A 110,730-nucleotide genomic window follows, 5' to 3' on the forward strand; every position below is an offset into this window, starting at 1 on the left:
AAAGGTCGACGCTCACGCATTCATTATTGTAGGTCAGGCCAAGTCCTGCCGTCGCTGCGGTACTGTTCTGCACGTCATAGCGCACGTCGGCGCTGGCGGACCATTGCTGGTTGATGTCATAGCTGCCGTCCAGCGACACTTCTGAAATTGCCTCGGTCCGGGCTTCATCTGGGTCAGCTTCAAGCCAGACATACGTCCCTGCGACGGTGGTTTTGCCAAAATTCCAGCCCCCGCGCAGCTCTGCCTTTGAGATGTCGAAGTCGGCATCCACCAGCGTGCGCGCGGTCAGCGAAAGCCCAGCATTGTTCCTGATTTGCCCCGCCAGCAAAACATCAGAGCGCGCCCCAGACAGACCGGATGTATCGGTAAACTCGGGATCGATGACGCTGCGAAACACCTGACCAACAGCCACATAGGTATCCCAGCCATTGGGGTCAAAGCGCGACCAGTTGACGGCCACCGCTGCGGTGGTGCCCCGTTCACGCCGGTCGGGGCGCGGAAAGCGCGACAATGACAGAATATTGCCCTGATCGAACTCGACGCGGGTGCTTTCTTCGTTCGGAATGTCGAGCCTGCCGCCATCGGTCCATCCCAGCTGCACCACAGGCGTCAGCACCTGCGAGGCACCGCCTGCCTCGCGGCGGGCCATCGGATAGCTGAACCCAACGGCCCCAAAAGGGGCTACATCGCTGTGGTTCTGCGCAAAGCTGCTGTCTTGGGTGATGTCAAAGAAATTGAACGTCGTCCCGATCTGCGTATCCGTCACAAGGCCCGAGCGGTGGGTAAAGCGGCGCAGATATTTCAACGATCCGTTGATCCGCGATACATCACGGCCGATGATGTCCACATCCGAACTGCGCCAGTGGCTATGGGCCTCAAGGCCGAACCGCAATTCTCCTCCCCAAGCTTTGGGGAAAAAGCGTCGTTCGAATTCGCCGTCGATCACGACGGTCGGCAGGGTGCTGTTTAGTTCGCCAGGGCGCAGGGTTTCAAAGTTGTAAAGGCTGGTGCGCACAAAACTGTCGCGCCGTGCGCGGGATAGCGTCAGATCGCTGCGCAGACGGTCATCATCCGCATAACCGTATTCGGTGAAATACGAACTGTCGCTCACGGCCTCTATCGTAAAGCTGAGCTGATAGTCCCGCTCCAGATCAAAGCGGCCTTCGCCAAAAAGGTAGCCACGGGTGTCGCCGGGTTGCTGGTCATCCCGCGTGTAGGCACCGTCAAACTGGATCTCGCCATTGGTGAACGCTTGGCGATAGCGAAATTCGAGGGTGCGGGTCGACGACGAAAGATACGGGGTCAACGTCAGGTCGCGGCTTTGCCCAAGCGTGATGAAATACGGCAGCTTCAGCCCCGTACCCAAAAGCGACGTCGTACGGACTGACGGCGCGAGAAAGCCGTTCGCGCGGTCTAGTGTGGGATCGGGCAGGCGCAGGCGCGGTAGATAAAAGACTGGAACGGACCGGATGTGAAAGGTCGCATCGTCGAAATACAATTGTTGTGCCACGGTGTCATGCACCACGCGGCGGGCGCGTATCTGCCACAGGGGCAATTCGCCGTCATTACAGGTTTTGCACGAAGTGACGGCAGTTTTATACAGTTGGCTATAGCGCCCTTCAACACGGTCGATCTGCACGGCGGCCATTTGCACCTGCTGGTTCAACACCATGCGCGCGCCGCGCAGCAACCCGTTTTGCAGCCCCTGATCCAGCTCGGCGGCATCAGCAAGAATGACCGTACCGTCCCCATCGTTCAGCACGATCGGCCCTTCAATCACCAGCGCACCGGTTTGGTCGTTATAGCGGATGGCGGACGCCCGAATACGGGTGGTGCCCTGAAACGCCTCTACGTTGCCTTGGGCGACCAGTTCGCGGTCACGGGTGATAAAAAGGTCATCGGCTACCAACACAGCGGGACGGTCGCTGTCTTGCGCAGCGGCAGGCAATCCAAGCGCCACAAGAAGGGTCAGGAGCAAACGGCGCATGTCAGCCATCCTCTGCGTGTAAAAGAAGACCAAGCGCCAAGAGGATCGACGCGACGGGCGGAGCCCATGCGGCAAGAAGAACCGGGATCTGCCCGTTCTCTCCCAGAATTTGTGCAAAGCTGCGAATAAAATACAACCCGAACCCCAACAAGACAGACGCCAACACGGCAACGCCCGTGCCACCAAACCTCGTATGGCGCATGGTGAAAGCGCTCGCAACTAGAACCATCGCCACCAGGAAGAACGGCCGCGCCAGTTCGGTCTGTAGCCAGACCTTGTGGCGGCGCGGGCTGAATCCAGCGAGTTCAAGCTGTTCGATATAGTCGGGCAGATCATAGATCGACACCGCGCCGGGGTCGGTAATGCTGTCACGGATGCGATCCAGTGTCAGGGTCGAGGGCAGGGTAAGCGTCTCAAACGTCTCTGCCGCGCCTTCAGCGTTCACACCCACCTGCAGCGGCCATGACTTTGCATCCGCCAATATCCAGATACCGTCCTCGAGTGCTGCGCTGCCCGCTTCGATCCGGCGCTTCGGGCCACCATCTGGTGCGTAGGTCAGGAAAGTTACGTCATAAAGCACCGAGGCATCTTTGTTTGATCGCCAAGCTCGGATCACGGTTTGCCCATCGTCGCTGCCTTGCCGCAGCCACAGCCCTTCGGCGCTGACCGACAAAACAGAGGTCCCGCCCGCGCGGATACTGTCCGTCATCTGGCCGTATTTTTTCGCGGTTGCTGCAACGATCGGGTTCAACATGCCCACGGCCATAACGCCGATAATGAAGGCCACCCAAATCGGTGCCTGCAACGCGCTAAGAGCCGATCTGCCCGCGGCACGGGTCACAACCAGTTCAGACGACCGCGCCAACGACAAAAACAGCACCACCGTGGCAAGGATCATGATCAAAGGCAGGATCAGGTTCATCGTCTCGGGTGTGTTCAGCAAGGTCATGCCGAAAAGCCGAGGCCAGCCGATGTCATAGCTGCTAAATTTCCGCGCCTGTTCAACCATGTCGACAAGGACCAGCAAGGAAAACAGCACCGCCGAGATCAGCACGAAGCCCATGATAAAACGGCGGGCGAAATAGAGATGCAGGATCATGCGACGCCCCTTTTTCTGCCCATCCGTTTGGTCCACCCGGGGTGCGCCGTTTGCCAGATCATCCCGATGACGATTACGGCCCCGATCAGGCTGGGGAGGAACAACAATGGCCAGCGATCCGCGTTCTCGCGCACCGTTTCGACCAAAGTGCCACGCAGCCCGTCAATCGCGATCAACAGGCCAAAGGCGATCACGATTTCGCGCCAGACCCCGAACCGGGAAAAGCCCCCGAGCACCAGTGTCGCATAGCCAATCAGTGCAGCAATTATGCAAAAAGCGGCAGAGGCAAAGCGCGCGGTCAGCTCTTCTGCGATCTCGCCCGATGTGGATTTCGTGGCGTTCTCAAGCTGGTCCCAGTCCGCGAACAGCTGTGCTGTGGTCATCGCGTCGATGGACGTGCTTTTCGCGTTTTTGCTGCTGACCAAGGCCGAAACATCAAACGAGAAATCGCGGAACTTGGCGGTCGACAGACGCGTGCCCGCCACTTCAAGCCGCTGCGCCATGCCGTCAACCATGATCAAGGTCGTGCCGTCGCCGTTGCGGATCAGATAGGCTTCGGATGCGGTATAGATCACGCCCTCGTCGGGGTTGCGGCGGTCAGATAAAAATACATCACGCAAAACCCCATCGGCATCGATCACGCGGGTGTAGAACGTCACCTTTGACGTGGGGTGCAGGAATGTCCCTTCGGTGAGCAGCCGCGCCGTCACATTCTGCGAAATCTCGGCCTCGCGTTCTGATAACTGGGCATTCGACAGGGGCAAAAGCAAATGGGTCAACACCGACATCATCAACGCAACGCACAGCCCATAGACGAACACCGGCCGTGCCAGACGCCAAGGGCTGGTGCCCGTTGCCTGCAATACGGTCAGCTCGGATTCGCTGGTCATGCGGTTGATCACATAAACCGACCCCGCAAAGGTCGCGATTGGCAGCACTGTGGTGATCAGCTTGGGCAGTCCCAACACAGTGAATTCCAGAAACACCAGCGCGGTCTGGCCGTCGCCGATCAGTCGGTCAAACAGCACCACAGCACGGTTGATCCAAAAAATCGCGACCAGAACCAGCGCAAAAAAGCTAAACAGGATCAGGAACTGGGACAACATATAGCGGTCGAACTTGGCCAATCTGCATCCCTTAGATATCAACGCGGGTTAACTTTCGCCCAACGTTAAAGGAAATTTCCGCCCGCGAAAACTGCTATCTGGCCTTACCGGCGCACGCAGGATACGTCTAAGCGAAATTCAGACAAAAGGGGTTCATGATGACCGCACTGACGCCAATGACATTTACCGAAACCGATATTGACCAGATCGCAGGCCACACGGGCCGTGTGGCTGTGATTGTGGGCGCGGATGGCAAGCTGAACCCCTCGGCGCGACGCATCAACAAGCTTACCAAAGGCGCGCTGGAGCGGCTCGTTGCCAGTGATAGCTTCACGAAATTGTCAGCGGGCGATGCCGTCAGCCTAGGGTTTCCGACCGGCATGGCGGCAGAGGCCGTGGATGTTGTGCAGCTTGAGAACAATGCCGACCAAGAAGCGCTGCGGGCCGCGGGTGCGTCGCTGGCCAAGCGCCGTGGCACCGCTGATCTGCTGGTCCTGACCGGTGGCCTGCGCAAAACGGCAGAGTTGTGTTTTGGTCTGGCGATGCGTGATTACACGTTTGAAGATCGCAAAAGCAACGGCAAGCCGCGCACGGGGCAGGTCACGATCATGAACTCCAAGCCCGAAGAGGTCGAGGCTGCCGCAGCGCCGCTGCTGGCAATCGCCGATGGCGCTTTTATGACCCGCGACCTGACCAACGAACCCGCAAATATCCTGACCACCACTGAATTCGCCGACCGTCTGGCCGAGATGGAATCCCTTGGCCTCGAGGTCGAAGTGCTGGACGACGCCAAGCTCGAAGAACTAGGCATGCGTACCTTGCTCAGCGTCGGGCAGGGGTCGGCCAGCCCGTCCTACGTTGTGGTGATGAAATGGAACGGCGGCGAGAAAGACGCGGCCCCGCTGGCACTAGTCGGCAAGGGCGTGGTGTTTGACACCGGCGGGATCAGCCTGAAACCCGGCGCAGGCATGGAGGACATGACAATGGATATGGGCGGCGCGGGCGTCGTGTCCGGCGTGATGCGCAGCCTCGCGTTGCGCAAGGCTAAGGCAAATGTCGTCGGTCTCGTCGGAATTGTAGAGAACATGCCTTCGAGCACGGCAACCCGCCCCGGTGACGTCATCAAAACAATGAAGGGTGACACGGTCGAGGTCATCAACACCGACGCCGAGGGGCGTTTGGTGCTGTGCGACGTGCTGTGGTACGCGCAGGAACGGTTCAATCCGGCGGGCGTGATCGACTTGGCCACGTTGACCGGCGCGATCATTATCGGCTTGGGCCATGACAATGCGGGCGTCTTCTCGAACGACGACGCGCTGTGCAACGCCTTCCTCAAGGCAGCAAAAACCGAGGGCGAAGGCGCGTGGCGCATGCCCATGGGCGCGGGCTATGACAAGCTGCTGAAAAGCCGCATCGCTGATATGAAAAACATCGGCGGTCGTCCTGCCGGATCGATCACAGCGGCGCAATTCCTACAACGGTTTATCAAAGACGGTACGCCCTGGATCCACCTTGATATTGCCGGCGTGGCTTCGGTTAAGTCTGAAACAGCGCTCGCACCCGTGGGGGCGACGGGCTGGGGCGTTGCGTCTTTGAACCGTTTGATTTCAAACCTCTACGAGACAGAGTAAACCTGATGGGTGCCGCGTATTTCTACCATCTGACCCAGCGACCCCTGGTCGAAACGCTGACCATGCTCTTGGGCAAGGCCCAAGGCGCTGGTTGGCGCGTGGCGGTACGTGGCACCGATCAAAATCTTCTGGAACAGTTGGACGTTGCCCTGTGGCGGGGTCCGGATGATGGGTTTTTACCGCATGGTTTGGCGGGCGGTCCTCATGATGCGGATCAGCCGGTGCTTTTGACCACCCAAAACGCTGCGCCCAACCGTGCAACCTGCGTGTTTTCGATCCACGGTGCGCCCGTAACCGCCGAAGAAGTTGCCGCGCTGGACCGCGTGTGCATCCTGTTCGACGGGTTAGACGAGCACGCGTTGAACGTGGCCCGCGACCAGTGGAAGGCTCTGAAGGCTGCGGGTGCATCGGCGCAATACTGGTCCGAGGAGTCGGGTCGATGGGAGAAAAAGGCAGAGACCTGAGGGTGTTACGCGCGCATCTACCGCGTCAGAATAAGCTCTCCATTGGTAATCTCGATCCGGCCCCAGCGTTGCAGATAGCCCATCCCCAGCAGTGATTGCCGCATCTCGCCCCCATTGACGACTGCAGGCACATTGGTGTCGCGCACGCCGCCCAGCTCAACCTCGGCCAACCTGACATAAGCGGTGCGCACCTCGCCATTGGCGGTGCTGGCGCGACCCAGATACTTCAGATCATCCGGCTTTAGCCCCGCGGTCTTGGCATCCTTGCGGGTGAGCACCATATCGGTCGCGCCCGTATCCACAACAAAGCGCAGCGGCGTGCCATTGATGGTGGCGGTAAGATAGTAATGACCGTCGCGCGCGCGCGGAAGGGTGACACTGCCGGTTCCCGCCTGATAGCTTTGGCGCGGAATATCACCGCTGCGGCTGATATCGCCCCAAAGCCCGTATCCCGCTGCAACGCCGATGAAAATCATGGCCCAGACGGCGACCTGCTGGAGCGTTTTATTCAGCCCCTGACGGCTTTGCATAAAGAACCAGCCCGCGACCATCGCCACAAGCAGGATCAGGTAGAACAAACGTCCTATGTCGATATCCGGCATCATATATCCTTTGGCAGTCTTCCAAGAATATGGGGGCAGGGCGTGCGAATGTCAGCCCGGCCCCGGCCCGAAACCAAAGGCGCTCAGGCCATCCAGAACGAATTGCACCGAAAGGGCGGCCAGTAGCATTCCCAAAAGTCGCGTGATCACGTTGATCCCGACCTTGCCCAAGGCGTTTTCAAGATAGCCGCTGGCCTGCATAGTAATGCCCATGATGAGCAGTACGGCAAAGGTAATGGCGACGACTGTCACCAACCCTTCGAGGCCCGGCTTCTCGCCCGTCAGCAAGATCACCGACGCGATAGAGCCGGGACCGGCGATCAACGGAATGGCCAGCGGGAACACCGACGGATCGTCGTGATCATCATCCGCTTCGGCATGGCCTTCGCGGCGTTTGGTCCGGCGGTCGAACAACATATCAAGGGCGGTCAGGAAAAGCAGCACGCCCCCCGCCACCCGAAAAGCGGGCATGGAGATCCCGATGAACCCCAGCACGGCCTCGCCAAAAGCGGCAAAGACCAGCAAGATCAGGCCGGCAATGATAACCGACCGCCACGCGATCAGCCTGCGCTGGCGTGGGGTCATACCAGGGGTAAGGGCCAAAAACATAGGGCCAATCGCAAAGGGGTCGATGATCACGATTATGGTCGCGAACGCCGTGATCATGAACGCCAGATCAAGTGCCATCATAAACTGCCACCGGGGCCAGCCCCGTCCTCATGCCTTTAGCGCCGGCCCCGTGTCTTCAGGCAGACGCGGTTTCCAGCTTTTCCAATGCGCCCATCCAGATCGCCTCTGCCCGTTCAAGGGCGGCCATGACTTCGGCGTATTTCTTGTTCCAAACCTCAAGTTCGCCGACTTTGTCCTTTTCGTAAAGGGCAGGGTCCGCGAGCTTTTTAGCCAGTTTGTCCCGCATGTCGTTGATCTTGGTCACCCGCGCCTCGGCGGTCCGCACTTCCGAGCGCAGGGCAAGGATGTCTTCGCGGTTGGCGCGTTTCGGTTTCGGCACTTCCTTGACCGGTTTGGCGTTCTTGCTGACGGGCTTTTCCACGGTCAGCAGCATCTTGCGGTACGCTTCGAGGTCATCCTCATAGGGCTGAACGGTGCCGTTCGACACCAGCCACAAACGGTCTGCCACCATCGACAAAAGGTGCATGTCGTGGCTGACAAGGATCACAGCGCCAGAATAGCGCGTCAGTGCCTCGACGAGCGCTTCGCGCGATTCGATATCAAGGTGGTTGGTCGGCTCATCGAGGATCAGCAGATGCGGTGCATCCAGTGTGGCCAGCAGCAGGGACAGACGTGCCTTTTGCCCACCCGACAGGCGACCGACTTCGGTATCGGCCTGATCCGGCCCCAGACCAAACCCGGCCAACTGCGCCCGCAGCTTTGATTGCATCACACCGGGGCGTGCGCTGATCATGTGCTGAAGCGGCGTTTCGTGAACGACCAGTTCATCCACTTGGTGCTGCGCAAAGAAACCGATCCGCAGCTTGCTCGAGTTGATCGCCTTGCCATCAAACAGCACCAGACGGTTGGACAGCAGCTTGGACAGCGTTGATTTACCCTGACCGTTTTTACCCAACAACGCGATACGATCGTCTTGGTCGATCCGCAGATTCAGGCGCGACAGCACGGGCTGGCCCTCGGTATAGCCGGTCGATCCGCCTTCGATGCTGATGATCGGTGGCGACAGCTCGTCTGGTTGCGGGAAGGTAAAGACCTTGCGCGCGGCTTCTTCCGGCGGCGTGATCGTCACCATCTTTTCGATGGCCTTCATCCGCGATTGGGCCTGTTTGGCCTTGGACGCCTTGGCCTTAAAGCGGTCAACGAACGCCTGCATGTGTTGTTTATGCGCCTGCTGCTTTTTCGCCTGCGCGGTCAGCTGCGCACGCTTTTCGGCCCGCATTTTAGCGAATTGATCGTAATTACCTTGATAATACGTGAGCTTACGGTCTTCGAGGTGCAGGATGCCACCAACGGCGCGGTTCAGCAGACCACGGTCGTGGCTGATGATGATCACCGTATGCGGGTATTTCGACAGGTAGTTTTCCAGCCACAACGCGCCTTCAAGGTCGAGGTAGTTGGTCGGTTCGTCCAACAGCAGCAAATCGGGTTGTGCAAACAGAACCCCCGCCAATGCCACACGCATCCGCCAGCCGCCCGAATAGGCAGAACAGGGTTGCTGCTGGTCATGATCATCAAAGCCGAGGCCCTTGAGGATCGCGGCAGCACGGCCTTCGGCGGACCAGGCGTCGATATCGGCAAGACGGGTCTGCACCTCGGCGATACGCGCGGGGTCTTCCGTCGTCTCTGCCTCGTGCATCAGCGCGGCGCGTTCCACATCGGCGGCCAGCACCGTTTCAATCAGCGACACGTCAGACGACGGCACCTCTTGGGCGATGCCCCCGATCTTGGCGCGCGATGGCAGGCTGATGTCGCCTGCGTCAAGCGACAGCTCTCCGCGAATGATTTTGAAAAGCGTGGTTTTACCCGCACCGTTTTGCCCGACGAGGCCCACTTTGTGGCCTTCGGGGATGACCGCACTGGCTTCCTCAAACAAGGGACGGCCTTCGACGGAATAGTTGATTTCTGAAATGCTTAACATGGACGCGGTGTGGACCATGTCTGGCCCCGCGTCAATCGCGGCTTTTCACGGGGGATGACCCATGCTAGGGAGCGGCCAAATCAACCCCACCTAGGAGAGCTATCATGGCCCTTGAGCGCACATTCTCGATCATCAAACCAGACGCAACACGCCGCAACCTGACCGGCAAAATCAACGCCAAATTCGAAGAAGCCGGCCTGCGCATCGTCGCACAAAAGCGTATTCACATGACAAAGGCACAAGCGGGCGTCTTCTATGCTGTACACGCCGAGCGTCCTTTCTATGACGAACTGTGCGAATTCATGGCATCCGAGCCGGTTATCGTTCAGGTTCTTGAAGGCGAAGGCGCGATCGCGAAAAACCGCGAAGTTATGGGCGCAACCAACCCAGCCGACGCCGCAGCTGGCACCATCCGCGCAGAATTCGCTGAATCCGTTGGCGAAAACTCCGTTCACGGGTCCGACGCTCCTGAAACAGCCGCAGTCGAAATCGCGTATTTCTTCTCCGGTCTGGAACTGGTTGGCTAAGCCTTAACGGGTTTAGACAGATGAAAGGGGTCGCAGGAAACTGCGGCCCCTTTTTCTATGCGGCGTGATTGGCATTAGCCTTTAAGGGTCGGGTGATGGGATGACAGTTCGCCGTCAGCAGGGCTAACCGTTTTCATTGGGGCCGTTTCATCTAGGTGACGGTGCAAAAGATCGACGTTTCGCGTGTTTGCTTTCCAGCCGATGTCAAAGATATCACCGATCAATGGGATCGCGCCGATCGCAAGGTCGATGCCGACGTTCGCGCCCATGCGTGCCAAGACCGATCTGCTTGCGCCCATGCGATGCGCCTCTTTGACGATATAGCCCGCTGGTGCCAGCGCCAGAACATCGCCCACGCCGGGGATCAGGCCAAGGATACTGTCCCAACCCAAACGGATGCCAAACAATGGGACGCGCAACGCGCTGTCCATCGTGCGAGCAAGACCGCGCAGGCGATCAAGATCGTGCTGAACATCAGGGGAATGGGGCATGGGGCAGGGTGTCCTGTTGGGGGTACTCTGCAGTATAACGCCGTTGAGGGCGGGGACGTTCCGACTAAGAGATCAAGCTCACGCTTCTCGGACACCGATGAGGTTCATCATACGCTCGAACTCTGACTGGACCGGATCGTGCGCGCGGGCCTTGATCGCGTCGAATTTGACGCGCAGCGCCTTCTTTTCTTCACCTTTGCAATCATTCCATGGGCGGCCTTGCAGCCCCATGACCAAGACATAATACCCGATGAAGTGCGGACGTTGCCCATTTTGCAGCAAACGCGCGTAGGCGGCATCGGCACCAAGATCGCGCAAGGCTTCGGCAGAATGAATGCCCGCCTTGGCGCAGCTTTGCTCGAACGCGGGGCCAAGATTACGGATCGAGGAAACAGGGTCAGTCATGCCTGACTACCTATACCGTCGTCTGCGCTCTGTCACTTTCAGATGCTGGCATAATCCGTAAATATCACCGGCTGAGGTTTTTCCTGCGCGGGCATGGGTGGGACGGATTGCTGCGGCTGGTTCGGTTGCTTGGTCATGTGTCTTCTCCGGTTTGTGTTGGTCTCTCCGTTTCAGGGGCTACCAACGTTCGGGCGGCCCTATTGTTCAGGGTGAAGGTCAAAACTGCCGATACAAAGGCCGGATATGGGCCGTTATGGGGTAAAACTGTGCCATTTAAGCCATGCGTTTTTCGCATATCGACTATGGTTTGCACCTTTGCTGCACCGCCCACATATGACGATCACGGGCATTGAGGCCCTGAAATGGAAAGCTGGAAAATGAAAACCGAAGCTACATACAAAACCGCCACACCGGTCGAAGTCGACCGCCTGCTTGCTGAAGCCAATGCATTGCGTAGTGCCTATCTCTCTGCCGCAGTCGCCAAAGCATCGCGCAAGTTTACCGGCCTGTTCCGCACCGCACCCCGCGGCACGGCAGCAGCTTAAACCGCCAGCGCTTTGCTGACGGAACATACCAAACCGAATGCGGTGGATAGGCCGCCGCATAGACGTGAAAGAGAGAATAAGAAATGAGCTATACATCCACATATACCGCCGCGCCCGTTGCGGGTCTGATGCCCAAGCTGCGCATGTCGTTGAACGCATTCCGCGCCTACAGCGCTGATCAACGCGCCAAACGCCAGACCTTCCGCGAATTGTCGGCGATGAATGACCGAGATCTGGCAGATATCGGTGTTGCACGTGGCGAAATCCGCCATATTGCTTCGCAAGCGGTTGCACTGCGCTAAACCGTACGTCTCAAGCCGCAAGAATTTCCCCGCCGCGAAGTCCTCCCACTTCGCGGCGGTTTTATTTTGTCTGATCAAGTGTTTACGAGGTGATTTTGGGTGTCGGTGATTCCCATACCTGCAGTCGTTTAACTTACTATCGCCCCCGAAAACTCCGTTCCCCGCTGCGACCTCAAAACAGGGTTTTGCGATCAAAGCTATTGCCAGAATTATATTCTTTGCCGTCATTGAATGATACGACTCGGTACTTGGTTGGCGCTGCGCCATTGAAGCGCAGCTGCGTCATGTTACCTCCCCCTTAGACGTAACGGAGAATATCATGATCAAACACGCCACACTCACCGCAATCGCCCTTGCTACCGGCGTCAGTGCTGCTCAGGCAGAGACGCTGAATGTCGGTATGTCGGGCGGGTACTTTCCTTTCACCTTTGTAAAGCTCGACGTGCTACAGGGGTTCGAGGTCGATTTCATTAACGCCGTCGCCAAGGAAACCGGCGACGAAGTCAATTTCGTCACTATGTCCTTTTCCGGCCTGATCGGCGCGCTGGAATCCGGCCGCATCGACACGATCGCAAACCAGATCACCATCACCCCCGAGCGCGAGGCAAGGTTCGCCTTTTCGCAACCCTACGTCTTTGACGGGGCGCAAGTCGTGGTTAAGGCCGGCAACGAAGACACCATCGGTAGCGTTGAAGACCTGAGCGGGAAAACCGTTGCGGTCAACCTCGGCTCTAACTTTGAGGAGTTGTTGAACGAACTGCCAAATGCGGGCGAGATCGACATTCGCACCTATGAAAGCAACATCGCCCAAGATACGGCGCTTGGTCGGGTGGATGCCTTTGTTATGGACCGCGTTTCGTCCGGCCAGCTGATTGCCGAAAGCCCGCTGCCGCTGGCGCTGGCTGGTAAACCCTTTAGCGAAATCCGGAATGCCCTGCCGTTCCGCAACGATGACGAAGGCAAAGCTCTGCGCGACCGGTTCGACGTGGCAATCACCAAGCTGAAAGAGGACGGCACCCTGACCGAGATTTCGGAAAAGTGGTTCGGCTCTGACATCACGACAGCCGAGTAAGCCAAGATGCGAGGACTGGATTTCGACTACATGCTGGGCTTGCTGCCCGTGTTGCTGGGCTATGTCCCGCTAACGCTTTTCATGGCGTTTGTGGGCATGGTCTGCGCATTGGTGCTGGCATCTGCTCTCGCGGTAGAGCGGGTGTTCCGGATTCCGGTCCTCGACGTCTTTGTGCGGCTGTTCATCAGCTTTTTTCGCGGCACGCCATTGTTGGTGCAGTTGTTTCTGTTCTACTACGGCTTGCCGCAAGTCTTGGGCTTTCTAGGAAATATTGACGGCGTCACCGCGACGATCATGGGGCTAACACTGCATTTCTCGGCCTATATGGCCGAAAGCATTCGTGCCGCTATTCTGGGCGTGGACCGCAGCCAGTGGGAGGCCGCGCAAGCGGTTGGGATGACCCAAGGACAGATGATGCGACAGATCATTCTACCACAGGCATCACGCGTCGCCGCGCCGACGCTTGTGAACTACTTTATCGACATGATCAAAGGCACCTCGCTGGCGTTTACTCTTGGCGTGACCGAACTGATGGGCGCGACCCAGAAAGAAGCCGCTGGCAGCTTCCTCTACTTCGAAGCCTTTCTAGTCGTCGCCGCGATCTATTGGGTCATGGTAGAGACATTGGCCTTCGCGCAGCGTCACCTAGAAGTCTATCTAAACAAGGCACATGCGCGATGACCAAGACAGAGACCATTTCAGAGACGGGCAGGGCGAGGGGCGACGGGATCACCATATCCGGTTTGACCAAGTCCTTTGGCACCACTGCCGTGTTGAAAGACATCTCGCTTGATATCGCCCAAGGCGAACGGGTGGTGATCATCGGCCCGTCGGGCACGGGTAAATCCACCTTGCTGCGCTGCCTAAACTTTCTTGATGCGCCAGACGCGGGCGTGATCCGCATTGGCGATATGTCTGTCGATGCGGCGACGGCGAAACGCGCCGATATTCTAGCGCTGCGGCGGCGCACGTCCTTCGTGTTCCAGAACTACGCGCTGTTTGCCAACAAGACCGCGCGCGAGAATATCACTCAGGCGCTGATCACCGTTCAGGGCTATAGCAAGGCCGACGCCAACGCACGTGCCGATGCAACGCTGCGCGAAACCGGCCTGTTCGAGAAAGCCGACAGCTATCCGGCCGCCCTGTCCGGTGGCCAGCAGCAACGGGTTGGTATCGGACGCGCAATGGCGCTGGATGCGGATCTGATGCTGTTTGACGAACCGACCTCGGCGCTGGATCCGGAGTGGGTCGGCGAGGTGCTGGACCTGATGCGCCGCGTGGCCGAGAAGCGACAGACCATGCTGATCGTGACCCACGAAATCCAGTTCGCGCGCGAGATTGCGGATCGGATCGTCTTTATGGACGAGGGGCGGATTGTCGAACAGGGCCCACCGGCAGAACTGCTTGATGCGCCCAAAGACCCGCGCACCCAATCGTTCCTGCGCCGCGTGTCCTGAAGGTTCATCTTAAAGCAAATGATAAGCCACGATTGCTAGGCAAAGTCCGACGCAGTTAGAGCTACGCTTTGCATCTGCCGGTCCGAGGTGAATGTTTGGTGCACTGCTCATCAACCACAGAAACTGGTCTGCCGGCATGGGCCGACTGCGGGACCTTGCGCGTATAGGTGAATGGCGGAGAGACAGGGATTCGAACCCTGGGAACCCGTGAAGGCTCAACGGTTTTCGAGACCGCCCCGTTCGACCACTCCGGCACCTCTCCGCATCGGTGTGGTGCGTCCGTTTAGGATGGATTTTACGGGGTGGCAAGGGGGGCTCGGCCAGTTTTCGCGGACACGGGGAATTTCATTGCTGACAAACCGATTTTGCCTAAGGTCTTGGGTGAATAACCTGAAAGGAATGCCACCATGCGCCAACTGACCCGTTTACCGTTAACTTTATGTTTTGGATTAGCGGTCATGATCGCCGTGGCTGCACCGATGGCGCGGGCTGCCGATAGGGAAAGGGTCGATGCATTTCTGGAAGTTACCGGGTTTGACGTCGCGCTTGAAAGCATCCGGCTGTCGGCTGATTCCGCGCCACAGATGCTGGGTATTGATGCGGATGCCTTTGGCTCTGAATGGTCACGATTGGTACGCGAGGTTTTTGAGACGGATTTGATGCTTGATATGGGGGCCGGCATACTTGCCCAGGCCTTGAGCGATGAGGCACTGGACCACGCGTCCGACTTCTATGCTACCGATCTGGGGAAGCGGTTGGTCGCGGCTGAAAACGCCTCTCATATGGAGGAAGATGATGCTGCGAAGTCCGAAGCGGGCGATGCGATTCTGAATGGGTTGCGCGGGATTAATTCTCCGCGTGTTGAATTATTGTCCCGCCTGAATGGTGCCAGCGATGTGGAGGAAAGCTCCATAAGGGCACTCCAAGAAGTGCAGGTCAGATTCCTGATGGCAGCCGCCGGCGCGGGGGTTATCGACCTACAGATGGAAGAGCCCGACCTGCGCGAAGCGATGCGCGCGCAGGAACCCGAGATGCGTGCCTCTATCAAAGAGAATGCGTTGGCGGGGGCGGCCTATACCTATCAGGCATTTTCGGATGAAGAGGTGCTGGCCTATGCAAAAGCCCTTGAAGACCCACAGATGCAGAAAGTTTATGCGTTGATGAATGCTGTGCAGTTTGAAATCATGGCGAACCGGTACGAACAGGTCGCGCAACGGCTGGGCAATATGCAACCCAGTCAGGACTTGTAATCATGCGGACGTTTATTATTGCGGTCGGCCTGTGGCTGCTGGCGCTCCCGGTTTGGGCAGATGCCCGAACCACGGTGTTGGTGGATGTGCTGCGCCTTGGCGAGCTGGCTGAAATTTTGCAGCGCGAGGGACTAGAGAACGCTGAACAATTGGACCGTGACATGCTGGGAGGGCAAGGCGGACCGGGCTGGGAGCTTCAGGTGCGCGCAATCTATAGCCCGGAACGGATTGTCGAAACCGTTCGCACGGCGCTGCAAATTGCTTTGATGGGACAAGAGCGCGAAGATGTCATCCGCTTTTTCGCGCAAGGTACAGGCGCGCAGATCATCGCCCTGGAAAACGAAGCGCGGGCTGCAATCACCGACCCAGAAATCGAAGAAGCTGCGCGCGCTCGGCTTTCTGATCTGGACGGGACCGCTGACGCCCGCCTTGCGCAGATCACTGCACTGATCGACAGCGGCGACATGGTTGAACGGAATGTCGCTGCGGCGATGAACTCCAACTTTCAATTCATGCGTGGTATGTCCGACGGTAACGCCCTGCAAATGACGGAGGCCGAGATGTTAGCCGACGTCACGCAGCAGCATGACGCGGTTAGCGAAGACACCCGCAGCTGGCTGTACAGCTACCTGGCTTTGGCCTATTCTCCGTTGGAGGATGACGCTCTTGAACGCTACATCGCATTTTCGAAAACCGATGCTGGGCGCAGCCTGAACAGCGCCTTGTTTGACGGGTTCGGAGCAGCCTACGAGGACGTGTCCTATGCCCTTGGGCGTGCCGTGGCGCTGAACATGGTCGCCGAAGACCTATAGCGTCCTAAGACGCCGCGCCGATATATCCCCGTCACGGCCCTGTGGCACTTGACATCAGGGGGGCGGTGCATCATACGGCAATCCTCAACCTAAGGGTGCCCGTTTCGGGTGCCTTTGTTATTTCATGAACATCCTGAAATGGGATGCGCTGTCCGAGGTGGGCCAAGGCCCGACGAACTCCCGAATGGGGACCACAGGATGCGGAAACAGTAAAGGAAGACGCATGTTTGCGGTCATCAAGACAGGCGGCAAGCAGTACAAAGTTCAATCCGGCGATATGCTTCGGGTAGAACGTTTGGCTGCTGACGCGGGCGAAACAGTCCAATTCAACGAAGTTCTCATGCTGGGTGGCGATTCTCCCAAGCTGGGCGCACCTTTGGTTACAGGCGCCGGCGTACAAGCCGAAGTCGTCGACCAGATCAAGGGCGAGAAAGTTATTCACTTCGTCAAGCGTCGCCGGAAGCACTCCTCCAAGCGCACCAAAGGCCACCGTCAAAAATTGACGCTGGTTAAAATCGGCGAGATCCTGTCATCTGGCGCGGATAAGTCCGACGTCAAAGCGGCAATCGGCACCGGTTCCGTGAGCGCCGCTGCCGTGACTGCTATGGAAGAGCGTTATGCGCTGAACAAAAGTGATCAGGCCGAAATGGCCAAGCGCGTGAAGAACAATCAAGCCGAAGAAAAATCGGCTAAGCCTGCCAAGGCGAAGAAGGCCAAAGCTGCCCCTGCAGCTGAAGGTTCCGACGATCTGAGCAAGATCTCGGGCGTTGGTCCGGTCATCGTTGGCAAGCTGAACGGTGAAGGCATCACAACCTTCGCACAGATCGCTGCTTGGACAGACGCTGACGTCGAAGCTATCGAAGAGAAACTGTCGTTCAAAGGTCGCGTCGGTCGTGAAGACTGGATCGCACAGGCCAAAGAACTCGCAAAAGGCTAAGGAGAGACACCAATGGCACATAAAAAAGCAGGCGGCTCATCCCGTAACGGCCGCGACTCAGCAGGTCGTCGTCTTGGCGTGAAGAAATATGGCGGCGAAGCTGTCATTCCCGGCAACATCCTGGTGCGTCAGCGCGGTACAAAGTACTGGCCGGCTCAAGGCGTTGGCATGGGCAAGGATCACACGATCTTTGCTGTCGTCGACGGCAAGGTTCAGTTTCACAAGGGACTGAAGAACCGGACGTTTATTTCGGTCCTGCCAGTGGCAGAAGCCGCAGAATAAGCCGCACCCAAAAGGTCTAAAAAATTAGGGATCGGCGGAAACGCCGGTCCCTTTTCCTTTCCGTCGTCCTGTGTCGGAAAATAGGGGAATGCACCTTGATTGACTGATACATCAAGGCTGCAAGGGACGGTGTTCGGACACCGTTGGGAGAGACGATATTTGAGGTGGACACTGGCCGCGCTGACGGTGGCCCCTGTCTCGTTCGTGCCGTTCGGAGGAGGAACAGAGCGATGGAAGATTTAACAATGTCGCAACAGCAAGTGATTGCAACTGAACGGTTCGACCTGCGCCCTGTGCGTCTTTCGGATCGTGGCATGATTGAACATTACGCCAGCGATCCACGGGTTGCGATGCGCACCGCCTCTATTCCGCACCCGCTGCCGCCGGGGGTGATCGAAAGCTATGTAACACGCGCGACCAGCACGCCGAGAACCGAAGATGTTTGGGTGATGGACGGACTAAAAACCGGTGGTTCCGAGGTAATGGGCGTCATTTCCCTGATCCGAATGGACCGAGACCAATCGGAAGTTGGATATTGGGTGGCCCCTGCGTTCTGGAATACGCATCTAGCCTCTGAAGCCGTGCAGGCGCTGGTACAAGCCAACCCGCTGCACAACAAAAATATGTTTGCCTCGGTGTTTCGCGACAACCCTGCATCTGCCAAAGTGTTGACAAATGCAGGTTTCCGCTATCTTGGCAATGCTGAAACCTATTGTCTGGCCCGCGAGACCTGCGTACCTACCTGGACGTATAGCTGCAAACTATGACCACACGTGCCCCGAAAGGCCTTTTAGATGAAGTTTCTTGACCTGTGCAAAGTCTACATCCGCTCTGGCGGAGGCGGGGGCGGTTGCGTGTCTTTCCGGCGCGAAAAATACATCGAATACGGTGGCCCTGATGGTGGCGACGGCGGGTCCGGTGGCTCTGTCTGGGCCGAAGCCGTCGATGGGCTGAACACGCTGATCGACTTTCGCTACCAGCAACACTTCTTTGCCAAAAACGGCCAGCCCGGTATGGGCAAACAACGCACCGGCAAAGATGGGGACGATATTATCCTCCGCGTGCCCGTAGGGACCGAGATCCTCGACGAGGATCAGGAAACCGTACTGGTGGACATGACAGAGCTTGGCCAACGGGTCGAACTTGCGCGCGGTGGGAACGGCGGCTGGGGTAACCTGCACTTCAAATCAGCTACAAACCAAGCACCTCGTCGTGCGAACCCCGGTCAGGAGGGCGTTGAACGTACCGTTTGGCTGCGGCTCAAGCTGATCGCGGATGTGGGACTATTGGGTCTGCCGAACGCGGGCAAGTCGACATTTCTTGCCGCCACGTCCAACGCACGGCCAAAGATCGCGGATTATCCCTTTACCACGCTGCACCCAAACTTGGGCGTTGTCGGGGTGGATAATACTGAATTCGTCGTTGCCGATATTCCCGGCTTGATCGAGGGCGCATCCGAAGGGCGGGGTCTGGGTGATCTGTTCTTAGGCCATGTCGAACGCTGCGCGGTGCTGTTGCACCTGATCGATGGCACCTCTGAAACCGTTGCCGAAGACTACCGGACCATCATTAATGAACTCGAAGCATATGGCGGCGAGCTGGCGGATAAACCCCGTATCACAGTGCTGAACAAGATTGATGCACTGGATGAGGATGATCGCGTAACCACCCGTGAAGAATTAGAAAAAGCCTGCGGAGGCGAGGTTATGATGATGTCCGGCGTCGCCCGCGAAGGGGTCACCGAGGTCCTGCGTGCCCTGCGTGGTCAGATTGACGATGACCGGCTGCGGTTCCGCATTGAAGACGAAGAAGAGGCACCTTGGCAGCCTTAAGCGACGGCAATCGTATTGTTGTAAAAATCGGCTCTGCGCTTTTGGTAGATCGCGCGACCGGGCAGCTGCGCTCTGGCTGGCTACAAAGTTTGGCACAGGACGTCGCGTGGCTTAAGGGGCAGGGCAAGGACGTGGTACTGGTGTCTTCTGGCTCGATCGCTTTGGGGCGTGGCGTGCTTGGGCTGCCTGCCACCACGCTCGCGCTTGAACAATCACAGGCGGCGGCGGCTGTCGGGCAGATCCGGCTGGCCCGCGCTTACGAAGAAGCCCTGGAGCCCTACGGGATCACCGCAGCACAGGTGCTTGTTACCCTCGAAGACAGCGCGGACCGTCGGCGGTATCTTAACAGCCGCGCCACGATGGAGCAGCTGTTGTCCATGGGTGCGGTGCCGATCGTCAATGAAAACGACACCGTCGCAACGGACGAAATCCGCTTTGGCGACAATGACCGGCTCGCGGCCCAAATTGCCGTGACCGTCGCCGCAGACCGTTTGATTCTGCTTTCCGATGTAGATGGCTTTTATTCGGCCAACCCCAACGACGACCCCGGCGCCGTCCGCTATGATGTCATCAGTTCCATCACCCCAGAAATCGAAGCGCAGGCGGGCGACGCGGGCTCCGGCCTGTCCAAAGGCGGTATGAAAACAAAGCTGATGGCCGCAAAAACCGCCACGACTGCAGGCTGCGCCATGGCGATATCCGAAGGGTCCCCCTTGCGGCCCTTGCTGGCGCTGGAAAATGGGGCGAATGCGACTTGGTTCACCGCGCAATCTGACCCGCAAACAGCGCGCAAACAATGGATTACAGCGATCAAGCCCCGCGGTAGTGTCACATTGGATGCAGGTGCTGTCGCCGCCATGTCCAAAGGCAAATCGCTTTTGCCAGCGGGGGTGACCGCTGTCGCCGGCCCGTTCGGGCGGGGCGACTCCGTGGCGCTTCTGGACCCTGACGGGCGTCCCATCGGGCACGGGCTAGCGCGCTATACATCGGCTGAAGCAATGTTGATTAAAGGGCGGCAATCTTCTGAAATCGAAGAGATATTGGGCGCGCCGGGGCGTGCTGCGTTGATCCATCGGGATGATCTTGCGCTTTCCTAACGTCCAAATGGTTTAAAATCCTCGCCGAAGGCTTTAGGTAGTAGGTAACTCGAAATCATAAAAAGCAGTAATTAGGGTATGACCTTGGATATGACACAGACAGACGACATTCCCGCGTTGATGGCAGATATCGGCGCGCGCGCCAAAGCTGCCGCCGCGACGTTGGGCTTTGCCAGTGCCGACCAAAAGCAGACCGCGCTGGAAAAAGCCGCTGATGCGTTGATCGCGAGCAGCGCCGATATTCTGGCGGCCAACGCCAAAGATCTCGAATTCGGCCGCGACAAGGGGCTTTCCGACGCAATGATGGACCGGCTGCTGCTGGACGACGCACGGATCAGCGCGATTGCCGACAGCCTGCGCAGTATCGCAGCCCAGGATGATCCCGTCGGGCAGGTGCTGACCGAATGGGACCGGCCCACCGGCCTGAACATCCAGCGCGTGCGCACGCCATTGGGCGTCATCGGGGTGATTTATGAATCACGCCCCAACGTAACAGCCGACGCTGGTGCGCTTTGCCTAAAGGCCGGCAATGCCGTGATCCTGCGGGGCGGGTCCGAAAGCTTTCATTCCTCCCGCGCGATCCACGCAGCGCTGAAAGTCGGGCTCGAAGCGGCTGGCCTGCCAGCGGATTCGATCCAGCTGGTGCCTACACGCGACCGTGCGGCAGTCAGTGAGATGTTGACCATGACCGACACGATTGACGTGATTGTACCGCGCGGCGGCAAGGGTCTGGTTGGCTTGGTACAGCGCGAAGCCCGTGTCCCGGTCTTTGCCCACCTCGAAGGGATTGTGCACATCTATATCGATGAAAATGCTGACCCTGAAAAAGTCTTGAAGGTCGTGTTGAACGCCAAAACCCGTCGCACCGGCATTTGTGGATCGGCTGAATGCTTGCTGATCCATGAAAAAGTCGCGCGGACCATGGGCAAGGGCGTGATCAAGGCACTCTTGGATGCCGGCGTTGAAGTTCGTGCAGACGGGGAGCTATCTCAGATTGAAGGCACCGTGCCAGCGACGCCCGACGATTGGGGTCACGAATATCTTGATATGATCATCGCGGCCAAGACCGTAGGCAGCATTGACGACGCGATCACCCATATCCGGACCTACGGATCGAACCACACGGACTGTATCATCACCGAAGACAACGCCGCTGCGACCAAATTCATGACGCGGCTCGATTCAGCAATCCTGATGCACAACGCGTCCACGCAGTTCGCGGATGGCGGCGAGTTTGGCATGGGGGCAGAGATTGGCATCGCCACGGGCAAGATGCACGCCCGCGGCCCTGTTGGGGCAGAACAGCTAACCAGCTTCAAATATCTCGTGCGCGGCGATGGTGCGGTGCGCAGCTAACCCTTGATACTGAGCGTGATTGTGGTCTCGGTCACGATAGACGTTAACTGCTGCCCGCTGTCTTTCACGATGGCGGGCAACAAGCCGAACTGAACTTGAGCAGGCAGCAGTCGCTCTGCCAGCGGTTGCCCTGCCAACACACCCCATAGTGCTGCGTTAATATTCAGACGGTCGGCGGTCCCCGTAATATCCCACCCCGTAGTGCGGTGCTCGATTTCGATCCGACCGCCATAAGGCATCCCCGTTTCCAGACAGAGCAGCCCTAAAAATACCATCCGTAAGGCGCTGCGCGAGGGAGCTGCCCCCAGAGGCCAGATCACCTCCCACTTGGACTGCGCATAGAGGTCGCGTAGGATATCAGTGGTCTCTTGTGCCGCGACAGGCTGCGTATTGCCACCGCCAAAGGCCACGCGAAAGAACCGCAACCGCGCACTGGCGTTGCGCACGCTTTCGTCGATCAACGCGACTTCGGGGCTCATGTTCATGCCCGACATCAAAAGCAGTTCAAGCCCATTGTTGATCGCGCCCACGGGCGATATCAAGTCGTGACAGATCCGGCTGCCGATCAACGCGGCGAAATCAGTGTCGGTCTCAGCCATAGGAATACCTCTCTCATCAACTTGCCCGCGCTTTGAACGGCCGCACCGCACAGCAAAAGGACGCACGTTTGGAAGACCTCAATGCGATACTGACACCCGGAATGCTGGTACGCCACCCTTCGTATCCCGATTGGGGTGTGGGGCAGGTGCAAAGCAACATCGGCAGCAAGGTCACGGTAAACTTTCGGAGCGAAGGCAAGATCGTGGTCGACAGCTTTCGGGTGATGCTCACCCCTGTCTTTGATGAAGGCTCTTCGTTAGCAAATCGTTAATTTTTCGCGTAAAGGCGCTGCGGCGCGGCGCAAGCATTGCGCGACAGGCCCTAACTGCCTATTTATCCGCGTAATTGCGACCGGAGACGATACCAGCTCATGACCATTGCAAAAGCGGCAGAGTTCGAAGTCCGTCTGGCGCGCACCCAAGCGGAGCTTCATGCGGCACAGAGGCTGCGCTATGATGTGTTTGTTACCGAACTGGGTGCGGGCGGCTCTTTGGTTGACCACGACAACAAGCTTGAAGTCGATCAATACGATGATTTTGTCGATCATTTGCTACTTATCGACCGTAAAACTGCGCAAACGGTTGGTGTCTACCGCCTGATCCGCCGCTGCATGGCGACCCGGGCAGGCGGGTTCTATTCCGAAAACGAATATGATTTGACCGCGCTGAAGTCCTCGGGGCGTGAAATCCTTGAGCTTGGGCGGTCGTGTCTGCATCCATCCTATCGCGGCGGCATTGCTATGCACCAGCTTTGGGCGGGGCTTGCATCCTATGTGGCGCGCCACGAGATCGAGATCCTGTTCGGCGTGGCAAGCTTTCACGGGACCCAAGCGGATGCTCTCGCAGAGCCTTTGTCGTTGCTGCACCACGCCTATCTTGCGCCCCCCGAACTGCGGGTCACGGCTTTGCCTAAAGCGCGGCAGAAGATGGACCTGATCCCCGCGGATACGCTGAACCGTCGACAGGCGATGGTACAGATGCCCAGCCTGATCAAAGCCTATCTGAGGCTTGGCGGCTGTGTGGGCGAGGGGGCCTTTATCGATTATGACTTTAACACAACGGACGTACTTTTAATGCTCGACACCGCGCGGCTTAGCGAACGCCAGGCCAAGATCTACAGTGGACAGCCCGCGTGAGCGCGGCTTGGGACAGCGCCGATCACCCGGCACCAGACACCATTGGGCCACTGGGGTGGGCGCTAGCTTTGATCCGCGGTCTTGTGCTGGCCACGGTGGTTTTTACAGGGCTGCTGGTCCTGCTCTGTATCCGCCTGATTGAGCGCCCCTTGTGCGGGCAAGGCCGCCCCGTGACCCCGCATATCACCCAAACCGTCTGCAAAATCGCGTTCTGGATCATGGGGTTGAGGCGCGAGGTCATTGGCACCCCGATGCGCCACAGGGGCGCTGTCGTTGCCAATCACACTAGCTGGCTTGATATCTTCAGCCTGAACGCAGCGCAGCGCATTTATTTTGTATCAAAGTCCGAGGTCGCCAGCTGGCCCGGCATCGGGTGGTTGGCCAAGGCGACCGGCACGTTGTTCATCGAACGCAGCCCCAAACATGCCCGCAAACAGACCGAGATTTTCCAACAACGGCTGCTTGATAATCACCGGCTGCTGTTCTTTCCCGAAGGCACCAGCACCGACGGCAAGCAAATCTTGCCGTTCAAAACCACGCTGTTTCAATCCTTTTTTGCGCCAGAGCTGCGCGATGCGATCTGGGTTCAGCCTGTTACCGTGCTTTATACTGCGCCAGTTGGGGCCGATCCGCGGTTCTATGGCTGGTGGGGTGACATGAGCTTTGGCGGGCATCTGGTGCGCACGCTGGCGTCCGCGCGGCAGGGGAAAGTGACCACGATCTACCACACGCCACTGGCCGTCGCCGATTTCGACAACCGCAAAACGCTGGCCCAAGCGTGCGAAACACAGGTCCGTAGTGCGCATCCGTCGGAACAAATAGCAGCCCCAAACACCGCGGAACTGCGCTGAGATAGACGTTTAATCCGCGGAATATGCGGCTTGAGCCTTGCGAAGCGTTCAAAACCGGACTATACGCGCGTCACTTAAACCCGCAGTCGGGGTTGGGCCTTTGGGGGAGAAATCCTCAAACGTCCGCCGGTTGGTCCCATTCTGGGATCGAGACCCCCGATGAGGCAAAACCGGAAAGGTATAAAGACATGGCTCTTCCTGAGTTCTCCATGCGCCAACTGCTTGAAGCAGGCGTACACTTTGGTCACCAAACACAGCGCTGGAACCCACGTATGGGTCCGTTCATTTACGGCGCGCGTAACGGCATCCACATCATGGACCTTACACAGACTGTTCCAATGCTGGATCAAGCTCTGCAAGTTATCCGTGATACCGTCGCCAAAGGCGGCAGCATTCTTTTCGTTGGTACCAAGCGTCAGGCTGCTCAGCCGATCGCCGACGCCGCAGAGAAATGCGCACAATACTACATGAACCACCGTTGGTTGGGCGGCACGCTGACAAACTGGCAAACTGTTTCCAAATCCATCCAGCGCCTGAAGTCCATCGACGAACAGTCCGAGCGTGGCTTTGGCGGTCTGACCAAGAAAGAGCGTCTTGGCATGGAGCGTGACCAGTTCAAACTGGAAGCATCGCTTGGTGGTATCCGTGAAATGGGCGGTCGCCCTGACCTGATCTTCGTCATCGACGTCAAAAAAGAAGCACTGGCCGTGGCCGAAGCGAACAAACTGGGCATCCCCGTTATCGCTGTTGTCGACACCAACTGTTCGCCCGACGGGATCGACTATATCATCCCAGGCAACGACGATGCTGCACGCGCGATCCACCTGTATTGCGATCTGGCCGCTCGTGCCGCGCTGGACGGTATGTCCGCTCAGCTGGGTGCTGCAGGCGTTGATATCGGTGCGATGGAAGAAGCGCCTGAAGAAGAAGCCCTGATCGACGGTGGCGTCGAAGTTGGTAACGCTTCGGAAGAAACCGTATCGAACGACGCAATGGCCAAAGACGCACCTCTGGATATCGAATCCAAGAAGGAAACGCTGGCCGACGCCAAGTCATAAGCGTCGCGAAATAGACGGGCAGGGGGCATGTTTCCCTCTGCCTGTCATACCAACATGACATGATTGAGACAGTGGTGCAGGACGTCCTGCCCCTCAATTTATCCCAATTCAAGGAGAACCAAAGCGATGGCAATTACAGCATCCATGGTCAAAGAACTGCGCGACACAACTGGTGCCGGCATGATGGACGCCAAAAAAGCGTTGACTGAAACAAACGGCGACATGGAAGCCGCCGTTGACTGGCTGCGCACCAAGGGTCTGGCGAAAGCGGCCAAGAAATCCGGTCGTACCGCAGCCGAAGGCCTCGTTGCCGTGAAGGTTGACGGCGGTCGCGGCGTTGCTGTCGAAGTAAACTCCGAAACCGACTTCGTTGGCAAAAATGCTGACTTCCAGAAAATGGTTTCCGGTATCGCAGACGTCGCAACCGGCGTTTCCGACATTGACGCATTAAACGCGGCTGATATGGGCGGCAAGCCTGTTTCCACCGTCATCACCGACGCCATCGCGAAAATCGGCGAAAACATGTCGGTACGCCGCATGCAGTCCATCGAAGGCGAACAGGTCGTGTCTTATGTGCACAACGCAGTGGCACCTGGCATGGGCAAAATTGGTGTTCTGGTCGCAATGACCGGCGGCAACGAAGAGCTGGGCAAACAGATCGCGATGCACATCGCTGCTGTAAACCCTGCGTCCTTGTCCGAAGCGGATCTGGACCCAGCTGTTGTTGAAAAAGAAAAGCAGGTTCAAATGGATATCGCACGCGAGTCCGGCAAGCCTGAAGCTGTGATCGAAAAAATGATCACCGGTCGTATGCAGAAATACATGTCTGAAGTGACACTGCTGAACCAAGCATTCGTTGTGAACCCTGACCTGTCCGTAGGTAAGGCCGCAGAAGAAGCCGGGGCGACCATCACCGGTTTCGTCCGTTTGGAAGTTGGCGAAGGCATCGAAGTCGTCAAAGAAGATTTCGCAGCAGAAGTCGCGAAAGCCGCCAAAGGCTAAACAGCTTTACAGCAAACACGAAAAAGGGCGAGGGTGCACCAGCATCTTCGCCCTTTTTCATTTAAAATCAGTTACTAAGGGGCGACAACTAAGCTTTCAAATGATCTCTCAGCGCGTCGAGCGCCATCAGATAGCCTGTGGCACCGAAGCCGCAGATTTGCCCCAGTGCCACTGGCGCGATGTAAGACCGATGACGGAATTCCTCGCGCGCATGGATATTGCTCAGGTGAACCTCGACCACGGGAAGCTCTACCGAAGCGATCGCGTCCATCAGCGCAATCGACGTATGCGTATAGGCACCAGCATTTAAAATAATCGCAGCATGCTTACCCTTGGCGGCGTGGATCAGATCGATCAGCGCGCCTTCGTGATTGGACTGATCAAATGCGATACCAAACCCCAGCGATTTCGCTTTATCGCGGCACATAGTTTCGATGTCGGCCAAGGTGGTTTTGCCATAAACATCGGGTTGGCGCGTGCCTATTAAGTTCAGGTTCGGACCGTTAAGGATCAGAATGGATGTCATAGTCGTGACCTTGTAATTACAGTATGATCGCCGAGGCGTAGCATAGGCGCTTTAGCGGAGTTAGTCTTTCTTTTCAGCGAATTCGACCGGACCACCGTGCTTTTCCCACGTTGAGAAACCTTCACGCAGATGCGCCGCGTCAAAGCCCATATCTTGCAGCGTTGCCGTTGTGATCGCAGAGCGCCATCCTGAAGCGCAGTGAAACACAAATGTTTTATCCTCGCCGAAGACCTCTTTGAAATACGGACTATCGGGATCGACCCAGAATTCGATCATGCCACGGGGCGCGTGAAAGCTGCCGGGAATATAGCCGCTGCGCTGGCGTTCACGGATATCGCGCAGATCAACGACCACGACGTCCGGGTCGTTCAGCATCCCGATCAGATCAGGCGTTTCGATCTCGCGGATCCGCGCGCGGGCGGCAGCAACCATATCCGCCGAAGACATCTTGAGCGTCATATTCATCCTTTCATCCTAGGGCTGTCGCCAGTCCGCATCGCGTCCTGTTGCATCAGCGTTGTTGATGTGGATTATGTCACGCAGAACAACAGGGTAAAGGGAGAAGCGGCGCGGACACTGTACCGATACTGCGGAGAACAAAATGGATGAAGATCCGGTGTTTTATGAATACTTTCAATGGGTAAATAGTCATTCCTATGAAACTACATTAGCCGTAGCTCACTATTATTTTACATAATATTGATTATAGGATTCAGATAATCCAGCGTCGCCTGCCTCTCACGCCCTTATAAATAAGGATAAAACAATGAAACTTTGCCGTATCGAAACCGCCGATGGCATCAAACCGGCGATCGTCGACGCAGATGGTGCTGCGCGTGACTTATCGCAACACCTTCCTGACATCGAACTTTCAAGCGTGGCACCCGCAGCGCTCGATAAACTGCGCAGCCTGGATATCGCGACGCTGCCCCTGATCTCGGGTCGTTTTGCGCCGGTTATCAATGACATACGTCGCATTTTGTGTATCGGTCTGAATTATTCAGACCACGCGGCCGAAGCTGGCATGGCTGTACCCGATCATCCCATCCTGTTCAGCAAGCTCTGTGCTGCGACAGGTGCCAATGAACCGATCATCATTCCCAAGGATTCAGAAAAAACCGATTGGGAAGTCGAGCTTGCGGTCATTATCGGCACCAAGGCGCAGCATGTATCAGAAGCGGATGCGTTGTCTTATGTGGCGGGCTACGCGACCTTCAATGACGTGTCGGAACGTGCCTTTCAGACTGAATTCGGCGGCCAATGGGTCAAGGGCAAGTCCTGCGACAGTTTTGCCCCCATCGGCCCGTATCTGGTGACCGCTGACGACGTTCCAGATCCTCAGAACCTTGATCTGTGGCTAGATGTGAACGGTACCCGCCGCCAAACCGGCAACACCAGCACAATGGTGTTTTCTGTGGCCGAAATTATCTCTTTTCTCAGCCGTTTCATGACCTTACGGCCCGGAGATGTGATCGCCACTGGCACACCGCCCGGTGTGGGTATGGGGTTCAAACCGCCGGTCTACCTAAAACCCGGCGATGTGGTCGAGCTTGGCATCGAAGGATTGGGCGATCAACGTCAAGAAGTCATTAAATACAATGGGTAAGCGCCCTACCCTAACGCATAGCCTGCACCGCGCACCGTGCGGATTGGATCATCGCCGCCGTGGGACGTCAGCGCTTTGCGCAGACGGGCGATGTGAACATCAACGGTGCGCGTGTCGACATAGATATCGCGCCCCCAAACGTGATCTAGCAACTGGTCACGGCTGAAGACACGGCCGGGCCGCTCAAGCAACGTCACAAGCAAACGGTATTCTGTTGGCCCCAGCTTTAGCTCGTTCGCAGCACGGTTTACACGGTGACGTTCTGGATCAAGCGTAATGTCGGCATAGCTGAGCGCCGCACCGGAGGACGCAGGTCGCACGCGGCGCAGCTGTGTGCGCACGCGGGCCATCAGCTCGCGCATCGAATACGGTTTTACCACATAATCATCGGCGCCCGTCTCCAGCCCGCGCACGGTGTCCACTTCTTCGGATCGTGCCGACAGCATGATCACGGGGATATTGCGCGTATCTTCGCGGGTCTTAAGCTGACGACAGACCTCTATCCCGCTTAACAGCGGCATCATCCAATCAAGGATAACCAGGTCGGGCAGCGCCTCTGCAACCAGCAAGATCGCTTCCTCGCCATTCTCGGCCCGCCGGACGTCAAACCCTTCGGATTCAAGATTATACGCCAGAATTTCGCGCTGTGCGGGTTCGTCTTCTACCAACAAGATCTGAGGTTGAGCGGCAGACATGGCCCTACCCCTTCAGCTTGGTGGAGGTATTGTCCGCCTTGGGGCGATCCTCGTCCGGATGGGTACCGGTTACCAGATAGACAACCTGTTCCGCGATGGATGTGACAAGATCGCCCATGCGTTCAACGTTCTTGGCAATGAAATGAAGGTGCATGCACGATGTGATATTGCGCGGGTCTTCCATCATGAAGGTCAGGAATTCGCGGAACAGCGCATTATACATCTGGTCGACGTCTTCATCCCGCGCGATCACATCCATAGCCAGTTCTGCGTCGCGCTGAACATAGCAATCAAGCGCGTCCTTGAGCATGGATTCAACCGTCTTACACATGCGACGAATGGCACCAGTACTGTCGGCAACAGCGGGAAGCTGCGCCAAAACGCTATTTCGCTTGGCCATATTTTTCGCATAGTCGCCAATACGTTCTAAGCTGGCGCTAATCTTGATGACGCTGAGGATCAAACGCAAATCAACAGCCGTCGGGGCACGCAGTGCGATAATACGGGCGGCGCGTTCATTGATCAGCTCTTCGAGTGCGTCAATGGCCTTGTCCCCGCCGCGCACCTGTTCTGCCAGCTCTTCGTCACGGGTTTCCAGCGATTGTGCGGCAAGGCGAATGGCATCTTCAACCATCCCGCCCATTTTCATGATCTGCGCTTGAACGCTTTCCAGGTCACGGTCAAAAGCAGAAGCAATGTGTTGTTCTTGCATGATACTTATCCAATCCGGCCAGTGATATAGCTTTCCGTCCGAGGGTCCTCGGGCGATGTGAAAATCTTGTCGGTCTCACCGAACTCAACCAGATTGCCGAGGTGGAAGAACGCCGTCCTCTGGCTCACCCGCGCGGCCTGTTGCATGGAGTGGGTGACGATCACCACCGAATAATCCTGACGCAGTTCGTCGATCAACTCTTCGACTTGCGCGGTCGCAATCGGATCCAGCGCGGAACAGGGTTCATCCATCAGCAGCACTTCGGGTTCGGTCGCGACGGCGCGTGCGATACACAGACGTTGTTGCTGACCGCCCGACAGGCCGGTGCCCGGGGCATGAAGGCGGTCTTTGACCTCATTCCAGATGGCACCGCGTTTCAACGCACGCTCAACGATATCGTCCAGTTCTGACTTATTGCGGGCAAGACCGTGGATGCGGGGCCCATAAGCAACGTTGTCATAGATCGATTTCGGGAACGGGTTAGGCTTTTGGAAGACCATACCGACCTTGGCGCGCAACTGTACCGGATCAACCGCGCTGTCATAGATATCTTCGCCATCAATCAAGATATCGCCTTTGACAGTGCAGATATCAATCGTGTCGTTCATCCGATTGATACAGCGCAGAAAAGTCGACTTGCCACAGCCTGACGGACCGATAAAGGCAGTGACCGTTTTGTCTTGGATATCAACCGACACGTCTTTGATCGCGTGGGTGTCACCATAGTAAACCTGCACGTTGCGGGCGGCGATTTTTGTTTTGTGAGTTGTCACGTCCGTCTCCGAAATTACGTTGTCTTTCATTGCCTTGCCTCTCATTCCTACCAGCGCCGCTCGAACCTGCGCCGCAACATGACAGCGATGGCGTTCATGGTGATCAAAAAGACCAGCAGGATGATGATACCGCCCCAAGCACGTTCATAGAATGCCGGATCAGCCCGTTTCGCCCATTCGTAGATTTGCGCCGGCATGGCAGAGTTGGGGTCCATCAGCCCCGATGCAATGCCGTCAGGCGGGTTCGACGCGATGAAGCCCACCATGCCGATCAACAGCAATGGGGCCGTTTCACCAAGCGCCTGCGCTAGACCGATAATTGTGCCAGTGAGGATACCCGGAGCAGCCAAGGGCAGCACGTGGTGGAACACCGATTGCATCTTCGACGCCCCTACCCCCAGTGCCGCATCACGGATGCTGGGCGGGACAGATTTCAGCGAAGCGCGGGTCGAGATGATGATTGTTGGCAGTGTCATCAGCGTTAGCACCAGCCCGCCCACCAGCGGGGCAGAATTCGGCAGGTGCATATAGTTGATGAAAACCGCCAGACCCAGAATACCGAAGACAATCGACGGCACCGCGGCGAGGTTAGAGATATTCACCTCGATGATGTCTGTCAGCAGGTTCTTGGGCGCGAATTCCTCTAGGTAGATCGACGCGGCGACCCCGATGGGCAGAGCCAGCGCCAGCACGACCAGCATCATGAACAGCGATCCGATCATCGAAACGCCCATGCCGGCGGCTTCTGGCCGTGCGTCCGACGCGTCAGAACCAGTGATAAAGTCGACGTTAAACCGTTTGTGCAGCGCCCCGTCCGCAATCAGCGCGTCCACCAGATCAAGCTGCTCTGTGTTGATGCTTTTGTCGTTGGCGATGCTCTCGCGGGTGACACGGCCCTTCAGGTATCCATCGACGCGGCTGTTGGTCAGGAATTCGAATTCCACCGCAGTCCCGATCAGTTCGGGGTTCGCCAAGACAAAGTCGCGCAGCTGTGCCGCCGCATCCTTGGAGATGATCGCGCCCATCTCCTTAGGCTTCAAATCTGTGGTGATCCCGGCCTCGGCCACCTTGGCCTCCAGTGCGGCAGCCATCAGTGGCGCATAGCCAAAGGTCGAAACTTTTTTGATCTCGTCCAGATTACGGTTGCCGTTCTTGTCCAGCTTTGCCTCAAGCAGTTGCACATTCAACGTAAGAAATGTCTGTTGAAACGCTCCTGCGCCGCGGCCGATGATTGTGGTCAGCAAGATTGCTAGCATCAGCAGGCCAACAGCAATGGCGGCGATGCCATAGGCTTTGAACCGGGCTTCGGCGCGGTTGCGTTTTACAGTACGTGCATCTGGTTTCAGCAGCGATTGGCGCGGCTTTGCGGGGTTGGGCATATCGGTCATTCGTACTGCTCCCGGTATTTGCGCACGATCAGAAGCGCTAGAACGTTCAGCCCCAAGGTCAACACAAACAGCGTCAGACCAAGGGCAAAGGCGACCAGCGTTTCAGGGCTGGCAAAGTCGGTATCCCCGGTCAGCTGGCTGACGATACGGGTGGTGATGGTGGTCATCGCTTCCAGCGGATTGCCCGAGATGCGGGCGATAGCCCCTGCCCCCAGCACAACGATCATCGTCTCGCCGATGGCCCGGCTTGCGGCGAGCAACACAGCCCCCACGATCCCCGGCAGTGCGGCAGGCAGCACGACCTGCCGGATCGTCTCGGAATGGGTCGCGCCCAGACCAAACGAGCCGTCGCGCATCGATTGCGGTACAGCGTTGATGATATCGTCGCTTAACGAAGAAACGAAGGGGATCAGCATGATGCCCATAACCAGCCCTGCCGTCAGAACAGATGTGGCCCCGCTCATCCAGTCGACCCCCAGAAGTCCGTCCTCGCCACGCCCAAAGACTTTTACCAGAAACGGACCGACCGTCAGCAGGGCAAACAGACCGTAAACGATTGTCGGGATACCCGCGAGGATTTCCAGCAAAGGTTTGGCAAAGGCGCGTACTTTGTTGTTGGCGTATTCAGACAGGTAGATCGCGGCAAAAAGACCGATCGGCACGGCCACCAGCAGCGCAATGAACGAGATATAGAGCGTCCCCCAGAGCAGCGGCAGGATCGACAGATCACTGTCGCCACGAAAGTTCGGAGCCCATGTCGTGCCTAGAAAGAAATCCTGCCATGGATGCAGGCGGAAGAAGTTCAATGTCTCGAACAACATCGACAGCACAATCCCCACAGTTGTCAGGATCGCCAGCGACGCAGCGAGCACCAGCAACCCAAGCAGGAACCGTTCCACCGTATTGCGCGCTCGAAAATCGGCGCGTGCGGTGCGCAGCGCGATAAACATCCCGCCCAATACAAGCACGCTGATCACAGCGATCATCAGCCAACGGCCGGTGACCTCCATGCTGCGATAGCGTTGCGCTGCCGCCAGTACCTCTGGCGTCACGTCAGACCCAAGCGCCACGCCGGTGCCTGCCAGAAGCGCGCGCACGTCTGTGGCGGTCACATCCATATCGCGGGCGCTGTCGGCATCCAGCGTGCCGCTTTGCACAGCAGCATCAAGCCCGTTGGCCACGCGGCGCACGTCGCTCATGACCAGGTTGACCGAAGACCCTTCGTTCACAGCGCTTTGCGGAATCATGTCGATCACTGCATTCTGAATCAGCATCGGCTGGACCAGCATCCAGATCGCCAAGACGAACAGCGCCGGAATGGCGGTGAGCATCGCGGCATTATAGCCATAGTAATTCGGGAGGGAGTGCAGCTTGCGCGCATCGCCCGAAACAGACGACATGACCCGGCTGCGTACCAGACCATAGGCAAGGACTGTTAATATCAAAACAACGGCAACTAAGAGCGTCGTTGATCCCACATTGAATAAATCGCGCATGGTGGCCCTCGGTCGTGGCCTATGTCAGGCCATCATTGTTTGGAAAGTATCAGTCCGGCAGCAAAAAACCGGAGACGCCTTGCAGCGCCTCCGGATCGCAAGGCAGGGTTTAGGAACCGCTGCCCAATACAGTTTCGTCAGCAACAACCGACTGTGTCTTCGCCAGTTCTGGGTCGGCAACCAGACCGTATTCGGCCAAAGGACCGTCGGGGCCTGCAATCTCGTCCGCCACGAAGAATTCAGCGTATTCCTTAAGGCCTGGGATCACACCGATGTGTGCTTTCTTGACGTAGAAGAACAGCGGGCGGGATACGGGGTAGTCGCCGCTCGAAATGGTTTCGACTGTTGGCTCTACGCCGCCCATGTTGGCAACGGTCAGCTTGTCGGTGTTGTTCTCGTAGAACGCCAGACCGAAGACGCCGATGCCGTCTTTGTTGCTTTCGATGCGCGCCAGCGTTTCGGTGTAGTCACCGTCGATGTCCACGGACACACCATCGGTGCGCAGCGCGATACATGCTTTTTCAGCGGCTTTCTTGTCGTCGCCATTCGCGGCTTTGAACGCTTCGAAGTCGCCGGTTTCTTCACAACCTGCCAGGATCACTTTTTCTTCGAAGACTTCGCGCGTGCCGTGCTTGGTGCCGGGGATGTAGGCCTGGATCGGCTGCTCGGGGAAGCTGGCGTTCACGTCGGACCACATTTTGTTGGGGTTCGCCACGATCTCGCCGTCGACAACGACTTCGGCGGACAGGGCTTTGTACCAGTCTTCGGGGGTGAATTCGAATGTGTTGCCATTGATGTGGGATGCAAAGACGATGCCGTCATAGCCGATCTGAACTTCGATGATGTCCGTCACACCGTTCGCGGCGCAGGCTTCAACTTCGGAGCTTTTGATCTGGCGCGAGGCGTTTGCCACGTCGATTGTGTTCTCGCCAACACCTTCACAAAAACGCTTCAGACCCGCCGAGGAGCCACCGGATTCAACAACAGGTGTCGGGAAATCGAAGTTTTCGCCAAAGGCTTCGGCAACGATGGATGCATAGGGCAGAACAGTGGAGGAACCGGCAACCTGTACCTGATCACGCGCGGCAGCGGCGGTTGCGGATACGGCGGCAATGGCCAGCGCGGAAGTGGTGAGTTTAACGAGCGACATGATGTCTCCTGTCAGCTTAGAATTGTCTGACCACCCCCATGGTGATCTTGCCGCAGCAATAGGCAAGCGACACTGAGCTTTTGTGACAGCCATGTTACAGTTTTATGACGCTGGCGGAAATTGTAAATTATTTTGGATCGAAACGTGACATTTCACGCCGCATCCAAGGGTAGAATCACCGTAAACCGTGCCCCATCTCCCAGATCAGAGGTAATTTTCAGCCGTCCGCGGTGCCGGTTCAGGATATGTTTTACAATCGCCAGCCCCAGCCCCGTCCCGCCAAGCGCGCGACTGCGGTGGCTGTCGGCGCGGTAGAACCGTTCGGTCAGGCGCGGCAGGTGGACAGGGTCGATCCCCGGCCCGTGATCGCGGACCGTGATCCTTACAGCGGGGCCTCGCAACGACGGGTCACGCAATGTGGTCTCTACCAAGATTTCGACCTCTTTCCCCACCCCACCGTATTTAATGCCGTTTTCAATAAGGTTCGTGAACACTTGCAACAGCTGGTCCGTGTCGCCCATCAGCGGCAGAGGATCGTCCCCCATCGTGGCCACCAGCGTCACATCTGCCTCTACGGCCAAGGGGTTAAGATTGCGCATGGTCGATTGCAGCACATAGCGCAGATCAACCTTGTCTGTCGGACGCACTCGTTCGTTTGATTCCACCCGTGACAACGACAGCAGATCCCCCACCAGCCGGTTCATGCGCTCGGCTTCTCCGGTCATGATGGTCAAAAACCTGTCCCGTGCGGGCGCATCGTCTCGTGCAGGGCCGCGCAGCGTTTCGATAAACCCCATCATCGCGGTCAGCGGTGTACGCAGCTCGTGGCTGACATTGGCGACAAAATCGCGGCGCATCTGGCTGGCGTTAGTGACTTGGGTGATATCCTGAAAGCTGAGCAAGACATAATTCATGCCCGTCACCTTGCGCACATGCACCCGAAAGGTCGTGTCATTGCCATTGTCGCTTGCCAGATACTGCGCCTCGCGCGGGGTGTCGTCCTGCTGGCATTGCTCGACCGCGTCCACCACTGCCGGTTGACGCAGGACGTTGATAAAGTGACGGTCCAACGCGCCCCGTCCCAGCAGCGCCTCGGCGGGCGCGTTCATCGCAACGATACGTTCGGCACGGTCAACGGCCAGCGTTGGTAAAGGCAGCGCCGCCAGCAAGTCCGGCAGATGCGGGCGCAGCACCATGCTCAGACGGGTTTAAGCTGGTTGGCAAAGCGCCGCGCGTTGTCTTGGTAGTGTTTCGCGCTGGCGGTCAGCCCTGCAATCGCCGCCGCGTCCAGATCGCGCACGACCTTGCCCGGCGCGCCCATCACCAGCGACCCGTCGGGGATCACCTTGTTTTCGGTGATCAACGCCCCTGCCCCGATCAGGCAGTTCCTGCCGATCTTGGCCCCGTTCAGGATCGTCGCCCCCATGCCGACCAGCGAATTGTCACCGATGGTACAGCCGTGCAGCATGACCTTGTGGCCGATCGTGCAGTTCTCCCCCACGGTCAGCGGGCAGCCCGGGTCCGTGTGAAAGACGCAGTTCTCCTGCACGTTACTGCCTTTGCCGACGAGGATCAGCTCGTTATCACCGCGCAGCGTGCAGCCGAACCAGACAGAGGCCCCTGCTTCAAGCGTCACATTCCCGATGACATTCGCATCCGGGGCGACCCATGCATCTGCGTGTACCTGCGGGGTGATGTCGGCCAAAGCGTAAAGCGTCATTTCGTGTCCTCGAATTCTGATTGCAATGCGCGCACATGATCGACCAGTTTCGGCTGCTGCGAAAGGCGCAATCTTTCGGCGGTGATGATCGACTTCAGCTTGGCCTCTGTCACCGTCAGATCGTCGTTGACCAGCACATAGTCATAGCCGGCCCAATGGCTGATCTCGTCCCAGCTTTTTTCCATCCGCAGGGCGATGGTATCGGGGGCGTCCTGACCACGGGTTTCCAGACGGCGGCGCAACTCCTTGATCGACGGCGGCAGGATAAAGATCGACAGCACATGCTGTTTGAGCGCCGAGTTGCTGATCTGCTGCGCGCCCTGCCAATCCACGTCAAACAGAACGTCGCGACCGCTATCGATCGCCTTTTGCACCGGTCCCTTGGGCGAACCGTAATAGTTGTTAAAGACCCGCGCGTGCTCCAGCATGTCGCCGTCGTTCACCATGGCGCGGAAATCATCCTCGGCAGTAAAAAAGTAATCCTTACCATCTACTTCGCCGACACGCGGGGCGCGGGTTGTAGCCGAAACAGAAAACTCAAGCGAGGTATCCCAATCGCGCAGCTTGCGTGCCAGCGTCGATTTACCCGCCCCCGAGGGCGAGCTGAGGATGATCAATAGGCCGCGTCGGTCGCTCATGTCTTACTCCACATTCTGCACTTGTTCGCGCATCTGGTCTATCACCGCCTTCAATGCCAGCCCGATCTGGGTCAGCGCGGTGTTTTGTGCCTTGGCGCACAGCGTGTTAGCCTCGCGGTTGAACTCCTGCATCAGGAAATCCAGCTTGCGCCCCACGGCCCCGTCCTGCGCAAGCAAGGCGCGGGCGGCATCCACATGGGCGTGCAGGCGGTCGATCTCTTCGGTGATATCGGATTTGACCGCGATCAGCGCCAGTTCCTGCGCCAGCCGGTCGGCATCCACGCCTTCAGCATTGTCCAGCACCCGTGCAAGATTGCGCTGGAGCGTCAGTGACACCTCTTTCTTGCGTGTCTGTGCCTGTGTTGCCGCTTGTGCTGTCAAATCCGCGACCTCTGACAACTGTGCCTCTAGCACCCGCGCCAAGGCCGCCCCTTCACGCGCGCGCATGGCGTTGAAGTCTTCAACCACCGCAGGGAACTCGGCCAGCAGCGTCGCACAAAGGGCCGCCGCGTCATCCACCGTCGTCGCCTGTTCCAGCACGCCGCGCATGGTTACGATGTCCGTCGCTTTGGACGGCGCCAGCGAGATACCCGCGTCCATCGCGCGTGCTTCGATCTGGTGCAGGGCGTCTAAAACGGTTTCAAGCTGATCTGCGTTCACCGTCAATGCGCCGCCGCCATCCTCGCGCGTTATCCGCAGATTGCAGGTGACATTGCCACGGGCGATGGCAGTGGTCAGTTGTTTGCGCAGACCTGCCTCGAGCCCGTCGACCCAGTCCGGCACACGCAGTCGCAGATCAAGCCCCTTGCCGTTGACCGACCGGAGTTCCCAGCCCCAGCTATGCGGGCCGGACGCCCCACTTGCCGAAGCAAAACCCGTCATCGAACGTATCATGGCATGGTCCTTGTCGATTGCGATCTTTGCGCGCCTTAAAAGCGAAAGAACCAAATGGGGCAAGTAAAAAGCCATTCCCCGTCCGCTGGTGGGTTTTGGTAGGCTGATGTGCACGCTTTAATTCTGCGCGAAGCTTAATGGTCTATTAACCAAGTTTACTGTTTTATCTACAAACCACCGCTAATTTGACTAAACCCTTTGGAATTCTCCTGGCACCGCACTGCCGACACTTCGACCGCGACGATTGCAAAAAGGCTATTTCATGACACATCTTCCCCCTTTGGGCGACCACCCCCAAGTCGTACCACGTCGCAGGATGCCGCCGTTTTCCCCTGCAATGTCCGAGGTGCAGGCCTATTGGCAGGGGCTATGCCGTGGTCAGCCGGTTCCGTTCCGGTCCCAGGTCGACCCCTCCGAAATTGCCAGCCTGCTGGATCGTGCCTTTGTGCTTGAGCGAAAACGATCCGAGGTCGCCCGCTTTCGCATTACGGGATCCTATCTATGCGATGCTATGGCGATGGACCTGCGCGGGATGCCAATGATTTCGCTGTTCGCCCCGTCCGAGAGACGCCGGTGCAGTGATTGGCTTGATCAGATCCTCGCACAGCCCGCAATCGGGGAAATGACGCTCATCGGTCAGGACGCCACTGTTCATGCCCGGATGCTGGTGCTGCCGTTGCGCAGCGACATGGGTCAAATCGACCGGATGCTTGGTTGCCTGGAGTCTACGTCAAACGCCAGCGCATACCCGGGCTTCTATAAAATTGGTGATCTGGCCACCACCGCGATCCCACGCCCCCCACGGGCCTATCTGACCCGCGATACCTGCGCGACTGCCACCGATGGGTTTGCCAACGCCGGTGTCGGTTACACCACGCAGGGCCCGCGCGCCCGTCCGTCTTATCTGAGGCTGGTCAAGTCTGACGTTTAGGAACAATCAGGACCGCCAAGCCTTCTGATCAATGAAGAAGGCCGCGCATCTGCTCTGCACGGCCTTTAATTTTTTCAATGTCTGCAGTGCTTAACCGGCCGCTTTAACCTGCTGGCTGGACCGGCGTGCCGAAAGCTCCTCCGCGACGAGGAACGCAAGTTCAAGCGACTGACTGGCATTCAAACGCGGGTCGCAGGCGGTGTGGTAGCGATCTGACAGGTCTTCGTCCTGCACGGCGCGTACACCGCCGGTGCATTCGGTCACATCCTGTCCCGTCATCTCGAAATGCACGCCACCGGGTACTGTGCCTTCGGCCGCATGAACCGCAAAGAACTCGCGCACTTCACGCAGCACGGAATCAAACGGACGGGTTTTATAGCCACTCGAGGATTTAATCGTGTTGCCGTGCATCGCGTCGCAGGTCCAGACGACATTCGCGCCCTCTTCCTGCACGGTTTTGATCAAACGCGGCAGGTGTTCGCCGACATTGCCGGCCCCGAAACGCGCGATCAGGGTCAGACGGCCCTCTTCGTTTTCAGGGTTCAGCTTGTGCATCAACAGCTTGAGGTCGTCGCTGGTCATGGTCGGGCCGCACTTCAGGCCGATCGGGTTCTGCACGCCGCGGGCAAATTCCACATGCGCGCCGTCGGGTTGACGGGTACGGTCGCCGATCCAGATCATGTGACCGGAACCCGCCAGCCATTTGCCGGTCTGGCTGTCCTGACGGCACAGCGCCTCTTCGTATTCCAACAGCAGCGATTCATGGCTGGTATAATATTCTACCGATTGCAGCGTATGAGCCGTCTCGGATGTCACGCCAGCGGCCGCCATGAAATCGAGCGTATCTGAAATACGGTTCGCGATCTCGCGGTATTTCTCTGCTTTTTCGCTTTCGGTAAAGCCCAGGGTCCAGCCGTGCACCTGATGCACGTCCGCATACCCACCGGTCGAGAACGCACGGATCAGGTTTAACGTCGCTGCAGCCTGCGTGTAGGCGCGCAGCATCTTTTTGGGGTCCGGAATACGCGCCTCTGGGGTAAAGGCGAGCTCGTTGATGATGTCACCACGGTAGCTTGGCAGCTCTAGGCCATCAACGGTCTCTGTCGCTGCGGAACGCGGCTTGGCAAATTGGCCTGCCATCCGGCCAAGTTTGATCACTGGTACTTTCGCACCATGCGTCAGCACAATCGCCATCTGCAACATCACCTTGAAGGTGTCGCGGATCATGTCGCTGCTGAATTGCTCAAAGCTTTCGGCACAATCGCCCCCCTGCAGCAAGAACGCCTCGCCGCGACCGGCGGCCGCCAGATGCTTTTTAAGCCGCCGCGCTTCGCCGGCGAAAACCAACAATGGATAACGGGACAATTCAGCTTCGACCGCGCGCAGCGCGTCCTGATCAGGATAGTCGGGCATCTGGATCCGCGGTTTGTCGCGCCAGCTTGATTTTGTCCAATCGGTCATCATTTTTCTCCGAAGTCCGCAGCGCCCAGAGTGACGGGCGCAAAGAAGGTGAATGTGTGGTATATAAAGATCAGGCTCAAGTGACCAGAACCGAAATTCAACCTATTGACCTTCGCCGCCGGTCATGGCCAAGTTTTCGGCAGGTTTTTGAGGGCATCGCCCACTTTGCCCCCATAAATAACCCAAACCTGAAAGGCTGCGTGATGACTGACACCCGTCTGGCCAACCGCTTTCCCACTGACGCAGAAAAGACACGCCGGTTTGTCTTTGTGTTGTTGGAAGATTTTACACTGCTGAGCTTTGCTTCGGCGGTCGAATGCTTGCGGATCGCTAACCGTATGTCCGGGCGCACGGCCTATGACTGGCGCCTAATCGGCGAAGACGGCGGACGCGTGCGCTGTTCGGCGGGGGCGGAATACACGCTGGACGGCAGTCTGGATGAACTGCGCCGCGAAGATACGTTGGTTGTGTGCAGTGGTATCAACGTGCAGGCAGCGACCACTAAAAAGCTATTGGGCTGGCTACGCCGCGAAGCCCGCAAGGGCATGATGGTCGGTGGTCTGTGTACCGCCGCATTTACGCTGGCCAAAGCCGGTTTGCTGGACGGTAAAAAGGCCACGATCCACTGGGAGAACCAGGACAGCTTTAGCGAGGATTTCGAGGACGTAATCCTGACCAAGTCCGTCTTTGTGGTAGACGGGAACCGGATGACAACTGCCGGTGGGACGTCGTCGATCGATCTGATGCTCAAGCTGATTGCCGATGATCTGGGCGAGGATCTGGCGAATGCGGTTGCTGACCAATTGATCTATAGCTCCATTCGGACCGACCAAGACACGCAGCGTCTGTCCGTGCCGACGCGCATTGGCGTGCGCCACCCCAAACTCGGGCAGGTCATCCAGATGATGGAGGCCAATATCGAAGAGCCGATCAGCCCTTCGTCGCTCGCGCGTGATGTAGGCATGTCCACGCGGCAGCTGGAGCGCCTCTTCCGTCGGTATCTAAGCCGCAGCCCCAAGCGTTATTACATGGAACTACGTCTGCAAAAATCCCGCAACCTGCTGATGCAAACCGATATGAGCGTGATCAATGTCGCACTGGCTTGCGGCTTTGCGTCCCCGTCGCATTTCTCAAAGTGCTACCGTGCACATTATGATACGACACCCTATCGTGAGCGCGGATCACATGCCGCCAGGCCGGTCGCCTAATCTGTGCCGATCCGGTAGACTGCGCCGTTCCCGACCGAGATGAACCAGATCGCGCCGTCCGGTGCTTCGACAATGTCGCGCACGCGGGCGGTTTCGGGGGTTTTGATCTGGGCGACCTCACGCAGCGGAGCCCCCTTAAGGCGCGCGATGTAGTTGAACTTGAGCGACCCCACCAAGATATCACCGCGCCAGTCCGGAAACATCTTGCCAGAATAGACCAGCAACCCCGAAGGGGCGATGGACGGGTCCCAGTAGTATGCGGGCTGTTCCATCCCTTCTTTCGTGGTGCCTTCGCCTATTTTCGCACCGGAGTAGTGCCGCCCGTACGAAATCACAGGCCAGCCATAATTCGCGCCCTTGCGCACGGCGTTAACCTCGTCCCCGCCGCGCGCACCGTGCTCTGACACCCAAAGCTTCCCGCTCGGGTCAAGCCCCGCCCCTTGCGGGTTGCGATGCCCGTAGGACCAGATTTCAGGCAGCACGCCGTCGCGCCCGACAAAGGGGTTGTCCTGCGGCACGCTCCCGTCGCGGTTCACGCGAACGACTGATCCGTTGTGCTGGCCCAGATCCTGCGCCGCCGGTCTGTCGCCGCGCTCTCCGATGGTGACGAACAGTGTCCCGTCACGCGCCTCTACGACGCGGCTGCCAAAGTGCTGCCCCTTGGACGATCCCCGCGACATGCTGAACAGATCACGCACATTTTCCAACCGACTGCCGTCTGGCGACAGCTCAGCAGCGGCGAGCGCGGTACCAGCCCCGCCGTCAAGCGCCTTGGCATAGGTTAGGAAAACGGTCCGGGTCGTGTCAAAGTCGCGCGCAAGGGTGATATCAAGCAAACCACCCTGACCTGCATCCACAACCTGCGGCGCCCCCGCGACCTCATAGAGGGTACCGTCACGGGCGCGCAGCAACCGGCCATCTCGTTCAGTGATAAGTACGTCACCTCGGGGGAGCACCGCCAACGCCCATGGCGTATCCAGCCCTGATACCCGCTGTTCGATCGTCATTTCTTGCGCAAAGACGTATGGTGCCCCAAAGACCATCGCGCCCAACGACAGCGCCAACGCCCGTTTCACAACCCTGCGGATCATGGCTTTCTCTCCTGATACACCCCGTTGATGTAAAGCTAGAGCATGCAGCGCTATGATCCACATCGTCTTGCGCCAGTTTACCTTTGGACAACGCTTTTCTTTTCTCAAATCGGCGCATAGGTTCTTTTGCAGAACACGATGTTCAACAGGGAGAATAATATGAAAAAGATGCTTATGGCCACAACGGCTGCAGCATTGCTGGCCACCAATGCCTATGCCGATGCACACAGCAAAGATGTGAAGCTCGGCGTGATCTTTGGTTTCACCGGCCCGATTGAATCGCTGACCGGTATCATGGCGGAAAGCGCCGAGCTTGCCATGAAAGAAGTCACCGACAGCGGCATGCTGATGGATGGGGCCACGGTTTCGGCCTCGCGCGCTGACACGGGCTGCGTGGACAACGCGCTTGCGGTGTCCAGCGCTGAACGTCTGATCTCCGAAGGGATCAACGGCATTGTGGGCGCGGCTTGCTCTGGCGTGACTGGTGCGGTCTTGCAAAACGCGGCCTTGCCAAACGGGATGGTGATGATCTCGCCCTCCGCCACGTCCCCCGGCCTGACATCGATGGACGACGACGGTCTGTTCTTCCGCACCGCGCCTTCGGACGCCCGTCAGGGTGAAGTCATGGCCGACGTGCTGATGGAAGAAGGCATCAAGCAGGTCGCAGTCACCTATACCAACAATGACTACGGCAAGGGATTGGCGGACGCATTCCAGCAGGCCTATGAAGCCGCTGGCGGTACGATCACCATTTCGGCGGCCCACGAAGATGGCAAGGCCGATTACTCTGCTGAAGTTGGCGCGCTGGCCTCTGCCGGTGGCGACCGTCTTGTTGTGGCGGGTTATGTCGATCAGGGCGGCTCTGGCCTCGTGCGTGCAGCTATCGATTCCGGTGCGTTCGACACATTCCACTTCCCCGACGGGATGATCGCGGCGAACCTTGAAAATAACTTCGGCACCGAGCTGGACGGCTCGACCGGCCAACACCCCGGCACCGACAGCCCCGGCGCTGACAAATTCACCGCGCTTGTCGACGGTGCGTTTGATACGACATCGCCTTTCGCTCCTGAAAGCTATGATGCAACCGCGCTGTTGATGTTGGCGATGCAGGCCGCGGGCTCCACAGATCCGCAAGTCTATAAGGATCAGATCATGTCGGTGGCCAATGCCCCCGGCGAAAAGATCTATCCCGGCGAACTGGGCAAAGCGCTTCAGATCCTCAAGGACGGTGGCGAAGTCGATTATGACGGCGCAACTGCGGTGGAGCTGATCGGACCCGGCGAATCTGCTGGCAGCTACCGTCAGATCAAGATCGAAGGCGGCAAAATCACGACGGTTCAATACCGCTAACATCTCATAACATGACAGAAAACAGCCCGCTGCACTGCAGCCGGGCTGTTTTTGCAACGGGGCTTGGGCTCTGCACGGGGAGACATAGTAATGATCGTCGTAGACGACATCCATAAACATTTCGGCGGGTTTCACGCCGTGGAAGGTGCCAATCTGACCATTGGCAAAGGCACGATCACCGGCTTGATCGGCCCGAACGGTGCGGGCAAAACCACGCTGTTCAACGTCATCGCCGGCGTGCTCAAGCCCACGTCGGGCCGTGTAACCATGGACGGCGAGGATATCACCGGCCTGCCCCCGCATACGCTGTTTCACAAGGGGTTGCTGCGGACCTTCCAGATCGCCCATGAATTTTCATCCATGAGCTGCCGCGAGAACCTGATGATGGTGCCCGGTGATCAGGCCGGCGAAACGCTGTGGAACACATGGTTCGGACGCAAGCGCATCGCAGATCAGGAACGCGCCCTGCGCGCCAAGGCGGACGAGGTGCTCGAGTTTTTGACGGTCGAACAACTGGCCGAGCAAAAGGCGGGGCAGATCTCGGGCGGTCAGAAAAAGCTGCTAGAGTTGGGGCGGACCATGATGGTCGACGCGAAAATCGTGTTTCTGGACGAAGTCGGTGCCGGCGTGAACCGCACGCTGCTGAACACCATCGGCGACGCGATCATCCGCCTGAACCAAGAACGCGGCTATACCTTCGTCGTCATCGAACACGACATGGATTTTATTGGCCGCTTGTGTGATCCGGTGATCTGTATGGCCGAGGGCAAAGTTCTGGCCCAAGGCACACTGCCCGAAATCAAAGCAAACGAGCAAGTGATCGAGGCCTATCTGGGCACCGGGCTCAAGAACAAGGCTGTGTCTGCATGAGACGCCCGCGGGCTGCATCGCCCCTCTGTGCGGGACTGGCCCTGCCGCAGACAGCAGCGGTTTGGACAGGCGAAAATTCCTGTGACGCGACGGTCCCCTGTGGCGGCCTTGATACCGAAAGAAAGAAACCGACATGAGCAACCCATATGGCGATCGGGGCAACAAGGACCTATCGATCGCGAACCCCAAAGGCCAAGGCACCGCGCAACCTGTCAAAACCGGCGGCAAGAGCCACCCTGCGCCGGGCGGGCCGTTCTTGATCGGTGACACGATGACGGGTGGCTATGGCAAGGGCCCGGATATTCTGCACGGCTGTACAATCGCTGTCGAAAAAGGCGAGATCGCGGTTATCGTCGGTCCCAATGGCGCGGGCAAGTCCACCGCGATGAAAGCCGTGTTCGGCATGCTGGATGTCCGACAGGGTCATGTGCGTCTGGACGGCGAAGACATCACCGCGCTGTCACCGCAGGACCGTGTGGCCAAGGGCATGGGCTTTGTGCCGCAAACCTCGAATATTTTCACCTCGATGACCGTCGAAGAAAACCTCGAGATGGGGGCCTTCATCCGCCGCGATGATTTCCGCGATACGATGGCTCAAGTCTATGACCTGTTCCCGATCCTCAAGGAAAAACGCTATCAGCCAGCGGGTGAGCTGTCGGGCGGCCAACGTCAGCAGGTGGCCGTGGGTCGCGCGCTGATGACCCAGCCCAAAGTTCTGATGCTGGACGAACCTACCGCCGGTGTCTCGCCGATCGTGATGGACGAGTTGTTTGACCGTATCATCGAGGTTGCCCGCACCGGCATTCCGATCCTGATGGTGGAACAGAACGCCCGTCAGGCGCTTGAGATTGCGGATAAGGGATATGTTCTGGTGCAAGGGGCGAACGCTTTTACTGGTACAGGCAAAGAGCTTTTGGAAGATCCCGAAGTTCGTAAATCCTTTTTGGGGGGTTAAGCGATGCGATGGACCCTTCCTCTGGCTCTTGTGGCCTTTGCAGAACCCGCCTTAGCACAGGAAAGCACCGACGCGGCACCGCCTGCCCCAGCGGCCGGCACTGTTTCATCAACACCGCCAGAGCCGTTTCAGCAAACCATCGCCATCGGCTGCCACTTTGTCTGGGAGTGCGTCGAAAACGAACCCTGTACAGAGACAGAGTTCTCCCCCGACGTCACCGGCACCGCAGGCGGCGCATCTGCTGATGCGCTGGCGGTTCAATCACAAATGGTCAGCGACGCCGAAACCGTCACGCTGACTGGCACGAAACAGGATAAGGCGCTGTCCCTGACGGGCGGTGGGTTTGACGCCCGCCACCTGCTTAGCATCGCCGCCGACGGGGCATCCCGTTACACCGTGCATTACGCTGATGGGCCTATCGCCATCAGCTATCTAGGGACATGTAAATAATGGACTTACTTAACGCTTTTGTCGCCTTGGCCAACTATGTGCTGGTCCCGGGCATTGCTTACGGGTCGCAACTGGCGCTTGGCGCGCTTGGGGTGACACTGGTTTACGGTATCTTGCGGTTCTCGAACTTTGCCCATGGCGATACCATGGCGCTTGGGGCCATGTCGGCAGTGCTGATCACGTGGGGGTTCCAGTCGCTGGGGCTGAGCCTGGGGGTCTTACCGACCGCACTGCTGGCCCTACCATTCGCGATCATCATCACTATCGGGCTGCTGCTTGGCACCGACAAGCTGGTCTATAGCTTCTACCGCGAAAAGAAGGCCAAGCCGGTGATTTTCGTCATCGTCTCGCTGGGGGTGACTTTCGTCTACAATGGCATCACCCGCTTCATCATCGGTGCAGAGGATCAACGCTTTCTGGATGGCGAACGCTTCATCATCTCGGCGCGGGACTTCAAAGAGATGACCGGTCTCGAAGAAGGGCTGGCGATCAAGACCACCCAAGGGCTGACGGTTGTTACGGCTGTCATCGTCGTTGCCGCGTTGTTTTGGTTCTTGAACAAGACGCGGTCGGGCAAATCCATGCGCGCCTATTCCGACAACGAAGATCTGGCGCTGCTGTCGGGCATCAACCCTGAACGGGTGGTCATGATCACATGGATCATCGTCGCCTGCCTTGCGACCACCGCGGGCGTGCTTTACGGGTTGGACAAGTCCTTTAAACCCTTCACCTATTTTCAACTGTTGCTGCCGATTTTCGCCGCCGCCATCGTGGGCGGGCTTGGCAGCCCCATCGGAGCAATCGCAGGCGGTTTTGTCATCGCGTTTTCCGAGGTGACAATCACCTACGCGTGGAAGAAAGTGTTCGGCTACCTCGCGCCCGAGGGGCTTGCCCCCGACGGATTGGTCCAGCTTCTGTCCACCGACTATAAATTCGCCGTCAGCTTCGTGATCTTGTTGATCGTGTTGCTGTTCAAACCCACAGGTCTATTCAAGGGGCAATCGGTATGAACGAGACAGTCAAAAACACCGGCCTTTTCGCCATCGTCGCGGTTCTGATCGTACTGACCGGCGTGACCCAAAGCTGGAACGCCGCGCTGCTGATCATTGCGATGGGGCTGATTTCAAGCATCATGGCGCTTGGGGTAAACCTGCAATGGGGCTTTGCAGGACTTTTCAACGTGGGCATCATGGGGTTTGTGGCACTGGGTGGTCTCGCCGCTGTGCTGATTGGTATGCCCCCCTCCGAAGGGGCTTGGTCCGCGGGCGGCTGGGGCATTGTCGCCGCCTTGCTGATGGGGGCTGCGACGATCCTGCTGGCGGTTCAAGTGATGAAGCGCATGGCCAAGGGCTGGCTCCGCACGCTTCTCGTGCTGGCGGTTCTGGTCGGCGGGTTTTTCATCTTTCGCGCTCTGCTCGACCCTTCGGTCAGCGCGGTAGAGGCCGTGAGCCCCGCCACCACAGGCTATCTTGGCGGGCTTGGCCTACCGGTGATCTTTGCCTGGCCGGTTGGCGGGCTGTTTGCCGCTGGTGCTGCCTGGCTGATCGGAAAAACCGCCCTTGGGCTGCGGTCGGATTACCTTGCGATTGCCACCTTGGGCATCGCGGAAATCATCATCGCTGTGCTCAAGAACGAGGACTGGCTGTCGCGCGGCGTCAAGAATGTTATCGGCATCCCGCGCCCTGTGTCCTATGAGATCGACCTGCAAAACGACGCGGGCTTTGTGGCACAAGCGGCTGGGTTCGGGTTCAACCCTGTGGAAGCGTCAACGCTTTGGGTCAAGTTCTTGTACGTTTGCCTGTTCGCCGTGGTGCTGCTGGTGCTCATGTGGCTGAGCCAGCGGGCACTGAATTCGCCTTGGGGCCGGATGCTGCGCGCGATCCGCGATAATGAAGTTGCAGCCGAAGCCATGGGCAAGGATGTTACCGCGCGGCATTTGCAGGTGTTCATCCTCGGCTCCGCCATCTGCGGCATCGCCGGGGCGATGATGACCACGCTGGATGGCCAGCTGACGCCCGGATCCTATCAGCCGTTGCGGTTCACCTTCCTGATCTGGGTCATGGTAATCGTCGGCGGTTCTGGCAATAATCTGGGGGCCGTGCTGGGGGGCTTTCTGATGTGGTATCTTTGGGTGATGGTAGAACCCATGGGCCTGTGGCTGATGCAGATGGTGACCGCGGGCATGTCTGATGGCTATTGGCTAAAAGACCATTTGATCGACTCCGCCGCCCATATGCGGTTGATGACCATGGGCGCAGTGCTGCTGCTGGTCCTTAGGTTCAGCCCGCGCGGATTGATCCCCGAGAAGTAAAAGAATAGGCTTTATCCCCTGCGGGATAAGGCCTGCCTTCGGCGAGGATTTAGGTCCATTTGGAAGGGGCATCAGCGCCCTTTGAACAACCCGCCCAGAATACCACGCACAATGCGGCGGCCGGTTGTGCCCTTAAGCTCTTTGATCACCACGCTCGCGATGGCACCGCCGAAGCTGTCATCGCTTTTGGTCGTGCGTTTCGCCGTGGATCGTGTCACCCGTTTGCCAGCATAACGCCGCGCTGCGTTGAATTCACGCAGGGCTGGCGATGTGTCTTCGGCTTCCGCTTGCTCTTCGGCCTGTGCCGCTTCTTTCGCGGCATCCTCTGCCCGTTTGGCCAACATTTCGAAAGCCGAGGCGCGGTCGAGGCGGGTGTCGTATTTCCCAGCCATCGGGCTTTGCGCCATCAGGGCAGCGCGGGTGGCAGGATCAAGGGGGCCTAGCTGCGAGGACGGCGGACGGATCAAGGTCCGCTCGACCACACCGGGTATCCCCTTTTTCTGCAGCATCGACGTGACGGCTTCGCCCACGCCGACCTCGCGGATCGCTTCTTCGGTCTCGAAACGCGGATTGTCGCGGTAGGTTTGGGCGGCGAGACGCAGGTCTTTGCGGTCTCGGGCGGTAAAGGCGCGCAGGGCATGCTGGATACGGTTGCCCAACTGGCCAAGGATATCTTCGGGTACATCGGCGGGGTTTTGCGTGATGAAATACACCCCCACCCCTTTGGAGCGGATCAGACGCGCCACCTGTTCCACCTTATCTACCAGCGCTTTGGGGGCGTCATCAAACAGCAAATGTGCTTCGTCAAAAAAGAAAACAAGTTTGGGTTTCTCCGGATCGCCGACCTCGGGCAGTTCCTCGAAAAGTTCGGACAGCAGCCACAGCAGAAAGGTCGCATAAAGTTTTGGGGCTTGCATCAGCTTGTCAGCGGCGAGGATGTTGATAAAGCCGCGCCCGTCCGTGTCGGTCCGCATCAGATCGCTTAGCGCTAGCGCAGGTTCACCAAAAAGGTCAGCCGCCCCTTGGTTTTCAAGGACCAGGAGCCGCCGCTGGATCGCGCCCACGGACGCCGCAGACACATTGCCATAGCGCAGAGCCAGCGTAGACGCGTTCTTGCCGATCCAGACTAGCAGGGATTGCAAATCTTTCAGGTCCAGAAGCGGCAATCCGTCTTCGTCGGCGACACGAAAGGCGATGTTCAAAATGCCCTCTTGCGCCTCGGTCAGGTCCAACAGCTGCGCCAGCAGCAACGGGCCCATCTCCGAAATCGTCGTCCGGACGGGATGGCCCTGTTTGCCGTACATATCCCAGAAGGTCACAGGGAAAGCGCTGTAGTCGAAATCGTCAAAGCCGATGGTTTGCGCGCGCTCGGTAAAGGGGGTGTGCAACTTATGGCTGGCGGATCCGGCCTGCGCGAGGCCAGATAGATCGCCCTTTACGTCAGACAAGAAGACCGGCACCCCAGCCGCAGAGAAGCCTTCGGCCAGAATTTGCAACGTGACCGTTTTGCCCGTGCCCGTCGCCCCCGCGATCAGACCGTGACGGTTGGCATAGCCGATGTTGAGAAATTGTTTGGTCGCGTAGGCTTCGCCACCCCCGCCGATGAAAATATCATTTGTCACGTATTTAAGTCCTTTTAGGCCAATAGCCTTCAGTCAAAGTGCAGGGTGAGCATACAAACTTAACCTTTTCACACCATAGTGATTTTGTCGCCGATCGTGATGTCCTTTTCGTATCGGCGACACTTCCTCCCTGTCAGACTTGGCCGTGCCTTCGGGTACGGCCCTTTTTTCATTGTGGCCAAGTTTACCGGTCTGAAACGATTGTGAAATTTTATGTTGACGGTTCATCAATGCTTTCGTAACCTGCCCTTAATAGGTCGGCCAAGTCCGACGGGGAGAACGAAGAACAGGGAAAGGGGCGCTTTGCGCCCTTTTTTCTATTGCGCCCCCCAATGGGCCGCCTGCCGCCTTAACCCCCGATGAAATAGGCGAAATTTTGCCTTAAATCACGATCGTTTCACCGCTATCATCCTGACATTAGCGTTGGCGCATGGTAGATGGCGTCGAATTTAACTGATTTGGAACGAGCATGAAAAAGTATATCACACTTCTCCCTCTTTGCGCGGCGATGGCTCTGACTATGCCCGTTTCCGGTTACGCACAAACTGCAGCCACGGAAACACCCGCAGCAACAGACGCCCCGGAAACAACGGCACCGACTGCTGAAGCGGCCCCTGCGACCGAAGAGAACACCACTACCGGCAGCAGCACGGATGTGCAATCGCAGCTCAGCCTTGGTGAAGACTCTGACGGTGAGCCGACCCTTGGAAAGCCCTACACCAAAGAAGTGATCGGTGCGTGGGAAATGCGCTGCATCAAGACCGAAGAAGAGATCGACCCCTGCCAGATGTACCAGCTGATGGATGATGGCCAGGGCGCACCTGTTGCCGAATTCTCGCTGTTCCGTCTGCCAAGCGGCGGCAAGGCAACGGCAGGTGCAACGGTTGTTGTACCGTTGGAAACGGCCCTGCCCTCGCAAATGACACTGACCGTCGATGGGGGCAAAGCCCGCCGTTATCCTTTCGCGTTCTGTAACCCCGTTGGCTGCTATGTGCGCATGGGGCTGACCGATGCCGACGTTGCTGCATTCAAGCGCGGCAAGGAAGCGGTGATCACGATTGTGCCCGCGCTGGCCCCCGACCAGAAGGTTGAACTGGCATTGTCGCTTGACGGGTTCACAGCCAGCTTCGACAAATCCTCGATTGTTGAAAACAAGTAAGTCTTTGGGTGGTCATCTGGCCCCCCTGAGTTACAACAGCCGCCTCTGACCGAGGCGGCTTTTTTTATACGTCGACGTTTGGGTATTCTCGCGTGTTCAGATTGCGCGCAGGGCCAACACCGCGTTCATGCCGCCAAAGGCAAAAGCATTGGACAGCGCGACAGTGACACGCGAATCCCGTGCGATATTCGGCACAACGTCCAGCGCACAGTCGGGGTCGGGTTCTTCGTAGCCGATGGTCGGGGCGATCACCCCATCACGTAGCGCCATAATGCAGGCCAAAAGCTCTACCGCGCCGGTGCCACCGATCAAATGGCCGTGCATCGACTTGGTTGAGCTGATCATCAGCCTGTCCGCGTGGGTCCCAAAGACATCCGCTACCGCTGCGCATTCAGTCTTGTCATTGGCCATCGTACCGGTGCCGTGCGCGTTGATATAGCCTACCTCGTCTGGGTTGATCCGCGCGTCCTGCAGAGCGCCCTTGATGGCGCGTGCGGCCCCTGCCTTGGAGGGCATCACAATATCTGACGCGTCCGATGTCATTGCAAACCCTGACACCTCACACAGGATTTCTGCCCCTCGGGCACACGCGTGGTCGTAGTCCTCGAATACAAAGATACCGGCCCCTTCGCCCTGCACCATCCCGTTCCGATTGGCCGAAAACGGGCGGCAGGCGTCGCGTGACATCACGCGCAGGCCTTCCCACGCTTTGACGCCGCCGAAACACAGCATGGATTCCGACCCGCCCGTGACCATGACCGGTGCCATACCGCTGCGGATCATTGAAAAGGCCTGCGCCATTGCGTGATTTGATGATGCGCAGGCGGTAGAGACGGTGAACGACGGCCCCTTGAGGCGATGCTCCATGCTGACGTGGCTGGCTGCGGCGTTGTTCATCAGACGTGGCACGACAAAGGGATGCACGCGGTTCTTTCCCTCGGCATAAACCGCGCGGTAGTTATCGTCCCACGTGCTCACCCCGCCGCCTGCCGTACCAAGCACCACGCCGGATTTTGCGGCAAGCTCGCCTTCGAAAACAAGCCCCGACTGGATAATCGCCTCGGAGGCCGCGGCCAGCGTGAATTGGGTGAACCGGTCATAGAGCGCAATTTTTTGGCGGTTGTGCTGGCTTTCACCGTCAAATCCGTGCACCTGCCCGCCGATCTGGATCGACAGCCGTTCCACGTCGCGAAACGCAAGCGGCCCAATACCACAAACCCCGTTGCGCATGGCCGCAAGCGTATCGGGCACGTTCAACCCCAGCGGATTGACCGTGCCCGCGCCCGTGATGACGACCCGTTTCACGCGTCAGGCCTGCTCGGCGCGCAGCCGTTCAACCCCTGCGACGATGCTCGCAACGCTAGAGATATCAAACCCCGTGGCGTCGGGCTGGTTCGCGTTGAACGGGACCGATACATCAAAGGTTTCTTCGATCGCAAAGATGCTTTCGACGATGCCCATGCTGTCGATGCCCAGACTGTCCAGTGTGCTGCTCATGCTCACGTCCGAGGGCGTCAGAAACGCTTGATCGGCGATGATGCTGATGACCTGATCTTTGATGTTCATCCTAAGTCTCCATCAGAGCGGGCCGCGGACGACCCTAGCTTGTTTCACTGTCTTTGGAGCTGCCCATCTGGGATTTTAACGCGGCCACATCGCGAAGCAAGCGCGGCAAGCGACGCAGCGCCTTGTAGCCTTCGATCTGCTTGCCCATTTCCGTCGCGGGATAGCCCAGCAAGGACCGGCCTGCTGGCGCGTTCGACAGGATCTTGGTGCCGCCACCCGCGATCACACCGTCGCCGATGGTGATGTTGTCGCTGACACCCACCTGACCGCCAAGCACGACATTATCGCCAATCGTCACCGAGCCCGCGATGCCAACCTGACCACAAAGCAGACAGTTCTTGCCCACCACAACGTTGTGGCCCAGATGCACGAGGTTATCGAGCTTGGTGCCGTCGCCAATCGTGGTGTTGCGAATGGTGCCGCTATCCACCGTGCAGTTCATCCCACATTCCACGTCATTCCCGATGGTCACACTTCCAAGCGTGTGAATACGGTTCCATTGTTGCGCTTTTGTGTCGCCGCGATCGCCAAGTGTCTTGCGGGTCTGCTCAACTGTGCTGGGTTCGGCTGTCACAAAGGAAAATCCGTCGCCGCCAATGCGCGCGCCTGGTTGTGCGATGAAATCGTCGCCGATGCGGACCCGAGCACCGATGCTGACATGATCCCGCAGATAGGCGCTCTTGCCCAGAACCGCGTCTGTTCCGATATAGCATTGCGGCCCGATGACAGAGCCAGCGCCAATCTGCGCACCTGCCGCCACAATGGCCAGCGGCCCTACAGATACATCGTCTGCCAGCTGTGCTGTCGGGTCAATGACGGCAGAGGGGTGGATACCCGTCCCAAAGCCCTGCCCCGGGTCCATCATGCGGGTCAGTCCCGACATGGCAAAACGCGGACGATCCGGCAGGATCGCCGCCTTCAATCCCATCTCTTGCCAGTCGGCATCGGGCCAGAGCATAGCAGCACGCGCCGCGCCGTCTGACAGGGATTGCGCGTATTTGGGGCTCATGGCGAGCGCCAGATCGTCGGGACCCGCGTCGGCTGGCTCTGCCAATTTGGCAATCGAGATGGACGTATCGCCGACCGCTGGCAAGCCAAGCGCGTCGGCGATCTGTTGGATGGTATAAGTCATATGCGGTCTCCCCTTATCAGGGACGAGTTAACCCTGAACCGCGCCCAATGCCACCCCCGCCTTGCTCAGCGCATCCCAAATGCGACCGTCGCGGCCATAGATGTCGGCACGATACTGCGTGTGACCCCGTGGCGTGGTAAAGGCGGTCCGATAGATGAGGTGGACGGGCAGTTCTTTGTCCAGATGCACAAAGGTTTCACGTCCTGTGGCCAACTGGCGTTTGAAATACCCGACCGGATCAGCAGTTTGCGCCGCCAGAAGTGTATAGGCAAAATCGAACGGATCCGCGAGCCGCACGCAGCCGTGGCTAAAGGCGCGCACATCGCGGCTGAAGAGGCTCTTGGACGGCGTGTCGTGCAGGTAAATGTTGTATTTGTTGGGGAAGATGAACTTTACCAGACCAAGTGCATTGGACCGACCGGGCTTTTGACGCATGCCATAGGGGAACGTGCGTTCGGTATAGCGGCTAAAGTTCACCGAGCCTCGGCTGACGATCCGGCCCCGGCCATCGATCAGATCAATATGGCCCGCAGCATTCGGATTCCGCTTCATCGAAGGCAGGTATTCCTTGGTCACAATTGACCGTGGCACCGTCCATGTGGGGTTGATGACGATATATTCCATCACATCCGAAAATTCCGGAGTCAGACGGTCGGACTCATTTGCACCGACGACGGTACGGGTTTCGAAGGTTACCAATCCGTTATCGACCACAGAGGCGGTAAACGCAGGAATGTTAACCAGAATGTGACGTGCACCGCGTTCCTTGTTCAGCCAGCGCTCGCGCTCCATCGCGACGATGACCGACTGCAGACGGGTTTCGACGGTTTTGTTGATCTCGGCCATGGTGCTAGGACCGGCCACGCCGTCTTCGTTCAAACCGTGGTCTTTCTGAAAGCTCAGAACGGCGTCTTGCAGGGTTGCGTCATACGTCATCACGTTCGACCGCTTGAGGTACCCCATCGACATCAAGCGGTTACGCAGCGCGACCACCTGCGCCCCTTGCGCGCCCGGTTTCAATGACGACGCGGGCACCGCAGGGCCCCAACCGCCCTGGCTCAGCAGCTGTTCCATCCGTAGCTTTTCACGCATCAGAGCGTTATATTCCATCGTGTTCGGACGCAGATTGCGCAGAAACGGCGTGGGATCTGCGGCAATGAAATCGGTCAGAGTGGTTTGACGGTCGCGGTACGGCACCTCGCGCACGATGGACGGGTCGATACGCGACGGCACCAGCACACCGGTTTGAAGGTCGCGGGCGTATTGTAAGAACACGCGCGTCATCTCTACCTCGGCGAGACCGCGATCACGCGGAGTTTGCGCAGCCTTTAGCGTTTCCATCAACCCTTGGGGGTCGTAGCGCGCGACAGGCAACCCATGCAGATCTGCGGCGCGGATGGCAGACATCAACGCAGCGCGACGTGCACGCTGTGTGTCGTTTGCTTCGGTCCAGATCGGCGCGTAACCGTGGGTCCGGTAATACGCAGCGATGTCTTCGTCCCGCGATGCGGCTTCCGCGACGGCTTGTTTGAACGCGGTCACCTGCGCAAAAGCGGGCTGCGGTGCGGTAAGGAGCGTCAAAGCTGTCGCTGCCGCCCCGAGAAAACCAGTAAGGCGGCGAAATTTCCGCGATTGAATAGCTAAAATACGAGTCATTGATTCCCCCGAAATCGGTGAGCTTTGGTTTCCCTAGATACGCATGGAACCCCGGCATATTGTCCAATAACAAAGCCCGTGAACTGGAATCTAAGGGTAAATTGATGCTTATCCGCATCGCCCCTGTTGCAAAAATGAACACCTCCCTAAGCGTTGCGCAAAAATTCGCCTAAATTTGTTGTGAGATGGAACCTTTTCGATTCAGCACTTGGTTCAAGAATCGCGCTATGCCATAAATTGTTGCATCTGGGGATCGATGGAAATTTCCGTGTAACATCATGGAACCAAAGGCAGAAAACGGGACACATAATTAATGACTGGTAAGAGCACTTCGGGCATGACCCGGCGCTCCGTATTGGGCGCATTCGCAGCGACAGCCGTAGCAGCAGCACCGAGCTTTGCAAACGCAGCAGGATTTTTACGTGGGGCCGGCGATATTCGTCGCATCAAGATGTATTCCGGTCGTACCGGCGAACGCATCGACATGATCTATTGGATCGAAGGCAACTACATCAAAGATGCCGTATCCGAATTGAACTATTTTATGCGCGACTGGCGTACCGATGGTGTCAAATCGATGGACTTGCGTACCGTCGATATCATGGCCGCCTCGCACAACCTTCTCGACGTATCCGAACCTTACATGCTTTTGTCCGGCTATCGCAGCCCGCAGACAAACGCGATGCTGCGCTCCAGATCGGGCGGTGTAGCCAAGAACTCCTTGCACATGCGGGGTCAGGCCGCTGATTTGCGTCTCGCATCCCGTTCGGTGAACCAAATGGCCCGCGCGGCAATCGCCTGCAACGGCGGCGGTGTCGGTCGCTACTCGGGCTCGAACTTCGTCCATATGGATTGCGGTCAGGTGCGTAACTGGGGCGGTTAATCGCGCCTCTGAGTTTACCACGGAAACAAAGCGCCCTCGGGCGCTTTTTTCGTTTTTAAACACCGCCAAAGAACACCGTCAGATTTTCAGCCGATCCACGCCAGCGTGACCCAGGCCAACACCCCATAGCGCAGTGCCTTGCCGATCCCGACGATCGCCACAAAGGACCAAAGCGGTTCTTTCAACACGCCTGCCGTGACGGTCAGCGCATCCCCGACAACAGGGAACCAGCTGACCAGCAGCGACCAGCGCCCATAGCGCGCGTACCATGTCTCGGCGCGTGCCATCTGCGACGGCGATGCGGGGAACCAGCGTTTGCCCTGAAACCGCAACACCGCATGACCCAGCCCCCAATTTACCACCGACCCCAGCACATTGCCGACCGTTGCCACAGCCAGCAACACAAGAACCCCGTGCTGACCATGTAGCATCAGACCGACAAGCAGCGCTTCGGATTGCATCGGAAGAATCGTAGCAGCCAGAAAGGCGACGGTGAATAGGCTGAGGTATCCGGTCATCCGGACCATCTCCCCGAACGGCATGCCACGCCGCTATCGGGCGGCTGCAACCGCAAGTCATCGCGGTGAATTTTATCGTAAGAGGGATATGGCGGACAGACAGGGATTCGAACCCTGGAGACGGTCTCCCGCCTACACACTTTCCAGGCGTGCGCCTTCGACCACTCGGCCACCTGTCCATTGAGGGGGTGTTTAGCGTGACCTGCTGTCAGGGTGCAAGGGGTAAAACGCGCGAATTTCAACAAGATTTCAATGCGCCGCTCAGCTGTCGAGATGGACGTATATCCGACGGGTGTCGCGCCCCTTTTTCTCAATCTTACCAAGGCGTATCGCGCCGATCTCTCCGGTTCTGGCGACATGGGTACCGCCACAGGGCTGAAGGTCGATCCAGGCGTTATCCTCGCCGATCTGCACCAACCGCACCTCGGCTGCTGTCGCCGGTGGGGCGACAGACAATGTCTTGACCAGATCAGGAGCGGCTTGCAGTTCTTCTTGGGTAATCCAATGATCGGTAATCGGTAAATCTTGCCCAATATAAGACAGCAGCGCGTCTTCTATCGCGTCGCGATCCTCTGGCGCATCGGCTAGATCAAAGTCGATCCGTCCGTGTGTCGCCGAAATCTGCCCGCCGACCACGGGAAACGGCACCACCACAGACAGCAAATGCAACAGGCTGTGCACGCGCATATGCCGGTGACGGCGGTCCCAATCCAGCGCTAGCGTCACATGGGTACCCGCCTGTGGAATAACCGCCGGTTCGGCGGGGACCAGAATAACACTGCCGTCCTGCCCCTTTACCGTGGTGGCAATAGGCATACGTTGCCTGTCCCAGCTCAGCCAACCACTGTCGCCGGGTTGCCCGCCGCCAGTGGGGTAAAACAGCGCACGGTCCAGTACGATCCCACCTTCAGGCGTGATAGAGACGACTTTTGCCGCGCTGTCGCGGGCGTAGGTGTCGGTAAGGTAGATCGGTTGGCTCAATTGTCCGCTTCTCCGTCTGGTTTCGGCGCTTTTGGCGCTGGTTCGGGCGCGCGATTGCGGAACCAGACATCGCGCTGTGGAAAGGGGACTTCGATTTTTTCTTCGGCAAAGCGGTCGACAATGGCGTGGTTAATATCGCTCTGGACCGACATCATCCAGTTCACGTCCCGCAAAAATGCCCGGATCTCAAATTCAAGCGCATCTGCGCCAAAGCTCACCAACAGCACATTCGGCGCGGGGTTTGCCAGCACTAAGGGTTGTGCTTCAGCGATCTCTCGCAGAACAGTTTCGACCCGACGGGTATCGGTGCCATAAGCCACACCCACCTTTACGATAAGCCGCCCCACAGTATTGCCACGGGTAAAGTTCGTCACTGTGCCGCTGACCAAATCGGCGTTGGGGACAATAACATCGGTGCGGTCAAAGGTTTCGATCCGCGTCGACCGAACGGAAATGTCGCGCACATAGCCCGACTTTCCGCCGACCTCGATCCAGTCGCCTTCCGAGATCGGCCGCTCGATCAGCAAGATGATCCCGGATACAAAGTTGCTGACGATATTTTGCAGGCCAAAACCGATACCGACCGACAAGGCACCAGCCACAATCGCGAGCGAGCTCAGGTCGATCCCCGCACCGGTGATCGCCGCCAGTGCGGCCAGAAAAATACCGACATACCCAAGCCCCGACAGCAAGGCGTTCTGCCCACCGATATCAATCTTGGTTTTGGGCAGCACATTGCTGCGCAAGGTGCCTTGCAACAAACGCGTCAGCAGATAACCGATGGCGAAAATGATGGTAAACGCCAGCAGGTTCGACGGTGCAATACGGCTTTCTCCGACGGTAAATCCGCGCCCGAATGCGGCCCAAAGCTCTGTCAGATCGGCGACCCGCGCGCCCCAGACCAGCGCCAGCGCAGGCGCGGCCAGCATCAGCAGGATCAACCCGAAGAGCAACGGCATCAAGGCTTCGCGGGCAGCCGGTCCCTGCCCTGTTATCGCGCCGTACACATCTGCCGAAAACCGTTGCAACGCCATGACCAGCCCCAACACCGCCAGCGTCGTGACATAGGGGCGCAAAATCGCGTCGGACAGGTCTTGGTAGCCAAAGGCGAACAGAACCGGCGCGGCAATCGACACAGCAATCGCCCCCAGCCCTGCGCTGCGCACGATCCGCGCATGCGTAGAGGCTTTGGTCACGCCATCTGCGTCTGGAGTGTCCTCGTCGGGGTCGCGATAGCCGCGCAAAATCCGGCCAATTTGAAACAGCGCGAGGCTGGTCAGCACGGCTAGCGGAAACTGCACGACCGCACGGGTCGCCGTACTGGGGTCACCGAATTCCAACACTGTCAGGGCGACGATCGATAAGATGATGACGAGCGTGATGGCATTCACATAAAGCCGCGCCATTTTTCGTTGGGCTGCAGGTAACGGCAGCAACGCCTCCTCCTGCTCGCGGGCGAACACGCGTTCAGAAACCCAGCGAAACCCGAATATCATGAGCCCGATGATCGGCAGCAGTTCGACGAGCAAAGAAGATCGCGCGCCTAGAAAACCGCTTTGACGGGCGGCAATTGACAGCAAAAACAAGCCCGCCAATGGAAAAAGGATGCGCAACAGCGAGACGATGAACCGCCAGATGCCCAGACCACGCGCCTGACGATCGCGCAACGCATTCACAATCCCCATTGCCCACAGTCGGCCCCGAAAGAGCAGCAGCAGGCCCGCCAAGCCAGCCAATAGTACGGTCGGAAGATTACGTTCCAACGTATCCAGTGCGCTGTCGGTGTCTTGTTCTGCACTTTCTTCCCAGAAAGCGGCGAAGGCGTTTTGCACGTCAACCAGTGCGGGGGCCCAATAGGCCGGGTTTAGGGGTGACGGCGTCGCACGCAGCAGCCGTTCGGTTTGTCGATCACGGATGCGTTTGTCGATCTCGCGGACCAGACCGTCAGCCCGCAGGAACTCTCGTTCTGCGATCTGGACGGGGGCGAGCAGCGTGTTCAGTTGTTGATTGATATCGGCGCGGGTTTTAGCGACTTCGGGCGCTTCGGGTTCGGCGTTCTCGCCCTCAGGCACAGGACCCAAAGCGGCAAGCTGGTCGCGCAGTGCGGCGATGCGATCGGCGTTCAAGGTGCGCGCCGCCTCGAATTCAGACCGGTAACCGACCACACGCGCGCGCATGCTTTCAAGTTCGGTGGTCGGGGTATCGACCTCTTCCACCGATTGTTCAGCCTTAACGGCGACGCTGTCCCACCGCTCTGCCGTTTCTTCGACATCGGTCTGCGCGATGGCCGCGGTCGTCAGGCAAAGCGCCAGAAGACCGCCGGCCAGAAGCCCCCTGAGCGTGGCGTTCATTGGTCTTCGAAAACGCCAGGAATGGATTGTGGCGCACGGTCCAGCCAACCTGGTACCGGCAGGTTTTTTTCGCGCAGGAAATCGGGGTTGAACAGTTTCGACTGATAACGCGTGCCAAAGTCGCACAGGATCGTCACAATGGTATGACCAGGCCCCATATCCTTGGCCAAACGCACGGCGCCCGCCACGTTCACGCCCGACGACGCGCCAAGGCACAGCCCTTCGTGTTGTAGTAGGTCAAAGACATAGGGCAGCGCCTCGGCGTCCGACACGTTATAGCTGAAATCAGGCGTGAACCCTTCGAGGTTCTTGGTAATGCGGACCTGACCGATGCCCTCGGCGATCGATCCGCCTTCGGCAACCAGTTCACCTTTGGTGTAATAGTTATGTAGCGCCGCCCCATCGGGATCGGCAATCGCGATTTTCACGCCCTTGGGCTGCAACGCCATGCCAATACCGGCCAGCGTCCCGCCTGAACCGACCGCACAGCAGAACCCATCGACCTTGCCGCCGGTCTGTTCCCAGATTTCGGGGCCGGTGGTTTCAATATGCGCCTGACGGTTGGCAACGTTGTCAAACTGGTTGGCCCAGATCACACCCTCGTTTGTGGTACGTGCCAGCTCGTTCGCAAGACGTTCAGAATAGCGCACAAAGTTGTTGGGGTTGCGATACGGCGCGGCTGGCACCTGCACCAGCTCGGCACCGGCCAGACGCAGCATGTCCTTCTTTTCCTGACTTTGCGTTTCAGGAATGACAATCACGGTTTTGAACCCCATCGACGCGCCGACCAGCGCAAGCCCGATGCCGGTGTTGCCCGCCGTGCCTTCAACAATCGTGCCGCCGGGTTTCAGCGTGCCCTTGGCGATGGCATCCTGAATGATGAACAGGGCGGCCCGGTCCTTGACCGATTGGCCGGGGTTCATGAATTCTGCCTTGCCATATATCTCGCAGCCGGTTTCCTCGCTCGCCTTGCGCAGACGGATAAGAGGTGTGTTGCCAATGGCCTGTGCCAGATCAGATGCGACGTGCATGGAATGCTCCTAAATCAAGTTATATCTGGTGTAGCTGCGGGCGCTTCCAACCTCAAGCGTTCCCGATGCCGCGCGAGCCAATACGCGGCAATCACCAGCGGCGCATTGGCAGCTTCAAGCTGGTGCACCATGGTCATCAGCGCATCAAAGCCGATGAGATGGGACCGGATATCTTCGTTTTCCACCTCAAGCCCGTTCACACCGGTGCTACCATCGGGCAAATCTGCAAGCCCCAGATAGATATAGAAAAATTCGGTAGAATCCCCGGGGGAGGCATAGACTTCCGCGATTTTTTCAAGCTTGCGCAGGGTCAGCCCGGCTTCTTCCTGCGCCTCACGATGCGCGGCGTCTTCGGGGCTTTCGCCCGGATCAACGCGGCCCGCGATGGGTTCAAGCTGCCACTGCGCGCGATCCCCCCGCGCCACCGGCCCCATGCGCAGCTGCTCTACCAGCATCACCCGATCTCGCACCGGATCATAGGGCAGCACCAACGCGGCGTCGGTCGCGATGAAGACCGCACGCTCCAGCACATCGGTCATCGTGCCATCAAATCGCTCGTGTGAAAGGTGATATTCATTCAAAGCGAAATAATTGGTATAGGCGCGGTCAATCTGGTCGATCCGCACCTTGCCGTCCAGCGTCCCTGCCCCGTGTTTCGACCCAAGCGCATTCACCTGCGCCGCCGCCCGTGACCGGATCATCGGGAACATCTGCGCCACGCGGTCGGCGGTGTAGACGCCGAAATAATCCATCACCTCGCGCGCGGCAAAGCAACTGAGCGCGCCCCATTCCGCCTGCCATTGCGCCAGCGACCACGGTTCGCGCGTGGACCATTGATCTGGCCGCGCAAAATAACCCAAGGCGCTGGCTCCGCTTTCCAGCCTCACCCCTTTTAGATCGTAGGCAAAGCTGCCCTCGTAGAAATTCAACCGGTCCAGATCGTTTTGACCGAGCCCGCGCAGCAGCAGCCCCTCAGCGCTTTGACCTGACGCAGGTACGATACAAGGAAAAGGCCCTTCCACCACCGACAAGGCCACGTGATCGGGCAGACGGTCTGCTGAAATATCCAACCGGTCCGAGGTGCGGCCCAGTACGATTTCAAGCAGGGGCACATGGCGCAGGGATCCATAAAGGAAAAGATCAGTCATCGCTTAAGGGAACCTTCTATCAATGACGTTGGTCACGATGCCACTAACGGCCCCGCCCAAAAGGACGACCGCGATAATCGGCACCGTCGCGATAATCAGAAAGTATTCTGCCCCGATACCGATCATCCCCACGAGCGCATCACCAACCCCGTCGAAACGATGCATCATCGCTTTCTCAATCATCTCGCGCCCACTTTGCACAAACAGCCCCCAGAAGACCAAGACCACCGCGCCGGTTACGCCGATAGTAATGCCTTCTGATATGCCGCCGCCGACACGCGACCCAACGACCCGCCACCCCACGATAAGACCGAGGGCGATGTTGGTGGGAATAAAATACCCGAACTGCGTCGACGTAGGCATCAATGGCATGATCATGCGGGACAGGGCATAGCCCATCAGCGCCAAACAAACGGCAGCGGTCAGACGGGCGGCGGTCGGCATTGGAACATCCTTAGACTACGGGCAATGCGCCCCTAGGCTGGGCGTTTCACAGTGATCTGTGTCACATCGCAATTGCCGCTGTCAAAGGTAGACGCGCATGAGGTCAGATAGAAATCCCACATGCGTTTAAAGCGTTCATCGAACCCCATGCGGGATATCTCTTCCCATTTCTCATTGAAGGTCCGATGCCAACGCCGCAGAGTCACATCATAGCTTTTCCCGAACTCAATAGACTTTTCAACGGCTAAACCGGCGTTCTCAACCTGTTGCTTTAACACCGTGGGGCTTGGGAGCATGCCACCCGGAAAGATATATTTCTGAATAAAATCAACGCCTCGCTTGTAAACCTTCCAGCGGCGATCTGGCACAGTGATGATCTGCAGGGTTGCCTGACATCCAGGTTTAAGACAGTCGTGCAATGTCTTGAAATAAGACGGCCAATACTGTTCGCCGACGGCTTCGAACATTTCTATACTGGCGATACCGTCATATTTGCCGCGTTCGTCGCGATAATCTTGAAGCTTAAATTCAACAACGTCTGATAAACCTGCGTTTTCTATCCGTTCTTTGGCGTAGTTAAACTGTTCTTTACTGATGGTCAGACAGGTTACCTTTAGCCCGCGCTCCTTAGCGGCATATTCTGCAAAACCGCCCCATCCGCAGCCGATCTCCAGCACGTGATCCCCGGGCACGACCCCCATCTGATCCACCATAGAGGCGTATTTCGCTGTCTGCGCTGACTCCAGAGATTGTTGGACCCCGTCTTCGAAAATTGCGCTGGAATAGGTCATCGTGTCATCAAGCCACAATTTGTAAAAATCATTACCTAAATCATAGTGATAGCTGATGTTCTTGCGTGCCTGCTTTTTGCTGTTGCGCTGCAACCAGAAGCGCAGGGATTCAAATTTACGGATCAGCCCCATACCGGGAAAGGAGTCGTAAATGTCCTCATTCGCATGGGCGACGTCCATAAAGGCCTGCAGGTCCGGCGTGCTCCACCATTCATCGAGGTAGGCGTCGCTAAATCCAAGGTCACCCTCCCTGATAAGGCGGGCGAACAAGTCATTGTTATGGATACGGATTTCAGCAACCGGGACCGGATTCTGACCAACCGCGCGAAAGCACCGCCCGTCGGGCATGATAAAGTCGACCTGCCCATTTTGCATTTCTTGCGCCATCGCAAAAACACGCGAGAAATATCGAGGAAGGGCAGCCTGCCCCTCGGTGCTGGTCAAAATCATTCGCTCTCCTGTATGCGCTTGGACGCGTATCTTATTGGTTTATGGGGGTTACGTGGGTGATCCACGTTTCATAAGGGTTAAAAGTTTCGCCCCTTGTAGGTTTCCAGAGCCCGCTCACGCCCTTCATCCAGCGCAATGATCTTTTCGGGATAGTCATCCTGCGCTGACAAGGGCCAGCTGCGCGGGATTGCATCGAAAAACGCGAGCGCATCCTTATGCGGATTGGCCCGCCCTTCGGCGATCCAACGGCTGGCATAGTCCCTATTCTTATCAAATTTATCAAGCTGTGTCTCGGGGTTGAACACGCGAAAGTAAGGCGAGGCATCCGGCCCCGACCCCGCCGCCCATTGCCACCCCATCGCATTGCTCGCGGGATCCCAGTCGATAAGACAATGTTCGAACCATTTTTGGCCGATCCGCCAATGACACATCAAATGTTTCGTCAAATAACTGGCCACGATCATGCGGCCCCGGTTGTGCATCCGTCCGGTCACGTACAGCTCGCGCATGGCGGCATCGACAAAAGGCTCGCCCGTGCGCCCTTGTTTCCAGGCCTTAACCTCGGCACGGCGCTCGTCCTCGTTCCATGGAAAGGAATCCCATTCCTCGCGCCAGTTATCGGTCAACATCCGTGGCGTGTGATACATCAGGTGGCACGCGAATTCGCGCCAAACCAGTTCTTTAAGGAAGGTCTCAGCCCCTTGTTTACCATCCTGCAGTGCGCGCTGGCCAGCGTGCCAACATTGGTGCGGGCTGATCTCGCCGAGAGACAGGTTCTCTGACAGGTTGGATGTACCATCGGTGCCAGGAATATCGCGGGTTTGCTTATATTCGGCCACCCCATGGGCCATAAAGCCCCCCAACCGCGACTGCGCGGCCTTTTCGCCGAGGCAAACAAAGGGGCGCACCACATCCGCACCACGGTTCATCGCGACCGCCAAGCCCCAACCTTCCAGCGCATCGCTTGCGGGCCATTCCTCCGGCGCGCACAACTCAGACGGCGCGGCCAGCGGTGGCTCAACATCGCGGGTTTTGACGTTGTTCCAGAACGGCGTGTAGACCTTGTAGCAATCGCCTGCCTTGGTCTCTACGCTCCACGGCTCAAACATCACATGTCCGCCAAAGGACTTGGCATCAACGCCTTGGTCGCACAGGGTTTCTTTGATCTTGCTGTCACGCTGTAAACTCGCCGGATCATACAGCCGCGACCAATAGACAGCTTCCGCGCCTGTTTCCTTGACGAGGGCCTGCAACACGTCGAGCGCATCGCCTTCGCGCAGTACAAGCTTGCTGGACATCGCGTCAAAACTGTCGGCCAGCGCCCCGAGCCCCAGACCGAGCCGCCATTTCGGCGCAGCGCCAAGGGCGTCGACCGTGGTATCCTTGATAAAGACGGGAATAACCGGACGGCCGGACTGCGCAGCAGCGGACAAGGCGGGGTGATCGCTCAGCCGAAGGTCGCGGCGATACCAAAGAAGAATGGGGCTGTTGTCGGACATATCAAACTTTGCGTTAAGGTGATGCAAAGCTAGCACGTCCCCCGTAACGTCAAGACCATAACAGTCCCTATTAACGCCAAACGGCGACCCACAGGGGCCGCCGCTCGGTAGATTTAACTCAGGTAATGCCGGTTCAGGCGTTCACATCGACCACCACACGGCCCCGGATTTGCCCGTTCAGGATGTCCGCACCAAGTTTTGGCAAATCGCTGAGTGCTGCAGGCACAACCATATCTTCCAGTTTGGAGAGCGGCAGGTCTTTCCCGACCCGCTGCCATGCGCGCAGACGGTTCTCGTAGGGCTGCATAACGGAATCAATGCCCAGCAGGTTCACACCGCGCAGCAGAAAGGGGATGACAGTGGCGGGTAACCCTGCCCCACCCGCAAGACCAACAGCTGCAACCGAACCGCCGTATTTCATCTGCCCCAATACCCGCGCCAGCATCTCGCCCCCGACGGCATCAATGCAGCCGGCCCAGGTTTCGGCCTCGAGCGGGCGCTTGACGGTTTCGTTTAGCTCTTCGCGCGCAACGATCTGGCTGACGCCGAGAGATTTCAGATAGTCCGCTGTGTCAGGACGCCCGGTTACGCCAGCAACCTCATACCCCAAATTGGCAAGTATCGCGACTGCGACCGACCCGACACCGCCTGCAGCACCTGTGACTAGAACCGGCCCGTTGCCTGATACCAGCCCGTGATCCTCCAGCGCCATGACAGATAACATCGCGGTAAATCCCGCCGTGCCGACAGCCATCGCCTGCCGCGTATCCAGCCCCTCGGGGAGAGGCACCAACCAGTCGGCCTTGACCCGCGCCTTTTGTGAATAGCCGCCCCAATGCGCCTCACCCACGCGCCAACCGGTCAGCACAACCTTGTCGCCGGGTTTATAGCGATCATCGTCGGATGCTTCGACCGTGCCGGCAAAATCAATACCGGGGATGTGCGGATATTTGCGTACCAATCCGCCACCGGGGCCAATGCATAGCCCGTCTTTGTAGTTCACGGTCGAATATTCGACAGCAACTGTCACGTCACCCTCGGGCAAACGATCAAGGTCAATCTGGGTCACTTCAGCATGGGTCTTGCCGGTTTCCTCATCTTTGTTCACCATCAACGCATTAAACATCATATCTCCTGTCTCGGGCCGCCGTTCAGGGCCCGCTTCATTTTGCCAGTAAACTCTGGGGAGCCCGAGGGGCTGGCCCCTCGGTCCCGAAGGTTCAAGCTGCACGCAGCGGATTTTGACCGCCGACTCGCATCTTGCAAAATTAATGTCAGACATTTAAAGTTTTTCCAAACCATAAATGTAAGACAAATGAATACCACGCCACAAACCGCCTCTGACTTGTCCAGCCAAATTGCTGCGAACATCCGCGATGCTATCATCAAGGGCGTGTTGATCGTGGACGAACGTCTGCCGTCTGAGGCAGAGCTTTCAGCTCAGTTCAATGTTTCGCGCGCGACAGTACGCGAGGCGCTCAAGCGGTTGGCCGCGCAATCGTTGATCCGCACGCAACGCGGTGCGACAGGCGGCGCTTTCGTCAATCGCATTAGCTTTGAAGCCGCTCAAGCGCAGCAGATCACGACCTCTACCCTACTTTTGTCAATGAACGACGTCAGCTTTGAAACCGCCTGCGAGGCCCGTTTCGCACTTGAGAGAGCCTGCGCGCCTTTATCGGCAGCCCGAAGGCAAGACAGCCACCTAAAGGCGATGCAGGACGCGCTTGACACACAATCCGCGCCGGCGCTGTCAGATGCAGGGTTTTGCGCTGCCGATGTGGCATTCCACCGCGCATTGGTCGACGCAGCGGGCAACCCGGTCCTGTCTTACCAGCTCGCTGGCGCGGTCGAGGCGATGCAGCCTTTGATGAACATGATTACTTTCACGGCGTGGTCCCGCGATGCAATCGTCGCGCGTCACCGCGAGATCGCCACCGCAATGACGACACGCAACGCTGCTGCCGTCGCGGCCGGACTGACGCTGCTTGAACAAGAGACCCAGACCCTTGCCCGTACCGTCTTTGCCCGCCGCACCAAGCAGCCGAACGCGGCACCGTAGCCGCTGCACCTGCGGATTTTCATGGCTTTCCCCTTGCAAAGAAAACCACGTCCCTTATATCTGAACTGTCCTTAGGGACTATGGGTATAAACGCGCATGTAATAAGCGGTTCGGACCCGGGGGCGGTACCCGGCGACTCCACCAATCATCCTTCATTTGGGGATTATGGGGTCGAAACAGGATCGACGAACGTCTAAAGATGTAGCTTTATCTCGGCTGACTGCCACCGTTATCGGCGTAAAATGTACAATTGCAAATGACAATCGTGCTCCAATGGCGATGGCCGCGTAAGCGACCGGAACTATTGAAACTTAAGTCCTTACGTTTAGCGACCTAAGGCGGGGTTCGCAGGTACCTGGCAACAGAAACCTGCACTTACCCCTCCCGCCACTTTCTGATTTCTCTCTAAAACCTTGCGGTCGCACGGGACGGTGCCGGTTGACACGTATGTTGTGCTGCCTTCGGCGAGGATTTTTCACCATTTGGAAGCCGCTGGCGCGCTTGACCTTGGGCTCGGGGACTGCGACCTCTGACGTCAAGAATGTCGGGAGTATTTATGCGCAACAATAGCGAGCAATGCGGATGAGCGCCCCTGATATGCGCCTGATGGCGCGTGTGTTCGGGCGGATCGGGGTGTTGTCCTTTGGCGGGCCCGCGGCGCAGATCGCGTTGATGCATCGCGAGTTAGTGGACCGGCATCAATGGCTATCCGAAGACAGCTTTTTGCGCGCTCTTTCCCTGTGTATGTTGCTGCCAGGTCCCGAAGCGATGCAACTGGCGACCTACGCCGGTTGGCGGCTGCGCGGTACCCTTGGCGGTTTGCTGGCCGGACTGCTGTTCGTGTTGCCGGGTGCGGCGGTCATTCTGGTGTTGGCATTCGGCTATGCGTATTTCGGGCAGATGCCTTTGGTTCAGGCCGCGTTTATGGGCATCAAAGCGGCTGTGATTGTCGTTGTCGTGCAGGCGCTGCGCAATCTGGGACGTAAGGCGCTGCATGGTCGTGAGGGCTGGATACTGGCCACACTGTCCTTTGTGGCGTTGTTTATCTTTGGCGTGCCCTTCCCGCTGATCATTCTAACCGCCGGACTGTGGGGGGCCTTTAGAGCTGCTGATGGCACGCGCCCTTTAGAAATTGACGCGGCACCCCCACACCCTGCCCGCCCCATCGGCGTCATCGCCGGTTGGGGCACGCTGTGGGCATCATCGCTGCTGTTCGTCTGGGCGATGGGTCATGAGTTTCTGCTTCAGATCGGATTGTTCTTTTCAAAACTGGCAGTGGTGACGTTTGGCGGGGCCTATGCCGTGCTGGCCTATATGGCGCAGACCGTCGTGCAGGATCACGGATGGATCACCACCGAGCAGATGATTGACGCCTTGGGGTTGGCCGAAACCACGCCGGGACCGCTGATCTTGGTCACCGAATTTGTCGCCCTGCTGGCGGGATTTGCCCAGTCAGGACCATGGGGTGCTGTATCTGCCGGTTTTCTGACGGTGTGGGTCACGTTTACACCTTGTTTTCTATGGATATTTCTCGCGGGACCGTATCTTGAGGTTATCTCGGCGCAGCCTCGTCTGGCGGGGGCGTTGCGGGCGATTACTGCCGCTGTCGTTGGCGTAATTGCCAATCTGTCCGTCTGGTTCGCGCTGCATGTTTTGTTCGAGCGCGTGCTTCCTATGGCGCATCTTGCTCTGCCGTTGCCTGATTGGTCCAGCATTGATCCCATCGCCGGCGCGCTGACGTTGATTGCGGCCGTGTTGATGTTGGCTTTTCGGTTCGGCATTGTGTCGACCATGGCAGTGACGGCGATGCTGGCGCTCGGCTGGAACCTCTTGCTATAAATTTTTGCGCCCCCTTTTCACTGGTGTGAAATGCCGTATGCTACTGTCATCAACAAGGTCCGGAGAAGAAGTAATGAGCCGAAGCATTGAGTATGGCAATCTGATGCACGATGCCATGCGCGGGTTAATTCGTCAGGTATTACTTGACGTTGCAGCCAATGGATTGCCCGGCAACCATCATTTCTTTATCACCTTTGACACCGCACACCCTGATGCAGAGCTGGCGGATTGGCTGTCGGATCGCTATCCCGGCGAAATGACAGTTGTGATGCAGCACTGGTACGACAAGCTTGAGGTTACCGAGGAAGGCTTCTCGGTCACGTTGAACTTTGGCGATGCGCCGGAACCGATGTATATCCCCTATGACGCGATCCGGACCTTTGTGGACCCGTCGGTAGAATTCGGTCTGAAGTTCGAACAGCAAGAACCCGGCCAGTCGGACGAGGACGAAGACCTTCCGCAGCAGGACGAAAGCGAGCTTGAAGTCGAAGAAGAAGCCCCAAAAGCCGCTGAAGTCGTATCGCTCGACAGCTTCCGCAAGTAATCGGTCGGCCAGCGATCGCTAGCCTCGAGGTTAGCGCCATCGTCTCATTGCACCGCTGCCCCCCGCGGGGTAAACCCTGATCAGACATAAGCCCAAGATCAGGAGCCTTTTCATGGCCGATACCCGTACCGAAACCGACAGCTTTGGCCCATTGGAAGTGCCGTCCGATAAATATTGGGGCGCACAGACGCAGCGGTCGATCATCAACTTCCCTATCGGGTGGGAAAAACAGCCCGTGCCGATCATCCGTGCCCTTGGCGTGGTGAAAAAAGCCTGCGCGATGGAAAACCTGAATCAGGGGAATCTGGACCAGAAACTGGCCGATGCGATCACTGCCGCCGCGACCGAGGTGATCGAGGGTAAATTCGACGACAACTTCCCGCTGGTTGTCTGGCAGACGGGTTCGGGCACGCAGTCGAACATGAATGCAAACGAGGTCATCTCGAACCGCGCGATTGAAATGCTGGGTGGTGAGAAAGGGTCGAAAGATCCGGTACACCCCAATGACCACTGCAACATGGGGCAGTCGTCAAACGACACATTCCCCACAGCGATGCACGTGGCCATCGGCATGCAGGCCCGCGATGTGCTGCTGCCCGGTCTGCAAAAACTGCACGACGCGCTGGCTGCAAAGTCTGAAGAATTTAAGGACATCATCAAGATCGGCCGGACCCACACGCAGGATGCGACACCGCTGACCTTGGGGCAGGAATTCTCTGGCTACGCGCATCAGGTGAAAAAAGGCATCGAACGGGTCAACGCCTGTCTGCCCGACATCTACGAACTGGCCCAAGGCGGGACCGCCGTCGGCACCGGCCTGAACACCAAGAAAGGCTGGGCCGAGGCCGTGGCGGCGCATATGGCTGACATTACCGGCCTGCCCTTTGTCACCGCCCCGAACAAGTTTGAATCACTGGCCGCCCATGACGCTATGGTCATGTTCTCGGGTGCGTTGAAAACCGTGGCCGGATCGCTGTTCAAGATCGCCAATGACATGCGTTTGCTGGGCTCCGGCCCGCGTTCCGGTCTGGGCGAATTGATCCTGCCCGAGAACGAGCCAGGATCGTCGATCATGCCAGGCAAGGTGAACCCGACGCAAGCCGAGGCGCTGACAATGGTGTGTGCCCACGTGATGGGGAATGACGCGGCGGTCGGCTTTGCAGGGTCGCAAGGTCACTTCGAGCTTAACGTCTATAACCCGATGATGAGCTATAACGTCTTGCAATCCATGCAGCTTTTGGGCGACAGCGCGTCGGCCTTTACCGACAATATGGTTGTTGGCACGCAAGCAAATATCGAACGAATCGACAAGCTGATGAAAGAAAGCCTGATGCTGGTGACAGCGCTGGCCCCTACCATCGGCTATGACAACGCGACCAAAGTTGCGAAAACTGCCCACAAAAATGGCACGACCCTCAAGGAAGAAGCAATCGCCTTGGGCTTTGTCGATGCCGAAACATTCGACCGCGTGGTGCGGCCGGAGCAAATGATCGGACCAAAAGAATGAGCGCCCCCATCAATCTCAACAAGGTCAAGAAAGAGCGCAACCGCGCATCTCGAAAGGCCCGCGCTGATGAAAATTCAGTGCAGTTCGGCCAAAAGAAGGACCAGAAGGAAGTTCTGAAAGAACGTCTGGCTCAAATCGCGCGCAATTTGGAAGCTCACAAGCGCGAAACATGAGCGCGAGACCTGTAAAACATTCGGTGACCCTTCGGGGTCACCGCACGTCGATCTCGTTGGAAGATGAATTCTGGCATGAATTGCGCAGGTTCGCGCAAGAGATGGACATGCCGATCAACGCGCTGGTGGCACAGATAGATGCCGAACGCGGCGTGGAAGCAGGATTGGCATCTGCGATCCGCGTCTACGTCTTGCGTGCGCTCAAGGAGCGTCTGTCAGCCTCGTAGGGCACTCAAGCTCGAGGCAAACGAAAAGGCCAGCGTCTGATCGCAATCAAACACCGGCCCTATTTTTTAGTCTTCAAAAAAATCTTAGGCGACGGATGCGTCGTAGATCTTGGTGATGTTCTGACCCAATGCTGCGTTGAACTCGGCATCGGTCATCTTGACGTTCAGCCCTTCTGTCAACGCCCGCGAAAAGCTGGCGATCATCTTGGGGTTCTGGGTCAAACGCGCGCAGGCGTCTTCAGTCGAATACCCGCCCGACAACGCAACGACACGTAGCACATTCGGCAGATCGGCAAGGCTGTCGTAAAGGCCTGCGGTCTCTGGCAGGGTGACTTTCAGCATCACCGGTTCGTCGGCGGAAAGCTCGGCGAGATGCTTTTCAAGCTCGGACTTCAGAATCGTTTCACATTCCGCTTTACTGTCCGAATGGATGTTCACCTCAGGCTCGATGATCGGCACCAGACCGGCGGCGCACACGGTTTTAGCGACGGCGAATTGCTGCGCCACAACCGACGCGATGCCTTCGGGATTAGCGGATTGGATGACCGACCGCTCCTTGGTGCCAAAGATACCAGCGGCTTTCGCGCGCGCCAGCAGATCAGCAAGCTCGGGCATGGGTTTCAGCAGCTGCACGCCGTTTGATTCGTCTTCCAGACCTTTGTCGATCTTGAGGAAGGGCACGACGCCGCGGTCTTCCCACAGCAGCTGTGCCACGGGTTTGCCGTTGATCGAATTGTCCATCGTGCGCTCGAACAGGATCGCGCCCAGAACTTTGTCAGAGGTGAAATCATCGGCCAGAATGATACGCGCGCGCATGTCGTGCATGGCGTGAAACATCTCGGCGTCGCCGGAATAATCAGAAGGTTCAACGCCATAGAGGCTTAGCGCCTTTGGGGTCGATCCGCCCGACTGGTCCAATGCGGCCACAAATCCCTGCCCTGTTTCCATTTGTGTGCGCTGTGCGTCTGTCGTGGTCATGATGATCCTGGCCCTTATTGATTCCGTCGTGTGTCCGTTTAGCGCATCTATGCCCGCGATGATATATCGTTAGCGCCGGACAAAACGCAGCAAAATGCCATCTTTTGACCGAACCGTCAGATGCGCCACGGGAACAGGGGGCTTTTCGCCGACAACCTCAATGCGGTAGTCGCGCAAGATACGCGACAGGATCAACGGTCCTTCGACCATGGCAAACCCTGCGCCCGGACAGACCCGCGCACCGGCGCTGAACGGCAGATAGGCCTCTCGCTGGCATTTCTTGCCGTTTTCGCTGTGCCATCGGGCCGGATCAAACCCGTCGGGGTTGTCCCACAGGCGTTCGTGACGATGCAGATGCCACGGGCTGATGACCACTTGCGCCCCCCGCGCCACTTGGCGATCGCGAAAAGTCGCGGGGCAACTTGCCTCGCGCACCATCATCGGCACAGGGGGATAAAGCCGCAGCGCCTCGCGGAAGACATCGCGGCTTTGCTTGAGCTTGCCCATAACAGCAAAATCACACTGGTCGATCACCTGCGCCTCTTTGGCCAAACGGTCCTGCCAGTCGGGATGGGTCGCGACCAGATACATCGCCCAGGCCAGCGCCGACGCGCTCGTCTCGTGGCCCGCAAGAAAGAAGATCGCAACCTGATCGACCATCTCCTCCGTGGTGAAGGTAGAGCCGTCTTCGGGGTCAGGGGTCGTCATAATCTTGGTCGCCAGATCGTCGGGGGCAGTGCCTGCCTTGATCGCCTCCATCCGCTCGGCCGTCAGCGCGGTGATCAACTGCCGGATCTTGGCAGCGCTGCGTTTTGTATCTTGTCGGAACAGACGTGGCAGCCAACGCGGCAGCGGCACAAATGCCGCGATGTTCAGGATCGGCTGGCTGCGCTGGTAGGTTTTGAATTCGTCAAAGACCTCGCGGGCCATATGGTGTTCGATGGGAATCGAAAACAGCGTGCGAAAGATCACATCCGCTGCCGCGTGGCTCGTCTGCGCTTCGGCTTCTAGGGGTTCACCGTCATGGGGGGCCAGCCGGGCCGCCGCTGCCTCTGCCGCGTCCCAGATCGCGGGGAATGTTTCGCGCAATCGCCCGCCTTCAAACGCAGGGTCGATGATGCGCCGTTGTCGTTTCCAGGTTTCACCGTTGGTCAGAAAAACAGAATTGCCAAGCAGTGGCCGTAACCCTTCGCCGATCCGGTTGGATTTGGGGTAGTCGTCGGGGCGCGTCTTGAGCACGTCCTGGATCAGATCGGGCTGGTTGATCAGATAGCTTCGGAAAAATGGCGTTTTGAATTCCGCCATCCACGCACGATACAGCCGCGCAGGTTGAGCGGATAAGATGTCTTGGCGGAATAGCTTGGCATAGCGCCACAAAGACACTTTCGCGGGCCGGCTTTCAGGTTTGGGCGGCAGTGTCATGGCGCGGTCGAGGTGAATTTATTCACCGGTTTCACGATGCGGGATCGCGACGCGGGACGTCCAGCATAGCGTTCTGCAAGGCTATGCGGACCTGCGGTGATCTGGAAATAGTCATAATCCTTGGGCGCATCAAAGGCACAGAGGTATTGGAAATGTAGCCGGAAGAACCGCCAGCGCAACGCTTTCCAACGCGCCGGGGTCAGCGATTGTGTGAAGGCCGCTGAAAACACCAGCGGCCAGCGTTTATCTTCGGGGGCCACGCCCGACACTGCAACCGGATCGCACAGCGCAAAGGCGCAGCCATCGCCGGGGGCAGTCACGTCGATCCAGGTAAGCCCGACGCATCGCGACAGATAGCGTAGATCGGCGCGCAGACGGTGTGCGTCCCGTAGGAAAGACACCATTGGGACTACCTGCCCCAAGCTCATAAAGGCCAGTTTCGGTCCCTCTGCCGGTACCCTGCCCGCGCGGATCAGGTCGGCAAGGATCGACACCCCCAGATGCGCCCCCGAGGAATGGCCCACGACCAGCACCTCGTCCACGTCAGACTTCAGCGCCTGAACGATTGCGTCGCCAAATTCGGTCATACGGGTTTCAAGCGCGGGCGGGTTTGCCCCCCGGGTTGCAGCCCCGAAGGCGTAGTCGTGCATTAGATAATAGGCGTAAAACTTGCCATCATGCTTTTTGAACCACCGCAGCACCTGCCAACCAAGGCCCACACCAAGGGCGGCGACGATGCCCTTGAACCACGCGGGCCCGCCAAAGAAGGTCAACGTGGTGTACAAAAGCTTGCCCGCAAGTACAGCGATCAGCAGTTGCAGCAGCAGCATCCCCACCGGATAGAGCGCCGCGATCACCGGCCCCTTGCGCAACTGCATCAACCGCCACAGCGCTCCAGAGGCGATATACACCCACGCCGTTTGCACCAGCTGTCCATAGGTCGCGAGGATCGAGTTGCTCATGGAGATGCGCACGATGTCAGACCAGACCAGCACCTCGACCGTGGTCTCTACATCCACACCATCGATATGCGCGGCGACGTTCCAGCCATAGTTCCCGCCCCCCGTCTTGGGCGATAAGGCGATCTGATAATCCGATATCCGCGCCTGTTCGCCGCCTTCCTTGCGGTAAAGCTCGCGGTAGCGGCGCGGATGAATGGGGTCATAGCCGGGGATATAGAAAACCCGTCGCGTTTTGACTGTCTGCTCTATATTCTCGGCCATCGTTCACCCTGTATTTCACCGCAGCTTAAACAGGTTTTCCGGCAAGAGTAAGGCGCTTAACCCAAGGATCCCAAGGCCGGAAATGTTTCCAGAAGCCAAAACGAGAAAGTCGTGAATGCGCCTGTCAGCAACGCCAGCCCGACCACGATCAGCAAGATGCCCATGCCCCGTTCAATCAGTCGCATATAGGGTTTAATCCGGTTCATCAGTTGTGTGGCGCGGGTGATGAACATCGCAGCCAGCAAGAACGGAATACCCAAGCCAGCCGCATAGACCCCCAGCAAAAGCGTACCGCGCGTGACCGATGCTTCGGAAGCCGCAAGTGACAGGATCGCACCAAGCTGTGGCCCGATACAGGGCGTCCAGCCAAAAGCGAAAGCGAGGCCCAGAATATAGGCACCAAACGACGTGCCGCCCTTATCACCAGCATCCAGACGCGCCTCTTGGTCCAGAAACGGAATACGGAACACGCCTAGAAAGTGCAGCCCGAAGATGATGACGACAATGCCAGACAGTCGCGCGAACAGAACCTGATTTTGGAGGAAGAACGCCCCAAAAATAGACGCGGTAAAACCAAGGATTAAAAAGACTGTGCTAAGCCCCATGACAAAGAACAGCGCCGCAATCACCGCCTTGCGTCGCGCAGCTGCGACCGACGACATGTCGTTCAAGGTCACGCCGCTCATATAGGCGAGGTACGGGGGCACGATGGGCAAAACGCAGGGGCTCAGAAAACTGATGATCCCTGCGGTCAGCGCGATGAGTATGGCGGGCAAAAGTCCCGCGTCGATCAGGTCAAATCCAAACATGACCCAAGCCTTAATCTGCTTTGTCCAGCGCGTCACCTGCTGTTGCGCGTGAACCCTGTCACAAGGTTGTGGACGCGCTGAAACATGTCGCCTATTTGAGACTTATGACAGATAAAAACTTTCTCGATGCGACAGGGCTGCTGTGCCCCCTTCCCGTCCTTAAGGCGCGTAAACGACTGCAATCACTGGCTTCTGGCGATTTGCTGACGGTCCACGCAGATGATCCAGCCGCGATTATCGACATACCCCATTTCTGCGCCGAGGCCGGTCACAGCCTTGAAACCGCGTTGATGGACCAAACGCCGCAGGCTTATGTAATCCGAAAAAAGTAAACGCAGGTTTAATCGAAAACAAAAAAGGCAGACCCGAAGGTCTGCCTTTTGTCGTTTCAAAGTGTCGTCCCGACGAACGCGCGGTTTAGCCGCCCAAGGACCACCAGCCGCGCCGCTTTGGCTTGGCGAGTTTTGCGGGCTGAGCCTGCGGGGCCACCTGAGGCTGCGGCACCTCGGTCATGGGGGGCTCCGGCTGAATTTCCTGCGCGGCGGGGATTTCAGTCGGGGTGCTGTCGGGCAACTCGGTCGGGGCCGGTGTCGGCTCTACCTCGGCAGGCTGCGACGGCTGCGCGGGGGTCGGTTCCGGCGTCGGGATCGGCGTCGGTTCCTTTGCGGGCTCAGGCGTCGGCGCGTCGGGTGTTACCTCTGGTTCTGGCTTGGGCTCGGGGGCTGGCTGCTCTTGCGGAGCAGGCGTTTCCTCGGGCTTTGGCGCGTCTTTAGCGGCATCGACGGGGGCAGCTTTGGGCTTGCGCGTGCGGGTCCGCTTGGGCTTGGGCGCTTCTTCTGCGCTGTCAGCATCCGAAGCTGCCGCATCAGCGGCCTCGGAAGTCTTGGCGTCAGTATCAACCGTTGCTTCTGCCGCGGCATCCGCCTTGGGTTTGCGGGTCCGGCTGCGGGTGCGCTTGGGTTTGTCCTGCTGTGTGGCGTCCTCGTTCGTCGCCGCTGCAGGAACGTCGGCTTTCGCCTCTACGGTGGCGTCCGATTTATCCGCATCGCTGGAGCTATCGTTGTCACCATCGGAATCGGTATCATTGTTGTCACCGTTGGCCGCATCATCGCCGTTGGCCTTGCCACCCCGACGCCGCCGACGCCGACGACGGCGCTTGGGTTTACCCTCGGCATCGTTGTCATCGTCCGACCCGCCCTGCTGGTTCTGCGCGCCATTGTCATTATTCGTGGGCTCCGCGTCGGCTGTTTCAACCTCGGCGTCGGCCTCGGTAGCGACGTCAAGATCTATATCATCGACCTCGTCCATGATAGATGTATCCACCGACACCACATGTTCAATCGGCGTTACAACCCGCGTCGCGGTCTTGAACTTTTCAAGCGTGAAGTCCGGGCTGACCAAAGCGGGGTCGCCTTCGATGCGCACAGACATGCCGTAACGCCCTTCGATATGGGCGATATGTTCACGCTTTTGGTTCATCAAGAAGTTGGCGATCCCCACGGGCGCGGTGATCAGCACTTCGCGCGACCGTTTGCGTGTGCCTTCTTCCTCGATCTGGCGCAGGATCGACAGTGCGAGGTTGTCGTCCGACCGGATCAGACCAGTGCCGTGGCAGGCGTGGCACGGCTGTGTCGTCGCCTCGATCATGCCGGGACGCAGACGCTGGCGCGACATTTCCATCAGGCCAAAGCCCGAAATGCGACCCACCTGAATGCGCGCGCGGTCGGTTTTCAGTTTGTCCTTCATCAGCTTTTCGACGGCGGCGTTGTTGCGACGCTCGTCCATGTCGATAAAGTCGATGACGATTAGACCGGCCAGATCGCGCAAACGCAGCTGGCGTGCGACTTCGGCAGCGGCTTCAAGATTGGTCTTGGTCGCGGTCTGTTCGATCGAGCCTTCTTTCGTGGCCCGGCCCGAGTTCACGTCGATCGCAACAAGCGCTTCGGTCACACCAATCACGATATACCCGCCCGAAGGCAGCTGTACCGTGGGGTTGAACATGCCCGACAGGTAGCTTTCGACTTGATAGCGTGCAAACAACGGCAGCGTTTCGCTGTAAAGCTTCACGTTCTTGGCGTGGGACGGCATGATCATCTTCATGAAGTCCTTGGCGATGCGGTAGCCGCGTTCGCCTTCGACAAACACCTCGTCGATCTCGCGGTTATAAAGGTCGCGGATCGACCGTTTGATCAGGTCGCCTTCTTCGTAAATCTTGGCCGGCGCGATGGATTTCAGCGTCAGCTCGCGGATCTGTTCCCACAGGCGCTGCAGGTATTCATAGTCACGCTTGATCTCTGCTTTGGTGCGCTGTGCGCCCGCGGTGCGTACGATCAGACCGGCACCCTTGGGCACCTGAATTTCGTTCGCGATCTCTTTCAGCTTCTTGCGGTCTGCGGCGTTGGTGATCTTGCGGCTGATGCCGCCCCCACGTGCAGTGTTGGGCATCAAGACGCAGTACCGGCCGGCGAGCGACAGATAGGTTGTCAGTGCCGCACCCTTGTTGCCGCGTTCTTCTTTTACGACCTGCACCAGCAGGATTTGACGGACTTTTACAACTTCTTGGATCTTGTAACGCTTGGGACGTGGCTTGCGGGCAGTACGCAGATCGTCGTGGTCATCGTCATCCGCCACGGATTCGATGCTGTCATCCCTGGAGGATGCGTCATTGGCTTTGGGATCGTCGTCACCGTCATCCGCATCATCGCTGTCATCGCGATCAGTGTCATCGGACTGGGCCGCGTCGCCGCTTGCCTCGGATTTCTCGTCAGCGGCGGTGTCGCCATCCTGCGCAGGCTCTTCGACGGGCGTTTCACCGACCCGCTCCATCGGAGAGGAGCCCTCCTCGTCGTCCAGATCCACGGTCTCCATGCCGTTAATCTGATCGCTGTCTGTGGTGTCCGCGTCTTTGCTGACAGTCGCGTCATCAGACACGGTGTCCTCGGCCTTGGTCTTGCTACGGCTGCGCGAACGGGTCCGACGCTTGGGCTTTTCGTCTTCGTCTTCTTTGGCGGCCTGCGCTTCGGCGTAGGCGCGCTCTTCCTCCATCAGCGCCAAACGGTCGGCGACGGGGATCTGGTAATAATCAGGGTGAATTTCTGAAAAGGCGAGGAAACCATGACGGTTGCCGCCATAATCCACGAACGCCGCTTGCAACGAAGGTTCAACCCGCGTGACTTTCGCGAGGTAGATATTGCCAGCTAGCTGGCGTTTATTCTCTGATTCAAAGTCAAATTCCTCGACCTTGTTTCCGTCGACCACAACAACGCGAGTTTCCTCAGCGTGGGTGGCATCGATAAGCATTTTCTTAGGCATAAATCCATTTTGCACAGCTGCGCAGACAGCAAGCCCGGTGGGACGCTGCGAGGCAGGGTATGTCTTGTCAGGGCGATGGGTGACGCGGCTTCAACAGGGCCCCAAAGGCCGCCTGTCTGTCTGCTCTTGGCGTCTGCGCGCGTCATCGCGGTTCTTCTCCGACATGGGTGCTGCGTAACGCGCCCCCATATCCATTAATTAACTGCAACTGACCGAGCAAAGGCACGGCCTAATCGTCAGCGGTTCTTGAGCCTTTTTTAAGGGCCTAATCGGTCTGCCTGGTCACCACATGCCGGGGAACCGAGGCATCGAAACTGTCTGGGGTCTGGTTTGCCATCCAAAGAGGTAAACAGCCCTGCCTACAATTAACGGCAGAAGGGACCAAATGACAATGGGAAATCGCGTATTGCGGTTCTACAGCTACGCAATGGTAGAAGCTGCACCCACGCCTTGCGCCCTTGCTTGACAAGGGTCTGCGCTATGAGAAATGCTCGGTCAGCGGGATTACGCCGCGCTGCGTGCTGCCTGACGTTTGCACAAAAATGAGACACATAAGGATGATACGAATGCATATTTCCCTGCGCACAGTGCTTTGCCTCCCGTTTTTAGCGCTGGCCGCCTGCGAAGACATGAGCGCCACAGGCAGCAGTGATCCTCAGGGCCCCTCGAAACGCAGCTGCATCCGCGCAGTAGAAACGCACACGGGGATTTCAGGCGCAACAATCAACACGACCATCCCGATCGTCGAAACTGGCCAGCATATCATTGACCTGCCCGGCAGCCCGTCCTGGACCTGCTACACCGATGAAACCGGTGCAGCACGTGAGTTGATCGAAACGCGACTTGGCTGACCTCGCCCCGTTTGCAGCGCTCAGAGATAATCCGAGCGTTGCAGGCCGTACTTTGCCATCTTTTCGTTCAGGGTCCGGCGTGGCAGACAGAGCTCTTCCATAACGCTCGCAATGGACCCTTTGTGCCGGCGCATGGTGTTGTCGATCAACATACGCTCGAACGCTTCGACATATTCTTTCAGCGGCTTGCCGTCCGTGGTCATCACCGGCTGCATCTCTTCGTGGTCGGACATCAACAACGATGCAATAGAACCGGACCCGCGACGCGACTGCAACACAGCGCGTTCGGCCACATTAATCAACTGGCGCACGTTCCCGGGCCAAGGCGCTTGCAACAGTTGCGCGGCCTCTTGCGCGGAAACCTGCGGCGTCTCGCAGCCATATTCATCCGCGAATTCTTCGGACAGACGGGTGAAGAGCGTCAGGATATCCTCGCCCCGTTGGCGCAGTGGCGGCACGGTGATGCGCAAAGCAGCCAGTCGGTAGAACAGATCAGAGCGCAGCGCATCTTCGGACGTGCGTCCGGCCTCTTGCAGGTTTGAAATCGCAACGATCCGGGTTTCCGCAGGCGTGCCCTGATCGTTGATGGCACTTAGTAACCGCGCCTGCAGCGTCTCGCTCAGCGCCTCGATCCCCTCTAGCACCAAAGTCCCACCGCGTGCTTCTTCAATCGCGGGAAGCTGGGCATCTTCAGGCATCATCGGCCCGAACAAACGTTTGCTCAGTGCGTCTTCTTCCAGCGCGCCGCAGCTGACCAAGACGAATTTTTTACCAGCGCGTGAGCCGACAGCATGCAAAGCGTGCGCCACCAGTGTCTTGCCTGTACCGGTCTCACCGTCGATCAACACGTGACCATCGGCCTGCCCCAGATCCAGAATATCCTCGCGCAGGCGTTCCATCACGGGCGAGCCTCCGATGAGCTTTTTCATCAGCTGACTGCCATCCGACAGCTCACGGCGCAGGGCACGGTTGTCCATCACCAGCCGGCGTGCGTTGGTCGCCTTCTTGGCCAGCTCGCTCATCCGGTCGGGATTGAATGGTTTTTCCAGAAAATCAAACGCGCCGACGCGCATGGCTTCTACTGCCATCGGTACATCGCCGTGGCCAGTGATCATAATTACGGGCAAGGCGCTATCGGTGCCCATCAGCTTTTTCAGAAACTGCATCCCGCCCATACCGGGCATCTTGATGTCGGAAATCACGATACCGGGGTAATCCGGCCCCAGTGTTTTCAGTGCATCCTCGGCGCTGCCGAAGGTCTCTGTGTCATAGCCTGACAGTGCCAGCCACTGGCTGATCGACTGACGCATGTCTTGTTCATCATCAACGATCGCGATTTTCATTACCTGAGCCATTGGTTTACTCTGCCGCCTGTGTCTTCTCTGTGCTGTCCATGATGGGCAGCTGCATTTCAAAAACCGCACCGCCATGCTGGCCGTTGCGGGCTGTCAGCCTGCCCCCCAGATCGGATACAATACCCGACGAGATCGCAAGCCCCAGCCCGACACCATCGCCGGGCTGTTTGGTCGTATAAAACGGCTCGAACAGGCTATCGAGATCTTCGATCCCGGGGCCATTGTCGCGCACGGTAAGCGTCGCCGTTTCACCCGCTGATAGTATAATCTCTACCGTCGGGTTTCGTTCCGATTTGGTGGCATCCAATGCGTTGCGCAAGAGATTGACCAATACTTGTTCGATCCGCATGCGGTCGCCCATCACCTGCACCGGGTCTGACGGGAGGATACGATTGATCTGCACCTGACGTTGACGTAGCTGCGGCTCCATCATTGACAAGGCAGAGCCAAGGGCTTCCTCCATATCAAAGGGGGAAAACTGCTGCTGACCCTTGCGCGCATAGCTTTTGAGCTGCCGCGTGATGGCCCCCATACGTTCGATCAGATCGTCAATACGCCCGAAAGAGGCCAGCGCTTCCTCAAGCCGGTTGCGCTGCATCAATAACCGTGCCCCCGCCAAATAGGTTTTCATTGCCGCCAGAGGCTGGTTCAATTCGTGGCTGACAGCAGCCGACATTTCGCCCAAGGCAGCAAGCTTGCTTGATTGTTCCAGCGTTTGCTCGGCCACGGCCAGTGTTTGTTGCACTCGTTTGCGTTCCGCCACCTCGCGTTGCAGCGCCGCGTTCAATGCGCGCAGTTCTGCGGATTCACGCTGGAACAATGCTGCGCGCCCCGCCGTCCGACGGCTGAGGGCATAAAACGTCAACGCCAGCAGGATCGCAAAGCCCATCACCTCAAGCGCGAGCACCCCGTTCACCTTTTCGCGCACAGAGGCATAGGTGGTATAGCTGGTGATCCGCCAACCCCGGAACGGTATCCGCGACGATAGACGCATCACCGCCTCGCCTTGCAGATACGCATCGGCAGGCAGTGCGGTCCAGTCGGCGGTGGCCTTGATGGCCCGTTCGATCGCGCTTTGCGGTGTCTGGTTCGACAACGCTTCGCTTTCGGTCAAGCCGCGCCAGCGCGGTTCGGTCGCCATGATGATATCGCCGGTGCTGTCGGTCACGATCACCGCGTCCGAAATACCCGCCCACGCCCGCTCGAACCGCTGCAAATCGACTTCGGCCGCGATTACACCAAGGTTTGTCCCTGCCTCGTGGATGCGGCGTGAATAGAAAAAACGATAGCCACCGGTATCGCGGGGGATCACGCTGAAGACAGTAGAATTAGAGCGTAACGCATCCACGAAATACGCTTCTTGGCGGTGCGACGCCCCCAGCCGGTTGCGGTCGGTCGCGGCGACCGTGCGCCCGTCGATGTCGTAGAGCATCAAGGAGGCAGCCCCGATTTCCTCTACAAAAGAGATCAACCGCTGGGTCGATAGGGAGTAATCAGATCGGGTCAGCGCCTCTATCAAGGCGGGGTCGCGCGATAACAACTGCGGTACAATCGCGTTCTGGCGCAGTTCTGCCAGCAGGTTGCCGCTGTAGAGGGCGATCCGAAGCTCGGCGCGATTGCGCGTGCTTTCGGTAAAACGGTCCGTCAGCAGCTTGTTGGTGATCGAAATCGTGACAACCGCAAAGACCAATAGCAAAGCAACCGCCAGCCGGACGCGCCAGCTGACAGATAAAGTGGCTTCACGAGAGGACGCAGACCGGAACATGCCGGCAATCTACGCGTCCTCACCGTGGCACTCAAGTCACGCTGTGACCACAGACCCTGCCAATGCGCGGAAGAGCGCCGCCCCGTCCGTGCCACCATGCCCCGCGTCCGCCGCGCGTTCAGGGTGGGGCATCATCCCCAGCACACGACGGTTGGACGACAGGATACCTGCAATGTCCGACTGCGACCCGTTGGGGTTGTCGCCATAGGTAAAGGCAACGCGATCCTCGCCATGCAGCTTGGCGATCGTATCGCCATCAGCAAAGTAGTTGCCGTCATGGTGCGCAATCGGGATATCGATCATCGCGCCGGCATCATACCCCGAGGTGTAATCACTGTCCGCCGTCGCCACGCGCAATGGCACGGTGCGGCAAATGTATTTAAGGCCTGCGTTGCGCAGCAAGGCACCGGGCAGCAAACCTGTTTCGGTCAGCACCTGAAAGCCGTTGCAGATGCCCACCACATAGCCGCCACGCTCCGCATGGGCCGCCACTTCGCGACAAATCGGAGAGTTCGCCGCAATCGCGCCGCAGCGCAGATAATCCCCGTAAGAGAACCCACCGGGAACGCCGACAAAGTCGACCCCGTCGGGCAGGCTGGTATCTTTATGCCAGACCATCGACACTTTGGCACCGACCGCCTTAAAAGCCACCGCCAGATCGCGGTCACAGTTAGAACCCGGAAAAACGATGACCGCTGCGTGCATCAGCCCATCTCCACTGTATAGGATTCGATCACCGTATTCGCGAGCAGCTTTTCACACATTACTTCGACATCCGCCTGCGTCGCGCCGTCGTTCAGGTCCAGCTCGATCACCTTGCCCTGACGCACACCGTTCACGCCATCAAAGCCCATCGCCCCAAGCGCGTGGCGCACAGCCTCGCCTTGCGGATCCAGAACACCGTTCTTCAACATCACATGCACCCGTGCTTTCATGGCGCGTCCCCCTGCTTCATTTTGCAAAATAAACTCATCTCCGACATCAGCCTAGTTGATTAACGTCGGTTTCATCATCGGTGTCGACGTCTTGGGCATGACCCCCAAACGTCGGGCGACTTCGGTGTAGGCATCCGTCAGCGACCCCAGATCACGGCGGAATACATCCTTATCCAGCTTCTGCCCGGTTTCGATATCCCACAGACGGCAGCTGTCTGGGCTGATCTCGTCGGCGACAATTAAACGCTGGAAATCGCCCTCGTAGATGCGCCCGACCTCAATCTTGAAGTCCACAAGCCGGATCCCTACCGCCATCATCACGCCGGACATGAAATCATTGACCCGCAGTGACAGGCTCAGGATGTCTTCCATGTCCTGTTGGCCGGCCCAGCCAAAGGCCGCGATATGTTCCTCGGTGACCAGCGGATCGCCAAGGTCATTGTTCTTATAGTGATATTCCACGATCGGGCGCGGCAATTGCATGCCTTCGTCGATCCCCAACCGCGTGGACAGATCACCAGCGGCATAGTTGCGCACCACGATCTCAAGCGGGATGATCTCTGCCTGACGGATCAGCTGTTCGCGCATGTTCAGACGCTTGATGAAATGCGTCGGCACGCCGATATTGTTTAAGCCCGTCATAAAGAATTCGGACAGACGGTTGTTCAGCACGCCCTTGCCCTCGATCACGGCCTTTTTCTCGGCGTTAAAGGCGGTTGTGTCATCTTTGAAGTGCTGGACAATCGTCCCCGGTTCCGGCCCCTCATAGAGGATCTTTGCCGTACCTTCATAGATTTTCGTGCGACGGGCCATGCACATCCCTTCCAGACAACGGACCGGTTGGAATACCCATCGGCCTTTTCTAGCCTGTCACATAGTCCAAGCGCCCCTGCCGCGCAAGCACGCGCCCTGCCCTCATGGCAGCCATGTACGTAGAAACTATGGCGCGGCCTCATGACCATCATGAGAATAATGAAGTTGCTTCATGCCAGTTGTTGTGAGAAACGGCAAAATCACCCCTTTAGCGGAGCTTTTCATGTCCAATCCCCTTACCGACCTTCTGGCTGAAAAAGGCACGCTGCTGGCTGATGGTGCCACTGGCACGAACCTGTTCAACATGGGCCTGATGTCCGGTGACGCGCCAGAGATGTGGAACACGGAACAGCCGCAGAACATCATCAAGCTCTATCAAGGTGCGGTTCAGTCGGGCAGCGATATCTTCCTGACCAACTCTTTTGGCGCGAATGCCTCCCGTCTGAAACTGCACAACGCCGAAAAACGCGCCCATGAGCTGAGCCGCGTCTCTGCCGAGCTGGCGCGTGAAGTCGCAGACAAGGCAGGTCGCAAGGTGATCGTCGCAGGGTCCGTCGGCCCCACCGGCGAAATCATGGAGCCGGTTGGCCCGCTTACTCACGCGCTGGCGGTCGAGATGTTTCACGAAACTGCGGACGGGCTGAAAGCCGGTGGTGCCGATGTGGGCTGGCTTGAAACAATTAGCGCCCCCGAAGAATACCGCGCCGCCGCCGAAGGGTTCAAGCTTGCGGGCCTTGATTGGGTCGGCACGATGAGCTTTGACACCGCAGGCCGCACGATGATGGGCATGACATCCGAAGCGATGGTCGACATGGTGCATGACCTCGACTACGGCCCGCTGGCCTATGGGGCGAACTGCGGCACCGGCGCGTCGGACGTGCTGCGCACCGTGCTTGGTTTCGCGTCCAAAGGCATGCCAACGCCAATCGTGTCCAAGGGCAACGCCGGCATCCCCAAATACGTCGAAGGCCACATCCACTATGACGGCACGCCCGAACTGATGGCCGATTACGCCGAAATGGCCCGCAATTGCGGCGCGTCGATCATTGGCGGTTGCTGTGGCACCATGCCAGAACATCTGGTGCATATGCGCGCCGCACTCGACAGCCGTCCCAAGGGCGACGCTCCCACGCTGGAACAGATCGTCGAAGCGCTTGGTCCGTTTTCCTCGGCCAGCGATGGTACAGATGGCGAAGGCCCCACCCGCGCGCCGCGCCGTGGCCGCCGCCGGGGTTAATCCCTGAACAGATCCAACTGCGCGCTCGCCCGTTTGGGCGGGCGAAACAGATCGCACCGCATTGGCGGCAGCAGCGTATCCAGCCCTAAACGTTTAACGGCCAAAACGAACCGCTGCGCGATCATCTCGGCATAGGGGCCTTCCCCGCGCATTCGTCGGTGCCAATTCGCGTCGTACTCCTTCCCTCCGTGCATCTCGCGCAGGCGCGCCATGATCCGGCCCGCGCGATCGGGGTAATGCGTCGCCAGCCAGTCCTGCATCAAAGGCGATACCTCTCGTGGCAGCCGCAACATGATCCAGCTGGCAGCAACGGCACCGGCATCACGCCCGGCTTGCAAAATCGCTTCAAGCTCAGGGTCGGTCAACGCAGGCACCATAGGTGACGCCATCACACGCACGGGAATTCCCGCTGCCGCAAGACGTTTGATCATCTGCAATCGTCGCTTTGGCGCGGGTACCCGAGGCTCCATCAATCGCGATAACCGAGCATCCAGAGTTGTTACCGACACCCCGACACGGCACAGCCCGCGCGCGGCCATATCCGATAGAATATCAATGTCCCGCTCGATCAGACTGCCCTTGGTTACAACGGCGACGGGATAATTGGCCTCCGACAGAACCTCCAATAACGACCGCATAATCCGGTGATCCTGCTCGATTGGCTGATACGGGTCTGTATTCGTTCCTATCGCAATCGGTGCCACTTGATATTTCTTAGCTGCCAGTTCGCGCTTTAGAACCTCGGGCGCGTCTGGACGTGCAATCAGACGTGTTTCGAAATCCAGCCCCGGCGACAGCCCCAGATACGCATGGCTTGGCCGCGCGAAACAATAAACGCACCCATGTTCACACCCGCGATAGGGGTTGATCGACCGGTCAAACGGCAGGTCTGGCGATTGGTTATAGCTGATCACACTGCGCGGCACTTCAACGCTGACCTGCGTACGCAAAACAGGCAACGGATCGCCATCACCGTCCCATCCGTCGGCCACGGCTTCCACTGTCAACGGCTCGAACCGGCCCAATTGGTTGCTTGCTGTGCCGCGTCCGGGCAGTCTGTATTTGAGGTGCGCCTGATCCATCTAAATCTTTTGGAACAAATTAGGAACATGGTCAAGTATATTGCCCCAACCCATTGTTTTACAGGACGATCGGGCGTAATTTCTGATCAACCAAAAGCGTCGCACGCGGTGCCGAGTTTGTCGCAATAAGCACGAAGCTTTCTGCGCTTGTGTGACAAAAAGGCACAAGCCCGCGCGGGTGAGTTAACCGATGAGGAACGACTATGTCGGATGAAGACGAAATTATCCTTGCCGATCTGGACGACGAAGAACTTGTTCAGCAGATGTTTGACGATCTCTACGACGGTCTGCGCGAAGAGATCGAAGAAGGCGTTAATATCCTGATTGCACGCGGATGGATTCCCTACGATGTCCTGACCAAAGCATTGGTCGGCGGCATGACCATCGTTGGCGCAGACTTCCGGGACGGCATCCTCTTTGTCCCCGAAGTGTTGCTTGCTGCAAACGCAATGAAGGGCGGCATGGCGATCCTCAAGCCGCTGCTGGCCGAAACCGGCGCGCCGCGCGTGGGCAAGATGGTGATTGGCACGGTCAAAGGCGACATCCACGACATCGGTAAAAACCTCGTGTCGATGATGATGGAAGGTGCGGGTTTTGAAGTTGTAGATCTTGGCATCAACAACTCGGTCGAAGCCTACCTCGAAGCGATGGAAACCGAAGGGCCGGATATCCTTGGCATGTCCGCCCTGCTGACCACGACGATGCCCTATATGAAAGTCGTGATCGACACGATGATCGAACAAGGCATCCGAGATGACTATATCGTACTGGTCGGAGGTGCCCCCCTGAACGAAGAATTCGGCAAAGCCATTGGTGCGGATGCTTACTGCCGCGATGCAGCTGTTGCTGTCGAAACGGCCAAGGAATGGGTCGGACGCAAGCACAATAACGCCAAAGCGTAAGCCCTTGATGTAACGGATAAAGGCCCCTCCCGATCGGAAGGGCCTTTGCCGTTCAGGAGCCCCAAATGAAACCGCCTTCGGACTGCGATCTAACGGAAACCGGCTTGCCGCTTGCACCGCAAACGGGCCGTATTCTATTGATCGCCTGCGGTGCCCTTGCACGTGAAATTCTCGACCTGAAAGAGGCCAACGGCTGGTCCCATCTTGACCTGACTTGCCTGCCCGCCAAGCTGCATCTCTACCCCGAGAAAATAACGCAAGAAGTCCGCGCGGCTGTAATCAAACATCGCGATGCCTACGACGACATCTTTGTGGTCTACGCCGATTGCGGGACCGGCGGGCTGCTCGCGGCAGAGTGTGAAAAACTGGGCGTTCAGATGGTAGCAGGTCCTCATTGCTACAGTTTTTTCGAAGGCAACGATCGCTTCGCTGCAATTTCGGAAGACGAGTTTACAGCCTTCTACCTCACAGATTTTTTGGTCCGCCAGTTCGATGCTTTTATTATGAAACCCATGGGGCTCGACCGCCACCCGGAACTGCGCGATATGTATTTCGGCAACTACAAAAAGCTGGTGTATCAAGCCCAAACCGATGACCCCGCGCTGACAGCCAAGGCGCAAACCTGTGCTGAAACGCTCGGCCTCGCGTTCGAGCGGCGCTTTACCGGTTACGGTGATCTGGAAACGACGCTCCGGACCCTCTGATCTTCATTTTGCCAAATAAACTCGACTGGTACATCTGTCGCCGCCCCCGCAACGCCAGCGTTTAAACCTGCTGCGCTGCCTCGCCGCGAATCCGTTCGATCATTGCCGTCAGGCCGTTGGACCGTTGCGCCGACAGATGTTCGTTGAGCCCCAAACGCCCCATCTCGGCGCGGGCATCAATGGCCCCGACCTCGGACGCGGGCACCCCGTTATATAGCTTTTGAAGCACGGCGATTAACCCCGACACGATCATCGCATCGCTGGCACCGTCAAAATGCAGCGCCCCATTTTCGAACTGCGTGTGCAACCATACTTGGCTGGCACAGCCGTCCACCTTGGTCGCGGGAACGCGCAATGCTTCGACCAACGGGTCCATCGACTTGCCCAGATCAATCACGTGACGATAGCGGTCTTCCCAATCGTCCAGAAATTCGAAATCCTCGACCAGTTCTTCAAATGCCTCTGTCGCCACGGTACGCCCCCCTTTTCGCTTGCCAAACAGGTAGGTTGCACGATGCCAAAGGTCCACCCCCTTCCCAACAGGTCCGGGATGGGTTAGTCAAATAGTACCGAAATTTCTACGGCGGACCCCATGCGCAAGACCTTTTCAGCCCTCTTGGTATCGACCCTTGTTTTGACAGGCTGTGCGACTGTGCGCGACAGCCGTGCGAACCCGTTCAACTGGTTCGGCAGTGCCCGGTCAGAACCGATCACCCGACAGGAAGCCTCTGATAATCCGTTGATTCCGCAGCGAACAGGGTTGTTCTCGTCCTCTAAGTCCAAAGAGGTCATCTATACCGGTCGCCCGTTCGAACAGATCATTGATCTCACGATCGAAGAGGTCCCCGGAGGTGCCGTCGTGCGGGCCACCGGGCGTGCGGATCGCCAGGGTATCTACGAAGTGCAACTGACGCCGGCCAACGAAGATGAGCTGCCGGTTGATGGCGTCTTGACCTATCGCCTTGAGGGCATCGAGCCAAGCGAAGCGACTGCCATCGGCACCGAGCCCACGCGAGAGGTTACAGCGGGGCGCAAACTGACGAATCAGAAGCTGACCGGTGTGTCGTCCATCCGCGTAGAGGGCCTGCGCAACGCGATGACATCGCGTAGGTAACCCCTAACTAACTAAAGATATCAAAAGGTTGAGCCTTAAAGCTCAACCACTTTCAGGTCAGACCCTACGGCGGTCAACGCGATCTCGCCTTTGCACAAACGCAGTGCATCTTCCCCGAACACTTCACGCCGCCACCCTTTTAGAGCATCCACATCGCGTAAACCGGCGGCAATCCCATCAAGGTCCGAAGCAGGCGCGATCAGCTTGGCCGCGACGCCCGCGCTCTCGGATTTCGCCTTGAGCAAGACCCGCAGCAGATCAGATAGGGCCGGATTGACCTGCAATTTGTCACGGCTGCGATCTGGTTGCGGCATATCCGCAGGCGCACAGTTCACACCGGCCTCTACCGCCTTGAGGATTCCATCCGCAATCTCGCCCTTGCGCGCATCGCGAAGCAATAGACGGGCACGGCCCAATTCTTCGTGGTTCTTCGGTTTGTTACTGGCCAGCTCAACCATCGCGTCATCCTTATAGACGCGGCTGCGCGGGATGTTGCGGGTTTGGGCATACTCTTCGCGGAAGGCCGCAAGCTCGCGCACCAGCGCCAGAAACTTTGACGAATTGGTCCGTGTCTTGACCCGTCGCCAAGCTTCGCGCGGGGGCGTGACGTAGGTGTCGGGGCTGGTCAGAATCTCAAGCTCTTCCTCAACCCAGCGGCCACGGCCCGTCTGTTCAATCTTACGGGCGAGAAACTCATAGATCTGGCGCAGGTGCGTGACGTCAGCAACCGCGTATTTCAACTGCGCATCGCTCAGTGGGCGCCGCGACCAATCGGTAAAGCGTGATGTCTTATCAAGAGGTTGATGTGCAATCTTGCGAACCAGCGTCTCGTATCCGACCTGTTCGCCGAAACCGCAGACCATGGCTGCGACCTGCGTGTCGAACAAGGGCTTGGGAAAGACACCAGCATCAACAAAGAAAATCTCGAGGTCTTGCCGCGCTGCGTGGAAGACCTTGACCACCGATGTGTCACGGAACAGCGTGTACAAAGGCTCGAGTGACAGGCCTTCGCTCAACGGGTCCACCAGCACGGCGTTGGACTCATCCGTGCCGGGCATCGCCAGCTGGATCAGGCAAAGTTTTGAATAATACGTCCGTTCGCGCAGAAACTCGGTATCGACGGTCACGTAATCATACTTGGCGGCCTCTGTGCAGTAGGCGTCAAGTTCAGCGGTGGTGGTGATTGTTTTCATAACGCTACTTTGGACAGAGGAAGCCGTTCAGGCAATGGAAAAGCGCATGGTTTCAGCGCAATAGGCCGCGTGCCTAGCCTTCCAGCATTAAAAGATCGCGATTACCGCTGGCAAAGCGCCGCAGGACCGCAGGATAAAGTCGATGTTCTTGCACCAGAACCCGCGCCGCCAGATCATCTGGCGTGTCGCCGGCCATAACCGGAATGGTGGCTTGGCCCAAAATCGGCCCGTCATCCAACGCTGCCGTGACCTCGTGCACTGTGCAGCCGTGCTGGGTATCGCCTGCCTCGAGCGCGCGGGCGTGGGTGTGCAGCCCTTTATACCGTGGCAAAAGCGAGGGATGGATATTGATCATTCGACCGGCCCAGGCATCGGTAAATCCGCCAGTCAGCTTGCGCATGAAACCCGCAAGGCAAATGATATCTGGCGCATGAGGCATCAAACGCGCGGTTAGTTCGTTTTCAAAAGCGGCGCGATCCCCTGCAAAGGGTTTATGTTCTACAACTTCGGTCGGGATGCCCCGTTCTTTGGCCCAAGCGATCCCGCCCGCATCTGCCACATTCGCCACCACCACACAGGGCCGCGCGGGGTGGTCGCCGGTCATGTCGTCGACCAGCGCCCGCATATTTGACCCGCCACCGGATAGAAAGATCGCAACCCGTTTGGTCACAGCAGGCTGCCGGTATAGGCAACGCCCGTGGTATCCGTGACGTCGCCCATCGGGTACACGGTTTCGCCCGCGTCGGTCAGCAGCGTCGTCAGCGCATCGGCTTCGTCGGCCTTGACCACCAGGATCATGCCCACACCGCAGTTGAATGTCTTGAGCATTTCGGCTTGCGACATGCTGCCAATGTCAGCCATCCATTTGAAAACACCGGGTAGTTCCCAGCTATCAAGATCAATCCGAGCACCAAGATCTTCCGGCAGAACCCGTGGCAGGTTTTCGGTCAGACCGCCGCCGGTGATGTGGGCCAGCGCATGGACGCCGCCTGCCCGCACAGCCTGCAACGCCGGTTTTACATAAAGCCGCGTTGGCGTCAGCAGCACCTCGCCCAAGGTGCCGTCCGCCCAAGGGCAATCGGCATCCCAGCCCAAGCCCGACATTTCAACCAGTTTGCGCACCAGCGAATAGCCGTTGGAATGCACCCCATCCGAGGCAAGACCCAGCAGCACATCGCCTGCCGCCACATCGCGCGGCAGATCAGCGCCCCGCTCCATCGCCCCGACAGAGAACCCCGCGAGGTCAAAGTCACCTTCGGAATACATCCCCGGCATTTCGGCCGTTTCGCCGCCGATCAAGGCACAGCCCGACCCTTCGCAGCCCTTTGCGATACCTTCGATGATACGCGCAGCCTGCTCTGTCTCCAGCTTGCCGGTTGCGAAATAATCTAGGAAAAACAGCGGCTCCGCCCCTTGGCACACCAGATCGTTGACGCACATAGCGACCAGGTCGACGCCAACGCCATCGACATTTCCGGTATCAATTGCGATCCGCAGTTTGGTGCCAACACCATCGGTCGCAGCAACGAGGATCGGGTCGGTGTAGCCCGCCCCCTTGAGGTCGAATAGCGCGCCAAAACCGCCAAGGCCTGACATCACCCCCGGACGCTTGGTGCGCTTGGCCGCTGGCTTGATACGCTCTACCAGCGCATTGCCTGCATCAATATCAACACCCGCATCCGCGTAGGTGATCGAGTTCTTGGAGTTGGTCATGACACATCCCGCTGCCTGTTCCCTTTGCGAAAACGGGTTATAGCAGGTTGCGCAGGCGTGCAATGCACCTAAGCCACATCTACGCGTTTCTATCTCTTGACGCGCCGCCCCCGCACCCTTACCAAACCGCGCAGGCGGGCCTGTAGCTCAATTGGTTAGAGCAGAGCGCTCATAACGCTTTGGTTGCGGGTTCAAGTCCTGCCGGGCCTACCAAATCCCATTTACCCGCCTTATCTTGAAGAACGTATTCCTCGAAAGTGGACCACGCTTCAAATGTCGTGGTCCACATTGGCTTTGAATTTGTAGAACGGCGCAGGGCTCAGGCCATCTTTGCGACACACCTCTGCGGTCGGCATCCCAGCTTCTTGCTCTTTGATCATCCCAATAATCTGGGCTTCAGTAAAACGGCTCTGTCGCATTCGTTTGCTCCTTCGAAAGGTTGAGCAAACTCTAGCTTAAACTGAGGGAAGTTTCGGGGGGCATGTCAGCGAGCGAACGAAAAGCCAAACATACCTTTTAAATCAGATGTTATCAGGCGGCAGGGTCAACAACGGCAAGATGATCAGCGTTCCAAATCGCGGGGCAGACTTCGGCCTCGGCCTGTCCGTTACGCAATCTGCGGCACGCCCCCACCGGAATATCAGTCGCAATCAAAACCCGATCTGTCATCATCGCGGCCGTCTGCGGTAAAAGCGTGGCGTGAATACCGTCAAGCGCGACACCGACATCGCACGGCAAAAAGACACTGGCACCACCAACACCTGTGTCCGTGAGGGGGTGCCCAAATGGCACACCAACCGCGCCAAGAACGCATACAACAGTCTGAAGCTCAATCGCCCGTGGGCGGGCGCAACTAAAGACCCTGTTATAACCTGTGATCATATCTGTTTTGGCGGGAATGATGATCAGATCAAGATCGAGCTGCCCAAGGCGCGACCAAAGGTGGGTGAACTCACTATCCAGACAAATGATCATTGCGATGCGAAGACCATTCCATTCAATCACATTGATCGTTTCACCATGAACTGTAACGCCACCTGCGCGTGGCGCGCGCCCTCGGGTGTCAGTAGCCACGCACGGTTTAGATATGTTGGCGTGCCGTCCTTGTATCCTGCAGCAAAAGGTATCGTGCCCGCGAGGATCGAAATACCGTGGCGCGCGGACATATCTGCAACGGCATCCAATGCGATCTCGCCGCATTCATAAAGCCACCCCATCGTGTTCGCGGTAGGCAGATCCACCGGCGCAAAACTTAACCACTGCGCACACGCAAATTCTGGAAGAACAAGCATATGCCCGCCACGTGCAGCGGTCTGTGCGACACGCGCCTCAAGCTCAGCAAGCCATGTTGCAAGGTCAGGGACAACGGGTTCAAGATTTGACGCCCAGAGATCGATTGAGACGTGTTCCATATGCATCCCTGCTCAATTAGGTGTGGTCGGACAGGATGTAGTGCGCAAGACACGCTCTACAACACGTTTCTCGCTAAAAACGCTAAACCCTTGAATGTCCGAGGAGCTGGGGTTCGAACTTTCTTATTCCTTAGGAAACGACACTATTGCTGAAACAGGTCACTACCCCACTTTGGCAGCCGGTTTGCCGGCGTTTGGATCCGCACTGATGGGGAGCGTTAGGGTAAAGCAGCTGCCCTGCCCCACGACGCTTGACACGCTCAGGTCACCGCCCTGCATTTCTGCCAGACTGCGCGAAATGGCGAGACCCATGCCAGTGCCCCCCGCACGACGGGTCGCGGATGAATCGACCTGATAGAAGACTTCGAAAATGCTTTGCAGCTCTGCTTCGGCGATGCCTGCGCCGCTGTCGTGGACCTCGAATTTGACGACATCACCGACGGGCTTCACCACCAGGCGGACAAATCCGGTGTCGGTGAATTTGATCGCATTGCCAATTAGGTTAAACAGGATTTGCCGCGCGCGGAATTTGTCGGCGAAAACCACGTCGGCCTCTTGGATCACGTCAAAGGCCAGACCTTTCTTGCTCGACAAGGTATTGAGCTGCTCAATGACCGGATCGACAATATCCTGCACCGCACAATGCGTAGGCTCGATGACCAGACTGCCGGATTCGATTTTGGCCACATCAAGAATCTCGTTGATTAGATGCAGCAGATGATCCCCAGATTGGACAAGCCGGTTCATCAAATCAGACAGCTGGTCGTACATCTGGTCTAGCAGTCGCTTGGCTTCTGAAGGGCTGATATCGCCGGCTTCATACCCCTTCAGCAACGCTTTGGAGGCGGATAGCATGCGCGCATTGCGCGACAGTTGGGCCACGCCCATGATGACGGTGAGCGGGGTACGAAGTTCGTGGCTAAGCACACCCATAAAGTTCGTTTTGGCCTTGCTCGCGGCCTCCGCCGCATCTTTGGCATGGCTTAGCTCGGTCACGTCGACACGCAGCCCGACATAGCTGCCATCGGCCAGCGGTCGATCCGACGCTTTGATCACCCGGCCGTCCGCCAAATGCTGTTCAGTTTCAAGGGTATGCGACTGACGGTGAACCGCAAGCCGGCGTTCGATCCATTCGGCTTCGTCAAACCGACCTACGGGGAACTGCTTGCTGTTCACCCCGCTGCGCAGCAACACTTCGAACGGTGTCCCGCGTCTCAGGAGTTCGTTTGGCAGATCATACATTTCTTTGTATTTCGAATTGCTCAGCAACAGCCGATCCTGTGCGTCGAACATTACAAAACCATCGTTTAGCGCTTCGATGCCACTGCTAAGCAACGCCTCGGCGCGTTTACGTCGCTCTGAGACCTGCAGGACATACAGCAAAGTCCCCAAAAGCATGAGGCCTGCAATAGCGATCATGGCTCGTTTTTGCCACTGATCCGGCGCGACCTTCGGCCAACCGCCCTTGGTGCGCGCTTCCAGCACCCACTCTTCAAAAAAGAAATCGAACTCGAGCTTAACAGTATCTACATCCCTGAGGGTTTCGTCACCGTAGGTAAACAAAAGCGCGTCATTTGTGGGCTGTGCATCGGCTGGCCGGATCAGCATATCATAGCGTTCTTCGGCTTCACGTATGCCTGATTCGACCAGAAACTCTTGGTAGTCGAGCACGAGAGAGACAATGCCCCAAAGCCGGCGTGTACTTTCGTTGACCTCACCCTCGGTGACAGCATCAGGGGCGGGCCAGTATACCGGGGCGCGCAGGATCACCCCCTGACCTCCCTGCACCAAATCAACAGGTCCCGCCATCAGCTCGGTCCCAACAGATAGCATCCGTTCGATGCCCGGATATTGTGCCTCGTTGGTGCGGTAGTTCAACCCGAACGCACCGATGTTCGGCTCTAGCGGATGTATCAAACGCACGACAAGATCGGGTGCCGCTGCAACATTGATTACCATGTCATCAAGCTCGCGGATGTTCTGAACCCGCAGTGAAAAATCCTTCTGGGTTGCAAACGGGTTCTCACCGAGAAAAACTGCAAGCTCTCGCAAGGCGAGCATCTTTTCATGGATGATTTGTTCAAAGTTCTCTCGAATAACGAGCATTTCGAGGTGGCTTTTAGCCCGCAGTTCATATGTGAATGTGTCGGATAAAAGCCGATCGATCCGGCCCGCCGCGTAGGTGATGATGATCGTCGCGCTAAAAAATGCGAACAACGCCCACGCGCCGCCAATATGGGTCCTTTTCGACATGCTCCGGGGCAAGTGCTCATCCACCTAGGGCGCAGCTAGGCTGCGGATTTTCCAAACGCCTATTTTAAGGGACCAAACAAGCGAATGTATCGAGTTTATCTGGGCATAGTGCCTTCGCGGCCGTGTGTTGCCGCCATGCTGCACCTGTTAACTCGGGGTAAACCCCGCACTCTCTTCCTAACGCGCCCAATGCCTAACTAAGCAACAGCGCACCCGACGCTGGACAGGACGCGCTAGGCAGCACCTGAACCGTCAGCATGCTAACTGCACAGGAAAGATCGCCTTGGCGTCGGCATATCCAATCACGCCGGACTAGCTATGCCCGCGCCCTAGCCGCCAAAGCCCGTTCGACCGCTGGCTCCCTTGCCAAAACCGCCGCGCGATTTCGCGGTGGCACGGGTCATGGGCGTTTTGCCTGCGGTTGTCGCGGGGCGGGTGAACTGCGAAGTGCTGAGCTTTGCCGCGCCTTTGTTGCTGGAGTAGGTGCTGGTGCGCGCCGCGTTGGTGAACTTGCCATCCGCCGTCTTATACATCGGTTGGCTGGCAGCCATGCCCGAGCGTCCGCCAAGCATGTTCCCGATCAGATAGCCCGCTAGCAACGGCATAAAAATACCGCCCGACCCGCCTTGGGTCTGCTGCGCCTCTGACCCGCAAGCCCCCACACCGTGCTGCTCTTCGCAAACTTCGACGCTGTTATAGCGGGGGGCTGATTCAACGTGCAGTGTCTCGGCTTCGGCAAAGGCTGTCTCGCAATCGGCACCGGTGAACGTGCCGCCAAACGACGCCTCGTTCTTGCAGCTTTGCACGTCAGGGAACGCTGCGGCATCAATCTTTTCGTCGCGGCAGCCGGCCAGAGTAAAGGCGGTGGCGCCGATGATCGCGATTGCGACGCGTTTTGACCGTTTTGTCATGATGATCTGCTTTCTGCTGTGGTTCGGCGATTGGGGAACGATGCTAACCGGAATATGGTGCAATGTAATGGGGTTTGAAACGGGACAGGTCCTGCGTGATCCGAGTGCGATCCTCACGCAGGCCGATCCCGACACATTCTTGCCCGATGATCCAAGCGCCGACAACCGGACGCATCCCGTCAAATGTCGGCAATGGCGCATAGGCCTGAAGAATACGCGGATGTTCGGCGTAGTCTGTGTTGCTGGCGCTTTCTATGATCTGGCCGGATTTCACAATCTCGACCGATGCGCCCTCGCGCGACAGGATCGGTTTGCGCACATGGGCCCGCGCGAGCCCTGCCCGCGCACGGTCAAAGGCATCGGCCGCACGCCCTGTGACAGACCCGCGCCCCGCCATCGCTTCGCCCACGTCCTGCTCAAAGAACGCCGGCAGCAGGTTCGGATGATCCTCGAACATCTCCCACAGCACGGGTAGCAGACCCTTGTTAGACAGCAGCGCTTTCCACGCGGGTTCAAGAAACAGACAGCCCGATCCGGCGATGTGGTCGGCATAGTCATCGCGCAACAGGTCTTCCCACGGGTAGAGCTTGAACAACACGGCGATCCGGCGGTCTTCGTCATCCAGAAACTGCCCGTCATCGCTTAGTGCAATTTTATCTAGGTCGAAATAATGTGCCCCAAGCCCCGCTTCTCGGGCGGCCCATCCCATCGCTTCGACGGTGCCGTAGTCTTCGGGATTGCCCGCGACCGCCGTGAAATGAAGATCGCTGTCGGGTTCGAACACATCCGCAAACCGTGCGACCAAGGCTTCGTGGATACCGTTGAACTGGTCGGCCCCTTCGGGCAGCGTGCCTGCCTCAAGATGGTCCTCCAGCCACTGCCACTGGAACGCGGCACTTTCATAGAGCGACGTGGGTGTGTCGGCGTTGTATTCTAACAGCTTGGCAGGCCCCTGCCCGTCATAGGCCAGATCAAAACGGCCATAGATTTCGGGATCAGCCCGTTTCCAGCTGTCGGCGACGAGGTCGCGGTGACCTTCTGGGATCGCAAGCCTGTCCAGCAGCTCTTCGCTGGCTAGAATATGATCCACCGCCTCGCGGCACATGCTGTGCAGCGCAGTTGCGGGGTCTTCAATGTCATTCTCGATCTGGTCGAGCGAAAACGCATAGGCGGATGTTTCATCCCAATAGGGTTCGCCGTGCATATCCGCAAAGCTAAAGCCGACCTCTTTCGCATGGTCGCGCCAATGCGGCCGCTCTGCTATTTCGATCTTGTGCATCCGGCGAAACTCCCCCGCAAAAACTACCGCGGGTTTAGTCGCTTTGCCCTCGCGATGCCAGTGTGCTTCGCCTGTTGCTGCGCCCGTGCCTGCGCAAGTCACAAAAACGTCAGATAGGGTTGGGAACAACCCGCGCGCCCCAATCGTTATTCGGTCTACGCGGTCGATATTGCGGTGTCACCCATGACGCCCCGATCGGTATGGCGAAATGAAATGAAAGGCCCATAAACATGAAAATTCTCATGGTACTCACCTCCCACGACAAGCTGGGCGACACTGGTAACAAAACCGGTTTCTGGCTCGAAGAGTTCGCGGCCCCCTACTACGTGTTCAAAGATGCAGGCGCAGAAGTCACATTGGCATCGCCCAAGGGCGGGCAGCCGCCACTTGATCCGTCCAGCGATGCAGATGATGCGCAGACCGAAGCGACAAAACGGTTCAAGGGCGACGATGCTGCGCAAAAAGAACTGGCCAACACCAAAGTGCTGTCAGACGTATCGGCTGACGGTTACGACGCGATCTTCTACCCCGGCGGTCACGGCCCGCTGTGGGATCTGGCCGAAGACAAGGCCAGCATCAACCTGATCGAAACCTTTGCCGCCAGCGACCGCCCCGTCGGGGCCGTCTGCCATGCGCCCGCGGTGTTCAAACACACCAAAGGTACGGACGACAAACCGCTGGTATCTGGCAAAACCGTCACCGGTTTCACCAACACCGAAGAAGAGGCCGTGGGCCTGACGGACGTTGTGCCTTTCCTTGTCGAGGATATGCTTAAATCCAATGGCGGCACCTATAAGAAGGGTGACGACTGGGCATCCTTTGTTGTGACCGATGGCAAGCTGGTTACCGGACAGAACCCCGCGTCCTCCGAGGAAGCGGCGCATAAACTCTTGTCGCTTCTATAAGATATCGTCCCCTGCGCGCGGCTTGTGCACAGGGGACCTTTCTACAGCGACTCAGCTGAAAAGGACCATTTCAATGAACATTCTTGTTGCCGGCGCGACCGGCAAAACCGGCATCCGTGTCACCGAACAACTGCGAGAGCAGGGGCACACGCCAATCGCACTGGTCCGGGATTCTTCTGACACCAGCGCGCTTGCCTCCGATGTGGTGCTGCGCAAAGGCGATCTGACCAACCTGACCTCCGACGCCTGCGAAGGCTGTGACGCCGTGATCTTTGCCGCAGGGTCCGGCGGATCATCTGGGCCAGAGATGACCGATAAGGTTGACCGTGACGGTGCCAAAGATCTTATCGATATTGCCGCCAGGTCGGATGTCTCGCGCTTTGTAATGCTAAGCAGTGTCGGTGCGGATACCCCCGACCCCGACAGCGAACTTGCGCATTACCTGCAAGCAAAACACGACGCTGATGTGCACTTGCAGAATTCAGGCATGGAATACGCCATACTGCGCCCCGTCGCGCTGACGGACGATGCGGGTAACCGCAACATGATTTTTGGTGACGACGTGGACGCAAAAGCGAAAGCGGCGCGTGGCGATGTGGCAGCGGCGTTGGTCAAAGCGGTGTCCGACCCTGAGTGGAAAAACAAAGCGCTATTGATGCAATCGGCCTAAGCCTCACGCGTTTTTTGCGGTTTCCTCCCACCCGCTAGCGCATCTGCACCGTAACGCCGCCAGAGTTTTCTACTCTGGCGGCGTTTCTACGTAGAGCTGTCCCGACCTGTTGCATCTAAGGAATTTGTGACAGCTGCCCCCCTTGGCATCTTTGGTCACCTCGTTTATCAGGCGCCTTCCCGGTCGCAGCCTACCCGGGTATCAAAACAAGGGTTAAGATATGAAAACGATTGTTGTCTGCTCCGGCGGATTAGATTCTGTGTCGCTTGCTCATATGGTGTCGGCGCAACGCAAGCTGACGGGCCTAGTGTCTTTCGACTATGGCCAGCGGCACCGCAAAGAGCTGGATTACGCGGCACTATGTGCAACGCGTCTTGGCGTCCCCCATGATATCATCGACATGCGCGGCATTGGGGCCGCATTGACGGGCTCGGCGTTGACCGATGATATTGCCGTACCCGACGGGCATTACGCCGAAGATACCATGCGCGTCACCGTTGTGCCCAACCGCAACGCAATCATGCTGTCGGTCGCTTACGGGATCGCGGCGGCACGCGGGGATCAGGCCGTCGCAACCGCGGTGCATGGGGGTGATCACTTTATCTATCCCGACTGTCGCCCCGATTTCACCCAAGCGTTTGAGTTCATGCAATATATGGCTCTGGATGGCTATGCAGACGTATCGCTGTATACGCCGTTCGTCCACCGGACCAAGGCCGATATCGTGACTGAAGGGCAGCGCCACAACACCCCCTTTGCAGAGACATGGTCGTGCTATAAAGGCGGGGCGCATCACTGCGGGCGGTGCGGCACGTGCGTGGAACGGCGCGAGGCGTTCGACCTTGCAGGCGTGACCGACCCCACACAATACGAAGACCCTGACTTCTGGGCAGAGGCTATCAAACGCAGCATCCTCGCCTGATGTTCACAATCACCAAAGAGTTTCACTTTTCCGCCTCCCACCAGCTTTCACATCTGCCCGAGGATCATCAATGTGCCCGCCTGCACGGGCATAACTATGTCGTGGTGGTCGAACTTCGGGCCGAAGAACTGAACGTTGATGGTTTTGTCCGCGACTACGGCGAACTGAAGCCGTTCAAGACTTATATCGACGAGACATTCGATCACCGCCATCTGAACGACGTGCTCGATTTCGCATCCACCGGCGAAAACATGGCACGGCATCTGTATGAATGGTGTGCGGGCCGTTGGCCTGAAACCACAGCCGTCAAGGTCAGCGAAACGCCCAAAACCTGGGCAGAGTACCGCCCATGAGCCAACTGCGCATCGCCGAAATTTTCGGCCCCACCATTCAGGGCGAAGGCGCGCTGATTGGTGAGCCCACTGTCTTCGTGCGCACTGGCGGATGTGATTATCGCTGCGCGTGGTGCGATAGCATGCATGCGGTTGACCCCGCGTTTCGCCACGATTGGGCCGCGATGTCCTCTGATGCGGTCTGGCAGGAGGTGCAGCGCCTATCAGGAGACGCGCCGTTAACCGTGTCGCTGTCGGGCGGCAATCCCGCCATTCAGGACTTTGCCCCGCTGATCCAATTGGGTCAGGCCGCCGGCTATCGTTTTGCTTGCGAGACGCAAGGTTCCATCGCGAAGCCGTGGTTCGCCCAGCTGGATTGCCTTGTGCTGAGCCCCAAGCCGCCGTCGAGCAGTGAAACCGTTGACTGGGCCGCGTTCGATCGGTGTGTCGTCGCAGGTGAAACCGCAGGCCAAGTGGTGATGAAGATCGTGATCTTCGATGACGCCGACTATCAATGGGCCCGCGACGCCGCCGCACGCTATCCCAAGATGCCACTCTATCTGCAACCGGGCAACGATGAGGTAGACCCCAACGTCGCCGTCGATCCGCAGATATTGGCGGATAAACTACTTTGGCTGGTTGATAAAACCATGGCCGACCGCTGGTTCACCCCGCGCCTTCTGCCGCAGCTACATGTACTGCTTTGGGGCAACAAACGCGGGGTCTGACCCGCCTCAGGAGACTTTATGGAAACGATTTATAGCGATTTGCAGCAGCTTGGCGGGAAGACCGAGCTTCCCGCGTCACCGGAAGAAGCGATGTTGGAAAAGGTGTCAAACCCGCAAGCTGACGTTGATTATTGCGTCCGCTTTACCGCGCCCGAATTTACGTCGCTTTGCCCGATGACCGGCCAGCCCGACTTTGCGCATCTGGTGATCGACTACGTACCGGATCAGTATCTGGTCGAGTCCAAATCGCTCAAGCTGTATCTGGGCGCGTTCCGCAACCACGGTGCATTTCACGAAGATTGCACCGTCTCGATCGGTCGCCGCCTGGTCGGACTGCTATCGCCGCGCTGGCTGCGCATCGGTGGCTATTGGTACCCACGCGGCGGCATTCCCATCGACGTATTCTGGCAGACCGGCGAAACGCCGAAAAATGTCTGGATCCCGGACCAAGGTGTGCCGCCTTATCGCGGACGCGGGTGACAGTTGCGAAGCCGGAAAATTCAAACTTAGGTAAAGAAGGCCGCGTAGTGGATCCCCTACTCCGCGGCCTTTATATGGGCAATGGAAGGTTTTCTTTCAGGAGGAGCGCAGCGCGTAGGCCCTTGATGTTGAGTACGAAAGAGCCTGACCAGCTTCAGCCTGCAGGTAAGCTATTAACCCAACCTATCAACCGCCGCGGCGTTAAAAGTTAACGCTAAAGCATAACGCCCTCTGGACAATGCGCCTTTAAATTGCATTAATATCGAGATAACTAGTAAGTATTTACGATTACCCATTTTAATTTTTTGCCATTATTGATTGGCAAACATCTCAGGTGACACATGATTTCGAAGCTCGTTCGGACGCTTTCACGCGTGCCGTGCAAACTCAACTTTCACAAATGGCGTGACAGCACGACCATGCCCCAAAAGGTCTGCACGCGGTGCAGATGTAGGCGACAAACCTACGTCTGACATTGGCCGCGCCATGTAAGACCGTATATGAACACTCTGCCCCGTTGATATTTCGCAGATGGGACAGAAATAGGGCTGAACACCGGCGCAGCAAACCTGCCCCAGTGTTGGCTTTACTTAGCCGTTTATCAACACTTCGCCAAAGCTTTCGCGCAGATCGCGCTTGAGCACTTTACCGGTTGCGTTCCGTGGCAACGCTTCGGTGAAGACGACGCAGTCGGGGATCTGCCACTTAGCGATCTTATCCTCGAAAATCGACAAGACATCCGCCTCGCTCGGGTCCTGACCTTCAGCCTTCACGGCAATCAGGATAGGGCGTTCGTCCCATTTCTCGTGGCGCGCCCCGATGACCGCAGCGTCGGCGATCTGGGGGTGAGCGATCGCGATGTTTTCCAGCTCGACAGAGCTGATCCACTCCCCACCCGACTTGATGATGTCCTTGGATCGGTCACGGATTGTGACGTAGCCGTCAGCATCCATTGTCGCCACGTCGCCCGTGTCAAACCAACCGTCCTTGTTCAACGTCTCGCTGCGTGTCTTGCGGAAATAGCTATCAAGGATCCAGTACCCTTTGGTGACCAAATCACCCTGCGTCACGCCATCATGAGCAACAGGATTGCCGTCGTCATCAAGAATTTCGAGATCAACGCCGTAAACCGGACGGCCTTGGTTTTCGCGTAGCTTGTTCTGCTCTGCTGCGGGCAGCTTGCTGTGTTTGGCCAGCAGCTGGTTGATGCTGCCTACGGGCGACATTTCTGTCATGCCCCACGCGTGGATCGTCTCTACCCCGTATTTCTCACGGAAGGTCGTCATCATCGACGGCGGGCAGGCTGACCCACCGACGACCGTACGCTGCAAGCTTTCAAGCGTGCTGCCGATCTTGGCTGCTTCCTTCAGCAGGCCCAGCCAAATGGTCGGCACGCCAAGCGCGAGCGATACGTGGTTCTCATCAATCAGCTTTACCAGCGACGGGCCATCCAGACCCGGGCCGGGCATCACCATCGCGGCACCGACCATCGCGCAGGCATAGGGCGCGCCCCAAGCGTTGACGTGGAACATGGGCACAACGGGCAGAACCACGTCTTTCGCGGTGATCGCGATGCTGTCGGCCAAGTTGATGCCAAAGCTGTGCAGCACGGTAGAGCGGTGCGAATACAGAACGCCCTTGGGGTTGCCGGTGGTACCAGAGGTGTAGCACAGGCTCGATGCGGTGTTCTCGTCCAGATCGGGCCAGATAAACTCGGGGTCGCCGCTGGCGATAAAATCGTCATAGAACTTGATGCCGGGCAGTTGCGCGGCGGCCTCTTCGTCGGTGCCTTCCATCAGAACGACATGTTCGAGATGCTCAAGCTTGTCTTGAATGCCTGCAATCAGGGGCACGAAGGTCTTATCGATGAACAGCACCTTATCTTCGGCGTGGTTCAGGATATAGACCAGCTGTTCGGGGAACAGACGCGGGTTGATGGTGTGACAGACAAAGCCACCGCCCGATGCGCCAAAGTAGATTTCAAGGTGGCGACGGTTGTTCCAAGCGATGGTGCCGCAACGGGCTTGCGGGTCCAGACCCAGATTGGTCAGCGCCGACGCAAGCGCACGGGCATTGCGCGCAACCTGCCCCCACGAGGTCTGTTCCAGCCCGCCGGTGGTCTTGACCGAAACGATTTCTGTCTCGCTGTGGAAACGTTGTGCGTGTTCGATCAAGCTCGAAATCAGCAGTGGCTTATTCATCATTTGGCCAAGCATGGCGTATCCTCCCATTTGTTCGTTGGGTGCAAAATGGACAAATCACCCCGGTCTTGCAAGCGCGCTCATTGCTGCTTACGCAGGGTTTTATGACAGTCATTTACCATACCCCGCTTTCCCCCGAACAACAGCGTGCCGCCGGTATGTCCACGCCCCAGCCGCTGGCCATGGCAGATCAGGTCCGGTTCTCTGATTTGGACACAAATAACCACGTCAACAATACCGTCTATTTCGAATGGTTCGAACGGTTGCGGATCCGGTACACACAGTCGTTGGTCGAACGTGGGCTAATCGATAGCCCCGGTCCGCGCGTGGTAATCCGATCAGGGTCGATCCGCTATGTGCAAGAGATGCTGGAGCGTGAGAATTACATCGTGACCTGTCGCTGTACCAGCTTTCGCAACACCTCTTACGCGCTGGCGCAGGAGGTCTGGGTCGGCAACGAGCTGCGCGCGACCTTTGAATGTATACTGGTGCTGCTAGAGCGGGACGGCGCTGGCCGATATCCCCTGCCCGACCGTTTAAAGCAGTATTTTGAGCAGACGGAAGACGCCCGTCCCGAAGGGTAACCGTTGCGGGCTAACCCGAGAAGAGGACCACATGATATGACCATCTCTACCCGCCCTATGAAAGCCGCGGATCGCAGCGCTTGGGAAGATCTCTTTGCCGGATATGCCGCCTTTTACAAGGTCGATCAGACCGCCAAAATGCGCGAGACCGTCTATGGCTGGCTGATGGACGCAGATCACGGTAGCAAGTGCATCGTGGCGCAGGATGAGAAAGGCACCATCGTTGGCTTCACCCACTATCGCTCGTTTGTCAGTCAGCTGCGCGCGATGACGAACTGTTTTCTGGACGACCTGTTTGTCAGCCCTCAGGCGCGTGGCACCGGTGCCGCCCAATCGCTGATCAAAGCGGTAGAGGCGGTGGCGCAGCAAAAAGGGTGGGGTACCGTGCGTTGGATCACGGCAGACGACAACTATCGTGGCCGCGGCGTGTATGACAAGCTGGCGACCCGCACGAGCTGGGTGACCTACGACATTAAGGTTAATGGGTAATATTCAGCGTCATACGTGCGGCTAGGGATGAGGGGCGCTGCCCCTCACACTCCCCGGAGTTTATTCGGCAAAATGAAGCTGCGATCCTCAGTCAGCGTGTTTTGCGATAAAGGCGACCAGTGCCGCGGTTGAGCCGTCTTTATCTGTGGCAGATGCCTCGCCATTGACGATCGGCTGGAGCGACGTTGCCAATTCCTTGCCCAGTTCCACCCCCCATTGATCGAAAGAGTTGATCCCCAGAATGCTGCCCTCGATGAAGACGCGGTGTTCGTAAAGCGCAATGATCTGGCCCAATGCGAAAGGGTCGAGCAGCGGATAGGTCAGCGTCGTTGACGGACGGTTCCCGGAAAACACGCGGTGGCGGGCTTGCCGGTCAAGCTCGGCCCCGGTCAGGCCTTTCGCAGCCATCAGCTCAGACGCTTCTTGCAGGGATCGCCCGCGCATCAAAGCTTCGGATTGCGCAAGGCAGTTTGCGATCAGCAGCTTGTGGTGGTGCGTCAGGTCCGGCTCGTGCCCATTGGCTGCGATCAGGAATTCGCAAGGAATGACGCGGGTGCCCTGGTGGATCAGTTGATAGAATGCGTGCTGCCCATTGGTGCCGGCTGCACCCCAGACGACGGGTCCTGTGCTATAAGGCGCAGTCGGGCCGTCCATCAGCGTGGACTTGCCGTTTGATTCCATTTCGAGCTGTTGCAGATAGTCGGGCAATTGCCCCAGACGCTGGTCATAAGGCAGCACGGCGCGGGTGGCATAGCCGCAGATCTGATTGTGCCAGATGCCGACCAAAGCCAGCAGCATCGGCATGTTTTCGTGGGGGGCGGCGGCGCAGAAGTGACGGTCCATCGCCTGCCCCCCCCGCAAAAACGCATCAAATGCACGCGGGCCGATGGCGATCATCAGCGAGAGGCCAATGGGCCCCCAGACAGAGTATCGTCCGCCGACCCAGTCTTCGAAACCAAATACCTGATCCGCATCGATCCCGAAATCGGACGTTTTGTCCTGCGCCGTGCTAAGGGCTGCAAACTGTATCGCGGGGTCGCCGTCATTATCCGTCATCCATGCGCGCGCGGTGCGAGCGTTTGTCATTGTCTCTATCGTGGTAAAGGTCTTGGAAGCGACGATCACCAATGTGGTTTTCGCGTTAAGTCCTCGCAGCGTATCCGAAATATGTGCCCCGTCGACGTTCGATACAAAATGGCAGCGCGGTCCGTCATGATAGGGCGACAGCGCCTGTACAGCCATCGCAGGCCCCAGATCAGAGCCCCCAATACCGATATTGACCACATCGGTGATTTTGCTGCTGCGGATTTTGTCGGCGAAATCACGCATCCGGTCGAGCGTGTGATGGATGCCCGGCATCACATCTTCCCCGTCTACCATCACTGGCCCGCCGTCGAGATTGCGAAGCGCGGTGTGCAGCACTGCACGGTCTTCGGTCTCGTTTATTTTGTCGCCAGCGAACATCGCATCACGACGCGCTGGCACATCGGCGGCATCAATCAACCCGATCAGCGCATCCATTGTGGCGCGGTCGAGGTTGGTTTTGGAAAAGTCGAACAACATGTCGCCGGTCTGCGCGCTGAACGTCTGAGCGCGATCGGCTGTGTCGAACAAGGACAAGATAGAGCGGTCTTTCACCGCCGCCTGTATCTGGCGCAAATCATCAAAGGAATTCATGGTGCCCAATGTACTGTCGCCTCGTTCAATACTGCGCCGATGGGGGCCTCTAGGGCCGGCAGGCTTTGCGCCCGCTCCACCGCTACGCGTTTTTCATCGCCAAAAATCACAAGATGCTTTGACATCGCGCCCTCGAGCACCCGACGCGATAGGGTGATGCGCCCGAAATCCTGCCCGTCGACATTAATCGGACAGAGCGCCGGTGCGTCCACGGCCATCGCGGCCTCCAGCCCATTGGAGCCGGGGAAAAGCGATGCGGTGTGCATATCCGTGCCCATTCCGAGCAACAGCACCGACAACGGCAGCTTGGATTCGATTTGCGGTGACAGCGTTTCTGCCGCCTCGGCCGAGGTCAGCCCGTCCACATAGAACGGCGTAAAGCCCGCCTGCGCCGCACGCCCGACCAGCAAGCGGTTGCGTAAAAGCCGTGCGTTCGACATCTCGTGATCAGGCGCGACCCAGCGTTCATCCCCCAGCATAACCTGCACGCGCGACCAGTCCAGATTGGCCCCGCTGAGGCTGTCAAAGATTGGCCCCGGTGTTGTCCCGCCAGGCACGGCAAAGCTAACAGTGTCATGGGACAGGAGCGCATTTTTCAGCTCTCCCGCGATCAGATTAGCGAGGTCCATCGCAAGGACTTCGCGGTCGGCATATTCGATCAACTTCATGCAGAGTACTCCCGCCATTGCCGCTGGTCACGGCGCATCAGTTCGTTGGCATCTGTCGGACCATCAGACCCGCTGTCATAGGGTTTGGGCACATCGTTGCGTGCTTCCCAGCCTTGAATGATCGGGTCGGTCCAGGCCCATGCGGCCTCCACCTCGTCGCCGCGCATGAACAGGGTCTGGTTGCCACGGATGACATCCATGATCAGTCGTTCATAGGCATCGACCTGTTCCGACCCATCAGGGCCCAATGCGTCGGCAAATGTCATATCCAAAGGCACGTCGACCAAACGCATACCGCCCGGGCCCGGTTCCTTGATCGTCACGCCAAGGGTAATGCCTTCGTTCGGCTGCAGTCGGATCGACAGGACGTTACGATGACGACCCGCATCTTCGGTGAAAATCGAATGCGGGGTTTCCTTGAACACGACTGTAATCTCGGACGAGCGCGCGGCCATGCGTTTCCCGGTGCGCAGATAGAAGGGCGTCCCAGCCCATCGCCAGTTGCTGATGTGGGTTTTCAGCGCGACAAAGCTTTCGGTGCGCGAGCGCGGATCACCAACGGCGGTACGGTACCCCGGTTGTTCGGCCTCGTTGCATGGCTCTGCCTGATACTGTCCACGGGCAATATGATGTGGCAGCACGGGGTCCAGCGCACGGATCACCTTGAGCTTTTCATCGCGCACCGCGTCGGGATCAAACCGCGCGGGGGGTTCCATCGCAATCAAACACAACAGTTGCATCAGGTGATTTTGCACCATGTCGCGCATGGCACCCGACTTGTCATAGTATTCACCCCTACCCCCGACGCCAACGGTTTCGGCCACGGTGATCTGGATGTGGTCGACGTATTGGCTGTTCCACAAGGGTTCAAACAGCATGTTGCCAAAACGCACGGCCATCAGGTTTTGCACCGTCTCTTTGCCCAGATAGTGGTCGATCCGGTAGATCTGGCTTTCGTCGAAATACTTGGCGAGCGTGGCGTTGAGCGCCTGCGCGGTCTTGAGGTCGCGACCGAACGGTTTTTCAACCACGATTCGGCTTTGCGCATCGGCCATGCCCCATTGTTGCAAACGCTCGGCCAAATCTCCGAACAATGCAGGCGAGACAGAGAAATAATAGGCCTCTACTCGTTCGGTTCCTGCCATCAGCTTTTGCAGCTCGGCCCAGCCGTCTTCGCCCTTTGCGTCAATCGCAACATACTCAAGACGGTCAATGAACCCGTCGAGCTGCGCCTTGTCGTGCTCGAAGTCGCCGTTGAATTCGGCAATCGCCTCGCGGATCATCTGCTGGTAGCCCGCGCGGTCCATTTCCGTACGCGCCGCGCCGATGACACGGGCATTTTCGGGCATCTGCCCTGCACAAAAACGACGGAACAACCCCGGAAGGATCTTGCGGCGGGCCAGATCGCCTGTGCCGCCGAAAATCACCAGATCAAAGGGGTCGACCGGAATGACGCGTGATACCATGTGGATGCTCCTTGTCGCGAGGCTACGACTTT

At 58.0% G+C, this 110,730-nt stretch carries 113 protein-coding genes, 3 tRNA genes, 1 other RNA gene and 1 pseudogene (1 of these 118 cut by a window edge); 54 read left to right on the plus strand and 64 right to left on the minus strand.

The genetic code is table 11. The annotated features are described in order from the left end of the window. The 3 genes in view from BLQ98_RS05040 to lptF are tightly spaced (at most 1 nt apart) and all read right to left on the minus strand, a layout consistent with a single transcriptional unit that may run on beyond the window. A protein-coding gene (locus BLQ98_RS05040; protein ID WP_093732253.1) for an LPS-assembly protein LptD crosses the window boundary here: on the minus strand, window positions 1-1,987 show its 5' portion. Its footprint begins 128 nt before the window's first position; 1,987 of the gene's 2,115 nt are visible here — the first part of the coding sequence; the start codon lies at window positions 1,985-1,987; its stop codon lies off the left edge, out of view. 1 nt (window position 1,988) lies between these two features. Then, entirely contained in the window at window positions 1,989-3,086 is a 1,098-nt protein-coding gene (gene lptG, locus BLQ98_RS05045) for an LPS export ABC transporter permease LptG (RefSeq protein ID WP_093732254.1), read from the minus strand. Beyond that, window positions 3,083-4,213: an LPS export ABC transporter permease LptF gene (gene lptF, locus BLQ98_RS05050; RefSeq protein ID WP_093732255.1), complete on the minus strand. Its 1,131-nt coding sequence runs from the start codon at window positions 4,211-4,213 to the stop codon at window positions 3,083-3,085. Before lptF ends, lptG begins: the two co-directional genes overlap by 4 nt. A gap of 137 nt (window positions 4,214-4,350) precedes the next feature. On the opposite strand from lptF, the gene BLQ98_RS05055 reads away from it, so the two are divergent. After that, window positions 4,351-5,823: a leucyl aminopeptidase gene (locus BLQ98_RS05055; protein ID WP_093732256.1), complete on the plus strand. Its 1,473-nt coding sequence runs from the start codon at window positions 4,351-4,353 to the stop codon at window positions 5,821-5,823. A 5-nt stretch (window positions 5,824-5,828) separates the two neighbouring features. Continuing rightward, the gene (locus tag BLQ98_RS05060; protein ID WP_093732257.1) at window positions 5,829-6,287 is read left to right on the plus strand and encodes a DNA polymerase III subunit chi; all 459 of its coding nucleotides are present in this window, start codon (window positions 5,829-5,831) and stop codon (window positions 6,285-6,287) included. A gap of 17 nt (window positions 6,288-6,304) precedes the next feature. On the opposite strand, the gene BLQ98_RS05065 is transcribed toward BLQ98_RS05060, so the two are convergent. Genes BLQ98_RS05065 through BLQ98_RS05075 form a run of 3 tightly spaced genes read right to left on the minus strand, consistent with a single transcriptional unit; the run spans window position 6,305 to window position 9,497 of the window. Next, the gene (locus BLQ98_RS05065) at window positions 6,305-6,889 is read right to left on the minus strand and encodes a retropepsin-like aspartic protease family protein (protein ID WP_093732258.1); all 585 of its coding nucleotides are present in this window, start codon (window positions 6,887-6,889) and stop codon (window positions 6,305-6,307) included. 51 nt (window positions 6,890-6,940) lie between these two features. Further along, the gene (locus tag BLQ98_RS05070) at window positions 6,941-7,576 is read right to left on the minus strand and encodes a MarC family protein (protein WP_167354511.1); all 636 of its coding nucleotides are present in this window, start codon (window positions 7,574-7,576) and stop codon (window positions 6,941-6,943) included. 58 nt (window positions 7,577-7,634) lie between these two features. Beyond that, a complete protein-coding gene (locus BLQ98_RS05075; RefSeq protein ID WP_208596021.1) occupies window positions 7,635-9,497 on the minus strand; it encodes an ABC-F family ATP-binding cassette domain-containing protein in 1,863 nt (620 codons plus the stop codon). A gap of 104 nt (window positions 9,498-9,601) precedes the next feature. Between BLQ98_RS05075 and ndk the strand changes: the two genes are divergently transcribed. Then, window positions 9,602-10,024, plus strand: coding sequence for a nucleoside-diphosphate kinase (gene ndk / locus BLQ98_RS05080; RefSeq protein WP_093732261.1), 423 nt, complete (start codon window positions 9,602-9,604; stop codon window positions 10,022-10,024). Window positions 10,025-10,098: 74 nt separating this feature from the next. Here the strand turns inward: ndk and BLQ98_RS05085 are convergent, their stop codons facing one another. Both BLQ98_RS05085 and BLQ98_RS05090 read right to left on the minus strand, forming a co-directional pair. Then, entirely contained in the window at window positions 10,099-10,515 is a 417-nt protein-coding gene (locus tag BLQ98_RS05085) for a DUF4112 domain-containing protein (RefSeq protein ID WP_093732262.1), read from the minus strand. 78 nt (window positions 10,516-10,593) lie between these two features. Continuing rightward, on the minus strand, window positions 10,594-10,920 hold the full coding sequence (locus BLQ98_RS05090; protein ID WP_093732263.1) for a TfoX/Sxy family protein: 327 nt from the start codon (window positions 10,918-10,920) through the stop codon (window positions 10,594-10,596). 377 nt (window positions 10,921-11,297) lie between these two features. Here BLQ98_RS05090 and BLQ98_RS05095 point away from each other — a divergent pair, with 377 nt between their 5' ends. The 5 genes from BLQ98_RS05095 to BLQ98_RS05115 all read left to right on the plus strand — a co-directional run bounded on the left by BLQ98_RS05095 (window position 11,298) and on the right by BLQ98_RS05115 (window position 14,296). After that, window positions 11,298-11,465, plus strand: coding sequence for an RSP_7527 family protein (locus tag BLQ98_RS05095; RefSeq protein ID WP_237271630.1), 168 nt, complete (start codon window positions 11,298-11,300; stop codon window positions 11,463-11,465). Between the two features lie 83 nt (window positions 11,466-11,548). Next, a complete protein-coding gene (locus BLQ98_RS05100; RefSeq protein WP_093732265.1) occupies window positions 11,549-11,767 on the plus strand; it encodes a DUF1127 domain-containing protein in 219 nt (72 codons plus the stop codon). A 319-nt stretch (window positions 11,768-12,086) separates the two neighbouring features. After that, window positions 12,087-12,839, plus strand: coding sequence for an amino acid ABC transporter substrate-binding protein (locus tag BLQ98_RS05105; RefSeq protein ID WP_093732266.1), 753 nt, complete (start codon window positions 12,087-12,089; stop codon window positions 12,837-12,839). A gap of 6 nt (window positions 12,840-12,845) precedes the next feature. Then, entirely contained in the window at window positions 12,846-13,520 is a 675-nt protein-coding gene (locus BLQ98_RS05110) for an amino acid ABC transporter permease (RefSeq protein WP_093732267.1), read from the plus strand. Further along, window positions 13,517-14,296: an amino acid ABC transporter ATP-binding protein gene (locus tag BLQ98_RS05115; RefSeq protein ID WP_093732268.1), complete on the plus strand. Its 780-nt coding sequence runs from the start codon at window positions 13,517-13,519 to the stop codon at window positions 14,294-14,296. Before BLQ98_RS05110 ends, BLQ98_RS05115 begins: the two co-directional genes overlap by 4 nt. A gap of 172 nt (window positions 14,297-14,468) precedes the next feature. On the opposite strand, the gene BLQ98_RS05120 is transcribed toward BLQ98_RS05115, so the two are convergent. Beyond that, window positions 14,469-14,558 (minus strand) — tRNA-Ser (locus BLQ98_RS05120). 145 nt (window positions 14,559-14,703) lie between these two features. Here BLQ98_RS05120 and BLQ98_RS05125 point away from each other — a divergent pair. The 8 genes from BLQ98_RS05125 (at window position 14,704) to BLQ98_RS05160 (ending at window position 21,862) form a co-directional block, all read left to right on the plus strand. Beyond that, a complete protein-coding gene (locus BLQ98_RS05125; RefSeq protein ID WP_093732269.1) occupies window positions 14,704-15,546 on the plus strand; it encodes a DUF2059 domain-containing protein in 843 nt (280 codons plus the stop codon). A 2-nt stretch (window positions 15,547-15,548) separates the two neighbouring features. Beyond that, window positions 15,549-16,358, plus strand: coding sequence for a hypothetical protein (locus BLQ98_RS05130; protein WP_093732270.1), 810 nt, complete (start codon window positions 15,549-15,551; stop codon window positions 16,356-16,358). 223 nt (window positions 16,359-16,581) lie between these two features. After that, on the plus strand, window positions 16,582-17,295 hold the full coding sequence (locus BLQ98_RS05135; RefSeq protein ID WP_093732271.1) for a 50S ribosomal protein L21: 714 nt from the start codon (window positions 16,582-16,584) through the stop codon (window positions 17,293-17,295). Window positions 17,296-17,307: 12 nt separating this feature from the next. Next, on the plus strand, window positions 17,308-17,577 hold the full coding sequence (rpmA, locus tag BLQ98_RS05140) for a 50S ribosomal protein L27 (protein WP_093732272.1): 270 nt from the start codon (window positions 17,308-17,310) through the stop codon (window positions 17,575-17,577). A gap of 230 nt (window positions 17,578-17,807) precedes the next feature. Next, window positions 17,808-18,344 carry a GNAT family N-acetyltransferase gene (locus tag BLQ98_RS05145; protein WP_093732273.1) on the plus strand — a complete coding sequence of 179 codons (537 nt, stop codon included), beginning with the start codon at window positions 17,808-17,810 and terminating at the stop codon, window positions 18,342-18,344. Between the two features lie 27 nt (window positions 18,345-18,371). Then, window positions 18,372-19,409 (plus strand): GTPase ObgE, encoded by a 1,038-nt coding sequence (obgE, locus tag BLQ98_RS05150; protein ID WP_093732274.1) that lies wholly within the window; start codon window positions 18,372-18,374, stop codon window positions 19,407-19,409. Then, complete coding sequence (gene proB, locus BLQ98_RS05155) at window positions 19,397-20,506, plus strand: glutamate 5-kinase (protein ID WP_093732275.1); 1,110 nt, start codon at window positions 19,397-19,399, stop codon at window positions 20,504-20,506. Before obgE ends, proB begins: the two co-directional genes overlap by 13 nt. Before the next feature lie 78 nt (window positions 20,507-20,584). Further along, complete coding sequence (locus tag BLQ98_RS05160; RefSeq protein WP_093732276.1) at window positions 20,585-21,862, plus strand: glutamate-5-semialdehyde dehydrogenase; 1,278 nt, start codon at window positions 20,585-20,587, stop codon at window positions 21,860-21,862. Here BLQ98_RS05160 and BLQ98_RS05165 read toward each other — a convergent pair. Next, window positions 21,859-22,461 carry a histidine phosphotransferase family protein gene (locus tag BLQ98_RS05165; protein WP_093732277.1) on the minus strand — a complete coding sequence of 201 codons (603 nt, stop codon included), beginning with the start codon at window positions 22,459-22,461 and terminating at the stop codon, window positions 21,859-21,861. The two genes, BLQ98_RS05160 and BLQ98_RS05165, sit on opposite strands and share 4 nt — an antisense overlap. A 68-nt stretch (window positions 22,462-22,529) precedes the next feature. Here BLQ98_RS05165 and BLQ98_RS05170 point away from each other — a divergent pair, with 68 nt between their 5' ends. From BLQ98_RS05170 to tsf, 5 genes are all read left to right on the plus strand, one after another. Further along, window positions 22,530-22,733 (plus strand): DUF3553 domain-containing protein, encoded by a 204-nt coding sequence (locus tag BLQ98_RS05170; RefSeq protein WP_093732278.1) that lies wholly within the window; start codon window positions 22,530-22,532, stop codon window positions 22,731-22,733. A 99-nt stretch (window positions 22,734-22,832) separates the two neighbouring features. Then, window positions 22,833-23,597 carry an L-ornithine N(alpha)-acyltransferase gene (gene olsB / locus BLQ98_RS05175; protein WP_093732279.1) on the plus strand — a complete coding sequence of 255 codons (765 nt, stop codon included), beginning with the start codon at window positions 22,833-22,835 and terminating at the stop codon, window positions 23,595-23,597. Then, on the plus strand, window positions 23,594-24,448 hold the full coding sequence (olsA, locus tag BLQ98_RS05180) for a lyso-ornithine lipid O-acyltransferase (protein WP_093732280.1): 855 nt from the start codon (window positions 23,594-23,596) through the stop codon (window positions 24,446-24,448). The genes olsB and olsA overlap by 4 nt, the downstream gene beginning before the upstream one ends. Window positions 24,449-24,636: 188 nt before the next feature. Next, window positions 24,637-25,506 (plus strand): 30S ribosomal protein S2, encoded by an 870-nt coding sequence (gene rpsB / locus BLQ98_RS05185; RefSeq protein ID WP_093732281.1) that lies wholly within the window; start codon window positions 24,637-24,639, stop codon window positions 25,504-25,506. A 126-nt stretch (window positions 25,507-25,632) separates the two neighbouring features. Continuing rightward, window positions 25,633-26,508, plus strand: coding sequence for a translation elongation factor Ts (gene tsf / locus BLQ98_RS05190; RefSeq protein ID WP_093732282.1), 876 nt, complete (start codon window positions 25,633-25,635; stop codon window positions 26,506-26,508). Between the two features lie 88 nt (window positions 26,509-26,596). Here tsf and aroQ read toward each other — a convergent pair whose 3' ends face one another. Together aroQ and BLQ98_RS05200 are read right to left on the minus strand one after the other, a co-directional pair. Then, a complete protein-coding gene (aroQ, locus tag BLQ98_RS05195) occupies window positions 26,597-27,034 on the minus strand; it encodes a type II 3-dehydroquinate dehydratase (protein ID WP_093732283.1) in 438 nt (145 codons plus the stop codon). Window positions 27,035-27,094: 60 nt separating this feature from the next. Further along, entirely contained in the window at window positions 27,095-27,493 is a 399-nt protein-coding gene (locus BLQ98_RS05200) for a rhodanese-like domain-containing protein (protein ID WP_093732284.1), read from the minus strand. Window positions 27,494-27,800: 307 nt separating this feature from the next. On the opposite strand from BLQ98_RS05200, the gene BLQ98_RS05205 reads away from it, so the two are divergent. Beyond that, a complete protein-coding gene (locus BLQ98_RS05205; protein WP_093732285.1) occupies window positions 27,801-28,640 on the plus strand; it encodes a fumarylacetoacetate hydrolase family protein in 840 nt (279 codons plus the stop codon). A gap of 5 nt (window positions 28,641-28,645) precedes the next feature. On the opposite strand, the gene phoB is transcribed toward BLQ98_RS05205, so the two are convergent. From phoB to BLQ98_RS05255, 10 genes are all read right to left on the minus strand, one after another. Then, entirely contained in the window at window positions 28,646-29,335 is a 690-nt protein-coding gene (phoB, locus tag BLQ98_RS05210; protein ID WP_093732286.1) for a phosphate regulon transcriptional regulator PhoB, read from the minus strand. Window positions 29,336-29,339: 4 nt separating this feature from the next. Continuing rightward, a complete protein-coding gene (gene phoU / locus BLQ98_RS05215) occupies window positions 29,340-30,047 on the minus strand; it encodes a phosphate signaling complex protein PhoU (RefSeq protein WP_093732287.1) in 708 nt (235 codons plus the stop codon). Between the two features lie 5 nt (window positions 30,048-30,052). Beyond that, entirely contained in the window at window positions 30,053-30,850 is a 798-nt protein-coding gene (gene pstB / locus BLQ98_RS05220; protein WP_093732288.1) for a phosphate ABC transporter ATP-binding protein PstB, read from the minus strand. Window positions 30,851-30,867: 17 nt separating this feature from the next. Beyond that, window positions 30,868-32,208: a phosphate ABC transporter permease PstA gene (gene pstA, locus BLQ98_RS05225; protein WP_093732289.1), complete on the minus strand. Its 1,341-nt coding sequence runs from the start codon at window positions 32,206-32,208 to the stop codon at window positions 30,868-30,870. Next, entirely contained in the window at window positions 32,205-33,704 is a 1,500-nt protein-coding gene (pstC, locus tag BLQ98_RS05230; RefSeq protein WP_093732290.1) for a phosphate ABC transporter permease subunit PstC, read from the minus strand. Before pstC ends, pstA begins: the two co-directional genes overlap by 4 nt. Before the next feature lie 109 nt (window positions 33,705-33,813). Further along, complete coding sequence (locus BLQ98_RS05235) at window positions 33,814-34,854, minus strand: substrate-binding domain-containing protein (RefSeq protein ID WP_093732291.1); 1,041 nt, start codon at window positions 34,852-34,854, stop codon at window positions 33,814-33,816. 152 nt (window positions 34,855-35,006) lie between these two features. After that, the gene (locus tag BLQ98_RS05240; RefSeq protein WP_093732292.1) at window positions 35,007-36,050 is read right to left on the minus strand and encodes a sensor histidine kinase; all 1,044 of its coding nucleotides are present in this window, start codon (window positions 36,048-36,050) and stop codon (window positions 35,007-35,009) included. 2 nt (window positions 36,051-36,052) lie between these two features. Beyond that, window positions 36,053-36,574, minus strand: coding sequence for a gamma carbonic anhydrase family protein (locus BLQ98_RS05245; protein ID WP_093732293.1), 522 nt, complete (start codon window positions 36,572-36,574; stop codon window positions 36,053-36,055). Continuing rightward, window positions 36,571-37,212 carry a guanylate kinase gene (gene gmk / locus BLQ98_RS05250; protein WP_093732294.1) on the minus strand — a complete coding sequence of 214 codons (642 nt, stop codon included), beginning with the start codon at window positions 37,210-37,212 and terminating at the stop codon, window positions 36,571-36,573. Before gmk ends, BLQ98_RS05245 begins: the two co-directional genes overlap by 4 nt. A gap of 3 nt (window positions 37,213-37,215) precedes the next feature. Next, a complete protein-coding gene (locus BLQ98_RS05255; protein ID WP_093732365.1) occupies window positions 37,216-38,106 on the minus strand; it encodes a YicC/YloC family endoribonuclease in 891 nt (296 codons plus the stop codon). 262 nt (window positions 38,107-38,368) lie between these two features. On the opposite strand from BLQ98_RS05255, the gene BLQ98_RS05260 reads away from it, so the two are divergent. After that, complete coding sequence (locus tag BLQ98_RS05260) at window positions 38,369-39,037, plus strand: PAS domain-containing protein (RefSeq protein ID WP_093732295.1); 669 nt, start codon at window positions 38,369-38,371, stop codon at window positions 39,035-39,037. A gap of 90 nt (window positions 39,038-39,127) precedes the next feature. Here BLQ98_RS05260 and BLQ98_RS05265 read toward each other — a convergent pair whose 3' ends face one another. Then, the gene (locus tag BLQ98_RS05265; RefSeq protein WP_093732366.1) at window positions 39,128-40,498 is read right to left on the minus strand and encodes a class II 3-deoxy-7-phosphoheptulonate synthase; all 1,371 of its coding nucleotides are present in this window, start codon (window positions 40,496-40,498) and stop codon (window positions 39,128-39,130) included. Between the two features lie 203 nt (window positions 40,499-40,701). On the opposite strand from BLQ98_RS05265, the gene BLQ98_RS05270 reads away from it, so the two are divergent. Then, window positions 40,702-41,706 carry a GlxA family transcriptional regulator gene (locus tag BLQ98_RS05270; RefSeq protein ID WP_093732296.1) on the plus strand — a complete coding sequence of 335 codons (1,005 nt, stop codon included), beginning with the start codon at window positions 40,702-40,704 and terminating at the stop codon, window positions 41,704-41,706. Here BLQ98_RS05270 and BLQ98_RS05275 read toward each other — a convergent pair. Further along, window positions 41,703-42,797, minus strand: a complete 1,095-nt coding sequence (locus tag BLQ98_RS05275; protein WP_093732297.1) for a PQQ-dependent sugar dehydrogenase — start codon at window positions 42,795-42,797, stop codon at window positions 41,703-41,705. The two genes, BLQ98_RS05270 and BLQ98_RS05275, sit on opposite strands and share 4 nt — an antisense overlap. Window positions 42,798-42,956: 159 nt before the next feature. Between BLQ98_RS05275 and BLQ98_RS05280 the strand changes: the two genes are divergently transcribed. The 6 genes from BLQ98_RS05280 (at window position 42,957) to BLQ98_RS05305 (ending at window position 48,733) form a co-directional block, all read left to right on the plus strand. After that, complete coding sequence (locus BLQ98_RS05280; RefSeq protein WP_093732298.1) at window positions 42,957-44,147, plus strand: ABC transporter substrate-binding protein; 1,191 nt, start codon at window positions 42,957-42,959, stop codon at window positions 44,145-44,147. 90 nt (window positions 44,148-44,237) lie between these two features. Then, the gene (locus BLQ98_RS05285) at window positions 44,238-45,017 is read left to right on the plus strand and encodes an ABC transporter ATP-binding protein (protein ID WP_093732299.1); all 780 of its coding nucleotides are present in this window, start codon (window positions 44,238-44,240) and stop codon (window positions 45,015-45,017) included. 133 nt (window positions 45,018-45,150) lie between these two features. Beyond that, window positions 45,151-45,972 (plus strand): ABC transporter ATP-binding protein, encoded by an 822-nt coding sequence (locus tag BLQ98_RS05290; RefSeq protein ID WP_093732300.1) that lies wholly within the window; start codon window positions 45,151-45,153, stop codon window positions 45,970-45,972. Window positions 45,973-45,975: 3 nt separating this feature from the next. After that, complete coding sequence (locus tag BLQ98_RS05295) at window positions 45,976-46,422, plus strand: hypothetical protein (RefSeq protein ID WP_244148372.1); 447 nt, start codon at window positions 45,976-45,978, stop codon at window positions 46,420-46,422. Continuing rightward, window positions 46,422-47,432: a branched-chain amino acid ABC transporter permease gene (locus BLQ98_RS05300; protein WP_093732301.1), complete on the plus strand. Its 1,011-nt coding sequence runs from the start codon at window positions 46,422-46,424 to the stop codon at window positions 47,430-47,432. Before BLQ98_RS05295 ends, BLQ98_RS05300 begins: the two co-directional genes overlap by 1 nt. Beyond that, window positions 47,429-48,733, plus strand: a complete 1,305-nt coding sequence (locus BLQ98_RS05305; RefSeq protein ID WP_093732302.1) for a branched-chain amino acid ABC transporter permease — start codon at window positions 47,429-47,431, stop codon at window positions 48,731-48,733. Before BLQ98_RS05300 ends, BLQ98_RS05305 begins: the two co-directional genes overlap by 4 nt. Window positions 48,734-48,804: 71 nt before the next feature. Here BLQ98_RS05305 and BLQ98_RS05310 read toward each other — a convergent pair whose 3' ends face one another. Next, window positions 48,805-50,355 carry a helicase HerA-like domain-containing protein gene (locus BLQ98_RS05310; RefSeq protein WP_093732303.1) on the minus strand — a complete coding sequence of 517 codons (1,551 nt, stop codon included), beginning with the start codon at window positions 50,353-50,355 and terminating at the stop codon, window positions 48,805-48,807. 469 nt (window positions 50,356-50,824) lie between these two features. Between BLQ98_RS05310 and BLQ98_RS05315 the strand changes: the two genes are divergently transcribed. Beyond that, window positions 50,825-51,514, plus strand: a complete 690-nt coding sequence (locus BLQ98_RS05315) for an invasion associated locus B family protein (protein ID WP_167354510.1) — start codon at window positions 50,825-50,827, stop codon at window positions 51,512-51,514. Between the two features lie 96 nt (window positions 51,515-51,610). On the opposite strand, the gene BLQ98_RS05320 is transcribed toward BLQ98_RS05315, so the two are convergent. Genes BLQ98_RS05320 through BLQ98_RS05335 form a run of 4 tightly spaced genes read right to left on the minus strand, consistent with a single transcriptional unit; the run spans window position 51,611 to window position 55,868 of the window. Continuing rightward, window positions 51,611-52,819, minus strand: coding sequence for a beta-ketoacyl-[acyl-carrier-protein] synthase family protein (locus BLQ98_RS05320; RefSeq protein WP_093732305.1), 1,209 nt, complete (start codon window positions 52,817-52,819; stop codon window positions 51,611-51,613). A 3-nt stretch (window positions 52,820-52,822) separates the two neighbouring features. Beyond that, window positions 52,823-53,080: an acyl carrier protein gene (locus BLQ98_RS05325; protein WP_093732306.1), complete on the minus strand. Its 258-nt coding sequence runs from the start codon at window positions 53,078-53,080 to the stop codon at window positions 52,823-52,825. Between the two features lie 34 nt (window positions 53,081-53,114). Then, a complete protein-coding gene (gene lpxD / locus BLQ98_RS05330) occupies window positions 53,115-54,212 on the minus strand; it encodes a UDP-3-O-(3-hydroxymyristoyl)glucosamine N-acyltransferase (RefSeq protein ID WP_093732307.1) in 1,098 nt (365 codons plus the stop codon). A gap of 27 nt (window positions 54,213-54,239) precedes the next feature. Continuing rightward, a complete protein-coding gene (locus BLQ98_RS05335) occupies window positions 54,240-55,868 on the minus strand; it encodes a L,D-transpeptidase family protein (RefSeq protein ID WP_093732308.1) in 1,629 nt (542 codons plus the stop codon). A gap of 337 nt (window positions 55,869-56,205) precedes the next feature. Here BLQ98_RS05335 and mepK point away from each other — a divergent pair, with 337 nt between their 5' ends. Next, a complete protein-coding gene (mepK, locus tag BLQ98_RS05340; protein ID WP_425263960.1) occupies window positions 56,206-56,751 on the plus strand; it encodes a peptidoglycan L,D-endopeptidase MepK in 546 nt (181 codons plus the stop codon). A gap of 86 nt (window positions 56,752-56,837) precedes the next feature. On the opposite strand, the gene BLQ98_RS05345 is transcribed toward mepK, so the two are convergent. The 10 genes from BLQ98_RS05345 to acuI all read right to left on the minus strand — a co-directional run bounded on the left by BLQ98_RS05345 (window position 56,838) and on the right by acuI (window position 67,090). Continuing rightward, window positions 56,838-57,293 carry a YqaA family protein gene (locus BLQ98_RS05345; protein WP_244148373.1) on the minus strand — a complete coding sequence of 152 codons (456 nt, stop codon included), beginning with the start codon at window positions 57,291-57,293 and terminating at the stop codon, window positions 56,838-56,840. A 65-nt stretch (window positions 57,294-57,358) separates the two neighbouring features. Next, a tRNA-Ser gene (locus BLQ98_RS05350) sits at window positions 57,359-57,448 on the minus strand. 82 nt (window positions 57,449-57,530) lie between these two features. Then, window positions 57,531-58,250, minus strand: a complete 720-nt coding sequence (locus BLQ98_RS05355) for an alanyl-tRNA editing protein (protein ID WP_093732310.1) — start codon at window positions 58,248-58,250, stop codon at window positions 57,531-57,533. Continuing rightward, window positions 58,247-60,601 (minus strand): DUF3772 domain-containing protein, encoded by a 2,355-nt coding sequence (locus tag BLQ98_RS05360; protein ID WP_093732311.1) that lies wholly within the window; start codon window positions 60,599-60,601, stop codon window positions 58,247-58,249. Before BLQ98_RS05360 ends, BLQ98_RS05355 begins: the two co-directional genes overlap by 4 nt. After that, complete coding sequence (locus BLQ98_RS05365; protein WP_093732312.1) at window positions 60,598-61,632, minus strand: cysteine synthase A; 1,035 nt, start codon at window positions 61,630-61,632, stop codon at window positions 60,598-60,600. Before BLQ98_RS05365 ends, BLQ98_RS05360 begins: the two co-directional genes overlap by 4 nt. Window positions 61,633-61,646: 14 nt before the next feature. Then, complete coding sequence (locus BLQ98_RS05370; protein WP_093732313.1) at window positions 61,647-62,780, minus strand: NUDIX domain-containing protein; 1,134 nt, start codon at window positions 62,778-62,780, stop codon at window positions 61,647-61,649. 3 nt (window positions 62,781-62,783) lie between these two features. Beyond that, window positions 62,784-63,224, minus strand: coding sequence for a TrgA family protein (locus BLQ98_RS05375; protein ID WP_093732314.1), 441 nt, complete (start codon window positions 63,222-63,224; stop codon window positions 62,784-62,786). A gap of 32 nt (window positions 63,225-63,256) precedes the next feature. After that, on the minus strand, window positions 63,257-64,465 hold the full coding sequence (locus BLQ98_RS05380; RefSeq protein WP_093732315.1) for an SAM-dependent methyltransferase: 1,209 nt from the start codon (window positions 64,463-64,465) through the stop codon (window positions 63,257-63,259). Between the two features lie 77 nt (window positions 64,466-64,542). After that, complete coding sequence (locus BLQ98_RS05385; protein ID WP_093732316.1) at window positions 64,543-65,964, minus strand: cryptochrome/photolyase family protein; 1,422 nt, start codon at window positions 65,962-65,964, stop codon at window positions 64,543-64,545. Window positions 65,965-66,097: 133 nt separating this feature from the next. Further along, a complete protein-coding gene (acuI, locus tag BLQ98_RS05390; RefSeq protein WP_093732317.1) occupies window positions 66,098-67,090 on the minus strand; it encodes an acryloyl-CoA reductase in 993 nt (330 codons plus the stop codon). A 189-nt stretch (window positions 67,091-67,279) separates the two neighbouring features. On the opposite strand from acuI, the gene BLQ98_RS05395 reads away from it, so the two are divergent. From BLQ98_RS05395 to BLQ98_RS05425, 7 genes are all read left to right on the plus strand, one after another. Beyond that, a complete protein-coding gene (locus BLQ98_RS05395; RefSeq protein ID WP_093732318.1) occupies window positions 67,280-68,023 on the plus strand; it encodes a FadR/GntR family transcriptional regulator in 744 nt (247 codons plus the stop codon). A 29-nt stretch (window positions 68,024-68,052) separates the two neighbouring features. Next, window positions 68,053-68,399, plus strand: a transfer-messenger RNA (tmRNA) gene (ssrA, locus tag BLQ98_RS05400). Window positions 68,400-68,605: 206 nt separating this feature from the next. Next, a complete protein-coding gene (gene chrA / locus BLQ98_RS05405; protein ID WP_093732319.1) occupies window positions 68,606-69,862 on the plus strand; it encodes a chromate efflux transporter in 1,257 nt (418 codons plus the stop codon). Window positions 69,863-69,935: 73 nt separating this feature from the next. Next, entirely contained in the window at window positions 69,936-70,406 is a 471-nt protein-coding gene (locus BLQ98_RS05410) for an SspB family protein (protein WP_093732320.1), read from the plus strand. 112 nt (window positions 70,407-70,518) lie between these two features. Beyond that, window positions 70,519-71,913, plus strand: a complete 1,395-nt coding sequence (gene fumC, locus BLQ98_RS05415) for a class II fumarate hydratase (RefSeq protein ID WP_093732321.1) — start codon at window positions 70,519-70,521, stop codon at window positions 71,911-71,913. Further along, window positions 71,910-72,086, plus strand: coding sequence for a DUF4169 family protein (locus BLQ98_RS05420; protein WP_093732322.1), 177 nt, complete (start codon window positions 71,910-71,912; stop codon window positions 72,084-72,086). The genes fumC and BLQ98_RS05420 overlap by 4 nt, the downstream gene beginning before the upstream one ends. Further along, complete coding sequence (locus tag BLQ98_RS05425; RefSeq protein ID WP_093732323.1) at window positions 72,083-72,313, plus strand: ribbon-helix-helix domain-containing protein; 231 nt, start codon at window positions 72,083-72,085, stop codon at window positions 72,311-72,313. The genes BLQ98_RS05420 and BLQ98_RS05425 overlap by 4 nt, the downstream gene beginning before the upstream one ends. Window positions 72,314-72,397: 84 nt before the next feature. Here BLQ98_RS05425 and BLQ98_RS05430 read toward each other — a convergent pair whose 3' ends face one another. The 4 genes from BLQ98_RS05430 to BLQ98_RS05445 form a co-directional block, all read right to left on the minus strand. Beyond that, window positions 72,398-73,291, minus strand: a complete 894-nt coding sequence (locus BLQ98_RS05430; protein ID WP_093732324.1) for a fructose bisphosphate aldolase — start codon at window positions 73,289-73,291, stop codon at window positions 72,398-72,400. A 69-nt stretch (window positions 73,292-73,360) separates the two neighbouring features. Next, window positions 73,361-74,713, minus strand: a complete 1,353-nt coding sequence (locus BLQ98_RS05435; RefSeq protein ID WP_093732325.1) for a cytochrome P450 — start codon at window positions 74,711-74,713, stop codon at window positions 73,361-73,363. After that, on the minus strand, window positions 74,710-75,936 hold the full coding sequence (locus BLQ98_RS05440; protein ID WP_093732326.1) for a hypothetical protein: 1,227 nt from the start codon (window positions 75,934-75,936) through the stop codon (window positions 74,710-74,712). Before BLQ98_RS05440 ends, BLQ98_RS05435 begins: the two co-directional genes overlap by 4 nt. Window positions 75,937-75,992: 56 nt before the next feature. Beyond that, window positions 75,993-76,745: a cytochrome c biogenesis CcdA family protein gene (locus BLQ98_RS05445; RefSeq protein WP_093732327.1), complete on the minus strand. Its 753-nt coding sequence runs from the start codon at window positions 76,743-76,745 to the stop codon at window positions 75,993-75,995. 104 nt (window positions 76,746-76,849) lie between these two features. On the opposite strand from BLQ98_RS05445, the gene BLQ98_RS05450 reads away from it, so the two are divergent. Then, the gene (locus BLQ98_RS05450; protein WP_093732369.1) at window positions 76,850-77,077 is read left to right on the plus strand and encodes a sulfurtransferase TusA family protein; all 228 of its coding nucleotides are present in this window, start codon (window positions 76,850-76,852) and stop codon (window positions 77,075-77,077) included. A gap of 85 nt (window positions 77,078-77,162) precedes the next feature. On the opposite strand, the gene BLQ98_RS05455 is transcribed toward BLQ98_RS05450, so the two are convergent. Next, window positions 77,163-80,057 (minus strand): Rne/Rng family ribonuclease, encoded by a 2,895-nt coding sequence (locus BLQ98_RS05455; RefSeq protein WP_093732328.1) that lies wholly within the window; start codon window positions 80,055-80,057, stop codon window positions 77,163-77,165. A gap of 566 nt (window positions 80,058-80,623) precedes the next feature. Between BLQ98_RS05455 and BLQ98_RS05460 the strand changes: the two genes are divergently transcribed. Then, on the plus strand, window positions 80,624-80,908 hold the full coding sequence (locus BLQ98_RS05460) for a hypothetical protein (RefSeq protein ID WP_093732329.1): 285 nt from the start codon (window positions 80,624-80,626) through the stop codon (window positions 80,906-80,908). 20 nt (window positions 80,909-80,928) lie between these two features. Here the strand turns inward: BLQ98_RS05460 and BLQ98_RS05465 are convergent, their stop codons facing one another. From BLQ98_RS05465 to purC, 5 genes are read right to left on the minus strand one after another with little or no spacing between them, the layout of a single operon-like run. Next, entirely contained in the window at window positions 80,929-82,263 is a 1,335-nt protein-coding gene (locus tag BLQ98_RS05465) for a sigma-54-dependent transcriptional regulator (RefSeq protein WP_093732330.1), read from the minus strand. 4 nt (window positions 82,264-82,267) lie between these two features. After that, the gene (locus BLQ98_RS05470) at window positions 82,268-84,028 is read right to left on the minus strand and encodes a sensor histidine kinase (protein ID WP_093732331.1); all 1,761 of its coding nucleotides are present in this window, start codon (window positions 84,026-84,028) and stop codon (window positions 82,268-82,270) included. A 36-nt stretch (window positions 84,029-84,064) separates the two neighbouring features. After that, complete coding sequence (purQ, locus tag BLQ98_RS05475) at window positions 84,065-84,733, minus strand: phosphoribosylformylglycinamidine synthase subunit PurQ (protein WP_093732332.1); 669 nt, start codon at window positions 84,731-84,733, stop codon at window positions 84,065-84,067. Next, a complete protein-coding gene (purS, locus tag BLQ98_RS05480) occupies window positions 84,733-84,963 on the minus strand; it encodes a phosphoribosylformylglycinamidine synthase subunit PurS (protein ID WP_093732333.1) in 231 nt (76 codons plus the stop codon). The genes purQ and purS overlap by 1 nt, the downstream gene beginning before the upstream one ends. A 51-nt stretch (window positions 84,964-85,014) precedes the next feature. Further along, the gene (gene purC / locus BLQ98_RS05485; RefSeq protein ID WP_093732334.1) at window positions 85,015-85,776 is read right to left on the minus strand and encodes a phosphoribosylaminoimidazolesuccinocarboxamide synthase; all 762 of its coding nucleotides are present in this window, start codon (window positions 85,774-85,776) and stop codon (window positions 85,015-85,017) included. 223 nt (window positions 85,777-85,999) lie between these two features. Between purC and bmt the strand changes: the two genes are divergently transcribed. Next, entirely contained in the window at window positions 86,000-87,013 is a 1,014-nt protein-coding gene (bmt, locus tag BLQ98_RS05490) for a betaine--homocysteine S-methyltransferase (RefSeq protein WP_005853702.1), read from the plus strand. Here the strand turns inward: bmt and BLQ98_RS05495 are convergent. Then, complete coding sequence (locus BLQ98_RS05495) at window positions 87,010-88,095, minus strand: PA0069 family radical SAM protein (RefSeq protein ID WP_093732335.1); 1,086 nt, start codon at window positions 88,093-88,095, stop codon at window positions 87,010-87,012. The genes bmt and BLQ98_RS05495 overlap by 4 nt on opposite strands. 203 nt (window positions 88,096-88,298) lie before the next feature. On the opposite strand from BLQ98_RS05495, the gene BLQ98_RS05500 reads away from it, so the two are divergent. Together BLQ98_RS05500 and BLQ98_RS05505 are read left to right on the plus strand one after the other, a co-directional pair. Beyond that, the gene (locus BLQ98_RS05500) at window positions 88,299-88,997 is read left to right on the plus strand and encodes a corrinoid protein (protein ID WP_093732336.1); all 699 of its coding nucleotides are present in this window, start codon (window positions 88,299-88,301) and stop codon (window positions 88,995-88,997) included. Between the two features lie 65 nt (window positions 88,998-89,062). Next, a complete protein-coding gene (locus BLQ98_RS05505) occupies window positions 89,063-89,701 on the plus strand; it encodes a DUF1638 domain-containing protein (RefSeq protein WP_093732337.1) in 639 nt (212 codons plus the stop codon). 61 nt (window positions 89,702-89,762) lie between these two features. Here BLQ98_RS05505 and BLQ98_RS05510 read toward each other — a convergent pair whose 3' ends face one another. Further along, a complete protein-coding gene (locus BLQ98_RS05510) occupies window positions 89,763-90,173 on the minus strand; it encodes a SufE family protein (protein ID WP_093732370.1) in 411 nt (136 codons plus the stop codon). Window positions 90,174-90,293: 120 nt separating this feature from the next. Between BLQ98_RS05510 and BLQ98_RS05515 the strand changes: the two genes are divergently transcribed. Then, on the plus strand, window positions 90,294-90,815 hold the full coding sequence (locus BLQ98_RS05515; RefSeq protein ID WP_093732338.1) for a hypothetical protein: 522 nt from the start codon (window positions 90,294-90,296) through the stop codon (window positions 90,813-90,815). A gap of 35 nt (window positions 90,816-90,850) precedes the next feature. Here BLQ98_RS05515 and rnd read toward each other — a convergent pair whose 3' ends face one another. The 3 genes from rnd to purM form a co-directional block, all read right to left on the minus strand. Next, a complete protein-coding gene (rnd, locus tag BLQ98_RS05520; RefSeq protein WP_093732339.1) occupies window positions 90,851-92,008 on the minus strand; it encodes a ribonuclease D in 1,158 nt (385 codons plus the stop codon). 73 nt (window positions 92,009-92,081) lie between these two features. Further along, the gene (purN, locus tag BLQ98_RS05525) at window positions 92,082-92,678 is read right to left on the minus strand and encodes a phosphoribosylglycinamide formyltransferase (RefSeq protein WP_093732340.1); all 597 of its coding nucleotides are present in this window, start codon (window positions 92,676-92,678) and stop codon (window positions 92,082-92,084) included. Then, window positions 92,675-93,721, minus strand: coding sequence for a phosphoribosylformylglycinamidine cyclo-ligase (gene purM, locus BLQ98_RS05530; RefSeq protein ID WP_093732341.1), 1,047 nt, complete (start codon window positions 93,719-93,721; stop codon window positions 92,675-92,677). Before purM ends, purN begins: the two co-directional genes overlap by 4 nt. A 136-nt stretch (window positions 93,722-93,857) precedes the next feature. On the opposite strand from purM, the gene BLQ98_RS05535 reads away from it, so the two are divergent. After that, window positions 93,858-93,934 (plus strand) — tRNA-Ile (locus BLQ98_RS05535). Window positions 93,935-94,011: 77 nt separating this feature from the next. On the opposite strand, the pseudogene BLQ98_RS05540 reads toward BLQ98_RS05535, so the two are convergent. The 6 genes and pseudogenes from BLQ98_RS05540 to BLQ98_RS05565 form a co-directional block, all read right to left on the minus strand. After that, window positions 94,012-94,140 (minus strand): annotated as a pseudogene (locus BLQ98_RS05540) (transposase); the annotation flags it as partial. Between the two features lie 112 nt (window positions 94,141-94,252). Then, complete coding sequence (locus BLQ98_RS05545; RefSeq protein ID WP_141135303.1) at window positions 94,253-94,696, minus strand: carbon-nitrogen hydrolase family protein; 444 nt, start codon at window positions 94,694-94,696, stop codon at window positions 94,253-94,255. 26 nt (window positions 94,697-94,722) lie between these two features. Then, a complete protein-coding gene (locus BLQ98_RS05550) occupies window positions 94,723-95,133 on the minus strand; it encodes a carbon-nitrogen hydrolase family protein (RefSeq protein ID WP_093732343.1) in 411 nt (136 codons plus the stop codon). 162 nt (window positions 95,134-95,295) lie between these two features. Further along, window positions 95,296-97,386 (minus strand): ATP-binding protein, encoded by a 2,091-nt coding sequence (locus BLQ98_RS05555; RefSeq protein ID WP_244148374.1) that lies wholly within the window; start codon window positions 97,384-97,386, stop codon window positions 95,296-95,298. A gap of 329 nt (window positions 97,387-97,715) precedes the next feature. Next, on the minus strand, window positions 97,716-98,297 hold the full coding sequence (locus BLQ98_RS05560; protein ID WP_093732344.1) for a DUF1190 domain-containing protein: 582 nt from the start codon (window positions 98,295-98,297) through the stop codon (window positions 97,716-97,718). 43 nt (window positions 98,298-98,340) lie between these two features. Further along, window positions 98,341-99,576, minus strand: a complete 1,236-nt coding sequence (locus BLQ98_RS05565) for a glutathionylspermidine synthase family protein (protein WP_093732345.1) — start codon at window positions 99,574-99,576, stop codon at window positions 98,341-98,343. 230 nt (window positions 99,577-99,806) lie between these two features. Between BLQ98_RS05565 and BLQ98_RS05570 the strand changes: the two genes are divergently transcribed. From BLQ98_RS05570 to queF, 6 genes are all read left to right on the plus strand, one after another. Further along, window positions 99,807-100,481, plus strand: a complete 675-nt coding sequence (locus BLQ98_RS05570; protein ID WP_093732346.1) for a type 1 glutamine amidotransferase domain-containing protein — start codon at window positions 99,807-99,809, stop codon at window positions 100,479-100,481. A 73-nt stretch (window positions 100,482-100,554) separates the two neighbouring features. Beyond that, a complete protein-coding gene (locus BLQ98_RS05575; protein WP_093732347.1) occupies window positions 100,555-101,151 on the plus strand; it encodes an SDR family oxidoreductase in 597 nt (198 codons plus the stop codon). 220 nt (window positions 101,152-101,371) lie between these two features. Then, on the plus strand, window positions 101,372-102,073 hold the full coding sequence (gene queC, locus BLQ98_RS05580) for a 7-cyano-7-deazaguanine synthase QueC (RefSeq protein ID WP_093732348.1): 702 nt from the start codon (window positions 101,372-101,374) through the stop codon (window positions 102,071-102,073). Further along, window positions 102,073-102,426, plus strand: a complete 354-nt coding sequence (gene queD / locus BLQ98_RS05585; protein ID WP_093732349.1) for a 6-carboxytetrahydropterin synthase QueD — start codon at window positions 102,073-102,075, stop codon at window positions 102,424-102,426. Before queC ends, queD begins: the two co-directional genes overlap by 1 nt. Further along, window positions 102,423-103,133, plus strand: a complete 711-nt coding sequence (gene queE, locus BLQ98_RS05590) for a 7-carboxy-7-deazaguanine synthase QueE (RefSeq protein ID WP_093732350.1) — start codon at window positions 102,423-102,425, stop codon at window positions 103,131-103,133. Before queD ends, queE begins: the two co-directional genes overlap by 4 nt. 18 nt (window positions 103,134-103,151) lie before the next feature. Beyond that, window positions 103,152-103,613, plus strand: a complete 462-nt coding sequence (queF, locus tag BLQ98_RS05595) for a preQ(1) synthase (protein ID WP_093732351.1) — start codon at window positions 103,152-103,154, stop codon at window positions 103,611-103,613. Between the two features lie 590 nt (window positions 103,614-104,203). Here the strand turns inward: queF and BLQ98_RS05600 are convergent. Beyond that, window positions 104,204-105,829 carry a long-chain-fatty-acid--CoA ligase gene (locus tag BLQ98_RS05600; RefSeq protein ID WP_093732352.1) on the minus strand — a complete coding sequence of 542 codons (1,626 nt, stop codon included), beginning with the start codon at window positions 105,827-105,829 and terminating at the stop codon, window positions 104,204-104,206. 89 nt (window positions 105,830-105,918) lie between these two features. Here BLQ98_RS05600 and BLQ98_RS05605 point away from each other — a divergent pair, with 89 nt between their 5' ends. Together BLQ98_RS05605 and BLQ98_RS05610 are read left to right on the plus strand one after the other, a co-directional pair. Continuing rightward, window positions 105,919-106,398: an acyl-CoA thioesterase gene (locus tag BLQ98_RS05605; protein WP_093732372.1), complete on the plus strand. Its 480-nt coding sequence runs from the start codon at window positions 105,919-105,921 to the stop codon at window positions 106,396-106,398. A gap of 36 nt (window positions 106,399-106,434) precedes the next feature. Then, on the plus strand, window positions 106,435-106,887 hold the full coding sequence (locus tag BLQ98_RS05610; protein ID WP_093732353.1) for a GNAT family N-acetyltransferase: 453 nt from the start codon (window positions 106,435-106,437) through the stop codon (window positions 106,885-106,887). Between the two features lie 87 nt (window positions 106,888-106,974). On the opposite strand, the gene pgi is transcribed toward BLQ98_RS05610, so the two are convergent. The 3 genes from pgi to zwf are packed head-to-tail and all read right to left on the minus strand — an operon-like array spanning window position 106,975 to window position 110,698. After that, a complete protein-coding gene (pgi, locus tag BLQ98_RS05615) occupies window positions 106,975-108,564 on the minus strand; it encodes a glucose-6-phosphate isomerase (protein ID WP_093732354.1) in 1,590 nt (529 codons plus the stop codon). After that, window positions 108,561-109,232 carry a 6-phosphogluconolactonase gene (pgl, locus tag BLQ98_RS05620; protein WP_093732355.1) on the minus strand — a complete coding sequence of 224 codons (672 nt, stop codon included), beginning with the start codon at window positions 109,230-109,232 and terminating at the stop codon, window positions 108,561-108,563. Before pgl ends, pgi begins: the two co-directional genes overlap by 4 nt. Continuing rightward, window positions 109,229-110,698 (minus strand): glucose-6-phosphate dehydrogenase, encoded by a 1,470-nt coding sequence (gene zwf, locus BLQ98_RS05625; RefSeq protein WP_093732356.1) that lies wholly within the window; start codon window positions 110,696-110,698, stop codon window positions 109,229-109,231. The genes pgl and zwf overlap by 4 nt, the downstream gene beginning before the upstream one ends. Window positions 110,699-110,730 lie beyond the last annotated feature (32 nt).

Source organism: Sulfitobacter litoralis, from assembly GCF_900103185.1.
GTDB classification, from domain to species: Bacteria; Pseudomonadota; Alphaproteobacteria; order Rhodobacterales; family Rhodobacteraceae; genus Sulfitobacter; species Sulfitobacter litoralis.

What these genes read in the sequence shown, in the direction of transcription:
- lptG (WP_093732254.1), bottom strand. Translation starts at nt 3,086, where the DNA reads ATGATCCTGCATCTCTATTTCGCCCGCCGTTTTATCATGGGCTTCGTG.
- BLQ98_RS05055 (WP_093732256.1), top strand. Translation starts at nt 4,351, where the DNA reads ATGACCGCACTGACGCCAATGACATTTACCGAAACCGATATTGACCAG.
- BLQ98_RS05060 (WP_093732257.1), top strand. Translation starts at nt 5,829, where the DNA reads ATGGGTGCCGCGTATTTCTACCATCTGACCCAGCGACCCCTGGTCGAA.
- BLQ98_RS05065 (WP_093732258.1), bottom strand. Translation starts at nt 6,889, where the DNA reads ATGCCGGATATCGACATAGGACGTTTGTTCTACCTGATCCTGCTTGTG.
- BLQ98_RS05070 (WP_167354511.1), bottom strand. Translation starts at nt 7,576, where the DNA reads ATGGCACTTGATCTGGCGTTCATGATCACGGCGTTCGCGACCATAATC.
- BLQ98_RS05075 (WP_208596021.1), bottom strand. Translation starts at nt 9,497, where the DNA reads ATGTTAAGCATTTCAGAAATCAACTATTCCGTCGAAGGCCGTCCCTTG.
- ndk (WP_093732261.1), top strand. Translation starts at nt 9,602, where the DNA reads ATGGCCCTTGAGCGCACATTCTCGATCATCAAACCAGACGCAACACGC.
- BLQ98_RS05085 (WP_093732262.1), bottom strand. Translation starts at nt 10,515, where the DNA reads ATGCCCCATTCCCCTGATGTTCAGCACGATCTTGATCGCCTGCGCGGT.
- BLQ98_RS05090 (WP_093732263.1), bottom strand. Translation starts at nt 10,920, where the DNA reads ATGACTGACCCTGTTTCCTCGATCCGTAATCTTGGCCCCGCGTTCGAG.
- BLQ98_RS05095 (WP_237271630.1), top strand. Translation starts at nt 11,298, where the DNA reads ATGAAAACCGAAGCTACATACAAAACCGCCACACCGGTCGAAGTCGAC.
- BLQ98_RS05100 (WP_093732265.1), top strand. Translation starts at nt 11,549, where the DNA reads ATGAGCTATACATCCACATATACCGCCGCGCCCGTTGCGGGTCTGATG.
- BLQ98_RS05105 (WP_093732266.1), top strand. Translation starts at nt 12,087, where the DNA reads ATGATCAAACACGCCACACTCACCGCAATCGCCCTTGCTACCGGCGTC.
- BLQ98_RS05110 (WP_093732267.1), top strand. Translation starts at nt 12,846, where the DNA reads ATGCGAGGACTGGATTTCGACTACATGCTGGGCTTGCTGCCCGTGTTG.
- BLQ98_RS05115 (WP_093732268.1), top strand. Translation starts at nt 13,517, where the DNA reads ATGACCAAGACAGAGACCATTTCAGAGACGGGCAGGGCGAGGGGCGAC.
- BLQ98_RS05125 (WP_093732269.1), top strand. Translation starts at nt 14,704, where the DNA reads ATGCGCCAACTGACCCGTTTACCGTTAACTTTATGTTTTGGATTAGCG.
- BLQ98_RS05130 (WP_093732270.1), top strand. Translation starts at nt 15,549, where the DNA reads ATGCGGACGTTTATTATTGCGGTCGGCCTGTGGCTGCTGGCGCTCCCG.
- BLQ98_RS05135 (WP_093732271.1), top strand. Translation starts at nt 16,582, where the DNA reads ATGTTTGCGGTCATCAAGACAGGCGGCAAGCAGTACAAAGTTCAATCC.
- rpmA (WP_093732272.1), top strand. Translation starts at nt 17,308, where the DNA reads ATGGCACATAAAAAAGCAGGCGGCTCATCCCGTAACGGCCGCGACTCA.
- BLQ98_RS05145 (WP_093732273.1), top strand. Translation starts at nt 17,808, where the DNA reads ATGGAAGATTTAACAATGTCGCAACAGCAAGTGATTGCAACTGAACGG.
- obgE (WP_093732274.1), top strand. Translation starts at nt 18,372, where the DNA reads ATGAAGTTTCTTGACCTGTGCAAAGTCTACATCCGCTCTGGCGGAGGC.
- BLQ98_RS05160 (WP_093732276.1), top strand. Translation starts at nt 20,585, where the DNA reads ATGACCTTGGATATGACACAGACAGACGACATTCCCGCGTTGATGGCA.
- BLQ98_RS05165 (WP_093732277.1), bottom strand. Translation starts at nt 22,461, where the DNA reads ATGGCTGAGACCGACACTGATTTCGCCGCGTTGATCGGCAGCCGGATC.
- olsB (WP_093732279.1), top strand. Translation starts at nt 22,833, where the DNA reads ATGACCATTGCAAAAGCGGCAGAGTTCGAAGTCCGTCTGGCGCGCACC.
- rpsB (WP_093732281.1), top strand. Translation starts at nt 24,637, where the DNA reads ATGGCTCTTCCTGAGTTCTCCATGCGCCAACTGCTTGAAGCAGGCGTA.
- tsf (WP_093732282.1), top strand. Translation starts at nt 25,633, where the DNA reads ATGGCAATTACAGCATCCATGGTCAAAGAACTGCGCGACACAACTGGT.
- aroQ (WP_093732283.1), bottom strand. Translation starts at nt 27,034, where the DNA reads ATGACATCCATTCTGATCCTTAACGGTCCGAACCTGAACTTAATAGGC.
- BLQ98_RS05200 (WP_093732284.1), bottom strand. Translation starts at nt 27,493, where the DNA reads ATGACGCTCAAGATGTCTTCGGCGGATATGGTTGCTGCCGCCCGCGCG.
- BLQ98_RS05205 (WP_093732285.1), top strand. Translation starts at nt 27,801, where the DNA reads ATGAAACTTTGCCGTATCGAAACCGCCGATGGCATCAAACCGGCGATC.
- phoB (WP_093732286.1), bottom strand. Translation starts at nt 29,335, where the DNA reads ATGTCTGCCGCTCAACCTCAGATCTTGTTGGTAGAAGACGAACCCGCA.
- phoU (WP_093732287.1), bottom strand. Translation starts at nt 30,047, where the DNA reads ATGCAAGAACAACACATTGCTTCTGCTTTTGACCGTGACCTGGAAAGC.
- pstB (WP_093732288.1), bottom strand. Translation starts at nt 30,850, where the DNA reads ATGAAAGACAACGTAATTTCGGAGACGGACGTGACAACTCACAAAACA.
- pstA (WP_093732289.1), bottom strand. Translation starts at nt 32,208, where the DNA reads ATGACCGATATGCCCAACCCCGCAAAGCCGCGCCAATCGCTGCTGAAA.
- pstC (WP_093732290.1), bottom strand. Translation starts at nt 33,704, where the DNA reads ATGCGCGATTTATTCAATGTGGGATCAACGACGCTCTTAGTTGCCGTT.
- BLQ98_RS05235 (WP_093732291.1), bottom strand. Translation starts at nt 34,854, where the DNA reads ATGTCGCTCGTTAAACTCACCACTTCCGCGCTGGCCATTGCCGCCGTA.
- BLQ98_RS05240 (WP_093732292.1), bottom strand. Translation starts at nt 36,050, where the DNA reads ATGGTGCTGCGCCCGCATCTGCCGGACTTGCTGGCGGCGCTGCCTTTA.
- BLQ98_RS05245 (WP_093732293.1), bottom strand. Translation starts at nt 36,574, where the DNA reads ATGACGCTTTACGCTTTGGCCGACATCACCCCGCAGGTACACGCAGAT.
- gmk (WP_093732294.1), bottom strand. Translation starts at nt 37,212, where the DNA reads ATGAGCGACCGACGCGGCCTATTGATCATCCTCAGCTCGCCCTCGGGG.
- BLQ98_RS05255 (WP_093732365.1), bottom strand. Translation starts at nt 38,106, where the DNA reads ATGATACGTTCGATGACGGGTTTTGCTTCGGCAAGTGGGGCGTCCGGC.
- BLQ98_RS05260 (WP_093732295.1), top strand. Translation starts at nt 38,369, where the DNA reads ATGACACATCTTCCCCCTTTGGGCGACCACCCCCAAGTCGTACCACGT.
- BLQ98_RS05265 (WP_093732366.1), bottom strand. Translation starts at nt 40,498, where the DNA reads ATGACCGATTGGACAAAATCAAGCTGGCGCGACAAACCGCGGATCCAG.
- BLQ98_RS05270 (WP_093732296.1), top strand. Translation starts at nt 40,702, where the DNA reads ATGACTGACACCCGTCTGGCCAACCGCTTTCCCACTGACGCAGAAAAG.
- BLQ98_RS05275 (WP_093732297.1), bottom strand. Translation starts at nt 42,797, where the DNA reads ATGATCCGCAGGGTTGTGAAACGGGCGTTGGCGCTGTCGTTGGGCGCG.
- BLQ98_RS05280 (WP_093732298.1), top strand. Translation starts at nt 42,957, where the DNA reads ATGAAAAAGATGCTTATGGCCACAACGGCTGCAGCATTGCTGGCCACC.
- BLQ98_RS05285 (WP_093732299.1), top strand. Translation starts at nt 44,238, where the DNA reads ATGATCGTCGTAGACGACATCCATAAACATTTCGGCGGGTTTCACGCC.
- BLQ98_RS05290 (WP_093732300.1), top strand. Translation starts at nt 45,151, where the DNA reads ATGAGCAACCCATATGGCGATCGGGGCAACAAGGACCTATCGATCGCG.
- BLQ98_RS05295 (WP_244148372.1), top strand. Translation starts at nt 45,976, where the DNA reads ATGCGATGGACCCTTCCTCTGGCTCTTGTGGCCTTTGCAGAACCCGCC.
- BLQ98_RS05300 (WP_093732301.1), top strand. Translation starts at nt 46,422, where the DNA reads ATGGACTTACTTAACGCTTTTGTCGCCTTGGCCAACTATGTGCTGGTC.
- BLQ98_RS05305 (WP_093732302.1), top strand. Translation starts at nt 47,429, where the DNA reads ATGAACGAGACAGTCAAAAACACCGGCCTTTTCGCCATCGTCGCGGTT.
- BLQ98_RS05315 (WP_167354510.1), top strand. Translation starts at nt 50,825, where the DNA reads ATGAAAAAGTATATCACACTTCTCCCTCTTTGCGCGGCGATGGCTCTG.
- BLQ98_RS05325 (WP_093732306.1), bottom strand. Translation starts at nt 53,080, where the DNA reads ATGAACATCAAAGATCAGGTCATCAGCATCATCGCCGATCAAGCGTTT.
- lpxD (WP_093732307.1), bottom strand. Translation starts at nt 54,212, where the DNA reads ATGACTTATACCATCCAACAGATCGCCGACGCGCTTGGCTTGCCAGCG.
- BLQ98_RS05335 (WP_093732308.1), bottom strand. Translation starts at nt 55,868, where the DNA reads ATGACTCGTATTTTAGCTATTCAATCGCGGAAATTTCGCCGCCTTACT.
- mepK (WP_425263960.1), top strand. Translation starts at nt 56,206, where the DNA reads ATGACCCGGCGCTCCGTATTGGGCGCATTCGCAGCGACAGCCGTAGCA.
- BLQ98_RS05345 (WP_244148373.1), bottom strand. Translation starts at nt 57,293, where the DNA reads ATGCCGTTCGGGGAGATGGTCCGGATGACCGGATACCTCAGCCTATTC.
- BLQ98_RS05360 (WP_093732311.1), bottom strand. Translation starts at nt 60,601, where the DNA reads ATGAACGCCACGCTCAGGGGGCTTCTGGCCGGCGGTCTTCTGGCGCTT.
- BLQ98_RS05365 (WP_093732312.1), bottom strand. Translation starts at nt 61,632, where the DNA reads ATGCACGTCGCATCTGATCTGGCACAGGCCATTGGCAACACACCTCTT.
- BLQ98_RS05370 (WP_093732313.1), bottom strand. Translation starts at nt 62,780, where the DNA reads ATGACTGATCTTTTCCTTTATGGATCCCTGCGCCATGTGCCCCTGCTT.
- BLQ98_RS05375 (WP_093732314.1), bottom strand. Translation starts at nt 63,224, where the DNA reads ATGCCGACCGCCGCCCGTCTGACCGCTGCCGTTTGTTTGGCGCTGATG.
- BLQ98_RS05380 (WP_093732315.1), bottom strand. Translation starts at nt 64,465, where the DNA reads ATGATTTTGACCAGCACCGAGGGGCAGGCTGCCCTTCCTCGATATTTC.
- BLQ98_RS05385 (WP_093732316.1), bottom strand. Translation starts at nt 65,964, where the DNA reads ATGTCCGACAACAGCCCCATTCTTCTTTGGTATCGCCGCGACCTTCGG.
- acuI (WP_093732317.1), bottom strand. Translation starts at nt 67,090, where the DNA reads ATGTTTAATGCGTTGATGGTGAACAAAGATGAGGAAACCGGCAAGACC.
- BLQ98_RS05395 (WP_093732318.1), top strand. Translation starts at nt 67,280, where the DNA reads ATGAATACCACGCCACAAACCGCCTCTGACTTGTCCAGCCAAATTGCT.
- chrA (WP_093732319.1), top strand. Translation starts at nt 68,606, where the DNA reads ATGAGCGCCCCTGATATGCGCCTGATGGCGCGTGTGTTCGGGCGGATC.
- BLQ98_RS05410 (WP_093732320.1), top strand. Translation starts at nt 69,936, where the DNA reads ATGAGCCGAAGCATTGAGTATGGCAATCTGATGCACGATGCCATGCGC.
- fumC (WP_093732321.1), top strand. Translation starts at nt 70,519, where the DNA reads ATGGCCGATACCCGTACCGAAACCGACAGCTTTGGCCCATTGGAAGTG.
- BLQ98_RS05420 (WP_093732322.1), top strand. Translation starts at nt 71,910, where the DNA reads ATGAGCGCCCCCATCAATCTCAACAAGGTCAAGAAAGAGCGCAACCGC.
- BLQ98_RS05425 (WP_093732323.1), top strand. Translation starts at nt 72,083, where the DNA reads ATGAGCGCGAGACCTGTAAAACATTCGGTGACCCTTCGGGGTCACCGC.
- BLQ98_RS05430 (WP_093732324.1), bottom strand. Translation starts at nt 73,291, where the DNA reads ATGACCACGACAGACGCACAGCGCACACAAATGGAAACAGGGCAGGGA.
- BLQ98_RS05435 (WP_093732325.1), bottom strand. Translation starts at nt 74,713, where the DNA reads ATGACACTGCCGCCCAAACCTGAAAGCCGGCCCGCGAAAGTGTCTTTG.
- BLQ98_RS05440 (WP_093732326.1), bottom strand. Translation starts at nt 75,936, where the DNA reads ATGGCCGAGAATATAGAGCAGACAGTCAAAACGCGACGGGTTTTCTAT.
- BLQ98_RS05445 (WP_093732327.1), bottom strand. Translation starts at nt 76,745, where the DNA reads ATGTTTGGATTTGACCTGATCGACGCGGGACTTTTGCCCGCCATACTC.
- BLQ98_RS05450 (WP_093732369.1), top strand. Translation starts at nt 76,850, where the DNA reads ATGACAGATAAAAACTTTCTCGATGCGACAGGGCTGCTGTGCCCCCTT.
- BLQ98_RS05455 (WP_093732328.1), bottom strand. Translation starts at nt 80,057, where the DNA reads ATGCCTAAGAAAATGCTTATCGATGCCACCCACGCTGAGGAAACTCGC.
- BLQ98_RS05460 (WP_093732329.1), top strand. Translation starts at nt 80,624, where the DNA reads ATGCATATTTCCCTGCGCACAGTGCTTTGCCTCCCGTTTTTAGCGCTG.
- BLQ98_RS05465 (WP_093732330.1), bottom strand. Translation starts at nt 82,263, where the DNA reads ATGGCTCAGGTAATGAAAATCGCGATCGTTGATGATGAACAAGACATG.
- BLQ98_RS05470 (WP_093732331.1), bottom strand. Translation starts at nt 84,028, where the DNA reads ATGTTCCGGTCTGCGTCCTCTCGTGAAGCCACTTTATCTGTCAGCTGG.
- purQ (WP_093732332.1), bottom strand. Translation starts at nt 84,733, where the DNA reads ATGCACGCAGCGGTCATCGTTTTTCCGGGTTCTAACTGTGACCGCGAT.
- purS (WP_093732333.1), bottom strand. Translation starts at nt 84,963, where the DNA reads ATGAAAGCACGGGTGCATGTGATGTTGAAGAACGGTGTTCTGGATCCG.
- purC (WP_093732334.1), bottom strand. Translation starts at nt 85,776, where the DNA reads ATGGCCCGTCGCACGAAAATCTATGAAGGTACGGCAAAGATCCTCTAT.
- bmt (WP_005853702.1), top strand. Translation starts at nt 86,000, where the DNA reads ATGTCCAATCCCCTTACCGACCTTCTGGCTGAAAAAGGCACGCTGCTG.
- BLQ98_RS05495 (WP_093732335.1), bottom strand. Translation starts at nt 88,095, where the DNA reads ATGGATCAGGCGCACCTCAAATACAGACTGCCCGGACGCGGCACAGCA.
- BLQ98_RS05500 (WP_093732336.1), top strand. Translation starts at nt 88,299, where the DNA reads ATGTCGGATGAAGACGAAATTATCCTTGCCGATCTGGACGACGAAGAA.
- BLQ98_RS05505 (WP_093732337.1), top strand. Translation starts at nt 89,063, where the DNA reads ATGAAACCGCCTTCGGACTGCGATCTAACGGAAACCGGCTTGCCGCTT.
- BLQ98_RS05515 (WP_093732338.1), top strand. Translation starts at nt 90,294, where the DNA reads ATGCGCAAGACCTTTTCAGCCCTCTTGGTATCGACCCTTGTTTTGACA.
- rnd (WP_093732339.1), bottom strand. Translation starts at nt 92,008, where the DNA reads ATGAAAACAATCACCACCACCGCTGAACTTGACGCCTACTGCACAGAG.
- purM (WP_093732341.1), bottom strand. Translation starts at nt 93,721, where the DNA reads ATGACCAACTCCAAGAACTCGATCACCTACGCGGATGCGGGTGTTGAT.
- BLQ98_RS05545 (WP_141135303.1), bottom strand. Translation starts at nt 94,696, where the DNA reads ATGATCATTTGTCTGGATAGTGAGTTCACCCACCTTTGGTCGCGCCTT.
- BLQ98_RS05550 (WP_093732343.1), bottom strand. Translation starts at nt 95,133, where the DNA reads ATGGAACACGTCTCAATCGATCTCTGGGCGTCAAATCTTGAACCCGTT.
- BLQ98_RS05555 (WP_244148374.1), bottom strand. Translation starts at nt 97,386, where the DNA reads ATGTCGAAAAGGACCCATATTGGCGGCGCGTGGGCGTTGTTCGCATTT.
- BLQ98_RS05560 (WP_093732344.1), bottom strand. Translation starts at nt 98,297, where the DNA reads ATGACAAAACGGTCAAAACGCGTCGCAATCGCGATCATCGGCGCCACC.
- BLQ98_RS05565 (WP_093732345.1), bottom strand. Translation starts at nt 99,576, where the DNA reads ATGCACAAGATCGAAATAGCAGAGCGGCCGCATTGGCGCGACCATGCG.
- BLQ98_RS05570 (WP_093732346.1), top strand. Translation starts at nt 99,807, where the DNA reads ATGAAAATTCTCATGGTACTCACCTCCCACGACAAGCTGGGCGACACT.
- BLQ98_RS05575 (WP_093732347.1), top strand. Translation starts at nt 100,555, where the DNA reads ATGAACATTCTTGTTGCCGGCGCGACCGGCAAAACCGGCATCCGTGTC.
- queC (WP_093732348.1), top strand. Translation starts at nt 101,372, where the DNA reads ATGAAAACGATTGTTGTCTGCTCCGGCGGATTAGATTCTGTGTCGCTT.
- queD (WP_093732349.1), top strand. Translation starts at nt 102,073, where the DNA reads ATGTTCACAATCACCAAAGAGTTTCACTTTTCCGCCTCCCACCAGCTT.
- queE (WP_093732350.1), top strand. Translation starts at nt 102,423, where the DNA reads ATGAGCCAACTGCGCATCGCCGAAATTTTCGGCCCCACCATTCAGGGC.
- queF (WP_093732351.1), top strand. Translation starts at nt 103,152, where the DNA reads ATGGAAACGATTTATAGCGATTTGCAGCAGCTTGGCGGGAAGACCGAG.
- BLQ98_RS05600 (WP_093732352.1), bottom strand. Translation starts at nt 105,829, where the DNA reads ATGCTTGGCCAAATGATGAATAAGCCACTGCTGATTTCGAGCTTGATC.
- BLQ98_RS05605 (WP_093732372.1), top strand. Translation starts at nt 105,919, where the DNA reads ATGACAGTCATTTACCATACCCCGCTTTCCCCCGAACAACAGCGTGCC.
- BLQ98_RS05610 (WP_093732353.1), top strand. Translation starts at nt 106,435, where the DNA reads ATGACCATCTCTACCCGCCCTATGAAAGCCGCGGATCGCAGCGCTTGG.
- pgi (WP_093732354.1), bottom strand. Translation starts at nt 108,564, where the DNA reads ATGAATTCCTTTGATGATTTGCGCCAGATACAGGCGGCGGTGAAAGAC.
- pgl (WP_093732355.1), bottom strand. Translation starts at nt 109,232, where the DNA reads ATGAAGTTGATCGAATATGCCGACCGCGAAGTCCTTGCGATGGACCTC.
- zwf (WP_093732356.1), bottom strand. Translation starts at nt 110,698, where the DNA reads ATGGTATCACGCGTCATTCCGGTCGACCCCTTTGATCTGGTGATTTTC.